At 37.7% G+C, this 115343-nt stretch carries 125 protein-coding genes and 1 tRNA gene (2 of these 126 only partly in view); 65 read left to right on the forward strand and 61 right to left on the reverse strand.

Going from position 1 to position 115343, the window contains the following annotated elements; translation table 11 throughout:
• The 6 genes from MNY28_RS03540 to MNY28_RS03565 form a co-directional block, all read right to left on the reverse strand.
• Nucleotides 1–1575: the 5' portion of a putative nucleotidyltransferase substrate binding domain-containing protein gene (locus MNY28_RS03540; protein WP_346388931.1), read on the reverse strand. 240 nt of this gene lie to the left of the window's left edge; 1575 of the gene's 1815 nt are visible here — the first part of the coding sequence; its start codon is at nucleotides 1573–1575; its stop codon lies off the left edge, out of view.
• 2 nt (nucleotides 1576–1577) lie between these two features.
• Nucleotides 1578–3245, reverse strand: coding sequence for a cation acetate symporter (locus MNY28_RS03545; protein WP_151900056.1), 1668 nt, complete (start codon nucleotides 3243–3245; stop codon nucleotides 1578–1580).
• A complete protein-coding gene (locus MNY28_RS03550; protein WP_151900055.1) occupies nucleotides 3238–3561 on the reverse strand; it encodes a DUF485 domain-containing protein in 324 nt (107 codons plus the stop codon). Before MNY28_RS03550 ends, MNY28_RS03545 begins: the two co-directional genes overlap by 8 nt.
• A 14-nt stretch (nucleotides 3562–3575) precedes the next feature.
• A complete protein-coding gene (locus MNY28_RS03555) occupies nucleotides 3576–5009 on the reverse strand; it encodes a porin (protein WP_346388932.1) in 1434 nt (477 codons plus the stop codon).
• A 191-nt stretch (nucleotides 5010–5200) separates the two neighbouring features.
• Entirely contained in the window at nucleotides 5201–5854 is a 654-nt protein-coding gene (locus tag MNY28_RS03560; protein ID WP_151900053.1) for a response regulator transcription factor, read from the reverse strand.
• Nucleotides 5854–7047, reverse strand: a complete 1194-nt coding sequence (locus tag MNY28_RS03565; RefSeq protein ID WP_151900052.1) for a HAMP domain-containing sensor histidine kinase — start codon at nucleotides 7045–7047, stop codon at nucleotides 5854–5856. The genes MNY28_RS03560 and MNY28_RS03565 overlap by 1 nt, the downstream gene beginning before the upstream one ends.
• Nucleotides 7048–7171: 124 nt before the next feature.
• Between MNY28_RS03565 and MNY28_RS03570 the strand changes: the two genes are divergently transcribed.
• The 13 genes from MNY28_RS03570 (at nucleotide 7172) to MNY28_RS03630 (ending at nucleotide 19943) form a co-directional block, all read left to right on the forward strand.
• Entirely contained in the window at nucleotides 7172–7678 is a 507-nt protein-coding gene (locus tag MNY28_RS03570; protein ID WP_151900051.1) for a peptidylprolyl isomerase, read from the forward strand.
• Nucleotides 7679–7805: 127 nt separating this feature from the next.
• Nucleotides 7806–8891 (forward strand): epoxyqueuosine reductase QueH, encoded by a 1086-nt coding sequence (locus tag MNY28_RS03575; protein ID WP_346389037.1) that lies wholly within the window; start codon nucleotides 7806–7808, stop codon nucleotides 8889–8891.
• A 50-nt stretch (nucleotides 8892–8941) separates the two neighbouring features.
• The gene (gene fabZ / locus MNY28_RS03580) at nucleotides 8942–9391 is read left to right on the forward strand and encodes a 3-hydroxyacyl-ACP dehydratase FabZ (RefSeq protein WP_151900049.1); all 450 of its coding nucleotides are present in this window, start codon (nucleotides 8942–8944) and stop codon (nucleotides 9389–9391) included.
• An 11-nt stretch (nucleotides 9392–9402) separates the two neighbouring features.
• Nucleotides 9403–10188 (forward strand): acyl-ACP--UDP-N-acetylglucosamine O-acyltransferase, encoded by a 786-nt coding sequence (gene lpxA / locus MNY28_RS03585; RefSeq protein WP_151900048.1) that lies wholly within the window; start codon nucleotides 9403–9405, stop codon nucleotides 10186–10188.
• Nucleotides 10185–11429 (forward strand): ATP-dependent Clp protease ATP-binding subunit ClpX, encoded by a 1245-nt coding sequence (clpX, locus tag MNY28_RS03590; protein ID WP_151900047.1) that lies wholly within the window; start codon nucleotides 10185–10187, stop codon nucleotides 11427–11429. Before lpxA ends, clpX begins: the two co-directional genes overlap by 4 nt.
• Before the next feature lie 10 nt (nucleotides 11430–11439).
• Nucleotides 11440–12477, forward strand: a complete 1038-nt coding sequence (locus MNY28_RS03595) for a rod shape-determining protein (protein WP_151900046.1) — start codon at nucleotides 11440–11442, stop codon at nucleotides 12475–12477.
• On the forward strand, nucleotides 12470–13231 hold the full coding sequence (gene mreC / locus MNY28_RS03600; RefSeq protein WP_346388933.1) for a rod shape-determining protein MreC: 762 nt from the start codon (nucleotides 12470–12472) through the stop codon (nucleotides 13229–13231). Before MNY28_RS03595 ends, mreC begins: the two co-directional genes overlap by 8 nt.
• Nucleotides 13228–13977, forward strand: a complete 750-nt coding sequence (locus MNY28_RS03605) for a MipA/OmpV family protein (protein ID WP_151900044.1) — start codon at nucleotides 13228–13230, stop codon at nucleotides 13975–13977. The genes mreC and MNY28_RS03605 overlap by 4 nt, the downstream gene beginning before the upstream one ends.
• A 69-nt stretch (nucleotides 13978–14046) precedes the next feature.
• On the forward strand, nucleotides 14047–17304 hold the full coding sequence (gene carB / locus MNY28_RS03610; protein ID WP_346388934.1) for a carbamoyl-phosphate synthase large subunit: 3258 nt from the start codon (nucleotides 14047–14049) through the stop codon (nucleotides 17302–17304).
• Nucleotides 17265–17738, forward strand: a complete 474-nt coding sequence (locus tag MNY28_RS03615; protein ID WP_151900042.1) for a Sua5/YciO/YrdC/YwlC family protein — start codon at nucleotides 17265–17267, stop codon at nucleotides 17736–17738. The genes carB and MNY28_RS03615 overlap by 40 nt, the downstream gene beginning before the upstream one ends.
• Complete coding sequence (locus MNY28_RS03620; RefSeq protein WP_151900041.1) at nucleotides 17735–18181, forward strand: hypothetical protein; 447 nt, start codon at nucleotides 17735–17737, stop codon at nucleotides 18179–18181. The genes MNY28_RS03615 and MNY28_RS03620 overlap by 4 nt, the downstream gene beginning before the upstream one ends.
• A 1-nt stretch (nucleotide 18182) precedes the next feature.
• Nucleotides 18183–18761, forward strand: coding sequence for a hypothetical protein (locus MNY28_RS03625; RefSeq protein WP_151900040.1), 579 nt, complete (start codon nucleotides 18183–18185; stop codon nucleotides 18759–18761).
• A 3-nt stretch (nucleotides 18762–18764) separates the two neighbouring features.
• Complete coding sequence (locus MNY28_RS03630) at nucleotides 18765–19943, forward strand: glutathionylspermidine synthase family protein (RefSeq protein ID WP_346388935.1); 1179 nt, start codon at nucleotides 18765–18767, stop codon at nucleotides 19941–19943.
• Nucleotides 19944–19976: 33 nt separating this feature from the next.
• Here the strand turns inward: MNY28_RS03630 and hemC are convergent, their stop codons facing one another.
• From hemC to argB, 9 genes are all read right to left on the reverse strand, one after another.
• Nucleotides 19977–20936, reverse strand: coding sequence for a hydroxymethylbilane synthase (hemC, locus tag MNY28_RS03635; RefSeq protein WP_346388936.1), 960 nt, complete (start codon nucleotides 20934–20936; stop codon nucleotides 19977–19979).
• On the reverse strand, nucleotides 20936–21769 hold the full coding sequence (locus MNY28_RS03640; protein ID WP_346388937.1) for a thioredoxin domain-containing protein: 834 nt from the start codon (nucleotides 21767–21769) through the stop codon (nucleotides 20936–20938). The genes hemC and MNY28_RS03640 overlap by 1 nt, the downstream gene beginning before the upstream one ends.
• Nucleotides 21723–22154 carry an FxsA family protein gene (locus MNY28_RS03645; RefSeq protein WP_346388938.1) on the reverse strand — a complete coding sequence of 144 codons (432 nt, stop codon included), beginning with the start codon at nucleotides 22152–22154 and terminating at the stop codon, nucleotides 21723–21725. The genes MNY28_RS03640 and MNY28_RS03645 overlap by 47 nt, the downstream gene beginning before the upstream one ends.
• On the reverse strand, nucleotides 22155–23858 hold the full coding sequence (locus MNY28_RS03650; protein ID WP_346388939.1) for a proline--tRNA ligase: 1704 nt from the start codon (nucleotides 23856–23858) through the stop codon (nucleotides 22155–22157). It lies immediately after the preceding gene.
• Nucleotides 23859–23861: 3 nt separating this feature from the next.
• Complete coding sequence (gene hemA / locus MNY28_RS03655) at nucleotides 23862–25142, reverse strand: glutamyl-tRNA reductase (RefSeq protein WP_346388940.1); 1281 nt, start codon at nucleotides 25140–25142, stop codon at nucleotides 23862–23864.
• Entirely contained in the window at nucleotides 25142–26029 is an 888-nt protein-coding gene (locus tag MNY28_RS03660; protein ID WP_346388941.1) for a polyprenyl synthetase family protein, read from the reverse strand. The genes hemA and MNY28_RS03660 overlap by 1 nt, the downstream gene beginning before the upstream one ends.
• 16 nt (nucleotides 26030–26045) lie before the next feature.
• On the reverse strand, nucleotides 26046–26369 hold the full coding sequence (locus tag MNY28_RS03665) for a hypothetical protein (RefSeq protein ID WP_230973308.1): 324 nt from the start codon (nucleotides 26367–26369) through the stop codon (nucleotides 26046–26048).
• A 96-nt stretch (nucleotides 26370–26465) separates the two neighbouring features.
• Complete coding sequence (locus tag MNY28_RS03670) at nucleotides 26466–26753, reverse strand: DUF2018 family protein (protein WP_151900031.1); 288 nt, start codon at nucleotides 26751–26753, stop codon at nucleotides 26466–26468.
• 12 nt (nucleotides 26754–26765) lie between these two features.
• Nucleotides 26766–27617, reverse strand: coding sequence for an acetylglutamate kinase (argB, locus tag MNY28_RS03675; RefSeq protein WP_346388942.1), 852 nt, complete (start codon nucleotides 27615–27617; stop codon nucleotides 26766–26768).
• A gap of 126 nt (nucleotides 27618–27743) precedes the next feature.
• Between argB and MNY28_RS03680 the strand changes: the two genes are divergently transcribed.
• Entirely contained in the window at nucleotides 27744–28289 is a 546-nt protein-coding gene (locus MNY28_RS03680) for a DUF308 domain-containing protein (protein ID WP_151900029.1), read from the forward strand.
• A gap of 1 nt (nucleotide 28290) precedes the next feature.
• Nucleotides 28291–29577, forward strand: a complete 1287-nt coding sequence (locus MNY28_RS03685; protein WP_346388943.1) for an APC family permease — start codon at nucleotides 28291–28293, stop codon at nucleotides 29575–29577.
• On the opposite strand, the gene MNY28_RS03690 is transcribed toward MNY28_RS03685, so the two are convergent.
• Genes MNY28_RS03690 through MNY28_RS03700 form a run of 3 tightly spaced genes read right to left on the reverse strand, consistent with a single transcriptional unit; the run spans nucleotide 29561 to nucleotide 32411 of the window.
• Entirely contained in the window at nucleotides 29561–30451 is an 891-nt protein-coding gene (locus tag MNY28_RS03690) for a tetraacyldisaccharide 4'-kinase (protein WP_346388944.1), read from the reverse strand. The genes MNY28_RS03685 and MNY28_RS03690 overlap by 17 nt on opposite strands.
• On the reverse strand, nucleotides 30452–31588 hold the full coding sequence (locus MNY28_RS03695; RefSeq protein ID WP_188110047.1) for a DegT/DnrJ/EryC1/StrS family aminotransferase: 1137 nt from the start codon (nucleotides 31586–31588) through the stop codon (nucleotides 30452–30454).
• 16 nt (nucleotides 31589–31604) lie between these two features.
• Complete coding sequence (locus MNY28_RS03700) at nucleotides 31605–32411, reverse strand: NAD+ synthase (RefSeq protein WP_346388945.1); 807 nt, start codon at nucleotides 32409–32411, stop codon at nucleotides 31605–31607.
• 232 nt (nucleotides 32412–32643) lie between these two features.
• On the opposite strand from MNY28_RS03700, the gene MNY28_RS03705 reads away from it, so the two are divergent.
• Nucleotides 32644–34506: an HD domain-containing phosphohydrolase gene (locus MNY28_RS03705; protein ID WP_346388946.1), complete on the forward strand. Its 1863-nt coding sequence runs from the start codon at nucleotides 32644–32646 to the stop codon at nucleotides 34504–34506.
• An 8-nt stretch (nucleotides 34507–34514) separates the two neighbouring features.
• Here the strand turns inward: MNY28_RS03705 and MNY28_RS03710 are convergent, their stop codons facing one another.
• Genes MNY28_RS03710 through MNY28_RS03720 form a run of 3 tightly spaced genes read right to left on the reverse strand, consistent with a single transcriptional unit; the run spans nucleotide 34515 to nucleotide 36707 of the window.
• Nucleotides 34515–35528, reverse strand: coding sequence for a transporter (locus MNY28_RS03710; RefSeq protein WP_346388947.1), 1014 nt, complete (start codon nucleotides 35526–35528; stop codon nucleotides 34515–34517).
• Between the two features lie 50 nt (nucleotides 35529–35578).
• Entirely contained in the window at nucleotides 35579–35857 is a 279-nt protein-coding gene (locus MNY28_RS03715; RefSeq protein WP_346388948.1) for a hypothetical protein, read from the reverse strand.
• Between the two features lie 34 nt (nucleotides 35858–35891).
• A complete protein-coding gene (locus tag MNY28_RS03720; protein ID WP_346388949.1) occupies nucleotides 35892–36707 on the reverse strand; it encodes a ferritin-like domain-containing protein in 816 nt (271 codons plus the stop codon).
• Nucleotides 36708–36747: 40 nt separating this feature from the next.
• Between MNY28_RS03720 and MNY28_RS03725 the strand changes: the two genes are divergently transcribed.
• Nucleotides 36748–37341: an MBL fold metallo-hydrolase gene (locus MNY28_RS03725; protein WP_151900021.1), complete on the forward strand. Its 594-nt coding sequence runs from the start codon at nucleotides 36748–36750 to the stop codon at nucleotides 37339–37341.
• A 9-nt stretch (nucleotides 37342–37350) separates the two neighbouring features.
• Nucleotides 37351–37950, forward strand: coding sequence for a class I SAM-dependent methyltransferase (locus MNY28_RS03730; RefSeq protein WP_346388950.1), 600 nt, complete (start codon nucleotides 37351–37353; stop codon nucleotides 37948–37950).
• An 18-nt stretch (nucleotides 37951–37968) separates the two neighbouring features.
• Here MNY28_RS03730 and MNY28_RS03735 read toward each other — a convergent pair whose 3' ends face one another.
• Both MNY28_RS03735 and cmoB read right to left on the reverse strand, forming a co-directional pair.
• Entirely contained in the window at nucleotides 37969–38460 is a 492-nt protein-coding gene (locus MNY28_RS03735) for a PaaI family thioesterase (RefSeq protein ID WP_346388951.1), read from the reverse strand.
• Nucleotides 38460–39353, reverse strand: a complete 894-nt coding sequence (cmoB, locus tag MNY28_RS03740; protein WP_151900018.1) for a tRNA 5-methoxyuridine(34)/uridine 5-oxyacetic acid(34) synthase CmoB — start codon at nucleotides 39351–39353, stop codon at nucleotides 38460–38462. The genes MNY28_RS03735 and cmoB overlap by 1 nt, the downstream gene beginning before the upstream one ends.
• A gap of 61 nt (nucleotides 39354–39414) precedes the next feature.
• Here cmoB and MNY28_RS03745 point away from each other — a divergent pair, with 61 nt between their 5' ends.
• Together MNY28_RS03745 and MNY28_RS03750 are read left to right on the forward strand one after the other, a co-directional pair.
• Nucleotides 39415–40308 carry a cation diffusion facilitator family transporter gene (locus MNY28_RS03745; protein WP_346388952.1) on the forward strand — a complete coding sequence of 298 codons (894 nt, stop codon included), beginning with the start codon at nucleotides 39415–39417 and terminating at the stop codon, nucleotides 40306–40308.
• 27 nt (nucleotides 40309–40335) lie between these two features.
• On the forward strand, nucleotides 40336–42018 hold the full coding sequence (locus MNY28_RS03750; RefSeq protein WP_151900017.1) for a GGDEF domain-containing phosphodiesterase: 1683 nt from the start codon (nucleotides 40336–40338) through the stop codon (nucleotides 42016–42018).
• Here the strand turns inward: MNY28_RS03750 and MNY28_RS03755 are convergent.
• From MNY28_RS03755 to MNY28_RS03765, 3 genes are read right to left on the reverse strand one after another with little or no spacing between them, the layout of a single operon-like run.
• On the reverse strand, nucleotides 42013–43017 hold the full coding sequence (locus MNY28_RS03755) for a tRNA pseudouridine(13) synthase TruD (RefSeq protein WP_151900016.1): 1005 nt from the start codon (nucleotides 43015–43017) through the stop codon (nucleotides 42013–42015). The two genes, MNY28_RS03750 and MNY28_RS03755, sit on opposite strands and share 6 nt — an antisense overlap.
• A gap of 4 nt (nucleotides 43018–43021) precedes the next feature.
• Nucleotides 43022–44290 (reverse strand): PHP domain-containing protein, encoded by a 1269-nt coding sequence (locus MNY28_RS03760; protein ID WP_346388953.1) that lies wholly within the window; start codon nucleotides 44288–44290, stop codon nucleotides 43022–43024.
• 46 nt (nucleotides 44291–44336) lie between these two features.
• Nucleotides 44337–44966, reverse strand: coding sequence for a CDP-alcohol phosphatidyltransferase family protein (locus MNY28_RS03765; RefSeq protein ID WP_346388954.1), 630 nt, complete (start codon nucleotides 44964–44966; stop codon nucleotides 44337–44339).
• Between the two features lie 95 nt (nucleotides 44967–45061).
• Here MNY28_RS03765 and MNY28_RS03770 point away from each other — a divergent pair, with 95 nt between their 5' ends.
• Nucleotides 45062–45502, forward strand: a complete 441-nt coding sequence (locus MNY28_RS03770) for an adenylyltransferase/cytidyltransferase family protein (RefSeq protein ID WP_151900013.1) — start codon at nucleotides 45062–45064, stop codon at nucleotides 45500–45502.
• Nucleotides 45503–45531: 29 nt separating this feature from the next.
• On the opposite strand, the gene MNY28_RS03775 is transcribed toward MNY28_RS03770, so the two are convergent.
• From MNY28_RS03775 to ligA, 3 genes are read right to left on the reverse strand one after another with little or no spacing between them, the layout of a single operon-like run.
• Nucleotides 45532–46353, reverse strand: coding sequence for a bifunctional riboflavin kinase/FAD synthetase (locus tag MNY28_RS03775; protein WP_346388955.1), 822 nt, complete (start codon nucleotides 46351–46353; stop codon nucleotides 45532–45534).
• Nucleotides 46354–46387: 34 nt separating this feature from the next.
• Complete coding sequence (locus tag MNY28_RS03780; RefSeq protein ID WP_346388956.1) at nucleotides 46388–47104, reverse strand: TlyA family RNA methyltransferase; 717 nt, start codon at nucleotides 47102–47104, stop codon at nucleotides 46388–46390.
• On the reverse strand, nucleotides 47101–49053 hold the full coding sequence (ligA, locus tag MNY28_RS03785; RefSeq protein WP_346388957.1) for an NAD-dependent DNA ligase LigA: 1953 nt from the start codon (nucleotides 49051–49053) through the stop codon (nucleotides 47101–47103). Before ligA ends, MNY28_RS03780 begins: the two co-directional genes overlap by 4 nt.
• Nucleotides 49054–49154: 101 nt before the next feature.
• Here ligA and MNY28_RS03790 point away from each other — a divergent pair, with 101 nt between their 5' ends.
• Together MNY28_RS03790 and MNY28_RS03795 are read left to right on the forward strand one after the other, a co-directional pair.
• On the forward strand, nucleotides 49155–49400 hold the full coding sequence (locus MNY28_RS03790) for a hypothetical protein (protein ID WP_346388958.1): 246 nt from the start codon (nucleotides 49155–49157) through the stop codon (nucleotides 49398–49400).
• 70 nt (nucleotides 49401–49470) lie between these two features.
• Nucleotides 49471–50505 carry a coproporphyrinogen III oxidase gene (locus MNY28_RS03795; protein WP_346388959.1) on the forward strand — a complete coding sequence of 345 codons (1035 nt, stop codon included), beginning with the start codon at nucleotides 49471–49473 and terminating at the stop codon, nucleotides 50503–50505.
• 405 nt (nucleotides 50506–50910) lie between these two features.
• Here the strand turns inward: MNY28_RS03795 and MNY28_RS03800 are convergent, their stop codons facing one another.
• Genes MNY28_RS03800 through MNY28_RS03815 form a run of 4 tightly spaced genes read right to left on the reverse strand, consistent with a single transcriptional unit; the run spans nucleotide 50911 to nucleotide 53943 of the window.
• The gene (locus MNY28_RS03800; RefSeq protein WP_346389038.1) at nucleotides 50911–52239 is read right to left on the reverse strand and encodes an MATE family efflux transporter; all 1329 of its coding nucleotides are present in this window, start codon (nucleotides 52237–52239) and stop codon (nucleotides 50911–50913) included.
• Nucleotides 52224–52496, reverse strand: a complete 273-nt coding sequence (locus tag MNY28_RS03805; protein WP_151900006.1) for a hypothetical protein — start codon at nucleotides 52494–52496, stop codon at nucleotides 52224–52226. Before MNY28_RS03805 ends, MNY28_RS03800 begins: the two co-directional genes overlap by 16 nt.
• Nucleotides 52493–52738 carry a hypothetical protein gene (locus MNY28_RS03810; RefSeq protein WP_346388960.1) on the reverse strand — a complete coding sequence of 82 codons (246 nt, stop codon included), beginning with the start codon at nucleotides 52736–52738 and terminating at the stop codon, nucleotides 52493–52495. The genes MNY28_RS03805 and MNY28_RS03810 overlap by 4 nt, the downstream gene beginning before the upstream one ends.
• A complete protein-coding gene (locus MNY28_RS03815; RefSeq protein WP_151900004.1) occupies nucleotides 52738–53943 on the reverse strand; it encodes an MFS transporter in 1206 nt (401 codons plus the stop codon). Before MNY28_RS03815 ends, MNY28_RS03810 begins: the two co-directional genes overlap by 1 nt.
• Before the next feature lie 121 nt (nucleotides 53944–54064).
• On the opposite strand from MNY28_RS03815, the gene MNY28_RS03820 reads away from it, so the two are divergent.
• From MNY28_RS03820 to MNY28_RS03905, 18 genes are all read left to right on the forward strand, one after another.
• The gene (locus MNY28_RS03820) at nucleotides 54065–54466 is read left to right on the forward strand and encodes a flagellar protein FlaG (protein WP_346388961.1); all 402 of its coding nucleotides are present in this window, start codon (nucleotides 54065–54067) and stop codon (nucleotides 54464–54466) included.
• A gap of 163 nt (nucleotides 54467–54629) precedes the next feature.
• Nucleotides 54630–55853, forward strand: a complete 1224-nt coding sequence (locus MNY28_RS03825) for an argininosuccinate synthase (RefSeq protein ID WP_346388962.1) — start codon at nucleotides 54630–54632, stop codon at nucleotides 55851–55853.
• 15 nt (nucleotides 55854–55868) lie between these two features.
• Nucleotides 55869–56606, forward strand: coding sequence for a ferredoxin-thioredoxin reductase catalytic domain-containing protein (locus tag MNY28_RS03830; RefSeq protein WP_151900001.1), 738 nt, complete (start codon nucleotides 55869–55871; stop codon nucleotides 56604–56606).
• A gap of 20 nt (nucleotides 56607–56626) precedes the next feature.
• Complete coding sequence (gene rplI, locus MNY28_RS03835) at nucleotides 56627–57073, forward strand: 50S ribosomal protein L9 (RefSeq protein ID WP_346388963.1); 447 nt, start codon at nucleotides 56627–56629, stop codon at nucleotides 57071–57073.
• 6 nt (nucleotides 57074–57079) lie between these two features.
• Nucleotides 57080–57625 carry an ATP-dependent protease subunit HslV gene (gene hslV / locus MNY28_RS03840; RefSeq protein ID WP_151899999.1) on the forward strand — a complete coding sequence of 182 codons (546 nt, stop codon included), beginning with the start codon at nucleotides 57080–57082 and terminating at the stop codon, nucleotides 57623–57625.
• Nucleotides 57622–58950: an HslU--HslV peptidase ATPase subunit gene (gene hslU, locus MNY28_RS03845; RefSeq protein ID WP_346388964.1), complete on the forward strand. Its 1329-nt coding sequence runs from the start codon at nucleotides 57622–57624 to the stop codon at nucleotides 58948–58950. The genes hslV and hslU overlap by 4 nt, the downstream gene beginning before the upstream one ends.
• 46 nt (nucleotides 58951–58996) lie before the next feature.
• The gene (gene era, locus MNY28_RS03850) at nucleotides 58997–59881 is read left to right on the forward strand and encodes a GTPase Era (protein ID WP_151899997.1); all 885 of its coding nucleotides are present in this window, start codon (nucleotides 58997–58999) and stop codon (nucleotides 59879–59881) included.
• Complete coding sequence (locus MNY28_RS03855) at nucleotides 59865–60863, forward strand: L,D-transpeptidase family protein (RefSeq protein ID WP_346388965.1); 999 nt, start codon at nucleotides 59865–59867, stop codon at nucleotides 60861–60863. Before era ends, MNY28_RS03855 begins: the two co-directional genes overlap by 17 nt.
• Nucleotides 60864–62156 carry a M99 family carboxypeptidase catalytic domain-containing protein gene (locus MNY28_RS03860; RefSeq protein ID WP_346388966.1) on the forward strand — a complete coding sequence of 431 codons (1293 nt, stop codon included), beginning with the start codon at nucleotides 60864–60866 and terminating at the stop codon, nucleotides 62154–62156.
• 11 nt (nucleotides 62157–62167) lie between these two features.
• On the forward strand, nucleotides 62168–63703 hold the full coding sequence (locus MNY28_RS03865) for a hypothetical protein (RefSeq protein WP_346388967.1): 1536 nt from the start codon (nucleotides 62168–62170) through the stop codon (nucleotides 63701–63703).
• Nucleotides 63700–64332, forward strand: coding sequence for a hypothetical protein (locus MNY28_RS03870; protein ID WP_151899993.1), 633 nt, complete (start codon nucleotides 63700–63702; stop codon nucleotides 64330–64332). The genes MNY28_RS03865 and MNY28_RS03870 overlap by 4 nt, the downstream gene beginning before the upstream one ends.
• On the forward strand, nucleotides 64332–64778 hold the full coding sequence (locus MNY28_RS03875) for a hypothetical protein (RefSeq protein ID WP_346388968.1): 447 nt from the start codon (nucleotides 64332–64334) through the stop codon (nucleotides 64776–64778). Before MNY28_RS03870 ends, MNY28_RS03875 begins: the two co-directional genes overlap by 1 nt.
• Before the next feature lie 9 nt (nucleotides 64779–64787).
• The gene (mshL, locus tag MNY28_RS03880; RefSeq protein ID WP_346388969.1) at nucleotides 64788–66428 is read left to right on the forward strand and encodes a pilus (MSHA type) biogenesis protein MshL; all 1641 of its coding nucleotides are present in this window, start codon (nucleotides 64788–64790) and stop codon (nucleotides 66426–66428) included.
• A gap of 3 nt (nucleotides 66429–66431) precedes the next feature.
• Nucleotides 66432–67238: an ATP-binding protein gene (locus MNY28_RS03885; RefSeq protein WP_346388970.1), complete on the forward strand. Its 807-nt coding sequence runs from the start codon at nucleotides 66432–66434 to the stop codon at nucleotides 67236–67238.
• Nucleotides 67231–68055: a CDC27 family protein gene (locus MNY28_RS03890; protein WP_346388971.1), complete on the forward strand. Its 825-nt coding sequence runs from the start codon at nucleotides 67231–67233 to the stop codon at nucleotides 68053–68055. The genes MNY28_RS03885 and MNY28_RS03890 overlap by 8 nt, the downstream gene beginning before the upstream one ends.
• Nucleotides 68052–68597, forward strand: coding sequence for a hypothetical protein (locus MNY28_RS03895; RefSeq protein WP_151899988.1), 546 nt, complete (start codon nucleotides 68052–68054; stop codon nucleotides 68595–68597). Before MNY28_RS03890 ends, MNY28_RS03895 begins: the two co-directional genes overlap by 4 nt.
• An 8-nt stretch (nucleotides 68598–68605) precedes the next feature.
• Nucleotides 68606–70342: a GspE/PulE family protein gene (locus tag MNY28_RS03900; RefSeq protein ID WP_346388972.1), complete on the forward strand. Its 1737-nt coding sequence runs from the start codon at nucleotides 68606–68608 to the stop codon at nucleotides 70340–70342.
• Nucleotides 70339–71586: a type II secretion system F family protein gene (locus MNY28_RS03905; protein WP_346388973.1), complete on the forward strand. Its 1248-nt coding sequence runs from the start codon at nucleotides 70339–70341 to the stop codon at nucleotides 71584–71586. The genes MNY28_RS03900 and MNY28_RS03905 overlap by 4 nt, the downstream gene beginning before the upstream one ends.
• Here MNY28_RS03905 and MNY28_RS03910 read toward each other — a convergent pair whose 3' ends face one another.
• Both MNY28_RS03910 and MNY28_RS03915 read right to left on the reverse strand, forming a co-directional pair.
• Complete coding sequence (locus tag MNY28_RS03910; protein ID WP_151899985.1) at nucleotides 71587–72165, reverse strand: YigZ family protein; 579 nt, start codon at nucleotides 72163–72165, stop codon at nucleotides 71587–71589.
• Between the two features lie 12 nt (nucleotides 72166–72177).
• Nucleotides 72178–72888, reverse strand: coding sequence for a YebC/PmpR family DNA-binding transcriptional regulator (locus tag MNY28_RS03915; protein WP_151899984.1), 711 nt, complete (start codon nucleotides 72886–72888; stop codon nucleotides 72178–72180).
• A gap of 73 nt (nucleotides 72889–72961) precedes the next feature.
• Between MNY28_RS03915 and MNY28_RS03920 the strand changes: the two genes are divergently transcribed.
• From MNY28_RS03920 to MNY28_RS03945, 6 genes are read left to right on the forward strand one after another with little or no spacing between them, the layout of a single operon-like run.
• Nucleotides 72962–73411 carry a hypothetical protein gene (locus tag MNY28_RS03920; protein ID WP_151899983.1) on the forward strand — a complete coding sequence of 150 codons (450 nt, stop codon included), beginning with the start codon at nucleotides 72962–72964 and terminating at the stop codon, nucleotides 73409–73411.
• Nucleotides 73412–73414: 3 nt separating this feature from the next.
• A complete protein-coding gene (locus MNY28_RS03925) occupies nucleotides 73415–74680 on the forward strand; it encodes an O-acetylhomoserine aminocarboxypropyltransferase/cysteine synthase family protein (RefSeq protein ID WP_346388974.1) in 1266 nt (421 codons plus the stop codon).
• Between the two features lie 51 nt (nucleotides 74681–74731).
• Nucleotides 74732–75838, forward strand: a complete 1107-nt coding sequence (locus tag MNY28_RS03930) for a homoserine O-acetyltransferase (protein WP_151899981.1) — start codon at nucleotides 74732–74734, stop codon at nucleotides 75836–75838.
• A complete protein-coding gene (gene xseB, locus MNY28_RS03935; RefSeq protein WP_151899980.1) occupies nucleotides 75831–76019 on the forward strand; it encodes an exodeoxyribonuclease VII small subunit in 189 nt (62 codons plus the stop codon). The genes MNY28_RS03930 and xseB overlap by 8 nt, the downstream gene beginning before the upstream one ends.
• Nucleotides 76016–76831 carry a carbon-nitrogen hydrolase family protein gene (locus MNY28_RS03940; RefSeq protein ID WP_346388975.1) on the forward strand — a complete coding sequence of 272 codons (816 nt, stop codon included), beginning with the start codon at nucleotides 76016–76018 and terminating at the stop codon, nucleotides 76829–76831. The genes xseB and MNY28_RS03940 overlap by 4 nt, the downstream gene beginning before the upstream one ends.
• Nucleotides 76831–77505: a ThiF family adenylyltransferase gene (locus MNY28_RS03945; protein ID WP_151899978.1), complete on the forward strand. Its 675-nt coding sequence runs from the start codon at nucleotides 76831–76833 to the stop codon at nucleotides 77503–77505. Before MNY28_RS03940 ends, MNY28_RS03945 begins: the two co-directional genes overlap by 1 nt.
• Nucleotides 77506–77755: 250 nt before the next feature.
• Here MNY28_RS03945 and MNY28_RS03950 read toward each other — a convergent pair.
• From MNY28_RS03950 to rsmH, 5 genes are all read right to left on the reverse strand, one after another.
• Nucleotides 77756–77832 (reverse strand) — tRNA-Ile (locus MNY28_RS03950).
• 64 nt (nucleotides 77833–77896) lie between these two features.
• Nucleotides 77897–78334, reverse strand: coding sequence for a globin (locus tag MNY28_RS03955; RefSeq protein WP_151899977.1), 438 nt, complete (start codon nucleotides 78332–78334; stop codon nucleotides 77897–77899).
• A gap of 2 nt (nucleotides 78335–78336) precedes the next feature.
• Nucleotides 78337–81438 (reverse strand): efflux RND transporter permease subunit, encoded by a 3102-nt coding sequence (locus MNY28_RS03960; protein ID WP_346388976.1) that lies wholly within the window; start codon nucleotides 81436–81438, stop codon nucleotides 78337–78339.
• Nucleotides 81439–81447: 9 nt separating this feature from the next.
• Nucleotides 81448–81726, reverse strand: coding sequence for a hypothetical protein (locus MNY28_RS03965; protein ID WP_151899975.1), 279 nt, complete (start codon nucleotides 81724–81726; stop codon nucleotides 81448–81450).
• On the reverse strand, nucleotides 81723–82649 hold the full coding sequence (gene rsmH / locus MNY28_RS03970; protein ID WP_151899974.1) for a 16S rRNA (cytosine(1402)-N(4))-methyltransferase RsmH: 927 nt from the start codon (nucleotides 82647–82649) through the stop codon (nucleotides 81723–81725). Before rsmH ends, MNY28_RS03965 begins: the two co-directional genes overlap by 4 nt.
• 108 nt (nucleotides 82650–82757) lie before the next feature.
• Here rsmH and MNY28_RS03975 point away from each other — a divergent pair, with 108 nt between their 5' ends.
• From MNY28_RS03975 to cobA, 10 genes are all read left to right on the forward strand, one after another.
• The gene (locus MNY28_RS03975; protein WP_346388977.1) at nucleotides 82758–83738 is read left to right on the forward strand and encodes a response regulator; all 981 of its coding nucleotides are present in this window, start codon (nucleotides 82758–82760) and stop codon (nucleotides 83736–83738) included.
• 231 nt (nucleotides 83739–83969) lie between these two features.
• On the forward strand, nucleotides 83970–84296 hold the full coding sequence (locus MNY28_RS03980; protein ID WP_151899972.1) for a hypothetical protein: 327 nt from the start codon (nucleotides 83970–83972) through the stop codon (nucleotides 84294–84296).
• A 42-nt stretch (nucleotides 84297–84338) separates the two neighbouring features.
• Complete coding sequence (locus MNY28_RS03985) at nucleotides 84339–84992, forward strand: cytochrome c (protein ID WP_151899971.1); 654 nt, start codon at nucleotides 84339–84341, stop codon at nucleotides 84990–84992.
• A complete protein-coding gene (locus MNY28_RS03990; RefSeq protein WP_346388978.1) occupies nucleotides 84982–86430 on the forward strand; it encodes a cbb3-type cytochrome c oxidase subunit I in 1449 nt (482 codons plus the stop codon). Before MNY28_RS03985 ends, MNY28_RS03990 begins: the two co-directional genes overlap by 11 nt.
• Nucleotides 86431–86439: 9 nt before the next feature.
• The gene (locus MNY28_RS03995; RefSeq protein ID WP_188110045.1) at nucleotides 86440–86592 is read left to right on the forward strand and encodes a hypothetical protein; all 153 of its coding nucleotides are present in this window, start codon (nucleotides 86440–86442) and stop codon (nucleotides 86590–86592) included.
• 57 nt (nucleotides 86593–86649) lie between these two features.
• Nucleotides 86650–88287: a cytochrome D1 domain-containing protein gene (locus MNY28_RS04000; protein WP_346388979.1), complete on the forward strand. Its 1638-nt coding sequence runs from the start codon at nucleotides 86650–86652 to the stop codon at nucleotides 88285–88287.
• 207 nt (nucleotides 88288–88494) lie between these two features.
• Nucleotides 88495–88803, forward strand: a complete 309-nt coding sequence (locus tag MNY28_RS04005) for a cytochrome c (protein WP_151899968.1) — start codon at nucleotides 88495–88497, stop codon at nucleotides 88801–88803.
• On the forward strand, nucleotides 88803–89924 hold the full coding sequence (locus MNY28_RS04010; RefSeq protein WP_151899967.1) for a radical SAM protein: 1122 nt from the start codon (nucleotides 88803–88805) through the stop codon (nucleotides 89922–89924). Before MNY28_RS04005 ends, MNY28_RS04010 begins: the two co-directional genes overlap by 1 nt.
• Nucleotides 89924–91030 (forward strand): cytochrome D1 domain-containing protein, encoded by a 1107-nt coding sequence (locus tag MNY28_RS04015; protein ID WP_346388980.1) that lies wholly within the window; start codon nucleotides 89924–89926, stop codon nucleotides 91028–91030. The genes MNY28_RS04010 and MNY28_RS04015 overlap by 1 nt, the downstream gene beginning before the upstream one ends.
• The gene (cobA, locus tag MNY28_RS04020) at nucleotides 91023–91757 is read left to right on the forward strand and encodes a uroporphyrinogen-III C-methyltransferase (RefSeq protein ID WP_151899965.1); all 735 of its coding nucleotides are present in this window, start codon (nucleotides 91023–91025) and stop codon (nucleotides 91755–91757) included. The genes MNY28_RS04015 and cobA overlap by 8 nt, the downstream gene beginning before the upstream one ends.
• Here cobA and MNY28_RS04025 read toward each other — a convergent pair.
• A complete protein-coding gene (locus tag MNY28_RS04025; protein WP_346388981.1) occupies nucleotides 91754–92233 on the reverse strand; it encodes a hypothetical protein in 480 nt (159 codons plus the stop codon). The genes cobA and MNY28_RS04025 overlap by 4 nt on opposite strands.
• Before the next feature lie 13 nt (nucleotides 92234–92246).
• Entirely contained in the window at nucleotides 92247–92441 is a 195-nt protein-coding gene (locus MNY28_RS04030; RefSeq protein WP_151899963.1) for a hypothetical protein, read from the reverse strand.
• Nucleotides 92442–92506: 65 nt separating this feature from the next.
• Here MNY28_RS04030 and MNY28_RS04035 point away from each other — a divergent pair, with 65 nt between their 5' ends.
• Nucleotides 92507–92854: a hypothetical protein gene (locus MNY28_RS04035; protein ID WP_346388982.1), complete on the forward strand. Its 348-nt coding sequence runs from the start codon at nucleotides 92507–92509 to the stop codon at nucleotides 92852–92854.
• Between the two features lie 55 nt (nucleotides 92855–92909).
• Nucleotides 92910–93803 carry a glycosyl transferase gene (locus MNY28_RS04040; protein WP_346388983.1) on the forward strand — a complete coding sequence of 298 codons (894 nt, stop codon included), beginning with the start codon at nucleotides 92910–92912 and terminating at the stop codon, nucleotides 93801–93803.
• Between the two features lie 20 nt (nucleotides 93804–93823).
• Here MNY28_RS04040 and MNY28_RS04045 read toward each other — a convergent pair whose 3' ends face one another.
• Genes MNY28_RS04045 through MNY28_RS04065 form a run of 5 tightly spaced genes read right to left on the reverse strand, consistent with a single transcriptional unit; the run spans nucleotide 93824 to nucleotide 98185 of the window.
• Entirely contained in the window at nucleotides 93824–94207 is a 384-nt protein-coding gene (locus tag MNY28_RS04045; RefSeq protein WP_151899960.1) for a thioredoxin family protein, read from the reverse strand.
• Nucleotides 94200–96005 carry a multiheme c-type cytochrome gene (locus tag MNY28_RS04050; RefSeq protein ID WP_346388984.1) on the reverse strand — a complete coding sequence of 602 codons (1806 nt, stop codon included), beginning with the start codon at nucleotides 96003–96005 and terminating at the stop codon, nucleotides 94200–94202. Before MNY28_RS04050 ends, MNY28_RS04045 begins: the two co-directional genes overlap by 8 nt.
• Complete coding sequence (locus MNY28_RS04055; protein WP_346388985.1) at nucleotides 96002–97210, reverse strand: cytochrome c peroxidase; 1209 nt, start codon at nucleotides 97208–97210, stop codon at nucleotides 96002–96004. Before MNY28_RS04055 ends, MNY28_RS04050 begins: the two co-directional genes overlap by 4 nt.
• Before the next feature lie 31 nt (nucleotides 97211–97241).
• Entirely contained in the window at nucleotides 97242–97619 is a 378-nt protein-coding gene (locus tag MNY28_RS04060) for a hypothetical protein (RefSeq protein ID WP_151899957.1), read from the reverse strand.
• Nucleotides 97619–98185 (reverse strand): bifunctional precorrin-2 dehydrogenase/sirohydrochlorin ferrochelatase, encoded by a 567-nt coding sequence (locus MNY28_RS04065; RefSeq protein ID WP_346388986.1) that lies wholly within the window; start codon nucleotides 98183–98185, stop codon nucleotides 97619–97621. Before MNY28_RS04065 ends, MNY28_RS04060 begins: the two co-directional genes overlap by 1 nt.
• Nucleotides 98186–98320: 135 nt before the next feature.
• Between MNY28_RS04065 and MNY28_RS04070 the strand changes: the two genes are divergently transcribed.
• The 4 genes from MNY28_RS04070 to MNY28_RS04085 are packed head-to-tail and all read left to right on the forward strand — an operon-like array spanning nucleotide 98321 to nucleotide 100183.
• Complete coding sequence (locus tag MNY28_RS04070) at nucleotides 98321–99325, forward strand: Lrp/AsnC family transcriptional regulator (RefSeq protein ID WP_151899955.1); 1005 nt, start codon at nucleotides 98321–98323, stop codon at nucleotides 99323–99325.
• 12 nt (nucleotides 99326–99337) lie between these two features.
• Nucleotides 99338–99742, forward strand: a complete 405-nt coding sequence (locus MNY28_RS04075) for a hypothetical protein (RefSeq protein WP_346388987.1) — start codon at nucleotides 99338–99340, stop codon at nucleotides 99740–99742.
• A complete protein-coding gene (locus MNY28_RS04080; protein WP_346388988.1) occupies nucleotides 99732–99893 on the forward strand; it encodes a hypothetical protein in 162 nt (53 codons plus the stop codon). Before MNY28_RS04075 ends, MNY28_RS04080 begins: the two co-directional genes overlap by 11 nt.
• On the forward strand, nucleotides 99890–100183 hold the full coding sequence (locus MNY28_RS04085; protein WP_151899954.1) for a hypothetical protein: 294 nt from the start codon (nucleotides 99890–99892) through the stop codon (nucleotides 100181–100183). Before MNY28_RS04080 ends, MNY28_RS04085 begins: the two co-directional genes overlap by 4 nt.
• 10 nt (nucleotides 100184–100193) lie before the next feature.
• Here MNY28_RS04085 and MNY28_RS04090 read toward each other — a convergent pair whose 3' ends face one another.
• The 5 genes from MNY28_RS04090 to MNY28_RS04110 form a co-directional block, all read right to left on the reverse strand.
• Nucleotides 100194–100496 carry a metal-sulfur cluster assembly factor gene (locus MNY28_RS04090; RefSeq protein WP_151899953.1) on the reverse strand — a complete coding sequence of 101 codons (303 nt, stop codon included), beginning with the start codon at nucleotides 100494–100496 and terminating at the stop codon, nucleotides 100194–100196.
• 22 nt (nucleotides 100497–100518) lie between these two features.
• Nucleotides 100519–101757: a hypothetical protein gene (locus tag MNY28_RS04095; RefSeq protein ID WP_151899952.1), complete on the reverse strand. Its 1239-nt coding sequence runs from the start codon at nucleotides 101755–101757 to the stop codon at nucleotides 100519–100521.
• A gap of 8 nt (nucleotides 101758–101765) precedes the next feature.
• Nucleotides 101766–102113: a hypothetical protein gene (locus tag MNY28_RS04100; RefSeq protein ID WP_151899951.1), complete on the reverse strand. Its 348-nt coding sequence runs from the start codon at nucleotides 102111–102113 to the stop codon at nucleotides 101766–101768.
• A gap of 86 nt (nucleotides 102114–102199) precedes the next feature.
• A complete protein-coding gene (locus tag MNY28_RS04105) occupies nucleotides 102200–102847 on the reverse strand; it encodes a Crp/Fnr family transcriptional regulator (RefSeq protein WP_151899950.1) in 648 nt (215 codons plus the stop codon).
• Nucleotides 102844–104076, reverse strand: coding sequence for a glutamate-5-semialdehyde dehydrogenase (locus tag MNY28_RS04110; protein WP_151899949.1), 1233 nt, complete (start codon nucleotides 104074–104076; stop codon nucleotides 102844–102846). Before MNY28_RS04110 ends, MNY28_RS04105 begins: the two co-directional genes overlap by 4 nt.
• A gap of 66 nt (nucleotides 104077–104142) precedes the next feature.
• Here MNY28_RS04110 and MNY28_RS04115 point away from each other — a divergent pair, with 66 nt between their 5' ends.
• Nucleotides 104143–104901: a pyrroline-5-carboxylate reductase gene (locus MNY28_RS04115; protein WP_151899948.1), complete on the forward strand. Its 759-nt coding sequence runs from the start codon at nucleotides 104143–104145 to the stop codon at nucleotides 104899–104901.
• Nucleotides 104902–104913: 12 nt separating this feature from the next.
• Here MNY28_RS04115 and MNY28_RS04120 read toward each other — a convergent pair whose 3' ends face one another.
• From MNY28_RS04120 to MNY28_RS04155, 8 genes are all read right to left on the reverse strand, one after another.
• On the reverse strand, nucleotides 104914–105324 hold the full coding sequence (locus tag MNY28_RS04120) for a hypothetical protein (RefSeq protein WP_151899947.1): 411 nt from the start codon (nucleotides 105322–105324) through the stop codon (nucleotides 104914–104916).
• 89 nt (nucleotides 105325–105413) lie between these two features.
• Nucleotides 105414–106886, reverse strand: coding sequence for a threonine synthase (gene thrC / locus MNY28_RS04125; RefSeq protein WP_151899946.1), 1473 nt, complete (start codon nucleotides 106884–106886; stop codon nucleotides 105414–105416).
• Between the two features lie 40 nt (nucleotides 106887–106926).
• On the reverse strand, nucleotides 106927–108153 hold the full coding sequence (locus tag MNY28_RS04130) for a peptidoglycan DD-metalloendopeptidase family protein (RefSeq protein ID WP_346388989.1): 1227 nt from the start codon (nucleotides 108151–108153) through the stop codon (nucleotides 106927–106929).
• Nucleotides 108153–108965, reverse strand: coding sequence for a cell division protein FtsX (locus tag MNY28_RS04135; protein ID WP_346388990.1), 813 nt, complete (start codon nucleotides 108963–108965; stop codon nucleotides 108153–108155). Before MNY28_RS04135 ends, MNY28_RS04130 begins: the two co-directional genes overlap by 1 nt.
• Nucleotides 108952–109623: an ABC transporter ATP-binding protein gene (locus MNY28_RS04140; RefSeq protein ID WP_151899943.1), complete on the reverse strand. Its 672-nt coding sequence runs from the start codon at nucleotides 109621–109623 to the stop codon at nucleotides 108952–108954. The genes MNY28_RS04135 and MNY28_RS04140 overlap by 14 nt, the downstream gene beginning before the upstream one ends.
• On the reverse strand, nucleotides 109616–110788 hold the full coding sequence (gene trmB, locus MNY28_RS04145) for a tRNA (guanosine(46)-N7)-methyltransferase TrmB (protein ID WP_346388991.1): 1173 nt from the start codon (nucleotides 110786–110788) through the stop codon (nucleotides 109616–109618). The genes MNY28_RS04140 and trmB overlap by 8 nt, the downstream gene beginning before the upstream one ends.
• Entirely contained in the window at nucleotides 110788–112173 is a 1386-nt protein-coding gene (locus tag MNY28_RS04150; protein ID WP_346388992.1) for a hypothetical protein, read from the reverse strand. Before MNY28_RS04150 ends, trmB begins: the two co-directional genes overlap by 1 nt.
• Nucleotides 112121–113095 carry an RluA family pseudouridine synthase gene (locus MNY28_RS04155; protein ID WP_346388993.1) on the reverse strand — a complete coding sequence of 325 codons (975 nt, stop codon included), beginning with the start codon at nucleotides 113093–113095 and terminating at the stop codon, nucleotides 112121–112123. The genes MNY28_RS04150 and MNY28_RS04155 overlap by 53 nt, the downstream gene beginning before the upstream one ends.
• Before the next feature lie 53 nt (nucleotides 113096–113148).
• Between MNY28_RS04155 and MNY28_RS04160 the strand changes: the two genes are divergently transcribed.
• Nucleotides 113149–114261, forward strand: coding sequence for an FtsW/RodA/SpoVE family cell cycle protein (locus tag MNY28_RS04160; RefSeq protein WP_151899939.1), 1113 nt, complete (start codon nucleotides 113149–113151; stop codon nucleotides 114259–114261).
• Between the two features lie 9 nt (nucleotides 114262–114270).
• Here the strand turns inward: MNY28_RS04160 and MNY28_RS04165 are convergent, their stop codons facing one another.
• A protein-coding gene (locus tag MNY28_RS04165; RefSeq protein WP_346388994.1) for an ABC transporter transmembrane domain-containing protein crosses the window boundary here: on the reverse strand, nucleotides 114271–115343 show its 3' portion. 640 nt of this gene lie beyond the right edge of the window; the window shows 1073 of its 1713 coding nt (coding positions 641–1713); its start codon lies off the right edge, out of view; its stop codon occupies nucleotides 114271–114273.

Genomic DNA, 115343 nt, shown 5'->3' on the forward strand with positions numbered 1-115343 from the left:
CTCTTTGATACGTTCGATTGTATTGTTTTTTTTGATTTTATTCTCCAGTGCCAGACATCTTATGCCGTGAACAATTGCAAAAATGCCGCCTTTTTTCAAATCCAGTTTGTTTTCATGCTCTTTGTCAAGCTTAAAACCGCTAAAAAGAGAAATAGGTGTTTCAAAAAAAAGCGTTGCTTTTGCAAGATGTGCCAAAACATCATCTCTCTTCTCAAAACGCGCAAACAAATGTTCTTTTGCCGCATTCACTAAAGTACAATCACCCGCAACACACTTTGCATCTAAAAATATACTCAAGTTTTGTAAACTGTTTCCTTCAAAACTTGCTATCCAGTTATCTATTTCATTTTTAAAGTCCCCTAAATTACGACGCCAGTACGCATTACTGACCATAACATTGCCCTCACACTTGACAAACCCTATTTCTAAAAGCGCCCTGTTGAGTTTATGCATAGGCTCTCCAAAAAGTTCTGTATCCATATCATCGGCAATGATCAGAGCATTGTCCTGATCGGTTTTGAGTATCTGCTCCTCTCTGCCCTCAGAACCCATTATCATAAGAGCACATTTTTCCTGTAAAGATTCATCAACGTACATCGCAAAAACTTTTGCATATATTTTTTGATTGAGTGTTGCAACAAGTTTGCTGATATAACGTACTTTTACACCATTGGAATCAAGTGTTGTTACAAGATTTTTCAATCCGTTTTGAATCTCTTTTAAATCATCAATGTTCTCTGCTTTGTCTATTTGCACAGAAATCAGGTAAGAATGGTTTGCAAAATAACTCAACAAATCCAACTGCTCTAGTATCCCGACAATTTCATCACCCTCTTTTACAACCAAGCGCTTAATCGCATTATGTGTCATAAGCACCAAAGCATTAAATAAAAAGTCACTCTTCTCAATAGCAATAATATTTTTAGATGCTATATGCACGATGGCATCACTCACATCATATTTACCCATCAAAACCTTCTCTCTCAAGTCCGTATCCGTAACTATACCGCAGCTGTTTTCATCCCTTACGAGAATACATGTAGCCTTAAGATTTTTCATTTCTTTTAAAGCATCTGCTATTGTTGTGTCTTGTGCAACAATACAAACAGCATGAAGATAAATATCTTTTACCTGAGATACCAAAAAAGGAGTTAATTGACTCTGCTGTGAGTATTCTTTTAAATGTTGATGGCGTGTAATAAAATCTTGTAAAAAATACTCTTGTATGCGTTTGTTTTGTATCAATTCCAAAAAGTCTTCTTTTTGAATCTCATAACAAATCAAATCTTCACTGACAACAAACCTGTTTTGTGTTGTCCCGTAAATCAAAGCATCCGCATCAAAGCTGTCACCTTCACCGTAAACAGTATGCAGTGTATCATCAATATACTCGGACACATATCCTTTTATGATGATATAAAAAGCGACAGATGGAAGATTTTTGCTGATGAGCAGCGTATCTTTAGGGTAATATGCAATGTCGATTTTTTGCATCAGCTTACTCAGTTCCTCTGAACTGAGTAAGCCAAAAGGGTGAATAGACTCAATAAGTTTTTTTTGGTCTAAGATGCTCATAGTTAATGCTCGGATGCACCCTCGGCACCAATACCTGTCTGACTTCTGATGTATTGTGCTTCAAAAGCCTCCATCTCTTGTGCTGCAGCCTCTGATTTGTCCGTTACTGAGAAAAACCAGATACCGACAAAGGCAACACTCACAGAAAAGAGTGCCGGGTATTTATACGGAAAAATCGCTTCGGCATTGCCAAAAATCTGTACCCAGACAATCGGACCAAGGATGACAAGCATGACAGCTGTAGCCAGTCCCAAGGTTCCTCCGATGACAGCGCCACGCGTTGTAAGTTTTTTCCAGTACATGGAGAGTAAAAGTACAGGAAAGTTGGCAGAGGCTGCTATTGCAAACGCAAGCCCGACAACAAAAGCAATATTTTGTTTTTCAAATGCTATTCCCATAATAATAGCTACGATTCCCAGCACAACAGTAGCAATTTTTGAAACTTTCATCTCTTTAAGCCCGTCAATTTCACCTTTTTTGTACACAGAAGCATACAGGTCATGTGAAATTGCAGAAGCACCTGCCAGTGTCAGACCCGAAACAACGGCCAGAATTGTTGCAAATGCCACAGCAGAGATAAATCCAAGGAAGAAGTCACCGCCAACAGCATGAGACAAATGTATGGCTGCCATATTGTTTCCGCCAAGAATCGGGAAACCGCCGCTTATGGCCTGTTTTGCCAGATCCAGATACTGAGGATTTTTATACACCATTACAATTGCGCCAAAACCGATGATGAACGTCAGTATATAAAAATAACCGATAAAACCTGTTGCATAAAATACCGACTTTCGTGCTTCTTTTGCATTGCCTACTGTAAAAAATCTCATCAGGATATGAGGGAGACCTGCTGTACCGAACATCAAGGCGACGGCTAAAGATATTGCAGAAACAGGGTCCGAAACGAGTCCGCCCGGAGACATTATTTCTATACCTTTTAATTCTGTTGCATGGGCGAACAATGCTCCAAAACTGAAATCATAATGCGCCATTACAGCAATAGCCATAAAAGTAGCTCCTGAAAGCAGTAAGAATGCTTTGATAATCTGCACCCAGGTTGTTGCGAGCATACCGCCAAATGTTACATAAAGAATCATTAAAACACCAACCAGAATAACCGCTACTTCATACTGCAGACCAAACAAAAGCTGTATTAACTTTCCAGAACCAACCATTTGAGCGATAAGGTAAAGAATAACAGTTGCAATAGAACCAAATGCAGCCAATATACGAATAGGTTTTTGGCGTAATCTGTAAGAAGCAACATCCGCAAAGGTATATTTGCCTAAATTTCGCAAAGGTTCTGCAATAATGAATAGAATAATCGGCCAGCCGACCAAAAATCCGATCGAATAGATAAGTCCGTCATACCCTTTGAGATAAACAAGTCCGGAAATTCCCAAAAAGGATGCCGCAGACATATAGTCTCCTGCAATGGCCATACCGTTTTGCAGCCCTGTAATGCCACCGCCTGCTGTGTAGAAATCTTTCGCAGACTTTGTTCTTTTGGCTGCCCAGTATGTTATGCCCAGAGTTGCACCGACAAAAATAACAAACATAACAATTGCCGGAACATTCAGCGGCTGTTTTTGAATTTCACCGTTGATAGTTCCGGAGGCAAATGCCGCGATACTGCCGAAAATTAAAAATAAAAATATTCTGTTAAACATCTAGGCGCTCCTTTAATTTGTTTTTTACTTTGTTTGCCAGATCATCAAACTCACTGTTTGCTCTTTTTGTATATATGCCTGTCAATATAAAAGCAAATACGATTACAGCCATACCGACAGGAATACCTATGGTTGTAACTGCCTCACTAGAGAGGGGCACTGCCAATGCCGAGGGATCAAAAGCTATTGTAAGTATAAATGCAAAATAGACTACAAGCATCGCTATTGTTAATTTTAGAGCAAAACCCTGTCTTGTCTTTACAAGTTTCTGGTAATCAGGATCTGCTTTTATCTGTTGTATCTGTTCTTTGGTCATAATTTTTCCTTGTATTAGAAATTATAGTTTGCAATGAGTCTGTACTCATTCCAACCGGTGTCACTTCCTGGAGTTGCTTCCGCAAATTTTCTGGGAAAATTTCCGCGAAAACGAAGCTGCAGTTTTTCAACTGCTTTTGGGTAGTATTTGATGTCAAACCCAGCTTCTGTTGCTGTTCTTGCTATACCGTATCCGGAGTTTGCATCTGTATCAAAAGTGACATAATAGGCAGCAGTTGAAAGGTTGACTCCATGTTGTTTGAAGTTATAGACAGCAGCAACTTTTGTTGCTTTTGTTCCCGCTAAAAACATATGACGGGTCACCATACCTTGAGTATATGCCGGCATGCCGCCAAACTGTGTAAGTATCGCATTTTTGTAAGAATCATCTCCTGCATTGTTTGAAGATGTTTGGGAGTAGGCAATATATGCAGCAAAACCTTCATATTTTGCCCCGACTTTACCCGCCCAGTAAAAAGAATCTACCTCACCGGACCCTCCCAGCGGAGAGTACTGCATATATTTTCCGCCAACACTGTTTTGTTTAATCATCTGCACTTTTACAAACGGTTTTACATTGCTGTTGAGCAGACAGTTCCAGGAGACTCCTGTGTCAGCGTAGAGTGTATTGTAAAGATTCCATGCATAATCATTTGAGACATCTACATGAAAGTTTTTCGCTGTATATTTCAGTTGAATATTTGTAACACCGGCAGTTTTTCTTCCGGTTGTTGCAAGTCCCAAGTTCAGATACTCTCCGGTTTGTACTCCTGTTGAAGCATTGATCCCTCTTGAAGTGTACCCTGAAGTAGCGGCAAGTATTCCGCCGGCAGAATAGATATTTGAGAATGTTCCATAAGCGATTCTGTCTACATGTGCCATCTGAAGAGTAATATTTTTCACATCCTTGCTTACAAACTTGTATGCTCTGAAAGTATTTGGAAGCGTTCTTGCATCATCTGATCCCATCATTAAAGAGTCATATCTCTGATAACCAAGCTTGGCATCACTTTTTAGCCCATATTCACTGAAACTGTATCCAAGATATCCCTCACCTAGAATTGAATATGACTTGTATCCGGTTCCAAGAAGTGCCGGTGACTGGGCAGTGTGTTGCTGTATACCCAAATCCTGCACTGTATAAAAAGCCGCAGCCAACCGAATTCCGTTTAATGCAGCTGTTTCAAACTTGAGATGACCGCCTAAAACAGCAGCATCTCTGTGCGTATCTGCCCCTGAACCACCCTGATACTGTCTGTCCACATAAAACATTCTAATCTGACCGCTTGTTTTTCCTTTTGCAAACATGTCTTTTATGTCATCAGAAAGAACATGCACCTCTTGTTTCTCTTCAACACCGTGCTTTAACTTTATATTTACACCGTCGTAATCAGCATATACACTTGTCACCAATGCTGTAACAAACATACTTAATGCAATTTTTTTCATATAATCCTCCACTTTTAGATAAGTGCCTGACAAGAATAAATAACATAATTTAAATATGTCATTTATTCTTGTCAGGCACTTAAGATAATCATAAATCCAAAACATAGCATTAACGTAGCAATTCATATTTTTAACAAAAAATTGCAATTTAATCTCTGGCGTGTATCAATATGTAACAAACAATACCCTGCTCATTTTTCTATCATATATCCCATTCCTCTGACATTAACAATGATATCTTCTTTTAAACTTTTTTTCAGTCTGTTAATCTCTGCTCTTATGGTTGCATTATCTACGATTTGTTCATCCCATACATACATGCGAAACTGTTCAAAATCAACTATTCTGCTTCTGTTCCTGGCTAAAATATCTATAATTTGCGATTGTTTTTTTGTAAGAATCTGGGGAGTGTTCTGAAACAAAAGCGTATTGTTTTCCTGATCATACATATAGTTTTTTGAAAGCCTGAGAAAAACCAGAGGAATATCTTTGTCTGTTAAAATTCTGTCAATTTTCAAAGCAAGTTCTTTTAGGTGAAAGGGTTTTTTCAAGTAATCATAGCATCCCAGATCATAGGCACGGGAGATATCTTCTATATCTACCAGAGCGCTGATATAAATGCTGGGTGTATGAATTTTGATGGCATGAAGCTTTTCCAAAAGTGTCAATCCGTCTATATTTGGTACAGAGATATCCAAAATCAATAAATCATAGTCGTCTTTTTGAAGATTTTCAAATGCTTCAAGACCGTCTGTAAAACTTACAACAAGATGTCCCTGCTCCTGCAGATACTCCTGTATGGACTCGTTTAGCATTATTTCGTCTTCCAGTAAAAGAATTTTCATTATTCACCCATCATTTTAAATTTATATTCAAATGTAGTCAGTTTGTCAGTTGATGCAATATCTATGCTCACATTGTCTTCTTCACAAATATTTTTCACCAACTGCAGTCCCAATCCAAATCCTTTGACATTGTCATTTTCCCTGTAGTATGCATCAAAAATTTTCTCCGGATCTTTTATAATTTTAGACTTGCTTGATACACTAAACATTACATCTGCTCCTGTTTGCTTTACATGTAAGAAGACTGTTTCCTCCGGCAAAGTGTATTTGATGGCATTTGTAATAGTATTGTCTACAATACGCTGGAGTTTTGTTTCATTAAAATAAATATAAACCTTGTCCAAATCACTGCTGTATTTAAAATCAATTTTAGACAGATGTGCAACATCTCTAAAAAACTCTATCCGCATGCTGAGATACGAAACCAGTTCAATTGAAACTTTGGGATACGGCACCTGGTCTTTTTTTACCAAATAACTCAAATCATCATATATATTAAATATATTTTTTGCAGCCGCTTCTATTTTGGACAATTGTCTGTCCTTTTTATTTTTCATTTCATACAGTTCTATACTCGTCAAAATAACACTCAGAGGCGTGTTTGTTTCATGCACAGTGTAGCGTAAAAACTCTTTTTGTGCGGCCAGTATCTCTTCTGAAAACTTTTTTTCTTGTAAAAGTTTTGCATTTGCCTGTTCTAAATACAATGTTTTCTTTTGTACCTTTTTTTCAAGAATAAGATTGATCTCTTTTAATGATAGCTTTTGCTGATTTATTGTCTTTACCATTTCATTTGCATACAGAACCATCTCTTTAAATTCTTTAAAAAAAATCTCATCAGGACTCAGCAATGCTTCCCTGTGTGCCGCATTTTTAAAAAAATTTAAAAATACATGCATATCATTTTGAATCAACGCATAAAATATCTTATACAACCCGAGCATGATTGCAAAAAGTATAAAAGAGAGTGTCACAATAGCCAAAGTGTTTTTTATCAGAAGCCTTTTGAGCTGTTTTTGTGTATCTCCGTAATCAGCCACACTGTGTTCCTGCCTGTAAAGCGCTTTTTCATAATCCTGATAATTTTCTTTTATCAGCAAATAGGCAAATATAATGACAAAAACCAATATGACAACAGTTGTGACGGTATTGGCCTGCTTGATAGTCAAAGATGTAAATCTGTTCTTTTGCATTTTTTATCCCTGTTTTTCTCAACAAAATTATACCGCTTTTAATTCCAAACTTAATTTTAAAAGCACAAGACATATTTATAAAAATTTAACTATAATAACAAAAAAATAAAATAAAGAGGTTTATATGTTTGGAAAAGCACAACTCAAAGAATACAATTTAAGCGAAGAAGAATTATCAAAACTGCAATATGCAAAAATCGTAACAAACAAAGGCGATATTTGGATTAAACTTTATCCGGAGGAAACACCAAATACCGTTGCAAACTTTGCACATTTGGCACAAACAGGATTTTATGACAATCTCAGCTTCCACCGTGTAATCCCCGGTTTTATGGCACAGGGCGGTTGTCCGCAGGGAACAGGAACAGGTGGTCCGGGCTGGTCTATAGCATGCGAAACCGATAAAAATACACATAAACATGTCAAAGGAACACTTTCTATGGCACATGCAGGACAAAACACAGGCGGCAGCCAGTTCTTTATCTGTTTTGTTCCCTGCCCGCATCTTGACGGTGTCCATACAGTTTTTGGCGGTATTGAAGAGAATGATGCTGAAAGCTTTGCGGTTTTAGATTCAATTGAAGGACAGGATGAGATCAAAACTATAGAGATTCACGAAAAAAGAGACTGATTTTTTCGCAAGCTCGGAACCGGCACTTCAGTGCCGGCTGTTGCAACAGCCTTGCCCCTCTCAGCCCGGACTGAAGTCCGCGTTTTGAAAAATACTCATAACCTAAAACATCTTTCAAGGAAAAACCATCTTAGTACATATTTGTTGCAGTGTTGACTCACACTTCTTTCTGGAAAAACTTCAAAAAGATTTTCCAGATGAAAAACTGACCGGCTTTTTTTACGACCCGAATATCCATCCCTATTCCGAATATCAGCTGCGCCTGCTTGATGTCAAGCGCTCCTGCAAAAAACTCGGCATAGAATTGATTGAAGGCGAATACGACTATGAAAGCTGGCTTGAAGCAGTTCGTGGACTGGAAAATGAACCTGAAAAAGGGGCTCGTTGTGAAGTCTGTTTTGACAAACGTTTCACAACAAGTGCAAAAAAAGCCCTCGAACTCGGTGAAAAAAAAATAACAACCACTCTGTTGGTAAGTCCGCTCAAGTCCCAGGAACAGCTCAAACGTGTCGGTGATGAATTTTATAAAAGTCACGGTGTTGAGTTTGTAGCCGTTGACTACAGAAGCGGCGGCGGGACACAGGATCAAAGCCGTGTCACAAAAGAAGAACAACTCTACCGTCAGGACTATTGCGGCTGTATTTTCGGGCTTACCATGCAGCGGGATCAGCAAAACAGACTGATGGATGAAATGTTTTCACCAATTTCAGGACAGACACTTCCTGCCTCGATTGAAGAACGTTTTTACATGTACACCAAAAGAAACGAACTGGAAGAGGAAGGCAAAGAGTACAGAATAATTAAACAAAAATTTCTCAACTATAGACAGTTTGGCTTTAAGCTCACAGCAGGAAAAAAAGAGAGCATAGAAGCTTATGCTATGAGTTATTCCACACTGCCGAGAAAAAAAGCACAGGGGCGCATAGAATTTTCACACAATGGTGTGTATTATTTTAATCGTGAAGAGATAAAATTTATCACTTTGCAAACCTACAATGACTTGGGCAAATCAACTTATAAATCTGTCAAAGAGCTTATTTACAACCCCTTGGACTTTGAAAAAGAACAGAGACTCAGAGCTGTTGTATCGGGCTCAAATTATGACATAACTCCCATAATAGTTGTCAAGGATATACCGGAGACAAAGCTTAGCATTGAATTGAATGCAAAAGTATATGAAGATACCAAAGAAAAACTTATTATCTTTTCTTAACAATAAATTAGATAAAATATCAAAAAAATATTGTTATAAGGTTTATAAATATGCTTATGGATGTTACAGAAATACAAAAAATTCTTCCTCACCGTTATCCTTTTTTGTTGGTTGACAGAGTTACTCAGCTAGAAAAAGGAAAATCGGTCACTGCTTACAAAAATGTCTCTATTTCAGAGCCTGTTTTTCAGGGACACTTTCCTGGCCATCCTATATATCCGGGTGTCATGATTTTAGAAGGCATGGCGCAAGCCGGCGGAATATTGTCATTTTTAAGTATGGGAGATTTGACGGAGGAAGAGATTGCAAACAAAGTAGTCTATTTCATGAGCATCGACAAAGCAAAATTCAGAACTCCTGTAAAACCGGGAGACAAACTCGAATACAGAATTTCTGTCATAAAACAAAAAGGTACTATCTGGATGCTTAAAGGTGAAGCATATGTTGATGACAAATTAGCAAGCGAAGCGGAACTCAAAGCTATGATAGTTGACAAGTAAAGGATTTATTTTTGTCTCAAATATCTCAACTTGCCGTTATTGAAGACGGCGCGACAATCGGGGAAAATGTTACAATCGGACCGTTTTGCTTTATCTCAAGTGAAGCAACGATTGGCAATGGAACAAGCATAGATGCAAACAGCTGTATTTACGGAAAAACAACTATCGGCAAAAACAACAAAATTTTTTCACATGCAGTCATCGGTTCAATTCCGCAGGATTTGAAATTCAACGGTGAAGATGTTGAACTTATCATCGGCGATAACAATACTATCCGTGAATTTACCCTTTTTAACCCTGGGACAAAAGGCGGCGGCGGAAAAACCATCATAGGCAACGACAACCTTTTTATGGGATACGTTCACCTCGGACATGATGTCATCATCGGCAATCACTGTATCTTGGCAAACGCGGCAACACTTGCAGGACATGTGGAACTTGGCAACTATGTTGTCATTGGCGGCATGACACCAATTCACCAGTTTGTCCATGTAGGCGATTATGCCATGGTGGGAGGCGCATCAGCTTTAGCACAGGATATTCCTCCTTTTTGTATGGCAGAGGGAAACCGTGCTTCGCTCAGAGGACTTAATTTAACGGGACTCAGAAGACATTTGTCAAGAGATGACATCAATGCCCTCAAATCAGCCTACAGAGAACTTTTTGAATCAGGCAGACCACTCAAAGATACAGCAAGCGAACTGCTGGAAAATTCAGACAATCATTATGTAACAGATTTATGTAACTTTGTCATTACAACAAAACGCGGAATTCCGTTTGAAAGGAAAAAAGTATGATACACAGACATTGCAGCTTTTGTGATGCAAGCGAAAGCGAACAAAACCCTCTTATAGCAGGCAACGGTGTTTACATTTGTAAAAACTGTGTTGTTTCAGCTTACAAAATAATGTTTGGTGATGAAAAAGAACTTGCAAAAGAGAACAACAGCGAACTTGTTGATGCAGTACACAAACTTATGACACCAAAAGAACTGGATGCTTTTTTGGGTGAGTATATTATAGGACAGGAAAGAGCAAGAAAGCTCCTGAGTGTTGCTGTTTATAATCACTACAAGCGTATATTTAAAATGCACAAATCAGATGAAGATGATACAGAAATTTCAAAGTCAAACATTCTGCTTATCGGTCCTACAGGAAGCGGTAAGACACTTATGGCACAAACTATTGCACGAGTATTGAATGTCCCTATCGCCATTGCGGATGCAACAAGTCTGACAGAAGCCGGATATGTAGGTGAAGATGTTGAAAACATTTTGACAAAGCTCATTCAGGCAGCTGACGGTGATGTAGAACGGGCGCAAAAAGGCATCATTTTTCTTGATGAAGTTGACAAAGTTTCACGTATGAGTGAAAACCGCTCCATTACCCGCGATGTTTCGGGAGAAGGTGTCCAGCAGGCACTTTTAAAAATCATCGAAGGCTCTTCTGTCAATATTCCGCCAAAAGGGGGAAGAAAACATCCAAATCAGGAGTTTACAGCTATTGATACTACAAATATTTTATTTATCTGTGGCGGTGCCTTTGACGGACTTGAAGATATTTTAAAGCGCAAACAGGGCGAAAATGTTCTTGGTTTCGGACAGGAAAAGAAGACAAAAGAAGAGAAAAAACCTACATTTGACATGGTTGAACCGGATGACCTGGTTCATTACGGACTTATTCCTGAGCTTGTCGGACGTCTGCCTATCATTGCATCACTCAATGAAATCACTGAAGATGACATGGTACGCATTTTAACAGAGCCGAAAAACTCACTTGTAAGACAGTACAAAAAACTTTTTGCCATAGATGATGTGGAACTGAACTTTGAAGAAGATGCACTCCGTGCCATAGCAAAAAAGGCCATCAAAAGAAAAACAGGAGCACGGGGACTTCGCGCAATTTTAGAAGAGAGTATGATAGATATCATGTATGAACTCCCTGAATACAGCGGTTATGAAGTAATGATCACAAAAGAAGTCATTGAAAATGGCGAACAGCCTCTTTATATTAAGAAAACAACACAAAAAACAGCATAAGGCACAATAAATGATATTTAATAAAATAGTCGGACTTTTTTCAAATGACCTTTCTATCGACTTGGGAACTGCCAATACAATTGTCATAGCAAAGGGGCGCGGGATTATCATTAATGAACCTTCTGTTGTTGCTGTCAAAACCGAAAAATATGGACAACAGCGTGTACTCGCTGTCGGACATGAAGCAAAAGAGATGGTGGGAAAAACTCCGGGAAATATCAAAGCCATCCGTCCTATGCGTGACGGTGTTATTGCCGATTTTGACATGACTGAAAAGATGATTCGCAAGTTCATTGAAAAAGCACACGGAAGAAGTTCTTTAATATCTCCCCGTATTATCATCTGTGTGCCTTACGGCTTGACACAGGTTGAAAGAAAGGCTGTTCGCGAGTCTGCTTTAAGTGCCGGAGCACGCGAAGTTTTTCTCATAGAAGAGCCTATGGCAGCAGCTATCGGAGCCGGCATAGATATTCGGGAACCACAAGGGAATCTTGTTGTAGACATTGGTGGCGGTACAACTGAAATAGGTGTTGTCTCTTTGGGCGGTTTGGTACTCTCAAAGTCCATCCGTACAGCCGGAGATAAAATCGATCAGGGAATCGTCAACTATGTGAGAAAAAAATACAATCTCCTCATAGGAGAGAGAGTTGCCGAAGAGATTAAAATAAACATTGGAACAGCTGTAGAGCTTGACCAGGAACTTACGATGGTTGTCAACGGACGCGATCAGGTTGAAGGACTGCTGAGTTCAGTGGAACTGACAAGCGAAGATGCCAGAGAAGCAATGAAAGAGCCGCTTAAAGAAGTCGCCGAAGCACTACGGGATGTTTTAGAAAGAATGCCGCCTGATTTAGCCGGTGATATTGTAAACCACGGTATAATTTTGACGGGCGGCGGTGCTTTAATCCGTCAGCTGGACAAATATCTCTCAGATATCGTCAGAATTCCTGTTTTTGTCGCAGATGAACCTCTTTTAGCCGTTGCACGGGGAACAGGAAGAGCTTTAGAAGAGATAGACCTCCTGCAAGAACTTTTTGAGAATGAATAAAAAATCGTTTGTCTATTTTTTTATCTTGACAGCACTCTTTGTGGGTGCTTTATACTACAACAATCCTATTCAGTCTCCCATTGTTTCAGCACTCAACACCATAAAATCAAATTATCTTGACAGTATAGAATTTTTTAACAACAAAACAGACAAATATTTATTTCAGGCGCAGGAAATAGAGAATCTGAAAAACAGACTGAAAAAATATGAAAATAATCATCTTCTCCTGCAGCAACTCACTTCTGAACTCAAGGATTTGTACAAAGAAAACAACTCTTCACTCACAACAGATCCCAAAGTAGAGCTTGTCCGTGCAATATCGTATGAAAAATTTGGAAATATCAACAGATTATGGATGGATTTTCCAGAGTATAATGCCTCAAAAATTTACGGCTTAACCTACAAAGAGTTTGTTGCAGGAATAGTGATAGCAAAAAACAACAAACCTCTGGCACTGCTTAATTCTGACATAAAGAGTGCCTACTCTGTTTATGTAGGGAAAGAAAAAGCACCCGGTATTGCACATGGCAACAATGCCAAAAATATAGTTATCAATTTCATACCGGCCTGGTTCAGTATCAAACCCGGGGATGAAGTGATCACATCAGGTCTGGACAATATCTTTTTTAAAGGTCTCAAAGTAGGAAAGGTTCTTTCTGTTACAAGATCACAAGGCTATCAAAATGCTGTTGTTGAACAATATTACAAGGCGAATGAGCCGGGTTATTTTCATATAATAAGGAATCTAAAATGAAATATTTCATAATCTCAGTGTTGCTATTTTTACATCTTACAGCCCAAGAGAGCAAACAAGAACTTACAATCGGTGCCGGACCGTACTTTCAGAGTCAACCTTACAAAGAGGCTTCTGCCCTTGTTTTGCCTTCACCGGTAATATTTTTTGACAACTCTGTTGTATATGCAAGATGGAGCAGATTCGGTCTTTACTTTTTAGGAGACAAAAAAGCGGAATATTCCTGGGGGTTTTCCTTTACTGTACAGCCGAGAACACTTGGCTACAAGGCATCAGACTCAGTCTCTTTACAAGGAATGAGCGACAAAGACTCAACAATGGAAGGTGGTATTGCTTTTAGTGCCGGCTATAAAAACTCCAGCTATATTGAAGTAATGCTTTTGGCAGACATCCTCAACAAATATAATTCATGGGTCGGCAGTGTAGAAATTGGTGATAAGTACACAGCAGGTCAATTTACTTTTTATCCAAGTGCTGTACTCTTGTACCAACCCAGAAAATTTCTTGACTATTATTACGGAGTCAAAAATTCCGAAGCAACACTGCAGCGTCCTGCTTACATGCCAAAGGGAGGATTCTCATTTGCCGTGCAAACATATATTAAATACCCTCTGAGCAAAAAACTCGCAGCCCTTTTTAACATAAGAGCAGACAGAATTCCAAACAGTGCATACAACAGTCCTTTGGTGAACAACAAATTTATTTACTCTGGACTTGCCTCGCTTATCTACACTTTTACCTACTGACTAAACTCCTATTAAGTGCCTTTTGGCTATAATCTCTAAATTTATATAACCATATTTAAGAGGGAACAAATGCCAAAACGCACCGACATAAAAACTATTTTACTTATAGGTTCTGGCCCGATTATCATCGGTCAGGCCTGTGAATTTGACTACTCTGGAACACAGGCTGTTAAAACATTAAAAGAATTGGGTTACCGCGTTGTTCTCATCAACTCAAATCCTGCAACCATCATGACTGATCCTGAATTTGCAGACAGAACCTATATCGAACCTATCAAAGAAGATGTTATTGCAAAAATCATCAAAGATGAAAATGTAGATGCTGTTTTGCCGACTATGGGCGGGCAGACTGCACTCAATGTTGCAATGAGTATGTATGAAAAAGGGATGCTTGAAGGTGTAGAGTTTTTAGGTGCAAATCCTGAAGCAATCAACAAAGGCGAAGACAGACAGCTTTTTAATGAAGCGATGACAAAAATCGGTATGGATTTGCCAAAAAGCAGAAATGCCTATAGTGTTGAAGAGGCCATAGAAGTTGTCAAAGAGATAGGTTTTCCGGTCATCAGTCGTGCATCCTTTACACTCGCAGGCGGCGGTTCCGGTGTGGCGTATAATATGGAAGAGTTTAAAAAACTTGCCCAGGAAGGCATTTCAGCTTCGCCTGTCAATGAAATCGAGATTATGGAATCTATGCTCGGCTGGAAAGAGTATGAAATGGAGGTTATCCGCGACAAAGCGGACAACTGCATCATCGTATGTTCCATTGAAAACTTTGACCCTATGGGTGTGCATACGGGAGACTCTATTACGGTTGCCCCTGCATTAACATTGACAGACAAAGAGTATCAAAGAATGAGAGATGCCTCTTTCGCAATTTTACGTGAAGTCGGCGTTGACACAGGCGGTTCCAATGTTCAGTTTTCAATTGATCCGAAAACAGGACGCATGATTGTAATTGAGATGAATCCGCGTGTATCGCGTTCATCCGCACTGGCAAGTAAGGCAACAGGCTATCCTATTGCCAAAGTAGCCACCCTTTTAGCAGTCGGATTTACCCTTGATGAAATTGAAAATGACATCACGGGAACACCTGCAGCTTTTGAACCGGTTATAGATTATGTTGTTACAAAAATACCGCGTTTTACATTTGAAAAATTTCCTGAAGCACAAAGTACACTCAGCACATCTATGAAATCAGTCGGTGAAGTCATGGCAATCGGCCGTACGTTTAAAGAGTCTGTTCAAAAAGCACTCTGCTCCCTTGAAACAGGACTTTGCGGTTTTGATGACATTGAGGCGGATGATGAGTTTGTCAAGCATGAAATCCGTCGTCCCAATGCTGACAGAATTCTTTATGTTGCCGAAGGTTTTCGTCGCGGCATGAGTATACAGGAAATGTTTGACACCTGCCAGATTGATCCATGGTTCTTATATCAAATACAAGAGATGATGGAAACAGAAGCAACTGTCAGCGATAAAATCCTTTTTGATGAGGAGTTAATGCGAAAAGTAAAAGTTGACGGTTTTTCTGACAAAAGAATTGCACAGCTTATAGCAAAAAATTCTCAAGAAACAGTGAGTGAAGACCTGGTCTATGAAGCAAGAAAAAAGCTTGGCATCAGTCTGGAGTATAATGAAGTTGACACCTGTGCCGCTGAGTTTGAAGCACTCACTCCTTATCTCTACTCAACAACAAACATTACAAAACTGCCAAATATTACCAATCGTCAAAGCGACAAACAAAAAGTGCTTATTTTAGGCGGCGGACCAAACAGAATCGGACAGGGGATTGAATTTGACTACTGTTGTGTACATGCGGCATTTGCACTTAAAGAGATGGGCATAGAGACTATTATGTATAACTGCAACCCCGAAACGGTTTCTACCGACTATGACACATCTGACGTTCTTTATTTTGAACCGATAGATTTTGAACATGTAAGAGAAGTGATAGAAAATGAAAATCCTGATGGTATCATTGTTCATTTCGGTGGACAGACTCCACTCAAACTTGCTGATTCTTTAACAAAAATCGGTGCAAAAATTTCAGGAACTCCATCATCCGTCATTGATTTGGCAGAAGACAGAGAGCAGTTTAGTGATTTTGTAAAAGCACACAATCTTAAACAGCCTGCAAACGGTTTGGCACGTACAAAAGAAGAATCATTTATTATAGCCGAAAGACTGGGCTATCCTGTTCTTGTTCGTCCTTCCTTTGTGCTCGGCGGACGCGGCATGCGTATCGTATATAGCGAAGATGAGCTGCGTCAATACATGGATCTTGCCATTTCTGTCTCCAACGAAGCCCCTGTCTTGGTAGACAAATTTTTGGATCAGGCAATTGAGCTTGATGTGGATTGTATCTGTGACGGCAAAGATGTCTACATCGGTTCTGTTATGCAGCACATCGAAGAGGCAGGAATACACTCGGGAGATTCGGCATGTTCACTGCCTCCCATGAATTTGACACAGGATATGATAGAAAAAGTTGAGCAGCAGACAAAAGTCATCGCACTCGGCCTTGGCGTTGTCGGACTGATGAATGTACAGTATGCAATTTATCAGGATGAAATTTATCTTATTGAAGTCAATCCTCGTGCTTCACGTACAGTTCCTTTTGTCTCAAAAGCAACCGGTATGCCTCTTGCAAAAGTAGCCACACGTGTTATGATGGGCAAAGACTTAAGAAGCTCATTAGCCTACTATGACAAATATGAAATAGTTGAAGAGCACAACGGTCTGCTTCGTCCTCGCCTCAAAGGGCATGTATCTGTCAAAGAAGCAGTATTCCCTTTCCATAAACTTTACGGTGCCGATTTGGTACTGAGTCCTGAGATGAAATCTACGGGTGAAGTAATGGGTATCAGTAAAAACTTCGGGGTAAGTTTTGCAAAAGCACAACTCAGTGCAGGAAATAATATTCCGACAGGCGGAACATGTTTCCTCTCTTTTGTTGATACAGATAAAAAACATGCTCCTGAAATAGCAAAAGGGCTGGTTGAACACGGCTTCAAACTTGTTGCAACAAAAGGGACACAAAAGGCCATAGAAGAAGCGGGTATAGCATGTGAAGTGGTTTTAAAAATTTCAGAAGGCCGTCCAAATATTGAGGACAGCATGAAAAATGATGAAATAGCAATGGCAATTAATACATCTGACAACAACACATCAAAAAAAGATGCTGTTGTCATTCGCCAAGAAGTGCTTAAAAGAAGTATTCCTTACTTTACAACACTCAGTGCAGCAAGAGCACTGATACTCGCACTCGATGAAATGGAAGATGAAAAATGGTCAAGCTCAACAGCCCTGCAAGATTTTTTAGTATAAAAACAAATATTATTCTCTCACAAACCGACACTACTGTCGGTTTTTTATCCCAGGATGCACCTAAGCTGTGTGCAGTAAAATCACGTCCAAATACCAAACCTTTCATTGTTGTTTATAAAAACTTCCAAGCACTGAAGAAAGACCATAAAAGAGTACCAAACACTCAGAAAAACAGAGTCAGACGCCTTAAAAAAACAACCTTTATAGTAAAAAACCATGCTTTTCGGGTTGCAGAAGATGTGGCAGACTCTTCTTGTTTGAGACAAAAGGAATGGACATACTCCACATCTGCCAATGAAAGCGGTAAAAACTTTTCAAGAACTTTTTGTGAGCAAAAAGCTGATATAATAATAGAAAACAAGAAAGGACTCTTTGAAGGTCAGGCTTCAAAACTCTATAAAATCAACCATAAAAAAATAAAGAGGTTACGATGAGCAAACTGTTCCAGGCACTGCTAAGCGGTATGTTTTTTACATTCATACTTGATTTTTTCATTATATTAGGCGTGAAACTGAATTATATCGATTTTTATGGTGTACATGTATACTACAATATTTTATTTGCAGATCATCAAAATTTCTTTTTGTTTTTATTTTTTTCTATACTTCTTGGCTATTTGGTAGTTTATGCCAGCACAAAAACAGCACTGATTGTTATAGGTTCTCTCTTTGTCCTCTCTTTTGCAACGCTTATTCCTCCTATAGGAAAAAGCATTGGAGAAATGATGCTTATGAAAAAAAACATTACACTCAAAACGGATAAATTTTTCTATCATGGTGATCTCTACTATGATGGAAGAAAAAATGTAACATTTTACGATTATGAACTAAAAAAAGTTATAATTCTAGATAAAAATAAAATTCGAGGTCAATATTAGCATGAAACATATTTCTTCAATTGCCAGCGGTGTTGTATTAGGAACTGCAGGTGTTTTAATGATGAGTACGCTTACAGGATGTGAGCAAAAACAACAAGAAGCACAAAATAAATTTTTGGTTATAGAACAACAGCCAAACGGAAAGTATAAAGTTGTCGAAGAGATGCCGACACAGGGCCCTTCACGTGCAATCATCAGAGAACGTGATGAATTTGGCAGAGTAACAGAGCGTTTTATGAACGAAGAAGAGATGAAAGCTTTGGCTGCACAAGAGTATCAAAAAGTACAAAATGGTACGAGCGAAACACTTCAAGATAATTCAGGCAGTGCAGGTATGGGACTTGCCGGTACTATTTTAGCCGTTGCGGCAGGAAGTTTGCTCGGAAATATGATAGGCAATGCGCTGATGAACAACAAAAGGTTTTCCAGAAATGCAAGCAGTGTCAACAGAAGTGCCTACAGCCGTTCGGCAGCAGGCAAGGCAGCAAGAAAATCAACAAGCAGCAGAAAAAGCTTCTTTGGCGGCACTTCAAGAAGCTCGAGCTACAGCAGAAGCAGTGGCGGATTTTTTGGAGGCTGACACATGATAACTACACAAAAACTGAGTCCAATAGATGATGAAACCTTAGAAGAGATAGGCTTTACCTGGCATACTGATTCTGACGGCAGCAAGTATGTCAGCGATGAGCTTGTAGAAGTGACCCAAGAAGAAGCAGAGGCCTATTATGAGGCAGCAAATACTCTTTATGACATGTATGTCGAAGCAGCCGAATATGTCATCAGCAATGATCTCTTTTTTGATTTGGGCATTCCTTTCAACCTTATAGAGAGTATTAAAAAAAGCTGGGAAAACGATGTCCATTGGCATATTTACAGTCGTTTTGATTTAGCCGGCGGTATTGACGGACAGGATATTAAGCTTATAGAATTTAATGCCGACACCCCTACGGCGCTTTTTGAGACTGCACTTTTACAATGGGCAATTTTAAAATCCAATGATATGGACGAAGAGCGTCAGTTTAACAATGTATATGAGGCCATCAGTAACAATTTTAAAAGACTCGTTACACTCTTTGATGACACAGACAAATTTGAAGAATTCTATGACGGCTGGAAAATACTTTTTTCTTCTGTTGAAGGCAATGACGAAGAAGAAGCCACCACAAAACTGCTCCAGCAGATGGCAACAGATGCCGGATTTGTTACAAAGTTTGAGTTTTTGCAGAATGTCCGCTTTGATGAAGATGGCATTTATGACAGTAATGACATAAATTATGAGTACTGGTTCAAACTCTATCCGTGGGAAGACATTGCAGTTGATGAGCCGGAACTCGCCACCACACTCACAAATATCATCCAAAACCAAAAAGCCATTATTTTAAACCCTGCCTATACTTTACTCTTTCAGTCAAAAGGAATGATGGCAATTTTATGTGAACTGTTTCCAGATTCGCCTTACCTTCTTAAAACCTCTTTTGAACCGCTTCAAGGACTCAAGCAAGTTGAAAAACCTGTTTTTGGACGCGAAGGTGCCAATACAAAGATTATCGAAGCAAACGGAAGTATCAGCATTCAGACTGAAGGTCCCTATGCGAATCATAAAAAAATCTACCAGGAGTATGTAGATTTTCCAAAAGATGTTCATGGAAAAAAATATCAGGCAGGTGTTTTCTTTGCCTATGAAGCCTGTGGACTGAGTTTTAGAAAAGGCGGAGATATTTTAGACAATATGAGTAAATTTGTAGGCCATGTTATAGTATAAACACTCAAAAAATAATTTCTGAGTGTTTGTACTTTACAATCTTTGTGGCATTTCATCTTTAAAAGCAGTTTTTTCTGCTTCTTTTAATAACTCCAGTGCACCTTTATCTATCATCTTTTGGGCAAGCTCTTTGCCTAAATTTTTACTTTCCTCTATACTTCTTACGATTTTTTCCTGCATAATATGTGTTCCGTTTGGAAAGCCAAGCATAACTCTAAAAACAACATTATCATCTTCTATAACAGCATTACAGGCAACAGGAGCCGAACATCCCGCTCCGATTTTTGATATAAAATCTCTCTCAATCTGTGTACATGTAAAGGTATCTTCATCATTGAGACTTTGTGCAATTACCCGTACCTGTTCATTGCCGGTTACAATTTCAATACCCAAGGCAGCCTGCCCCATCGGCGGTATCATCATATCAAGAGAAAGTTTTTGGGTATAGGGAATATCTTTGAGCAAATCAAGTCTGTTGAGTCCTATCCATGCCAAAATTATCGCATCATACTGCCCTTCTTGTAACTTTCTCAGACGTGTATTGACATTCCCTCTCAAATCTTTGACTTTTAAATCAGGTCTTTTTTGCAAAAGTTGCATTCTACGGCGCAGACTCGTTGTCCCAACCACTGCTCCCTCCGGCAAATCTTCAAGTGTTTTGTAAGTATGTGACAAAAAAACATCACTTTGGTCTTGACGTTGCGTCACAGCTGCAAGTTCCAAACCATCGGGAATATATGTCGGTACATCTTTTAAACTGTGTACAGCAAGCTCAGCATTGCCTGAGAGCATCTCATCTTCAAGCTCTTTTGTGAAATGCCCTTTTCCGCCGATGAGAGCCAAAGGTTTATCCAAAACCTTATCGCCGTTACTTACTATTTTATTAAGCACTACTTCTATTTCAGGAAAACTTGCTTCAACTCTTTCCTTAATATGATATGCCTGCCAAAGTGCCAAGTCTGAAACGCGTGTTGCTATTGTTAATTTTTGCATTACTTCACTTTTAGGTATTTTTTCTTTGTGTTATCTACAGAACCGTCAAGATAAACCGTCGGTGTTCCACCAACCATAAGATCAATGGCTACAAGTCTGTCGTGGTTAAACTGCTTGATTACACTGGGATTTTGAATATCTTCAGGTGTAATATTTGTCCCTTCTGCTTTATTAAATGCTTCAAGAATTTTTTTGACATTTTTTTCTCTTGGATTGATTGAAACATTATAAAGTTTTAATACAACATCTTTTACACCTTGATGTTCTGCGGCAATTGCTGCTTTGACCAGTGTTACTGAAGCGGGATGAATTCTTTCGAGTGGAAAATGATAGTAATATACAGCAAATTTTTGGGGTTCTTTTTTCATATCTTTAATCGCCCCTGGTACAAATCCTCTACAAAAAGGACACAGTGGGTCTGAAAAAATGACTATTTTGTGTTTCGCATTGGCATTGCCGTAAATCAAATTTTCTTTTGCATAATGCCTGGCTTTTACTGTTGGTTTAACCTTGTCGACAAGACTTTCTCCTGTACTTATATCTGTCAAATCTTTTGTAATCATCTTTCCGTTTGAAAACCAAATCATTTTTTGGCGAATTACCTGCTTTGGCTTGTTTTTCAAAACAGCTTTCACATTAACAATATAGGCATTCCATTTTGGAAGTTGTTTGAGTGGTGTAACATCCTCCACTTTTACATCTACTGATTTGAGTCTTGGATTTTCACTAAACTTGTCTTCTAAAAAATATTCTATATTTTCACTTGCGTTACTTGCATAGAGAAAACTACTTAAGAGCAGAGTCGTGCTCAATAATTTCAACATCAATGACATCTGAATCCTTTGTTATATTATTTTGTTCCTCAAAAGAAGAATTACATTTTCCTGATTTTACATTATAACGGTTAACAATCATACTCGTAAAAACACCAAACTGCATAAGTATACCTAATATGTCTGTTAAAAATCCAGGAATAATCAGCAGTATAGCACCAATCAGGGTAAAAAGATTTAATTTTTGAAACTGCTCGAGATCAATACAGTTATAAGAGACTGCCGTCATATTTTCAATCAAACTTTTTCTGAAATTCACTAAAATTGATATCCCTATAAATGCAGTAAAAAGAATCTCAAAAAAAGTGGCAAGCCCTCCTATAGCAGAAGAAATCTGCACAGAGACAAGCACTTCCAAAAAAAGGTAGAGTAAAAAATAAATCATTTAAATCAGTTCCATAATTTTATCAAATATCTCTTCTCTCTTGATATCTCTTTTTTCTTTTGTTGCTCTGTCAAAAATCTGCACATGTCCATTTTGCAACTCTTTACCGATAACAACCGTATACGGGAATCCGATAAGTTCCGCATCTTTCATTTTAAATCCAAAACGCTCTTTTCTGTCATCGAGCATTACCTCTACATTTGCATCCTGCAGCTGCTTATAAAGTTGTTCGCCTGCTTGCACCTGCGCCTCATCTTTGATGTTACTTATCATAATATTTACCATATACGGTGCTGTCTCTTTTGTCCAGATACAGCCATTTTCATCATGATGCTGCTCTACAACTGCTGCTACAAGGCGTGAAACACCCATTCCGTATGTTCCCATAATAAAAGGCTGTGCTTTTCCGTTCTCATCTAAAAACTCGGCTTTTAAAGCTTCAGAATAAGTCGTTCCAAGTTTAAAAATATGTCCTACTTCTATACCTTTTGTAAAAGAGAGTTCACCGTCACAGTACGGGCAGATATCCCCCTCATTTACTTCTGCTATATCTGCGAAATAAGCAGCATTACTGAGCACTGACAAATCTACCCCTATAAAGTGATAATCTACTTCATTTGCCCCACAGATTAAATTTGTGGCATCTTTTAAATCACTGTCAATGACATGTTTTGCCTTGTCTTGATCAAGCGGCCCTATAAAACCGGGAATCAGCCCTGTCTCTTTGAGTTCTTCTTCTGTCACATCCACAATATCAAGCGCTTCTGTTGCATTGAGTGCTTTTACTTCCTGAAGATTATCGCATCCGCGTACAAAGAAAAGAACAATTTCACTTGCATCTTCATATATAACTTTTTTTGCAACACATTTAACCGTATAATAAGGGTCAATTTTGAAAAACTCTGCAAGTTCATCTATTGTTTTTATCTCTGGTGTTTTAAACTTATTAAAAGAAGCTTCAGGAGCTTCAGGAATATTTGAGCGTTTGCTTCTTGAAGCTGCTTCTATATTGGCACCGTATTCACACTTTGAACAAACAGCAATTGTGTCTTCACCACTCTCTGCCAAAACCATAAGCTCTTTGGAACCGCTTCCACCAATGGCACCACTGTCGGCTTCCACCACTCTGAAATCCAGTCCCATACGAGAAAGTATCTTTTTGTAGGCTGCTTCCATTGCATCAAATTCTCTGTCTAAATCCTCTGCAGTAGCATGAAAAGAGTAGGCATCCTGCATAATAAACTCACGGCCACGCATAAGCCCGAAACGAGGACGGGCCTCATCACGGAATTTTGTCTTAATCTGATACAGATTTAATGGCAGATTTTTATAAGATGTCACACGGTTCCGGACAACATCAACCATCATCTCTTCATGTGTAGGTCCAAGTACGAAAAGGTTGTTTTTTCTATCGTGAAAACGAAGCAGTTCTTTACCGAACTTTTCTATTCTTCCACTCTCCTGCCACAACTCTGCGGGTGTTACAAAAGAGAGTTCCACTTCCTGGGCACCTACTTTTGTCATCTCTTCATTAATGATATTTTCTATTTTTTTAATCACTCTTTTTGCTAATGGCAGATAATTATACAACCCTGCAGCAACCTGTGTAATAAATCCTGCACGAGATAAAAATATATGACTCGGAAGTGTAGCATCTGATGGTGCCTCTTTGGTTGTCGGTATAAAAGCTTTACTTCTTCTCAAATTTTAATCCTTTTTTAAATGGTGTTTGTATTGGTCTGGAATATTGTCATGTTCATCATTAAGAATATACTGCATTGCTCCGGTGACAGAATCACTTTTGGCTTCATGCGAGGCTGCACGCATCTTTTTTGTCATATCATGCAAAAATCTTTTGATTGCCTGATGCGCCATTTTTTGTGCTTGCATTTCATATTCCTGAGGCAGAAAACCTTTTTTAATTGCACGTTTTGTCTCTTCCTGTGCGGCTTTTTCGGCTTTTTTATAAATCTCTTTTATGATAGGTTCCACATTGAGTGTATCAAGCCACTCATAAAATTCCACAACACTTCGTCCTACAATTCCGTGCGCCTGTCTTACATACTGTTCTCTTTGTGCTTTGTTTGCATCTACAATATCTTTTATATCATCCACAACAAAAAGAAAAATATTTTCTCTGTTTTTTATATCAATATCTCTTGGGACAGCCAGGTCAAACCAGAATCTTTCAAAATCTACATCTTCTATAAGTTCGTTGGTAATTATAGGATAAGAAGAACCTGTAGCAGTAAATATAATGTCAAATTCGTTAACCGCTTTGTCCAGGTCTCCAAATTCATATACTTCCGCATTGCACTCTTGTGCCAAAGTCTGGGCTTTTTGCTTTGTTCTGTTTGCAATAAAAGTTTCCACCCCGTCCGAGACAAGGTGTTTTGCGCAGATTTCACTCATTTCACCTACACCAATCACAAGTGCTTTTTTTTCACGTAAATTTTGAACCTTTTCTTTAATCTGTTTTATTGCTACAGAAGCCACAGAAACCGGTTTTGAGGATATATCAGTGAGATTTCTTACCTTTGCAGCACATTTAAACGCATGAGAGAGTGCTCGTGACATTTTCTTATCCGAATAACCGCGTTCATGAGAGAATTTAAAAGCATCTTTTAACTGTCCGGCAATCTGTGTCTCACCGACCACCATAGAGTCTATAGAACTTGCAACCGCAAAAAGATGATGAATAGCACTGCTGTCATCAACTATCTCAGCAGTTTTTCGTAAAACCTCTTCTGACAAACCACCTTTAAATGCCAGTAACTTCATCATATGTTCTGTTGCTTCTTCAATGTCACTGCAGCATACATACAACTCCATACGGTTACATGTAGCCAGCATGACAGCTTCACTGATATTAGGCGACTTGAGCAGTCTTTGCAGACATGCCTCTTTCTCTTCATCCGTATAGGTGAATTTTTCTCTCAGTTCCAAATCACTGTTTTTATGGGAGAGACTTACAATTAAATAATGCATCAATAACTTCTTTGTATCATTGTATCTAAAATGGCAACTAAATCTTTATCTTCGTGCAAAGCAATCTTCGCCTCGTTTGAGAGTTTCTGTGCCAGTTCAAAAGATTTTTCTATCGTTTTATGTTCTTGCATTTTCTTTTTCATCCATAAGAGTTCTTCTTCCGTAGGTTTTTTCGCATGCAGAGATAGAAGCTTTTCCTGATCTTTTGCTTCAAGTGCATTATAAAGATAAATATACGGCAAAGTACATTTCCCCTCTACATAATCATTCATCGCAGGTTTTCCAAGCGTTGCTTCGTCTGCTGTAATATCAAGAATATCATCTATAATTTGAAATGAAAGTCCTAAGTTACGTCCGTAAAGAGCATATTTCTCTGCATCTTTTCCCGCTAGCAGAGCACTCGCTTTTGCAGCTGCTTCAATGAGTGTAGCAGTTTTGAGATAGAGCATATCAAGGTAACGCTCTTCATCACTGTTAAAACTTTCTGCCATTCTGACATCCATCATTTCGCCCTTTGAGAGTGCTGTAACCGATGAAGCAATTGTCTGTGCTACCGCTTTGTCAAAGGCAACAAGTTCCGTAAATGCTTTTGAGTATAAAATATCTCCAAGCATGACAGCTGTTTTGCTTCCGTCTGTTGCATTTACCGATGCTGCTCCGCGTCTTGTCATCGCATCATCAATAACATCATCATGTAAAAGTGAGGCAGCATGAATCAGTTCCACTATGGCGGCTAAAAGAGGAGCGTCCTTATGTTCTGGAGCAATTTTAAGAATAAGCTTTGCCCGAAGTCTTTTTCCGCCCTGCAGCATGGCAAACAGACGGGTCACTTCATCATAATCACACTCTTGTATCAATCTTTTTATTTGTGCTTCTACTCTTTGCATTTATCTCGTCTTTTGTTTATTTTTTTGCTGTTTCTAATCGTATTTGCTCTTTATCATCAGAGAGATAAAGCTCAAATTTTGCAATATTTTTTTTTACATCAAACTCTTTAAATTTAACCAGTATATAGGGTATATTATAAAAATCTGCTCCAGGAGTTTTTAGTTTAACCCGAAAACTTTGATTTTTATGATTCAAGTACAGTATATTTTGCGCTACATGCTTATCATAAGAACGCAAAACCACCAAACCTTCATTAGTGTACAAAGTCCATCTAAATGTAAAAAGTCTTGTTTTGTTATCGTATTTTACAAGAATTTTCTTTGGCTCATCCTTTTTCAATGAAATTTCCTGCACATCCCGTAAGTCACTTGCAAAAACAGCAGTGCTACAAAGAAACAATGCTGTCAAGAAAAACTGTAAAATACTTTGCAACTCTTATTCGCTTTGAGAAAGAATATCACCCATAAGCTCTATGTAAATACTTTTCGTTTTGGTTGCAACCTCATCCAGATGACTTGCTTTATATCGGGCAACTGCCGTATCAATATCATCACCGACCTCTTCTTGGAGCATCAACTCCATTGCAGCAACTTTTTCAACAAACTTTTCAAGTTCCTGTCTTACTATATCATTGTTCGCATTAAAAACAACATCCATAAACTTTGATCTCGGAGAACCTCCGAAAATATCATCTTCATCTTCAAATAACGCGCTGTAACTCATACCTAATCCTTTTTATTTTACTATTTGGGTACCTACACCCTCTGATGTAAACAACTCTAAAAGCATAGAGTGTTCAAGTCGCCCGTCAATTATGTGTGCTTTATGCACACCACCGTCTATCGCTTCAAGACAGGCATCAACTTTTGGTACCATCCCGCCGTGAATCGTTTCGTTTTCTTTGAGCACTTTTACTTCATCTTTTGTCAAGGTTGCAAGAAGTTTTTTCTCTTTGTTCAAGACCCCCGGAGTATCTGTCAAAAATATTATTTTGTTTGCACCTATGGCTTTTGCAACATATGATGCACACAGATCAGCATTAATATTATACCCGGGATGTCCCATCTCTTCACCTGCGGCAATAGGGGCTATCACAGGAATAAAGCCTTCTTTTATCAGATTTAAAACAACATCTGCTTTGACATTTGTAATATTCCCAGTCAATCCCCACTTGGAAAAATCTTTCGCCCTTGCACGGATAAAGTGTGCATCCTTACCGCTGATACCTATTGCTTTTGCATCATGAGAGTTCAGCAAAGAGACTATCTCTTTGTTAATCTCACCACTGAGTATCATCTCTACAATCCGCATTGTCTCTTTTGTCGTGACACGCTGTCCGTCTATAAACTGCGTATCAATTTTAAGCGCTTCGAGCATATCGGTAATTTTTTTTCCACCGCCATGAACAATTACAGGTTTGATACCTACCAAATACATAAGCAAAATATCTTCTGCAAACTTCTCTTTTAATTCGGGAGATGTTTGTGCCGAACCGCCATATTTTATAACGACAATCTCTTTTCTAAACTCGCGAATAAACGGAAGTGCATCAAGGAGTGTTTTTACTGTTTCAACTTTTGCCTGCAATATTTCTATCCTTTATGCAAAATAATTTTGCTATTCTATCCAATCTTCTATTAATGCTACTTAAGTAACTCTTCTTGTGATAAAACTATGTTACAATCTTTCCAAAATATTCGAAAAGGAAGAAAAATGTGGAAGTATCCTATAGATGAGAATCTGTTTGACAAATTTAGTAAGTATTCAAAAATTACAGGTGTGATTTTTATTATTCTCGGAATAGTGGGTATTATATACCCTGTATTTATGACCCTGGCAACAGTCACCTTTGTGGCATGGCTGATGATGTTTGGTGGTTTTATGGCCGGGTATTTTACCTATATAAGTGACAAAAGTGATGTTCTGGGCTGGCTTAAAAGCTTTGTGCTTATCGGGATTGGTGCTTTAATGATTTTTTATCCAATGACAGGAATTGGCACAGTCGGTCTGCTTCTGGCTATATACTTTTTTATGGATTCTTTTGCCAGTTTCTCTCTTGCGATGAATATGCGTCCTGCAAACGGCTGGATCTGGTGGATGATTAATGCCCTTTTTTCCATGTTAATCGGTATTTTATTTATAGCAGGATGGCCTTTTACCTCCACCTACCTTATAGGTTTGCTTGTCGGTTTCAGTCTCTTTTTTGACGGATTTGCCCTGCTTGTCACAGGGTCGATTTTTAAAAAAATGAACCGATAAAATGCACAAGACAAAAGCATTTGGTCTCTGGAGTGCCGTCTTTTTAGGTATAGGCTCCATGGTCGGTGCCGGAATTTTCATAGTCATCGGTCAGGCAGGGGCCATGGCTGGAAATATTGTCTGGATCTCTTTTGTTTTCGGTGGGATTATAGCTCTTTTAAGCGGCTACTCTCTGGCAAAGCTGGCAGTACGCTACCAGTCACGCGGCGGGATAGTCGAGTATCTGGTCCAGGGTTTTGGAGAAAACATTTTCTCCGGTTCTATGGGTGTCATGTTCTATTTTTCCCAACTCATTGCCATTGCAGCCGTTGCCAAATCATTTGGAACCTACAGCGCAACTTTTATGCTCCACGGAGATACAGCCTGGGTCAATATATTTGCCATAGGTATTATCGCCTTTTTTACCCTTATCAATCTTATCGGTGCCGTTTTTGTTGCGAAGGCGGAAAACATCATTGTCATTATCAAACTCGGAGTCCTTGTTACCTTTGCTTTTGCGGCACTTTTTACGATACAGCCTCAGCTTTTAAGTGTAGAGGACATGCCTCCTGTAAGCGGTATGGTCTTTGCCATCGGAATTACGTTTTTTGCCTACCAGGGTTTTAGTGTGATTACAAACTCAGTCGAGGATATGGAGAATCCGAAAGTGACCATGATGCGTTCTATGTTTGTCGCCCTGCTCATTGTGGCAGCTTTATACATACTTACAAGTATCGCTGTTTTAGGAAACCTGCCGCTTGATAAAATTATTCAGACAAAAGACTATGCTCTGGCTGAAGCGGCAAAGCCCATCTTTGGTGAATGGGGATTTAAAATCATGGCCGCAACAGCACTCCTGGCAACAGCCTCGGCTATTAATGCAACACTTTATGCCGTAACTGACATAGGATACACAATGGCAAAAGAGGGAAATCTTCCTGAAATATACGAATATAATATCTACCGCTCTTTTGAAGGACTCATTATCAGCGCGTTGCTGATTATACCGATGATACTCTTTTTCAACCTGGCGCAAATCACAACTGTTGCCGCTATAGTCATGCTCATCGTTCAGGGAAGTACACATATTGCGCATTTGAATCTTCTGCAGGAGAGTGGCGCAAAAAAATATCTTGTTGTTTTGGCAATTTTTTCCATGTTTGGCGTTGCGGGGATTACTCTCTATTCTACCTATAAAACCATGCCTGAGATTGCATACTATCTTATAGTGACCTTTGCACTTGCTTTTACGACAGAGTATCTACTGCGATACTTCAAACAAAGAATCATTTCTAAACAAACGCACTAAAGACACCTTCTTTTACTTTTACTTCCAGATCCAGAAGTGAAAGGGGCAGTCCGAAATGCTCAATTTTTACATAATCTTTAAATGTTACCAAAAGAGAAGTCGCTGCATCTTTTTGTAAAATTGTTTCAAGTTCTTCTTTTGTAAAACTGTGATGGTCTTCAAAATAATGCTTTGCAATAACAGCAGGAAGATATTTATCAAGTCGTTGCGGCCTTGCTATAGCGGTCACAAGACTCATTTTTTGTGTCGGGTTCACAAGTTTTACCTTACGAAAAAAATCTTTCTCCTCTTCTACATGTAAAGCCTCTTTCCCCGGCCACAGACGCTCTCTAAAAGGACCTGCAGGCAGACAAAAACTGTTCTTTGATTTTACATCTATGAGTATATCTTGCTTTTTGATATCATGTTTGGAGTAGGCATCATCCAAAAAAACTATCTCACAACCCAGCTCTTTTGCTTTTTGTATGGCTCTTTTTCTCTCTTCACTGACTATGACTGTAGCATTTGGAAGTTTTTTGGCATATATCATCGCTTCATCCCCGCTGCTTTTGACATCACATAAAATTTCATTGCCGTTTTTGACAACAATCAAGCCTTTGGATGCTCGTCCATAGCCACGAAGTATAATCGCAGGTTTTTTGTGCTCTTTTGCCAGTGCTGTTACCAATGGAGTTTTGCCACTGCCGCCGACAGTCAGATTACCAACGCTGACAATTTCCATAGCAAAATCCTCCGGTCTCTGTACTTTGTATCGAACATACATAATAATACAATAGAGCCAACTCAGCGGAAGCAGTAGATAGGAGAGAAGTTTTTGCAAAGGAGTTGGGTTGTAGAAATACTCTTCAACCCAGAAAACGAGCGTTTTTTTCAATTACACTCTCGTTTTTGCTATTTTTTTGATTTTACTTATAACTGTTTGTACATCTTCATCAGTCATACTTGCATAAATCGGTAAAGAAAGTACCTGTTGGAATGAACGCAGTGCTCTTGGAAAATCATTAACACGCAGGGCATATTTGCTTTTATAATACGATAAAAGATGAAGCGGAATATAATGCAATCCTGCCCCGATTCCCTCTTCTTTGAGTGCTACAGCAAAAGAATCGCGGTTTTTATCTATTTTTACTATATAAAGAGAAAAAGGATTCTCTTCATTATCCATATCCGGAGTAATAATGTGATCTACCCCTTCAAGTCCTTCACTGTACATTTTGGCAATCTCTTTTTGTCTTGCGATGTTTTCATCCTGTTCTTTTACCTGCGCTCTGATATAGGCTGCATTTAAATGGCTCAGTGCATAATCATTTCCAATATCTACAACATCATAAATATACTCCAAAGCATTTTCATTGCGTACCATTGCATGATTTGCCAGCAACCTTGCTCTTTGCATAATATCTTCATCATTGGTCACAAGCATCCCGCCGTTACAGATATTTTTCTTTAAATGCGGAGAAAAGTTAAAACAGACTATATCTGCACCTGTTGCACCTATTTTCACTCCCTTGTATGTAGCACCAAGAGCATCACTTGCATCTTCAACAATTTTGACATTATATATGGAAGCCATCGAATAGACTCTGTCCAAATCTACAGTCATACCGCCAATATGCGTTATAATAACCGCTTTGAGCTTTTTGGATTTGTTTTCTTCCAAATAATTTTCCAACTTATTGAGATCAATATTATAAGAGTCTTCGGCTATATCAATAAAAACAGGCTCAGCATCAAAATGGCGGACAACCTCAGGTACACTCGGATGCGCATTTACACTGCAGATTACTTTGTCCCCGCGTTTTAGGTCAAGTGCAAGCATGGCAAGGTGCAGTGCCGATGTGCCGTGCGATGTAGCAAGCGCATACTCTGATCCGACATACTCACGAAACTCTTCTTCAAGTTTTGGTACCTGATACAAATCTTCTCCGTCGAGTACATCACTCACATTAGAGTGTGCCTCGCGGGAACTTTCATACTTACTAAAAGGGATACTCAGTTTTTCATTTTTCATTTTTTACTCCTAGGTTTTATAATGTAATATCGCGCGGATAATTAAAGTCATGATTCAATGTTCTTGAAGTCAACTTTGCAATCACAGGCATCTTTCTTTTGAAATGATTTCTAAAAATTCTTTTTATAATTATATCCAACATCCGTTCGTCAACACCCTTTTGTATGACTTCTTCACGCGAAAGTCTCTCATCCACATAGAGTTTCATCGCTGCGTCAAGTTGGGCATATGTATAGCCCAAATCAGCCTCATCACTTTGACCGCTCCACAAATCAGCCGAAGGCGGCTTTTCAATGATACTTTTACTTACATGTAAGTACTCGGCTAATTCAAAAACTTCGCTTTTGTACAAATCTCCTATGGGATTCACTGCCGACGCCAAGTCGCCGTAAAGTGTGCCATACCCGAGCATTAATTCACTTTTATTGCTTGTACCAAGTACCAAAGCATTCTCTTTTGCCGAAATATCAAACAATGTTGCCATTCGCATGCGTGATGAAAAGTTTCCTTTTCTGAGATTATCCATATCAGGGTGCATCTCTTCATACGCTTGCAACATTGGAGCAATACTACAGACAACACAACGCATATTGAAATCGCGACACAATTCATCCGCATCATCAAGTGAGTTTTGTGATGAATATTGTGATGGCATTTTAACACATAACAGGTCATCTCCAAATGCTTTTTTCGCCAAAACAGCAACCACAGCAGAATCCAGTCCGCCACTCAAACCAACCACTGCTTTTTTTATACCTGTCTTTTTCACTTCATTTTCTAAAAAAAGAACCAAATAGTCAGTTATCTGCGAATATTTACTCATAATATATACTAAACCTTTACAACTTATTAACAAAAAATATTATATCTAAAATTTGTAACAAATGTTTTTTTAAGAAAAGTGATTTTAACGTTTTTGTAACAAATTTATTGTAAAATTAAGATCTAATTTTATTTTTAAAGGTTTTATAATAAATTCAACAACAATAATATCCAAACTTAAATTATTGGTATCCCTGCCTTTAATCATTATATTTTTTGGATTTGTACTCTTAATGATACACAGCTATAACAATCTTCAAGGCCTTTCTCATCTTAAAAAAGACGCTTTGCATATACAAAATATTTCTCTTTTGATAAACTCTCTTCAAAAAGAGAGAGGCTACAGCAGCGGGTATCTTGGCTCCCATGGAACAAAATTTCAATCACTACTGCGTAAACAGCAAGAAAATACAGACAGTATATATGCTAAAATCATCTTTTTGCATGAAGATTATTCTCCCGACAAAAAGACACTTGTAAAACTCCGAAAAAAAGTCCGATCACTCTCTCTTAGCACTATAGATGCTTTTAACGAGTATACAAAAATCATATACCATCTGTTGCAAAATCATCTCATGATCACCAAAACAATCAAAGAAAAAGAGATTGAACAGATGTTTCATGCCTACACAAACCTGCTTTTTATGAAAGAAGCCGCCGGCAAGATGCGAGGTTCCCTCAGCGGATTGTTTGCCCAGAAAAAACAAAACTACCAACTTGTATTTACAGCTATGCATGCAAAAGGCGAGTATGATCTGGCACAGCAAAACTTTTTAACATATGCTTCTGATGAGATGATGAAAGAGTTTCATACAATTGCTCAGGGGAAAAATTATCAATGGCTGCAAAATGTATTTAAAAAGTATACAAAACATCAAAATATTTCTGTCACACAGGATCCAAACGAATGGTTTGATAAAGCTACAGCTATTATAGAAGCATTTAACAGACTGGAAAAACTGGAATTTGCCAATATTAACAGTTTGATAAACAAATATGCCTCAAGACTCAAAATAGAACTGATTATAAATATTTTTCTACTGGTCCTCATCACTTTGATTATGCTTTTGCTTGGAGTCAAAATTAAAAACAGTATTTTGAGAAACTTAAAACTGTTAAGTGAATACAAAAATGCTGTTGACAGAAGCAGCATTGTTTCCAAAACCGACAGAAGCGGAAGAATCACCTATGTAAATGATAAATTCTGCATAATTTCAGGCTATACAAAAGAAGAACTTTTAGGAAAACCGCACAATATTGTCCGTCACAAGGATATGCCAAAATCACTGTTCCGGGATATGTGGCACACTGTTTTAGAAAAAAGAGCCTGGTCCGGCGTTATAAAAAACAGAAAAAAAGACGGAAGTTCTTACATAGTCGAAGTGACCATCAGCCCTATCTTAAATGAAAGAGGAGAAATTGAAGAGTTTATTGCCATCAGAAATGACATCACACAGATTTTACAACTCCACAAAGAGATAGAAGAGACGCAAGAAGATATTATTCTCAAAATGGGTGAAATTGGTGAAACACGAAGTCAGGAAACAGGTTTCCACGTCAAACGGGTAGCCTTATATTCTCAGATCTTGGCAAAACATTACGGCTTGGGGGAAAAAGAGACAAAATACCTCACTATTGCTTCTCCGATGCATGATATAGGCAAAGTTGCCATTCCTGATCATATCTTGAACAAAAAAGGCAAGCTGACACAAGAAGAATGGAAAGTGATGAAAACCCATGCAGAAATAGGCTATCAGCTCTTTAAAAACTCACAAAGAGAGCTTTTGAAAACTGCCGCAGTCATTGCGTATGAGCATCATGAAAAATATGACGGCAGCGGCTATCCAAGAGGTTTGCGTGGAACAAATATTCATATTTACGGACGCATTACTGCGCTTGCGGATGTTTTTGATGCTCTTGGCAGTGAACGTTGCTATAAAAAAGCATGGGATGATGAAAGAATTTTCAAATTAATACAAGAAGAAAAAGGAAAACATTTTGACCCTGAACTTGTCGATATTTTCTTTGAACATCTTGATGAGTTTTTACATGTAAGAGATAGCTACAATGATATGCACTCTTACACAAAAGTTTAGAAGAAGCTTTAAAAGCTTTTTCCAAACCCTATACTTGATTTGTAGTTTATATCATTTTGTATTCCGTTAAAATTCTGATAAAACGGTTTTGAAAATGTTATAAAAAACGAGTAACCGCTGTGCATGGCGACCTGTGTTCCTACAGTCGCAAAAACAACATGATGTCCTGTGTTGTAAGCGGTCTCACCACCAAAATCATCTTTATACGCTTTTTCTCCGTTGATTTCAGCAAAAAGTGATACAGAATAGCCAAAATCTTCTTTTTCATCTGCTCTGCAAAACTTCTGATTATGCTGGTGCGCAAAAAGTTTGTATGAAAATGCTGCATTGTAGGTAAAAATATCCCCCAATTGACTCTCATCAACACCCTTTGTATTTTTTTTGTACAGTATGTTTGCATGCAAAGAGAAAGTGTCAAAATCTTTTGTCAGAGCAACTCCGGTAAAAAAGTCCCATGAGCCGCTTCCTGCCTGCAAATCCGCTTCAAGAACTTCTCCTGCATCTGCTATATCAGTTTTGCCTGTTGGTGCTTTTATTCCGGCTAAAAGAGCAACTTTGAACTCTTTGTCATACACTTTATACTGTAAAATTGTAGAAATATCGCCTATACCCTGAGCATTTCCATGCGGATGTACTGCATATAAACCATTATCTGCTTCACCTGCACGAACATTTATACGCGAAACATAGGGAAGTTGCATACTGAGTGTCAATCTGTCCGTGAGCCCGTAAGAGAGTGAGAGAGAATAGGAATCTATTGCATCAATATTGTGCAAATGACTTGAACCGTTTTGCATCGCTGATATTATGGTTTGATCAGAGAGTGTGTTGTTCTGGACACGCTCAGCATTTACGCCAATGTAGTAGTTTCCTTTTTGCATTGTATTTGCAGAAAGTGTATACGCGGCGCTCGAGCCACCCATTCCCAAGACATGCGAAGAGTTGCATGCCCATAAAGGCGTTATAGCAGCTGATGCTGCCAGCGATAGTATTTGTAATTTTCTGAAGAGTTTTTTTTGCATAAGTATCCTTATTAATAATTAAAAAAATTTGAAACAGTTGTTTTTGAAAATTAAGAATAACTTGGGGGAGCTCTGGGATTACGAGGAGTGTAAATTTCGTTTATGTATATAAAAAGAGTAGAAACAGGCACAAAACAGAGTGTCTGCCCAAGTGTAGGAAGATAGACCGGTTCTCTTTGAATATCACCATCAAAGATATTGGAGGAGATACTGCATATCTGACAATCTTCATGTACTTCCAGGTCACTGTGGTGATGAAAAACCGCCATAAGTGTCGCAAGTACAAAAAGAGCGGCAAAGTATTTTCTGAGAATCTTTCTTATTATCATTTTTGAATTATAACATATAATTCATATCAAAAAATCAGCACACCTCTTTTTTTGCCATAATATTAAGTTCATTACATGTAAAGCCTGCTGCTTTTCTTGCCTCAAGATTTAAATTTTTAGGACGCAAAAATCCTTGCGGATAATATTTGTCTATAATTTCAAAATAGACATCTTTGTTTACACCCTCTTTTTCACAGGCATACTCAAACCAGACATCGCCCTTTTTCACATGAGAAACCTCTTCATCAAGGATTACATGTAAAGCATGTGTAATTTTTTCAAGCATAGTATTTTTTGGCATTCTCTGGATTTTTTGCAGTATCATCGGTGTAGCATCCAAGCCGTTGGCTTCGAGATAACGGGGAACTACTGCCATACGCTCCAATAAAGTCTGTGTTCGCTGACTTGCTTCAAAAAGAGCATTATGCACCTCCACATCGCCATACTTGCTCCCAAGTTCATGCAACAGTTCTTCAAGCAGTAAAAAATGGCGTATCTCATCATCTGCAACTTCCAGCCAGTCATCATAATATTTTTTTGGCATATTTGTAAAACGGTATGCCCCGTCCAGTGCCAGATCTATAGCAGAATATTCTATATGTGCTATGGCATGCAGCAAATTCACCTGTCCCTCTTTTGTTGTGAGGTTTGTTCTTTTTGGAACATCTTGAGGCGGTACTGTCTTACATGTAACACTGTATGAGGGTTCTGAAAACTCTTTTGCTTTGTACTCTGTTTCAAAAACGGCGTTCCCTGCTTTGTAATGCGCATAAAAATCATTAAATCTTCTGATTTTTTCTTTGGGTGATTTTGTCTGTAAAATTAACTCTAATTCTTTATAAAAATTCATACCGATATGATGCTATAATAACACTAAAAAAGAGATTATAATGCAGATAAAAAAACAGCCTATGGGACCGTATCAGACAAATTGTTATATTGCTACAGTTGATGGCAAAGATTTTATAATTGACCCGGGTGTCGGTGCCACTGGATGGGTCTTGAACAATGTCACAAATCCTGTAGCCATATTAAATACACACGGCCATTTTGACCATGTGTGGAGCAATGCAGAGCTTCAGGAGAAACTGGGGGTCAAACTCTACACACCAAAAGGTGACATTCCTCTGCTTCAAGACAATACCTGGATGCCGGATCTGCCGCCATCTACTCCTGATGTAGCCATTGAGGGTGACGAAGAGCTTGATTTTGACGGTACAAAAGTAAAATTTACCCATTTTCCGGGACACTGTCCGGGGTGCTCCACTATTGAAATCGGGCATGCAATGTTCAGCGGTGATTTTATTTTTCAAAGAAGTATCGGCAGAACGGATTTTCCTTACTCCAGCCCTGAAGATATGAAAAAATCTTTAGAAAAATTCAAACAGATTCCTTATGACAAAACTGTCTACCCGGGACACGGGGACAATACTTCAATCAAACAGGAACAGCAGTATGCAGACTACTGGATCAACCAACTCTAAAGGAAAATAATGCAAGATCATTTTAAAGAAAAAGCACAAAACTGGGACAGCGGTGACATACGTGTGAAGGGCGCAAAAACAATTGCTGATGCTATAGAAAAAGAGATACCGCTGAGTGAGCATATGGAGATACTTGACTTTGGCGTGGGAACAGGACTGCTTGGATTTAGCATTGCTCCCAAAGTAAAACAGGTTTACGGTGTAGACACCTCGGCAAAAATGCTCGAAAAACTTCAGGAAAAAAACACACCGCAACTGGCAATAAAAGCCTATCATCAAGATATTGTCAAAGAACCGCTCAAACAGCAGTTTGACGGACTTATCAGCTCAATGACACTGCATCATGTAAAAGATTTGGATGCTTTTTTTGCAACAATTTATAAAAACATTAAAAAAGGCGGTTTTATTGCCATTGCCGATTTGGAAAGGGAAGACGGAACCTTTCACTCGGACAATACGGGTGTGCACCATTTTGGATTCGATGCCCAAACACTGCGCGACATCGTCCAAAAACACGGATTTACAGATGTAAAAATACAAAACATAAATACAATCAAAAAACCCCATAAAGATTTTGGAATATTTTTACTCACAGCAAACAAAGAGTAAGAGGTGGACTGAACCTTTTTACTCTGGTGTTCCGCTCTTTTGCTCTTCCTCATCCAGCAGTTTGAGTTTTAAAACATGCTTGTCTGTTATAACAGTTTTAAATTCTCCTTCAAAAACTTTTATATCCAGAACAAAAGCCTGTACATGTACATTTCTTTTACGCCCTTCTTTATGTCTTACTTTTGCAACAACATCAACAACATCATGCAGTTTTACAGGAGAGAGAAACTGGCAGTCACTTGCTACCAAAACAACATTTCGCTCGTTTACTGCAAGCATAGCTGCATAATCAGCTGCACCAAAAATAAAACCGCCATGAATCAATCCGACCTCATCAGCAAGCATATCAGGAATAGTCTCAAGGCTCAATTCCACATATCCCTCTTCCATCTTTATCACTTCACCACAAAGATTTTGGTTGACCTTTTCATGTGTTTGAATCATCACTTCATTTTCTGTATTTCTATACTCTTCAAGTTCTAATTCATCATCAAGTTGTTCATTTTTCATTATTTTTTATCCTTTATCAGTTTTACATAGACTCTTTGCGGCGCAGGATAGCCTTCTACTGTTTTTGTGTTATCATCCGGATCAAGGAAGTCTTCCAGTGACTGCCCCTCTATCCACTCTGTTTTACGCTGTTCATCAGCATCTGTAACAGAAGTACATAATACTTTAAATCCATCAAATCCGGCACGCAGACACCAGTTTTTCAATGCTTTTATCGTCGGTACAAAATAGATGTTGGGTATTTTGGAGTAAGAAAACTCAGGACAGAGTGCCATCTCCTCATCGCCATCTATATAAAATGTATCTAAAATCACTTCGCCTTTTTTGTCCAATCCCTTATAGAGTGATTTTAACATGGCAACAGGATCACTTCTGTGGTACAAAACACCCAAACAAAAAATCATATCAAATTTTTCGTCATATATCGGCAGATGTTCAACACCCAAAAGTTCATACACTATGTCACTTTTTACAAAATGATTGATGAAATCAAACTGTGTTTTATAGAGCGGTGAAGGATCAAAACCGACTAAAAGTTTTGGTTCGTCTTCTTGCATCCGAAACATATAGTACCCGTTGTTACAGCCTATATCGGCAACTCTTTTGTTTTTTAAATCAAAATAGGGTCTGAGCAGATTGTATTTTATATTACTTTTCCACTCACTGTCTATAAATGTTTCACCGATTTGAAAGGGTCCTTTGCGCCATGGCATCAGCATTTTTGCCGTTTCATACACTTTTTTTTCATCACAGACACCGCTGATTTTTACCACATCCCCAAACGTAGCATTGCATGTAACTGCCGCAAGGCTCTCAATCGCTTTTCTCAGGGGTGCTATGTTTTTCCACTGCATCCATTTTTGTCTCTCTTGTCTTAATTCTTCTAAGTTCATTTTATGCTTTTTATAGTTAAGTTTAAGTACAATTATATCTAAATAATAATTAAGGATTTTTATGCGATTAGAAAAGAAAGCGACCGTTGTTTCAAGCAGTGTGGCTACTGTATTGATACTGCTTAAACTCACTGTCGGAATATTAAGCGGATCTATCGCCGTTTTGGCATCTGCCATTGATTCTCTCCTCGATTTAACGGTTTCGCTCTTTAACTATTTTGCGCTTCACAATGCAGAAAAACACCCGGATGACAAATTTCACTTTGGACGGGCAAAACTTGAACCGCTTGCGGCTGTCATGGAAGGAACAATAATTTCGCTCTCGGCACTTTTTATTCTATATGAAGCAATTTCTAAAATAGTGCACCCAAAAGCAATGCAGCACATGAATGAGAGTATCACTGTAATGGTGGCATCTTTTGTCATCACAGGTTTTTTAGTCCTCTTTTTATCATATGTGGCAAAAAAAACAGGAAACATGGTTATAAAAGCCGATGCGCTGCACTACAAAACAGACATATTTTCAAACGGTGCTGTTCTTTTTGCACTTGTAGCCATCCAGTATACAGGAGAATATCTTATAGATCCTGTTTTAGGTATTGCCATTGCATTTTACATGATTTACTCTGCCATACCTATAGTAAAAGAAGGAGTTTTGATGCTTCTTGATGTTGCCCTGCCAAAAGAAGATATCGAAAAAATAGAAGAAATTCTCAAAAATGAAAAAGAGATTACAGCCTACCATTACCTGCAGACACGTGAAGCAGGTTCACATATCTTTATCTCTTACCATCTTGTCTTTAATGTGAGCATATCACTCTACGATGCCCATCTCATATCAGACAGGATTGAAGCAAAAATAAAAGGACTTTTTCCAGATAAAAAAGTCCATATCCTCACTCATATGGACCCATATGATGATTCTGACATCAATGAAGAAGAGGAAGAATGGTAATAAATAAAAATATGTTATAATTTGCACATGCCTATACAAGATATAAATAAAAACGAATTTAAAAAACTTTTTGAAATAGCGATGGATGTTGCACATGTCGGATACTGGGAATGGGACATAAAAACAAATGATGTCCTGTGGAGCCGGCAAAAAATCGAAATATACGGTGAAGATGCTGATGATTATAAACCCTCCTTTGAAAAATTTTTAAATGTAATTGATGATGAAACGAAGGCGATTGTCTTTAAAGAGATTGAAGATGTTTTAAGCGGGAAAAAAGACTTCTACAATCTCGAGCACAAAATTAAACTTAAAAATGGTAAAGTCGTATGGGTACATGAAAAAGCTTTTCTTGTAAAAGACAAAAATAACAAACCAATCAAAATGATTGGTATCGTTTATGATGTAACAGATAAAATTCTAGCCAAAGAAAAACTTGATTTAAGTAATAAATACGCTAAACACCTTGAAACACACGATCAACTCACAAACCTGCTCAATAAAAAATCTTTATTTGAAAATGTAGACACGCTCATAGCAAAAAAAGAAAAATTTTCACTTCTCTTTTTAGATATAGACAATTTTAAAATGTTCAATAATACATACGGACATATCCATGGTGATTTAATTTTACAAAAAAGTTCAGAAATTTTAAAAAGGTTATTCTCTGAAGATTTGTTATATCGCTACAGTGCAGATGAATTTGTTTTATTGCTTGACTCTTCTTATGACATTACTCAGGCACTTCAAAGTATAAAATTAACATTTATGAAGCCATTTACTGTTTCTGGGATACAGGTGAAAATAAATTTTTCCATAGGTATCTCAAAGTTTCCCAAAGATGCAAATAGTACTCAAAATATGATAACAGATGCAAATACTGCTTTACAAATAGCAAAAAATATGAAAAATGAAACTGCTTTATTTTATAACTCTGATATGGGAGACAATATAGCACAACAACATTTTGTTCTTGAAGAATTAGAAAAATCTGTTCAAAATGAAAGCTTCATTCCATACTATCAAGCAAAAGTAGATTCAAGAACAAAAGCCATACTCAGTTTTGAAGCACTTGTAAGAATGCAAAGTAATTCTAAAGTTATACCTCCAAGTTTGTTTTTAGGTATTGCAACTAAAAACAATATCATTAATGATATCGACTATATCATGTTAAAAAAATCTCTGCATCAATTAAGACAATGGCACGATATGGGGAAAAAAGTTTCAGTATCGGTAAATTTTACTACCGGAGATTTTAATAGTATGAGAGTTTTTAAACTTCTTGAAGAAAACAGTGACCTACTACAATACCTCACAATTGAGGTAACAGAAAATGAATTAATGAGCCTTAATATGCAAGAACTCCAATCCATTGATGAACTTAAAAACCTAAGTATTAAACTCTCTCTAGATGACTTTGGAACTGGATACTCATCACTGCAATATATTCATAAATTGCCACTTGATGAGATTAAAGTCGACAAAGCATTTGTTGATAAAATTCCTGGACATAAAAAGGATGAGGATCTTGTTCGAATTATAAAATCAATTGCCGATACCTTTAACTTAAAATGTGTTGTTGAAGGAGTTGAGACAAAAGAACAAATTGACTTCTTTAGCAACCTTGGTATTCATACTATCCAAGGATACTTCTATTCAAAACCTGTTGATGCCAAAACTGCTACAAAACTTCTTATAGATGGCTTATAATCTTTTTGCTTTAAAGTTTTTATTGGCGATATTTTCCAAAAAGACTGTGGCATAGGAACCTTTTGGCAGTGTAAAAGCAATGTTTAAAATATCAAAATGGTTTTTATACTTACATGTAATATCTTGAGGATAGACCAAAGCCGCCCGACGCATGCCTTTGTCATATAAAAACTCATCATCATATTTCGCTTCTATTGCTCTTGCCTCGCCTCTTGCACGGTACACATTCCGTCCGGGCAAAAGTCCTGTCGGTACTACTTTTTTTGCCTGAAAATCCTGTTGAGGAGTATTTTTCGGCGTAAAGAGTTTTTCTTCATCTGAAAGATAAACATCCCCCTCTAAAAGCATAAACTTTCCGCCGTTTTTTTCTCTGCTCAAAAGAATTCTCTCTTTCAACCAGTCATTGAAGTACAAACTCTGATAAATAGAAACAAGAAACTTTTTCAGCTTTGCATCGTTTACATGTAAATCTCCGGCTATCATCGCACGGGCCTGTTCTATTGAATCTTCATCCCGTCCAAATCTTTGATATCCAAAATAGTTGGGCAAGCCGTTTTTTTCACTTTTTCTAGCCAGCTTTTCAATACGTCCTGCTTCAATCTGTGAAACACCAAAAAGATTGATGCTAAAACGGTTTCCGGCCAGATCACCCATCCGTATGGAGTGGGTATGTCTTGTCGTATTGAGTATTTTTATCTGAGGATGCCTAAATTTTTTGAGCTGTTTTTCATACTTCGCTTCGACAGAAATATACTGTGTCGTTGTTGCATGTTTGTCTTTAAGTCCTGCATAGCCTATTTTTTCAGCAGGTATGTTGAGAAATTCAGCAAATGCGGCTATCATATCCCAGGTTGTGAGTTCTACTTTCTTTACATGTAATACAACAAAGTTACCATTGCCTTTAAATGCCAAAGGAATCTCATCTACTGTAAAGTCTTCCTTGTTTTGTTCAAATTTAAAATGTATGGTCTCTTTGTTTTCTAAATATTCTCTGTTCAAATGTCTACTTCTTTTTTATGCTAATTGTATCTAAAAAAAATGCATTTGCATGATTTTTTAATTTCAACTGTACCGCATCAATTTTTTTTTGAAAACTTGTCCCATTTATCAATTGGTCCATATAAAGTTTTGCCAATCTGCTTTTTAAACTGTTATGCTTTGGATAATACTCTTTGATTAAAAAATAAACATACTGTGCCAGTTCATCTTTTCCTATGAACTGATGTTCATTGTTTTCTCTTTTATAAACAGCACAGCTAAGCCCTTTTTTGATTGCATGAGTAATATTTTCAGCAGACCTTTCTTTTGCAAATACAATGCTAAAACGCTCTCCCACTTCATGATCGCTGTCATGCGCATCCGAATTGGCAAACGGTGCCAGATACTTGTGTTTGTTTCTTATTTGAAGCGCAGTCAGGTGTGTCATGTTGTTATACTCTTTGATTTTTTCCTCTCCAAAAACTTCAACACCGTCAAGATGCGAACTTTTAAGCATCTCTTTGTAAAAAGCCTGATGAAGATGGTACTTTCCGTCTCTGTATACCCAGTTTGGATGCGCCAGGATGGATACACCCTGTGCCTCTTTTATTTTTTCGATAACCCAAATGTTTTTTGCATAATGAAAAAGATCAATTTTTGTATCTATCTCTTCTTTTTGCAGTCTTTTGACAATATCCTGAAGCTCTTTTTCGTATATTTCGCTCTTTTCTCTCTGCTTTTGGATAGATTTGTCTGCATTGACAGATAATATATGTCCGTTTCCCTGGGCAATCGACATATCTTTTTTCCCGCCGACACTCACTTCCTCACCGGGCAGTACCAAAATGTCTATATTGTTCTGTTGTACTTTTTCTATCGCCTCAAGAGAGCCTTCGTAGCTGTCATGGTCAGTAATGCTCACAAAATCCATCCCTGCCTGCAAAGAGGCCAAAGCCATTGCAAAAGGTGTTGTTTTACCATCAGAATACACAGAATGCATATGCAAATCACCCTTGAAAGGTCTTAACTGTATCATCTCTTTGTCAACGCAGTAAAGACAAACGGACTTAGACTCTTTATAGGTAAAATTGACTTTTACAATAAACTCTCCAAGATAGTTCATGGTGTATGCAAATACAATATGATTGTTTTGTACAGTATAGTCTATCTTGTCTTTATGATAATAATCCCCTCGTGAGAGGACTTCTACAGATTCAATATTACTCGTATTTTTAAGAGTAATTTTGTAAGCGGTATTTTCATTTTCCACCACTACATTTGGTATTATCTTCATTGATTTTCCTGTTTGTTTTTATAATTTTGGCATATTCTGTACTTGCTTATCTCAGAAAAAATCCGTATACAGCTGATATTCCAAGCGTATACATACCTAGCAGATAGACATTCCTGGGATTTCCGGAAAGTTTTGGTGTTTTAATTTCTGACACATTCAGTATCGCAAGAGTTACCCCGCTTATATATAAAACGGCAGAAAAAACTTCATGCGTAAAAAAACCTTCAAACAAAAAAATGAAAACCAAAATAAGACTGTTGTTATCCAATGCAAGTCCTGTATATTTTGTTCCTCCGGCAAGTCCGTATGTACTGAAATAACTGAGTCGTACAGCAGCCGCACTTATCATTATAAATGCGCCTATAAGGTATACAGGCTCAAAATGTCCATAACTCAAAAGCAATACAGCAGGCGTCACACCGTAGCTTACAATGTCTATCAAAACATCCAACTGTCCTCCGAATTTCGCATCTGTAGAAGTTCTTCCTTTAAGCCTTCTGGCTACCAAACCATCCGCCCAGTCAAATGCAACAGCCCAAACCATACCAATCATAGCCGCATAATAAAGACCGGTGATACTAAAATAGATGGCTAAAAGTGTACAGGCTAATCCTGAAAGCGATAAAAGGTTGGGAATATCTCTCACATAAGAGAGAATCGTTGGTTGTTTGGTCATAAATTGAATCCTTATCAAATTTTTACTGAATATTAAATATATTTATGGTATTATATCTAAAATATCTTAATTATATTACAAAAGGAAACAAAATAATGATTATATATACTGTCGGAACTTTTGATTTATTACATGTGGGGCATCTGGCCTTATTAGAATACTGTAAAACACTGGGGAATACACTTGTAGTCGGTGTTGCATCTGATCAGGTTGTCAACTCTTACAAACCAAATGTTCCTGTGGTTCCTTTGGCCCAACGTATGGAGATGCTCAAAGCACTCAAATGTGTTGATGATGTAAGAGCATACCACGAACTTGAATATGTCACAGCCTGTGAAGCAGTAAATGCAGATATTTTTGTCATTGGAGAAGACTGGGGCGATCAACCGCATAATATAGCAGTAGAAGATTACCTCAAATCAAAAGACAGAAAAATAGTACAGGTCAGTTATAATCCACAGACTTCTTCTACAAAAATCAAGCAAAATGTTATTGCCCAACTACACAAGGGAAAATATATGGCACATATCCTGTAACAGTATAAAAGTTACAATAAAACTGATACTTACAATTCCAATCTTTTTAGCATCCGATTTGCAATCGTTATATCTTTTTTAATTGCCTCTTTTAAGTTATTTAAAGAGTCAAACTTCTCATTGTTTCGTATAAAATCAACAAAACTTATTTCAGCTTTTTCTTTACATGTAACCACACCGTCAAGTATGTGTGTCTCTACCGCAAAACTGCCGTCCGTTGTTATACGGTGTCCTATAAAACTTACCGAGGGATGAAAATGTTCTTCACCGTCAATGCGAGTAAGCGTTGCGTACACTCCCTCCTTCGGCAGTAAAAAACCCTTCACTCTCAGGTTGATTGTCGGAACAAGTTCCCGGGAGCCCAGACCCTGTCCGTCAACTCTTATACCGGTAATCATATAGTTGTGTCCGAGAAAATCATTGGCACCTTTTATGTCGCCTATTTGGAGTTTTGCCCTTATTTTATGCGAATGTACCGAATCGTTGTTATGTTTGACCTCGTCTACCACAACTACATCTCCTTTAAATAATTGTTTTAAATCTTCATAGGAATATTTTCTGTCTTTGCCAAAATGAAAATCATATCCCACAACTATTTTTTTTAATTTCGGAAACTTTTTTTGTAAAAAAGCAACAAAACCCTCTCCGTCCAAATGCCGTATATCATCAAGCTTCAGATAGACAATACGATGCTTTGTATAGCGTTGTCTAAATCCGTCAGGTGTCAGGTTGGCATATCCTGTCTCAATCACAACAATAGTACCGTTGTCATCAAGCTCACGAAAAAGTGCCTGATGCCCGATGTGCATTCCGTCAAATCCGCCTATGGCGATTGATGTGCTTTTTCTCATATTTGCACCTTCATTTTTTTCTTCTCTCTCAGCATTATAATATATCTTTTTTAAAGTGATAACAATACTCTAAATTTCCCTCTTTCCCCGCAAGTTTTGAGGGAGATTTTTTCACCAACTGCCAGTTTTTCAAACGGCAGGCATCTTCAAACCTTTGCATTGCCCGTTGTATTGCCTTTGCATCCTGTACAACACCGTTTTTGTCACGTTTTGCCTCTCTCCCTACTTCAAACTGCGGCTTAAAGAGCAAAATGATATCACCCGAAGCAAGCCTGTCAACAGCATCCAAAATATACAGCAAAGAGATGAAGGCAACATCACTGACAACCAGTTCAAACGGTTCATCCGCCTCAAACCGGCGGATATCACAGCCTTCATAAGTATTGACACGATTATCTTCACGCAAAGAGTGATGCAACTGTTCCCGTCCCACATCAACACAACTGACTTCCCGCACACCTCTCTCAAGCAAAACCTGGGTAAATCCGCCCGTGGAAGAACCGATATCCAAAGCTCTTTTATTGCTTACATGTAAATCCAGTTCATCCAAAAAATATTCAAGCTTCAAAGCAGCACGGGAAACATATCTTTTATGCTGCACCACTTCCACCCTGTCATCTTCTTCTACTCCAAAGGCCGGTTTTTTGACAGTTTTGCTGTTTACAAGAACCAGTCCGTTTTTAATCATAGCCTGCGCTTTGTTACGGCTTTCACTCAGGCCGTTTGCTACCAAACAGTTATCCAGTCTCATGCAAGCATCTCTCTCATTTCCTCTTCCGTAAGTGTTTTGACACCCAGACTTACAGCCTTGTCATACTTGCTGCCTGCATCTTCGCCATATATAAGATAGTCTGTTTTTTTGCTTACACTGCCTGAAACTTTTGCGCCGAGTGCTTCAAGCTTCTCTTTTATAACAGGTCTTGGCTCGCTCATAGTTCCCGTGAGTACCACCGTTTTTCCTTTAAAAGGATTTTCGTCTGCTTCTTCTCTTTTTTTCGGCGGCACCGGCTGTAAAATCTCTTGAAGCTTAAGCACAGTATCTTCATTCACACGCATAAATTCCAAATAGCTCTGCGCCATCTCTTCCCCTATGCCGTCAATGCCTACAAGCTGTTCCTGCGTTACATGTAAATATGCCAGCCCAAAGGCTTCGGCTATCATTTTTGAAGCCACTTCGCCGATATGCTCGATTCCGAGCGCATTAATGAAACGCCAAAGCTCACACCCTTTTGCATTCTCTATGGCATTGAGCAGGTTTCTTGCTTTTTTCTCTTTAAAGCCTTCAAGCTTTAAGAGTTTTTCTTCATTCAAAGCAAATAAATCAAGTACGCTTTTGACAAGTCCCGCATTAAAAAGCTGCTCAACTATTTTACTGCCGAGTCCGTCAATATTGAGGCACTGCTTGGAAGCAAAATAGATAATGGAGTTGACAACCCGTGCCTCACATTTGAGATTTTGACACTTTATAAGCACATCTTCTTGCAAGAGTTCGCTTCCGCAAACAGGGCAGTGTGTCGGACGGAGAACTTTCTTTTCATCTCCCTTGCGTTCCTGTGTCAATACTTTGACGATTTTTGGAATCACATCCCCGCTTCGCAAAATAATCACCTTGTCCCCTATGCGGATGTCCATACGCTCTATCTCATCAAAATTATGCAGTGTCGCACGCTCAACCACGGCGCCCTCTATCTCTGTCGGCTCAACTATGGCTACGGGAGTCACAACACCCGTACGCCCGACCTGCAAAATGATGTCTTTTACGCGTGTTATCTTCTCGACTGCCGGAAATTTATAGGCCACCGCCCAACGCGGTACTTTTACCGTATATCCCATATCTATCTGCGCTGCGATTTCGTTCACCTTGACAACCATTCCATCAAGCATCATGGGGTAACTCTCACGCTCCTCTTTCATACGCTCATACATTGCCTCTATCTCATCATAGCCTTTTGTTACGGCACGAAGCGGCGGTTCGCGAAAACCGAGTTCATAAATGTAAGACATTTTATCACTCAGAAGCTTGTGCGGCAGAGTGTTTACACCGACACCGTAGGGCAAAAAGACAAGATTTCTTTTTGCGGTAATATTCGGATCAAGCTGGCGAAGGCTCCCTGCTGCAGCATTACGCGGGTTGGCAAAAGGCGGTTCTCCCTGTTTGAGACGCTCTTTGTTGATTTTTTCAAACTCGTCCTTAAAAATGACTACTTCTCCGCGAATTTCAATCAGCTCTTTATGCTCTATGCTCAAAGGAACCGTGCGAATCGTTTTGACATTTTGCGTAATCAGTTCACCCACTGTTCCGTCACCTCTGGTGATGCCCTTTTGCAGTTCACCGTTTTCATAGATAAGGTTGAGCGAAGCACCGTCATACTTTGGCTCACAGTAAAAGGTCACATTTTTGTCAAGCCGGTAGGTTTTTTCCAGCCATTTTTTCAACTCTTCGGCATTGAAAATATCTTCCAAAGACCACATACGCGAGAGATGACGCGCTTTTACAAAGCCCTCGCTGACAACATCTCCGACTCTTTGCGTAGGCGAATCTTTTAAAACATCTTCAGGGTGTGCCGCTTCATACTCTTCCACCTCCTTGTAAAGTCTGTCATACACCTCATCCGTCATAATCGGATCATCCAAAACATAATAATGATATGCCCACAAATTTAATTTTTCTACTGCCTGTTTATACTCTTGTTTATTCATACTGAAATATTATCTTAAACTTGCTAAAAAAACATCTAACCGCTAACAATCCGCTAATACAAAACTGCTATACTCCTCTTATAAAACATAAGGAGCGTAAGATGAAAAAGATACTCATTCTGTCACTATTATTAGCAGGCATAAGCTATGCAGATGAAAGTTTTGCCCAACATGAGGCACAAATGCAACAGATGCAAGAGCGAACGCAACAATATAACGGCAGCGGTTCAGGAGAGAAAAAGCAAAATAAATATCAATACAAAAAAGGTTCGCAAAATCAGGGAAGCGGTTCAGGTTCTCAAAATATGTACCAGGGTTCTCACGGAAAAGGCGGAGGAAGAAGGTAAATATTTTGCTCTGTAGACTTTTATTTAGTCTTAACCTGCTAAAATTAGGAAAAAATTATGGATAATAAATATGACACTGATTTTAGCAGACTCAAAAGAAGCACAGCAAGCATACGCACTCGTCACTGCTTTACAAAAAAGATTTGTTGACAAACTCGATACTCTTTCAAAAAAGTTTGGAGCCGATAAAAAGTTCAAAGAAGTCACCTGGCTCAGAGATGCCGGACTTCACGGGGGCGGAAACAGATTTGAAGCAAGAGACAAAAAACTGTTCAATACCGCAAGCGTGAATGTCTCACAGGTACATTATGATGACAAACCTGAAAAAAACCTCAAAAGTGCCACCGCCATTTCAACCATTATCCATCCTGCCAATCCGCATGTCCCCTCTGTGCATATTCACATCAGTCTGACAGAATTGCGTAATGCACCCTCCTATTGGCGAATTATGGCTGATTTGAATCCTGCTGTTGCCTATGAAGAGGATAAAAAAGCTTTTGACAGTGCTTTGCAAAGATTAGGGCAAAAAAATTATGCTTTGGCAAAAGAACAGGGCGACAAATATTTTACAATTCCTGCCCTGCAGCGTACACGCGGCATCTCTCATTTTTACCTTGAAAACTACAAAACAGACAACAAACAAGCCGACGCCGATTTTGCAAAAAACTTTGGAGAGGGCATTATAGACACCTACATCCACATTATAACAAATGCTTTGCAGACAAGAACAGAAATCTCAAAAGAGGCACTCCAACAGCAGCTTGACTACCACACACTCTATCTTTTCCAGGTTTTGACACTTGACAGAGGCACCACTTCAGGACTGCTCATTCATAACCAAAACGATATCGGCATTATGGGTTCTCTGCCTTTACATGTAAACAAAGCACTTTTACTTTCTTGGAAAAGCAAAATGCAAAACCCCCAGGATGAACTGGTACAAAACATTGCAGACGCCATAGCCGACAACGGAGTCATCGACACACGCACCAAAGAAAAACTCGCCAAAACAGTACGTACACATTATAAAAAACACCCTCAGGCACTCAGCATGCAAGCCAGCGGAAACACAATTCCAAATACTGTTGGGAACCATCAAGACTAATGTATTGCCATTAAGTTAAGAAAAAAAATTGATATTTTTTTGGAATCTGGGTTTTAACCTAGACGTTAGGTTTTAAAAACGCAAAGCCCGCACTGAAGTACGGGTTCCGGAATATAGCAACTCCCCGGAATCAGTACTTCTAACACTAAAGCATAACTTGTGAGAAAAACTAAATTTTTTCTGTAGTACCGACTGTTGCTACTTTCCTGCCACTCTCAGCCCATCATAAAGGATAGGTTCCGCAATACAACAAGCTCTTGGAATCGGTACTTTAGTGCCGACTGTTGCCACTTTCCTGCCACTCTCGGCCCGCACTGCAGTACGGGTTCCGAAAAAGCCGCTAAACTCTATGGCATTGAAGCTCCCTCTGGTGAAATAGTTATAAACAACATATCCCAAATAAATTTATACTTTGGTATAGAGCCACTCTCTTTTCGAGTACAGATACCAATAGATGATGCCTTTTATCAAAGTTTCTATATTCATAATTGCAAAAATCACAACAACTCCATAGCCCATATGATAGGCTGTATACGAAGGAATCACACGGAAAAGCCACAAAGAAGAGACATTGACTTTCAGGGTGGTTTTTGTGGCACCGGCTCCTCGAAGTGCTGCAGAATAGACAAACATAATTGCAAGTGGAATCTGCGCCAAACCTACCAGTATAAGGTACTTTGAGGCAACTGCAATCGTCAGAGCGTCTTTTGTAAAAAAACTCACAAGAAACTCCGGAAAGAGTATCATAATCAGCCCGACACTTCCCATAAACACATAGGCAATCCGTCCGGAAATTATCCCCATATTATAGGCTTTGTCAAAATCTTTTTTTCCTATATTTTGTCCTACCAGCGCCATTGCGGCGATGGCAAAACCAAAACCTGGCATAAAGGCAATGCCCTCAACACGGAGTCCGACCTGATAGCCTGCAAGTTCTGCCGTTCCGTAAGCAGTGATGATGGAGACAAAAACCAAAAAACTCATACTCGATATACCACGGTCAAGTGCTGCACTCCAACCGACTTTCAGGACTCTTTTTATATCCTGCGTGCGAATAATCGGCACAAAATCAAGACTCGAATTCATCTTTTTTATAAGTATATAGTAGGCAACAACATTAAATATATAGGAGATGACCGTTGCAATGGCGGCACCTTCAATACCTCTTGCTTCAAAGCCGAAATGACCGAATATCAGCACGTAGTTCATAAAAGCATTCATAGCGGCAGAGGAGAGTTTGATGTAAAAAGAGCTTTTTGTATCTCCTGCGGCACTCAGGGCATTGTAAAGCAGATTATCCAAAAATATCACGACAATACCGAGTGATAAGACTTTAAAATAGATACTGCCCTGCTCTACCACTGCAGGTGTCGCACCCATCCAGCTGTAAAAATGCGTACTGCCGAAATAGCCGCCAATCGTTACAAAAAAAGCCAAAATCACGGCAAGAATAACAAGTGAAAAGAGAAGTGCCGAAGCTCTGTTTTTTCTGCCCTGCCCGATAAATCGCGAGATAAGCGCATTGCCGCCTATGACATACAGCGTCATCAACACATTGATAATCATCATAAACTGCATACTCATACCGACAGCCGCAAGTGCGGCAACACTTACCGTTCCCACCATCAGCATATCTATAAGCACCTGCAAAATATCTACAAGATGCTTGAGCGCTGCAGGAAAGGCAAGAGAGAGAACTTTTTTGGTATCTTTTGAAATTATTTTTGAAAAAATTGTGCTACCTCTTGCATCGTTTCTATCAGTGCCTCTTTTGTAGAAAATTCCAAAACTTTTGTATCTCTGACATTTTCACCCGGCGGCGTATAATCAAACACAAGCACATAATGTATCAACTTGACTTTCTCACCGTACAGATCAAACCATTCCAGACTCATTTCGGCAATTTCACCCTGCATATCAATGACAACCGCACCATACAGACGCGTCAAATTCTCCAAACTGATGTCACCCTCTTTTGATTTGTAAATCATTCCTCTCCCTTGTCTAAACTTTTTTTCATTGCACCGTTTTTCATTTTCAAATATGCCAAAAATCCGAATATTGTGCCTGTTACGATAAAACCCGCACCAATCACATTCTCTTTTTGCACTGCCATTATTATCCAGCAGATATCTGCAAAAAGATAGACAATCACTGCCTGATAAATCTTTCCTTTATAGGTAAGATAGGCACCAATGTTTAACAGCAGTCCGCCAAGTATTGCAAAACTCATCATGAAATCTCTTCTATTTTTTGACTTTTGAGTACATATTTATAGTAAAGCGCGCCTACAAAAAAACCGCTGCCAATTATAGCCGTAATTGCCTCTAAAGAAAATGAATGTGCTGCCAAAAAGCCAATCATATACGAAGTAAAAGCTGCCGAAGACAAAAACAGCATGTCATTATAGGCAACAATCCGTCCATAGTATTTTTTTTCTATGTTTTTTTGCAAAAGTGTATAACTGTAAGACCATAAAGTCGTTGTAAAGAAACCGACAAGCACACTCGCTGCCAAAGAAAGATAAAAATTATGCATTGCAAATGCCCATATCCAGACAGCTGTCCCCTGGGCTATAAATACATAGACAAGCCTTGTGTTGTTAATCCATTTTCCGATATATACCGGACCGATGACAAGACCTACGGCACGGGCAGAATGCAGTAGCCCAAGAGCCAGTGAAGCCGCAATAAAAGAGGCATAATACTCATCAACCATCAAGGCCACCAGGGCATCAAAAGCGGTAAGACCGACAAAAGAGTGGATAAGCATCAGATGGAGAGCCTTTGGTGTTCTTTTGAGATAAACAAAAGTCTCCTGCATCATTTTAAAAATATTTTCTTCGACTTTCAGTATTTCTATTTTAATTTCTGTATAAAAGAGCAGCCAAAAAGCTATAAAAAACATCAATCCGTCAAGCATAAAGGCCGTTTTTATACCAAACCAATAAACCACAAAGCCGCTTACCGCCATTCCCAGCGTATAGGAAAACGACCAGATAATAGAATGCAGTTCATTAGCGCGCTGCAGCTTGCTCCCATGCAGGATTTTTGGCAAAAGCGACATCTCTGTCGTAAAATAAAATGAAGCTGCCGCCATTTTAAAAAATATCAATACATACAAAAGTAACAAGTCCGAGACCTGTGTCACAAATATCAAAGAAACAGTAGCGACTATTTCCACCGTGATAAGCAGCAACATCAGTTTTTTTGGATTCATCCTGTCTATAACAGGACCCGAAAACGGAGCCTGCAAAACACCGGCAAAAAAGTTCAGCATTGCTACAAAACCGACAACAGAGGCGGATACATGTAACTCAATGAGCAGAGTATATATAGCTACATTGGAAAACCAGGCCCCAAAATAAGAAATCAGCTGAATTGTCGAAAGCTGTCTTAATACTTTTTCTTCTTTGAGTAATTTTATATATTCTTTCATAAACGCAAGATTATCATAAATATTTTAGAATAAACACAAAAAAATAAAATATTTTCTAAAGTTATTCACGGCATTGTCGATTTTGTCATTACTAATTACACTTTTCGCAAAGGAGTATGTCATGGATGGCATTGCAAATGTTGCAAGACAGCAGCAGTCACAGGTAGGTTCGGCAGAAATTCAGGGACGATCACAAAATCAGTCACAGCAGGTACAGCAGACAGCACAGACAAGAACAAAACAGGCTGATGTTATTAAAGAAACACAAAATTCTGCAGCTGATAATACAAAAAACACAAATACCCAAAAAGATGTTGAAAATCTGGTAAAGGAGCTCAATGATGCACTTTCTCCGCTCAATACAAGTATAAAATTTGGAGTAGACAAAAATGACATCTTTTATGTAGCGGCGATAGATACAAAAACAAATACCGTTATTCGAAGATTTCCGGCAGAACAGGCACACGATTTTCTTCCAAAAATGCAAGAGGTCAGCGGAATTTTATTTGACTCTAAGGGGTAAAGTGTACTTCACAAAGTACTGCATTTACTCTTGAACCCTCTTTACATGTAAACACACCTTTGGCAAGTTTTACTAAAAAAAACAAATACAAAATTCATAAGCAACTTCTCACCTGTTTTTCGTTATAATCGCGGTAATTATTTTATTATCAAAGGTTTTTTACATGAAAAAAAGTGTTAAAAAAGTTGTTTTGGCATACTCTGGCGGACTTGATACCAGTGTTATACTCAAATGGCTGCAAGACGAATACAAATGCGAAGTTGTTACTTTTACAGCAGATTTAGGACAAGGTGAAGAACTTGAACCTGCACGTGTTAAAGCACTTGAACTTGGCATTAAACCTGAGAATATTTTTATTGATGATTTACGCGAAGAGTTTGTAAGAGATTTTGTTTTCCCGATGTTTCGTGCCAATGCTATTTATGAAGGGGAATATCTTTTAGGGACATCCATTGCACGCCCTTTAATAGCAAAACGTCAGGCAGAAATTGCAAAAATCACCGGTGCTGACGGTGTAGCGCATGGGGCAACAGGAAAAGGCAATGACCAGGTTCGCTTTGAAATGGGATACCTTGGACAGGACTCTACACTTACCATTATCGCTCCTTGGCGTGAATGGGATTTAAATTCTCGTGAAAAACTTTTGGCCTATGCGGCACAGCATGGCATTCAGATTGAGAAAAAAGGAAAAAAATCCCCTTATTCTATGGATGCCAACCTTTTGCATATCTCTTATGAAGGCGGTATTTTGGAAGACCCTGCAGCAGAGCCGGAAGAGTCGATGTGGCTGTGGACAACTTCACCGCAAAAAGCACCGGATACTCCCGAATACATAGAGATCGAATACAAAAACGGTGATCCGATTGCACTCAACGGAGAAAAACTTTCACCTGCCACAATGCTGCAGACACTAAACGAATATGGCAACAAGCACGGAATCGGTCGTGTGGACATCGTTGAAAACCGTTTTGTCGGCATGAAAGCCCGCGGATGTTATGAAACTCCGGGCGGAACGATTATGCTCAAAGCACACCGGGCAATAGAATCCATCACACTTGACCGTGAAGCAGCGCATCTTAAAGATGAGATGATGCCTCGTTATGCAAAACTTATATATAACGGTTTTTGGTTTGCTCCTGAGCGTGAAATGCTGCAGGCAGCAATTGATCAAACACAAAAATGGGTGGAAGGAACAGTACGATTAAAGCTTTACAAAGGAAATGTAACCGTTGTGGGAAGAAGTTCTGATGTTTCGCTTTTTAATCCTGAATATTCTACTTTTGAAGAAGATGAAGTTTACAACCAAAAAGATGCAGAAGGTTTTATAAAACTCAATGCATTGCGTTTTATCATTGAAGGTAAAGCAAGAAACAAATTTAAAAAATAACTAGAGGAACGAGATATGAGTATAATAAAAATTGATATGAATTCACCGGAATTTCAGGCGGAACTTGAAAAAACAATCAAATTTACAGACAAGGTCAATGCACAGTTCGGTTGGGTATACAACCCGCAAGAAGAAGTAAACGAAGGCGTACAGATGGGCCTTGCACGAAACAAGATGATGTACAAAAAAAGATTTTGTCCCTGTTTTATGGTTGAAGAAGTTGACGGAAAGCCAAAATCGGTTGATGACAGAATCTGTCCTTGTAAACCTGCCATTGAAAAAGAAATTCCGGAGGGTGGCGTCTGTCACTGTGGAATTTTCTGTACTCCAGAGTTTGCCGAGAAAAAGCGTATTGAACTCGGTATGGAAGAGGCCGCACACAGCCATTCCAGAGGACTGACAAAAGAGGAGTGCGAAATACTTGTGAACAAAGACGAACTTGACGGTGATGAGCTTGTATCCCTTTTAGAAGCACGTGAACTGAAAATGGTTGATTTTAAGCTTGTAGATGTACGCGAATATATGGAATGGCAGATGGGGCACATTAAAGGTGCAGACAAACTGGTACCGACAAGTTCATTTTTTCAAACATGGGAAGAAACAAACTACGGTAAAAATGAAAATATCATACTCTACTGTCATGTAGGAAGCCGTTCTGCTCATGTTGCAAGAATTCTTACAGACAACGGTTATACAAAAATCGGAAACTTGACAAATGGTATTGTTGCCTATCCAGGTGAAATAGAAAGATAAAATAAAACTAGGAATAATCTATGAAAGTATTATTAATTAAAGATGTAAAAAGTTTGGGTAAAGCCGGTGAAGTCAAAGAGGTCAAACCAGGTTATGGTCAAAACTTTTTAATTAAAAAAGGTTTTGCCAAACCTGCAACACCTGAGATTATTGCTGAACATGAGGCAGAAATCAAAAGAAAAGAAGAAGAAGAAAAAGCTGAAATAGCAAGACTCAAAAAGATTGCAGAAAAACTTGATAAACTCGAAGTTGTCATTACAAAAAAAGTTGGCAACAACGGACACCTGTTTGGGGCTATAACCAAAGAAGAAGTCGCAAATGCACTCAAAGAACAACATGACATAGAGATAGATAAAAAAGCCATTACAGACAAAACAGCGATTAAAACAATCGGAGAACATGATTTGGATTTGAAACTCGGTCACGGAATTCATGCAAAACTCCATGTAGATGTTCAGGGAGAGTAAGAATTAATGTTTGATGCTACTACCATACTGGCCTACAAAGGTCAAAAAAAAGCCGTTATCGGCGGTGACGGTCAAGTTACCTTTGGAGACAGCGTTTTAAAGGGCAATGCAACAAAAATCCGCAGGCTGCATCACGGTAAAATTCTGGCAGGGTTTGCCGGAAGTACTGCTGATGCTTTTAATCTGTTTGATATGTTTGAAGAATTTTTAGAAAATAAAAAAGGAGATTTGCTCAAATCTGTTGTTGAGTTTTCTAAGGCTTGGAGAAAAGACAAAGTGCTGCGTCGTCTTGAGGCTATGATGATTGTTTTGAACAATGAGCATATATTTATTTTGACGGGAAACGGCGATGTGGTTGAGCCGGAAGACGGACAAATCGCTTCTATAGGAAGCGGGGGCAATTTTGCCATTTCAGCTGCACGCGCATTAAAAAAGCACGCTTCATTGGACGAAGAGGAACTTGTTAAAGAGTCTTTACATGTAGCGGCAGATCTTTGTATATATACAAATCATAATATTAAAACACTCATACTCGATGGAGAAGCGCAGTGAATTTAACACCAAAAGAAATTGTAGAATATCTGGACAATTATGTCATTGCTCAAAAAGATGCGAAAAAAACCATTGCACTTGCTTTGCGAACACGCTACAGACGTATGCAGCTTGATGATGAACTCAAGAATGAAATTACTCCGAAAAATATTTTAATGATCGGCTCAACCGGTGTCGGAAAGACGGAAATATCACGCCGTCTGGCTAAAATGATGAAAGTACCGTTTATAAAAGTTGAAGCAAGCAAATATACAGAAGTGGGGTTTGTCGGTCGTGACGTAGAGTCTATGATTCGTGATCTGGTTGTAAATTCCATCAGCATTGTCAAAGCGGAACAGGAAGAAGCAAACAAAGACAAAATAGAAAACTACATTATCAATAAAATCACAGAAAAACTGCTCCCTCCCCTTCCTGCCGGTGCAAGTGAAAGCAAAAAAGATGATTATCAACGCCTCTTAGAAGCTATGGAAAAGCGTATAGAATCCGGTGAAATGGATGATAAAGTCATAGAACTTGAAATAGAAAAACTCAATATCGAATTTAATGACACAAATTTACCGCCGGAAATGGCCAAAGTGCAAGAGAGTTTCTCCAAAGTCTTTGCCACAATTAACAAAGAAGACAACAAAAAAGAGGTAACGGTTAAAGATGCCAAGATGCTTCTTCGTCAGGAAGCAACCAATAAACTTCTTGATATGACAAGAGTAAATGCAGAAGCATTGAGACGGGCGGAAAACGGAGGGATTATTTTTCTTGATGAAATAGACAAAATTGCACTCAGTGAAAAAAGTCAGGGACGGAATGACCCCTCAAAAGAAGGAGTCCAGAGAGACCTCTTGCCTATCGTAGAGGGAAGCAGTGTTTCAACAAAATACGGAACAATCAATACCGATCATATTCTCTTTATTGCAGCCGGTGCTTTTCATGTCAGCAAACCAAGTGATTTGATTCCGGAACTGCAAGGAAGATTTCCGCTTCGTGTAGAACTAGAAGCTTTAACAGAAGAGACACTCTATCAAATACTAACGCGTACACAAAACTCTCTGCTGAAACAGTACCAGGCTCTCTTGGGCGTTGAAGGTATGGAGTTGATATTTGAAGATGAAGCGGTAAGAGCCATTGCAAAACTTGCACACCGTGCCAATGAAACGGCTGAAGATATCGGTGCAAGACGTCTGCATACTGTGTTAGAGAGAATACTTGAAGATATCAGTTTCAATGCAGATGAGTATAAAGGAAAAGAGTTTGTCGTCACAGCAAAGCTTGTGCATGAAAAACTCGATAACGCCGTAGAAGATGAAGACTTATCAAGATATATATTATAATAAGTTCAGACACTTGTGTCTGTAAAAATAAGTAAGGTTTGTAAAAATGACTAAAGCTGGTTTCGTTTCCTTGATTGGACGTCCGAATGCAGGTAAAAGCACCCTAATGAATTCCCTTTTGGGCGAAAAAATTGCAATGGTAAGTCAAAAAGCCAATGCAACAAGAAAGCGTTCAAATGCAATTGTTATGCATGAAAATGCACAGATTATTTTTGTCGACACGCCCGGTTTGCATGAAAAAGAAAAAATGCTCAATCAGTTTATGCTTGATGAAGCCCTTAAAGCAATGGGTGATTGTGATTTAATCGTCTACCTTGCACCGGTGACTGATTCTACCGAACATTATGAAAGATTTTTAAAAATTAACAACGGACGGGTGAAGCATATTATTGTTTTAAGCAAAATAGATCAGGTTTCGCAAGAAAAACTTTTTAAATCGATTAGTGCCTACAATAAATATGCTGATCACTTTGAAGCGCTTATTCCTGTAGCAATTCCCCGTAAGGTAGGTCATAAAGACTTATTGGACACTATTGCAAAAAACTTACCGGAATCTCCTTATCTGTATGATCCTGAGGATTTGACAAGTGAACTTGTTCGTGACATTTATGCAGGATTTATCCGTGAAGCTATTTTTGAAAACATCAGTGATGAAGTCCCTTATGAATCGGATGTCATTATTGACTCTATCGAAGAAGAAACAGGAATTGACAGAATTTATGCCACAATAATTATAGAAAAAGAGTCGCAAAAAGGAATCATTATCGGAAAAGGCGGTGAATCCGTCAAACGAATAGGCAAATCTGCCCGAGAAAAAATCGAAAGACTCAGTGGGAAAAAAGCCTATTTGAACCTTCAGGTAACAGTCAAAAAAGGCTGGACAAAAGACAAAAATTTCCTCAAAGAGATAGGATATGACCATGGGCAATAGGTTTTACTTTTTTGTTATAAGTATTATCTGTACACTTTGTTTTTCAACTGCTGTGTTTGCTTCAAACAATGACATTTTAACAAACTATCGACTGCATGGCATTAAAAATATTCAAAAAGAGTTGGATAAAAGCCTTAGTGATAAAAATTATTGGCAGGAGTTTCTCAAAAACAAAGACACCCAATTTGGCTATATTGAATCCTATACAAATATTTTACTGTGTGACAAATCAAAATCAGAACTGTTAATTTACTCCAGAGACAGCAACAACACATACAGGCTGCGAAAAGAGTACAGTGCTTTTACGGGAAAATTCAAAGGAGACAAAACCAGAGAAGGCGACCTTAAAACACCTGTTGGAGTTTATGATATTGTAAAAAAGCTATCAAAAGTTGACTCTTTTTACGGTCCAATGGCATTTGTGACTTCCTATCCGAACCTCTATGACAGATACAAAGGAAAAACTGGACAGGGTATCTGGATTCACGGACTGCCAAGCAATCAGGAAAGAGACGAATTTACAAAAGGGTGTATTGCCATCAATAACAAAAGCATAGAATGTCTTAATAAAAATATTGATATCAAAAAAACAGTATTGATTATAAAAGAAGATACAGGCAGCAACCATACTGTATCAAAAGAGACCCTGGCACTGCTTTTATCCAATCTGTACGCATGGCGCTATTCCTGGCTTTATAATAATCTGGAAGATTATCTTCACTTCTATGCACAGGAATTTAAAAGATTTGACGGTATGAATCTTGAAAAATTCAAGCAATACAAGCAAAGAGTTTTTAGCAAAAATGAAAATAAAATCATACTGTTTCGCAATATAAACATCATTGCATATCCCAATATTGAAAACTTATATAAGATAACCTTTAACGAAGAGTACAAATCCGACAGTTTCTCTTTTCATGGAAAAAAGATATTAATTGTACGCTTACAAAACAATCAATTCAGCATTATAACAGAGAAATAAATGTCTCTGATTTTCAATATATGCCTGGCACTTCTTTTTTCATCTGTTCTCAATGCAAATATTCAGCTTATCAAAAAAGAAAACAGTGATTCAAACACCACTCTTTTAGTTATAGGCGGAATTCACGGTAATGAACCCGGCGGATATTTTGCAGCTTCAATATTGGCCACACACTACACTGTAACATCTAAGAATTTATGGATTATTCCAAACTTGAACAAAGAAAGTATTATGGCTAACAAACGTGGCATTCATGGTGATATGAATCGTAAGTTTTCACATATCAAAAAAGATGACAAAGACAGAAAAATCATCCAAGAAGTCAAAAAAATAATACTTTCAAAAAAAGTTTCTTTAGTCTTAAATTTACACGACGGACATGGTTTTTACCGTAAGCAGAACCAAGGCAGTATATTTAATCCGAATGCCTGGGGACAGACCTGTGTTATTGACCAATGCCGGCTCCAACAAAAACAGCTTTTTGGTGATTTAAACACTATTGCAGAAACAGTCAAAAACAATATCAATAAAAAACTCCTGAAAAAGCATCACAGTTTCAATGTAAAAAACACCAATACAAAGTATGAAGATGAGGCAATGCAGCTTTCTCTAACCTACTTTGCTGTTACAAATGACAAGCCGGCATTTGCCATTGAGACAAGTAAAAATCTCTCCAGCTTGTCCCAAAAAGTCTTTTATCAACTCCTGGCAATAGAAGAATATATGAAAATAATGGGAATCACCTACAAACGCGACTTTGAATTAAATGCAGCACAAATCACGAATATAATAAAAAACTATGGAACATTAGTAATAAATCACAATATTTTGTTAAATTTGAATGATATAAAAAACTCTTTAAGCTATATTCCGATAAAATCAAAAAGTAATGAGTTTTATTTCTCCCATCCGTTGGGAGAAGTAAAAAGAAAACAAGGCAGATATTTGATATATATCGGGAATAAGTTAGTAACTACACTCAAACCCCAATATTTTAAAATGTCGGATTATTGTCCCGAAAAATACACAATTGTTATAGACAATAACGAAGTTTCTTTGCCAAAAGCTTCAGAATTTTATGTAAGTGACGATTTTAAAATCGTCAAGAGTAAAAAACACCGTGTGAATGTTATAGGTTATTATAAAAAAAACAGAGTAGATGAGAGTCAGATAAATATATCTTTAAAAGAGTTAAACAAACACTATTCAGTTGATAACAATAACAAAACATACAGGATTGAGTTTTACAAAAATGATGAATTTTGTTCCATGTTATTGGTTCATTTTAAATAGGATTATAGTTAATGAATACATCAACACAGCACTCTTTTTCAAGTGTATTATCAATTAATCCATACAAAGAGACATACTTTAGTGGAATATCAAGTTTCATCACAGAAACAACAAGTCCAAAATTTTCAAAAGATCAGTTTGTAATTTCATATATCAGTACAAAAGAATTTATAACTGCCCAGATTGCAATCAGTAAAAATATTCCTGAGGAAGATTTGTTTGATGCTATCAGTAACAAAGCATATGATGAACTGGCCCTTGATCAGGCAGTTGAGTATAAAATTCGGTACATAGAATCATTTGACACATTAGATGAAGAAAACAGATATTTTCATGTCTTTATCGTAGACCCTTTGGACATAACCAATACTTTTATAAAAATTATTGAAAAAGTAAAATATATTGATGTCATCATTCCTTCGCCTCTTTTAATCAAATCACTTTATACAAAAGAACTCATCGACAGTAACGGTGTACACTGTTTTATATATATTCAGGAAAATGATGCATTTTTGACTATTTACGGCAACAAGGAATTTGTTTATACCAAATCTTTAAAATATTCTCTTGTAGAAATGCATGAGCGTTTTTGTGAACTGTATGGTGAGAGAATTGAATATAACGAATTTATATACTTTTTTTCAAAAGAAAATCTTAAAGAAACTACAAGCGATTACAAAGAATTTTTTATTCGTCTTTATAAAGAATTGTTTGCAAATATCAATGATATTCTCACCTATGCAAAAAGAGCATTTGATATTGAAAAATTTGAGCATGTATATATAGGAGCACAGCTTCCCACTGTAACAAAACTTTATGAAATGCTGGAAGTTGAGTTAAACATAAAGTCAAGTGAATTTGAATTTGATTACGGTTTTGAGACCGAAGATGAATATGTTGATCAGCTTCATGCACTTATGCATATTTATACAACACTGCCCAAAGATGAAATATATGAATGTAATTTTACTGATTACAGACGACCGCCGAAATTCATCAAACGAGAAAGCGGCAAACTTATAATTTTAATATTTGCTTCCTTTGCTCTTGCGTTTGCGTACCCTATAACATACTGGATACTTACGTATGCACAGACTCTGCAAGAAGATCTGCTCAAACAAAAATATAAAGAGATTCATAATATCAAAATAACCAGAGAAGCCACTATTAAAAACAGGAAAGCAGACAAAGAAAAATCATTGAAATTGCTTGCCAAAGAAAAAACAGAATACTCTGAGAAAAAAAACACTCTTATGAAAATTCATGAAGTAAAAGTTGATTATCCCATGAAAGCAAAACTTTTGACAATGTTCACTAAAAACTTAAACAAGTATGGTGTAAAGATTGAAGAAGCAAAGTATGCAGAAGATAATAAAACAAAAACACTGACTTTTTATTTAGTTGCCAATAATGACAGAAAGATTACACAACTTGTTGAATATCTCACTAAGATTTATGAAGGAAAATACAAGTTTATCCTTGAAGAGATTGTCTTTGATGAAAAAACAAATAAATACTTCAGTGAATTAAAGGTGCGTATATTATGAAAATAAATCTTGAAGACTATCTCCATAGAATAGATGCAGCTTTTAAAAACAAAACCCAAAAAGACATCTATATGACTTACCTGATGGTTGTCGGTATCATTTTTACCTTTGCATACCTTCTGTTCTGGGACAGTTCCTTTGACAAATTCACACAGACAAGAGCCAGTGTACAAAATCTCCAGACAAAGATAAATGCCGATAAAACATTTCTGCAGCATAATCCAGAATCAAAAATTCTACAGCTTGAAAAAGAAATCAGGAACATAAACAATGAGATAATTGTCATAAAAGATACCAACTCTTATATAAAAAGTAAAATTGAAACTATTTCATCTTTAATATATGATGAACGGGCATGGGGTGAATATCTTGATTCCATAGCGACTAATGCACAAAGATATAATGTCAAACTGCTTACTCTGACAAACAAATATGCAAAAAATGAGAGTTCTTTTGGGCACATACTCGATATTACAATTGAATCAACTGCGAATTATAAAAACACCTTGAAGTTTATCAATTCATTAGAACAGAGTGAACTGGTCGTTGATATCCACAACTTTGATATAAAAGCTGATCAGGCGTTGATTTCTGATTTAAATATATCTGTATGGGGGATTACATACTAATGAAAAAATTCTACTTGATTTTAATGCTCCTTCTGACTTCGCAACTTTTTTCCAACAATCTGGCATGGGTTGATGAGCAGATTGAAGCCATTAAACCACCAAGAATCGGAGTTTCTGAAAAAGAGATTGCAAGGATAAAAGATCCTTTTATTTTTTTACACAAGAAAAATGATTCCAAAAAAAACAAAATAACCAAAAAAACAGTATTTGGTGCGCATGCAAACTACAAAAAAGTCACGCAACACAGCACTGTGCATTTCAGGCTTGATGCCATCTTGAACAAATCAGCAATGATTAATGGAAAATGGTATAAACAGGGTAAATATATTTATGGTTATAAATTGATTAACGTTGGTAGAAATTCTGTTCTATTAGTTCGAAAAAATAAAAAACTTCTGCTTTCAACAAAAAGTAAAAGTAAAAAAATAAAAATCTATAATAAGTAGGGATCTCAAATGAAATTTATACAAACATCGGTTTATGCAACAATAATGACCGCGATGCTTTCAACAACCAGCTTTGCAGATTGTTCTTATGAGCTTTTTAGTATCAGTTCTGCAAAAAATACCAAAATCATTGACTTTGTAGAACAATTGAGTGATGAATGTGGTTTCAGTATCATAGTAACTGATCCTCATGCCGAACAATTCCTGAAAACCAAACTGAATAAAACAAACTTAAAGAATTTAACGATTGATGAAGTGTTAGATATTATATTGACACAGCATAACCTTTCCTATACTCTTGAAAACAACCTTTTAAAAATATCCTATTTAACAACAAAAGTTTTCAACATAGACTATATTCTTTCACAAAGAAAAAGCACAGGCAGTACAGATGTCACGCTCAGTTCTTCCTCAAATGCACAACAACAGGGAGGAGGAGCTGGCGGTGGCGGCGGCAGATCTTCCAATTCTCAAAGAGGTGCCGGTGGAAACTCAGGAACCGGCGGAGGCAATTCTACATCAGATACAGGTGTAAAAATCGAAAGTTCTGATGAAGTTAAATTTTGGGAGCAACTTGATACAGAGTTTCAGAGTATTCTCAACCGTCCAAATGACATCTACAAAGCAACGCCTCCAATTATAAACAAAAATGCAGGTCTGATAACTGTAACAGCTACAGATAAACAGCTCAAACGTTTTGAAAATTATCTAAAAAAACTACAAGACAAGGTAAAACTCCAGGTACTGATTGATGTACAACTGCTCTCCGTTACCATGAGCAAGGGAAAAACAACAGGTATAGACTGGAAACAGCTGTATGCTCTGCAAAATGTCAAACTCTCTGCAAGTACAGCAAACTATAACAATATCGGTACAACAATACCTGCCAATGGAATTATCACAGATACCGCTGCTACAGGCGCGGGTGCATCACAACTTTTTACTATGAGTGCCGGCGGACAACTGACAGAGGTTATCAAATTTTTAAAAACACAGGGAGATGTTACTTCCATATCGAATCCGAAAGTTCTTACTTTAAACAACCAACCGGCACTTATTACAGCAGGGACAGAGTATTTTTATAAAATCCTCTCATCAACCAACCAACAGGGAACAGGCGGCGGAGTCGCTGCTACAACCCAAACCGATTTGGTCAATTCTGTCTTTGCCGGCGTTCTTTTAACAATTACTCCGGAAATTTCTGATGACAAAACAATCACTCTGAGAATAAACCCCTCTCTCTCAGAAACAACAACAGATATCTCCCAAACACCAAATACAGGAAGAGATATGCCGCCGGATTTAAACCGCCGTCAACTCTCTTCTGTTGTAACTGTCAAAGACGGCAACAGAATTATTTTGGGCGGACTTATAAATTCCAAAAACACAAATAATTCAAATCAGGTTCCAATCTTAGGCAGTATTCCGTTCCTTGGTAATTTATTTAAACATGAAGAAATGGTAAAAACAGTTGAAGAACTTGTCATAATTATTGAACCGCATATTATCCATAAAGAAAAAGATTCAATCTCTTTAAGTGATTTAGGTTATGAGGGACTGAGCGACGAATTACTTACACTGGAAATGGCCTCAAAAAAGAAAAAAGAGATAAAACTGAATCAGACTGATGACAAGGAAGAAGGTAAATAACATATGGAGAGTATCTTTGCAAATTCAAAAAATGTTTTCTTAGATACAGTCAATGCCAAGGACTATATACAACTAGACAGAGTTTCCACAATCTATAAATCCTTAAAAAACTCTATATCCAAACCATTAAAGATGGTACTTCTTTTTGGAAAACCGGGAACCGGAAAAAGTATGTTCCTGAGCAAACTCTATGATGATTTAGTGCAAGAGTGCGATATCTATCTTTATGAAACACCTATTTTAGATGAAACAGAATTTTATAAAGTCCTCGCTCAGGATATTTTCAACATCCAATATAATGACACCTTAAACTTAACGCAGTTTATGAAAATTGTAAAAGAGAGAGCTGTTGAGAAGGTACCAATTGTTTTACTTGATGAAGCACAGCTCTATTCTGAAGTTTTAATGGAAAAAATAAGACTTTTATCAGACACAAGATGTATTAAATTTGTTATAACCCTGCACAAAACAGAAAAAGAAGATCTCATCGCAAAAGAGCATTTTCAAACAAGAATCTGGGAAACTTTTGAACTTGAAAATGCATCAAAAGCAGAACTCAAGATTTATATACAAAAAAAACTTATGAAAGCAAACTGTTTTGATACAGCAAATATGTTTCACACTAAAACAGTAAATAATATCTACAAACTTACACAGGGGAATTACAGAGATACCAATAAACTGCTTTATACTCTTTTTGACATTTATCATACTTATGAACAAAACAGTCATTATTCATTAAGTACTACACATATTCCCAACAAATTTATTGAAATGGCTGCCATACACACAGGACTTATCAATGCTTAATATTCGTGATTTGGAGAAACGTTGGAAAATCTATAAAATAAAATCATTTTTACCTTACTTCATTGTCAGTATTGTTGTGTTCGCGATTGTTCCGGCTGTTTACTACTTTTATACAGCCAACAGTAAAGCTGTATCACAAAAAAAGCCTGTAACAGCAAAAAAAACAGTTCAAAAATCAATTCTTCCGCCAAAAAACCAACCGGCAGCAGTAAAAGTCAAGCCGGTAAAAAAACAACCTGCGCCAATGGCTGTACAGCCAAAACCAGTAACAGCACAACCTAAAACAGTTGTCGCAGACAAAACAAAAGAAACCTCTTTCCAAACACTCAAGCCATCAATGAATTTTATGAAAAACATTCAACATGAAGTAAGACAACCACAATACAGATATAAACAAACAAAGCACAAGCATTTCAAAGAAAGAAAAGTTACAGAGGCTGTTCAAGATATCTCAGTCAAATCGCCTTCAATAAAAAAAGAGAAAAAAATCAGTATCACTATCCAAAGAAAAGAGACCCAAAATGATATTTTTGAAATTATCAAGCGTTTTAAAAAGAACAAGAACCCTGCTTTGAGTCTTTTTGTCGCAAAAAAATATTATGAACTTGGCAACTACAAACAGGCATATAATTATGCACTGATTACAAATCAGATTAATTCCAATATTGAGGCAAGCTGGATTGTTTTTGCAAAATCTCTTATGCAGCTTCACCAAAAAAACAAAGCAATCCATACACTGCAGGAATATATAAAAGTTTCACACTCAAGTAATGCCGAAATTCTCTTAAATGAAATCAAATCAGGAAAATTCAGATGAAATTACTACTGCTAATCATGGTTACATGTAACCTTTATGCCTATAATATAAAACAAAATTTATTTACTCTATATCAAAATAAAAAATATGAAGAGGTCTGCACCATAGGTTTTAACAATTTTCAAAGATATAAAAAAGATGAAGAGTTTGTCAGTTTATATGCATTTGGCTGTTTACATTCAGACTATATAGACAGATTGTCAATACCAATAACAATGCTGAAGTTTTCAAAAGAAGCTCGTGCAAATTCAGCCTATTTTGCAGTTATTTTGATGCAAAAGAAACTTTTGTACCATGCCCTTATCGACGGATATGAATTATCTCAATATGTTTTGCCATCAACAGATTATATATTGTCAAAAGTCTTTGATTTATATGTAAAACTTGGAAAACACAAACCCAGAACCTTTTACCTGTTCAATGATCCGACAGATAAAAAACTAAGCTATAAACTCTATATTTCAAAAGATGACAGAATAAGCAAGATGATTATTGAAGAATATTATGATACAATAATTTTAAAACGTCACATATACTGGTAGGAGTTATTGTGGATAGAATAACAACTGATTTACTTGCCAACGGCTCAATTATGAAAAGCCAGGTTGACAGGCTTCTGGCAAAAGGAATTAGTGAAAATTTAATTCTCAGAGATATCACACTTTCCGGATTCATGACTATGGATCGTCTTGTAAGATTTATTGTGCAACAAATAAGAGAAGGTGTTTATGATCTCTCCATTATAGACAATTATGATTATATAGAAGAAAAAGCAGTCCTGCAAAGGCTTGCAAAAGAGCTGAATCTTCTTTTTGTTGATCTTGATTCGATTGATATGGATTACAATCTCATTGAAAAAGCGCCTCTGAACCAACTTGAAAAACATAATGCTATTCCTGTTTCACAGGATGATCTGAGTGTTACTGTCGCTTTTAGTGATCCTTTAAACATGGATGCACAAGAAGCTGTCCAAAGACTCTTTCCAAGAAAAGTTCTTAAAATTGCTTTGGCAACAAAAAAACAAATTGTGTCCTATCTCTATAAAATCAGTCTCAAAGACAGTATTAAAGATCTGGTCAAAAAAATACGTGATGAACTAAATTCCATCAGTTCTATTGAGGAGCAACAAGAGGCCTCCTCTATTTTACAACTCATAGATGTTGTTTTAAAAACATGTATTAATGCACGGGCAAGTGATGTCCACATCGAACCTACTGAAAAAAACTGTGTGGTTCGTGGACGTGTTGACGGAAAACTCACAGAAATGTTTATTTTCGAAAAAGACATCTATCCGCCTCTGGCATCAAGACTCAAACTGCTTGCAAATTTGGATATAGCTGAAAAAAGAAAGCCGCAAGACGGCAGATTTTCAACTTCTGTAGGGGCAAAAGAGTATGATTTTCGTATATCAACACTGCCCATTCTTTATGGCGAATCAATTGTTATGCGTGTTTTAGACAAACAAAAAGCGCTTGTAAAACTGGAAGATGCCGGGATGGACGCCAACAGCTATCAAAAACTGCTCAAGGGTCTCAAAACTCCTTATGGAATTATTCTGGTTACAGGACCTACAGGAAGTGGTAAAACAACTACTTTATATGGTGCATTAAATGAGCTGAGAAATGTTGAAGACAAAGTTATTACTGTTGAAGACCCCGTAGAGTACAGAATGAATCTTATTCAACAGGTACAGGTAAATGCAAAAGTAGGTTTGAGTTTTGCTGATGCGCTCAGGTCAATTTTAAGACAAGATCCGGATAAGATTATGATTGGTGAAATTCGAGACCAGGAGACTCTCGAAATTGCCATAAAAGCAGCACTTACCGGTCATATGGTTATATCTACGCTTCATACAAATGATGCAATCAGTGCAATACCCAGAATGGCCGACATGGGAATAGAACACTACCTCATCAGTGGTGCACTTGTAGCCATTCAGGCACAAAGACTTGTACGAAAGATATGCAGACACTGCAAAGTAGAAGACACACTTTCAGCATCCGTTTTGGAAGAGATAGACGGGGTTGTGCCTGAAGGGACAATCTTTTACAAAGGCAGAGGGTGTAAAGAGTGTTCAGATACAGGCTATATGGGAAGAGAAATGATTTGTGAAGTACTTAATATTTCAGAAGAACTCTCTTCTTTGATTGCCAAAGGTGCATCAAAAGAACAGATGCTTGAACAGGCAAAAAAAGAGGGATTTGTCGGACTCTTTCAAAATGGCATCCAAAAAGCAATTGACGGAATAACCAGCATAGAAGAGATATTAAAGGTAGCCAAGGGATGAAGTATTTTATAGCCACTGTTTTAACAAAAGGAAAAAAAGAGGAGATTGGACTCTATGCTGAAAACAAAAAAGAAGCAAACAGTTATGCCAAACTGAAATTTTCCGGTATCATCATCAAGGTTTCAGAAGCGCAGGAGCCTCTTGAAGTACAACTTAAAAGATTTAAAACAAATTTTTTATCAAATATAAAAAAAAGAAAAATCAAACCTGATGCTCTTATTGCTGCTATCCGGCAACTGGCTGTTATGACAAATGCCGGTATTTCCATCCATGATTCTCTGACAGAGATAGCAAATGCAACAACAGACGAAGCCCTCAAGAGTGTTTTTTCAAAAATTGCAGAAGATATCAATGCAGGACACTCCATTTCATCTGCCATGCAGAACTTCCGGTTTGAACTTGGAAATCTTACAATTGCGATGGTCGAACTCGGAGAAAAAACAGGTAATCTGGATGAAGCCTTATACTCTTTGGCAAATATGCTTGAAGAGATACGGGCCAATGTTGTAAAGTTTAAAAAAGCGATGGCATACCCGCGAAATGTCATGATTGCCATGGCTATAGCGTTTACAGTTTTAATATCCTACGTTGTCCCTCAGTTTAAAGCTATATTTGAAGAACTTCATGCCGAACTGCCTCTGCCGACAGTTATTCTTTTAAAACTTGAATATATTTTCAATAACTTCGGTCCCTATGTTTTAGCCGGATTGGCTGTAGCATTTTTAATATTCAAATATCTTATCAACAATTATGAACATATAAGATACGGTTGGCATAAATTTTTACTGAGAGTTTATCTCATAAAAAATATTATTAAATTTGCAACTTTAAGTAGATTTACCCTTGTATTTTCTGAACTTATCCGTGCCGGAATTCCAATAGCTGAAGCTCTTGACACCGCCACAGCAATGGTAGACAATCTTCCTCTCAAAAGAAAACTCCAATCAGTCATCAGCACTGTAGAAAAAGGAGGAACACTGAATAAAGGACTTGAGGAAACAGGACTTTTTGAAAATATGATTATTCAGATGATTCGTGCCGGAGAAGACAGTGGTACCCTTGATACGATGATTAAAAAAGTTGCAGAATACTATAAGATGCGATTTGATGCCATTATAGACGGTTTAAGTGAAGCCATTGAACCAATTATGCTGCTTATTATAGCTTCTATGGTTATATTACTGGCACTTGGTATTTTCTTGCCAATGTGGGATATGGGCAATGCGGTGCAGGGAAGAAGATAGCTACACCGCACTAACAGTTGCTACTCTGGCAGTTTTGGAAAGAAAATTTTTCATATTTTCTTCACTGGCTGTAACCGTATAAGAGACTTTTTCATCAAACTCTTTTTGAGAAACAGTGACAGCAAACTCTTTGCACTCATACTCTATAAAGCGCACATCACTGTAATCAAAAACAATTTTTTGCGTCAATTCTTTTTTATACTCATACAGCTCTGCTTTTTCAATTACTAAATTCACAGCATCACTGTATGCTCTGACCAATCCGCCCGTTCCTAACTTTGTACCGCCAAAATAGCGTACGACAATCACGGCAGTATTGATAAGTTTCTGTCCTTGCAAAACCATCAGAGAGGGTTTTCCCGATGTTCCGGAAGGTTCACCGTCATCACTTGAGTGTTCAACTGTTTGATCATACTTATTCAGGTATCTGTATGCCGTTACAAAATGCCGTGCTTTAGGATGTTCTTCTTTTAGTTTATGAAGCAGCATTTCATATTTGTCGTATGGCACCAGGTAAGCAATAAACTTTGACTGCTTCACTTCAAGAGTATTTGCATACTCTTCTTTTATAGAGTACATGTAAAGTATATTTTACGCTAAATTGGTATAAACTTTTTGAACATCCTCATCATCTTCGAGTCTTTCTAAAATTTTATCTACATCAGCCTGCTCTTCTTCGCTGATTTGTATCGGAGTATTTGCAATTCGCTCAAGTGTTGCTTTTGTAATTTCTACACCCATTTTTTCCAGTGCTTCATTCATCGTACCAAAACTTGTATAGTCAGCTGTCACTAAAACAACTCCGTCTTCTGTTTCTATCTCTTCAAGCCCTGCATCTATAAGTTCAAGTTCCAGTTCTTCTATATCCATATCTTCTGAAAGTGGAAATTCAAAAAGAGCTTTTCTCGAAAACATAAATTCCAAAGAACCGTTTGTAAGCATTTCTCCACCGTTCTTATTTAAAATACTTTTGACATTTGCTACTGTTCTTGTGTTGTTATCAGTTGCACACTCAATAAAAAGCAGTACACCGTGAGGCGCTTTTCCCTCAAAATTTACCTCTTTCATATCAGCACTGTCTTTGGCAGTCGCCCTTTTTATAGCCGCATCAATATTGTCTTTTGGCATATTTTCAGCTTTTGCATTTAAAATTGCAGTTCTAAGCTTAGCATTCATATCAGGATCACATCCACCCTCTTTTGCCGCCATTGTGATAACTTTACCAAGTTTTGGGAACAATTTGGACATTGCTCCCCATCTTTTTAATTTTGATGCTTTTCTATATTCAAATGCTCTACCCATAAAAAAATTCCTTATTCCGATTATTTTTGAAATTATACCATTTTAGGTGTATAATACGACACAAGGAACATTAATGAGGCTCAGTTTTAGATTAAAACATCATTTTTTCAGTGCTTTTCGCGAACTCTTTGTACACCATCACGGTTCATTGGAATTTCGTGCAAAAATTTTTGCCCTGATAATTGCAGCCAATAAAGAAGCAACAGTGGAAAGCTATATCCTTATAAAAAATATTGGACTGGATCTCTACAAAGAAGATACTGACAGAGCAAATCTTCTGATGCTTTCAACAAAAGAACTTGTCAAAAAAGTACAAGACAACAATGGTTTAAATATTGACGCACTTGTTTTAAACATACAAAAAGAGTTGAAAATAATTCCCAGATACGCACATAAAATAGATATCGATTCACTTCGCAGACTACTCCAGTATACTTATGATACGGACACTTTGGCCTACCAGGAAAATATTTTAGAATTTTTACAAAAAATTAAAGATGAAACACTCAATGACAAAGGATAACCTGTGGATATACAAACATTAGCACTCCATGCCGGATATGAAAAAGATACGCAAGGGACTATGGCGGTTCCGATTTATCAGACAACTGCCTATGAGTTTCGTGATGTAGAACATGCTGCGAATCTTTTTTCATTAAAAGAACTCGGCAACATATACACACGTCTTAACAATCCTACAACGGATGTTTTTGAAAAACGTTTTGCAGCACTTGAAGAGGGTGAAGCAGCCATTGCTACAGCAAGCGGTATGAGTGCAATCTTTTTTGCAATTGCCAATGCAGCTCAGGCGGGAGACAATATTATTTGTGCCAAACAGCTTTATGGAGGAAGCTTGACGCTCAGCACGCATACACTCAAACGTTTTGGCATAGAAGCCAGATTTTTTGATGTGCATCAACCCAAAGAGATAGAAGCACTTATTGATGAAAATACAAAAATAGTCTTTTTTGAATCATTGACTAATCCGAGTATTGATGTTGCGGATATAGAGGCAATTACCTCCATTGCAGACAAATATAATATTTTAACTGTTGTTGACAATACAGTTGCAACCCCTGCTTTGTGCCGTCCTTTTGAGTTTGGAGCAGATATTACTGTACACAGTGCCAGTAAATATACTACAGGTCAGGGGCTTGCCATAGGCGGAATCATGGTTGAGAGAAAGAATCTTGCAGAAAAACTCAAAGACAATCCGAGATATGCTCATTTTAATGAACCTGATGCCTCGTACCACGGACTTGTCTACACAGATGTCGGGCTTCCTCCCTACACACTTCGCGCCCGTCTTTCCCTTTTGCGTGATTTGGGTGCTGTTGTCTCTCCGTTTAATTCATGGCTCTTTATTCAAGGAATGGAAACACTCCCCTTACGCATGAGAGAACATTCAAAAAATGCACTTTTACTGGCAGAATTTTTAGAATCACATCCTAAAGTAAAAAAAGTAAACTACCCTGGCTTAAAAAGTAATCCTAACTATAAGAATGCCCAAAAATACTTTCAAGACGGTTTGTGCAGTGGACTGCTCAGTTTTGAGGTTGAAAATTTTGATGAAGCAACAAAAATTGTCAATGCCACAAAACTCTATTCACTTGTTGTCAATATCGGTGATTCAAAATCGATTATTACGCACCCTGCTTCGACAACACACCAGCAACTCTCACATGAAGAACTGCTTGCCTGTGGTGTTCCTGAAGGTCTGATTAGAATTTCCTGTGGTTTGGAGAGTCCAAAAGATTTAATTGAAGATATGAAAGAGGCACTTGAAGCATAATTAAGACTCTTTTGCTAAAATACTGTTACTAATTTTCGGAGAGCAATCACCTTGTCTTTAAACCTGCAAACGCATACAGAACATTTTACAAACCCGCTTTATCTTGAAAGCGGGCGTATTTTAGAACCGTATGATATTATTTATGAAACCTATGGCACACTTAATGAAGAGAAGAGCAATGTAGTGGTTGTCTGTCACGCACTTACCGGTTCACATCATGCTGCAGGACTGTATGAAGATGATGCAAAACCCGGCTGGTGGGATGGCTTTATCGGTCCGGGAAAAGCCATTGATACTGACAGATATTTTGTAATATGCTCAAATGTCATAGGCAGCTGTTTTGGTTCCACAGGTCCTATGAGCATGCAGTACCCCCATCACGAACCCTACCGTTACAAATTTCCGGTTGTCAGCATAAAAGACATGGTAAAAGCACAGCGTATTTTGTTTGACAGGCTCGATATTCACAGAGTACATGCAATAATCGGCGGTTCCATGGGCGGTATGCAGGCACTGCAGTTTGCCATACACTATCCAAACTTTGCCAACAAAATTATTGCAATGGCAACAACACATGCAACACAGCCATGGGCAATAGCTTTTAACAAAGTTGCGCAGGAATCCATTCTCAATGATCCTGATTTCAAACAGGGATATTATGATCCGAATCTTCTCAAAGAACAGGGACTCTCCGGGATGGCAGTCGGTCGTATGGCGGGGCATATCAGCTTTTTGTCTCCAGAATCAATGCGTGAAAAATTTGGCAGAGAGTATAAACTCACAGATGGGCTGTATGAGCTTTTTGGAAAGTTTCAGGTAGAGTCTTATCTGGAATACAACGGGTACAATTTTACAAAATGGTTTGATCCCTTGTCTTATCTTTATATCACAAAAGCCATTAACATATATGACCTGTCTCGAGGATTTGACTCGCTGGATGAAGCACTTAAAAGAATAACCTCTGCTCTGTATCTGATAAGTTTTAAAAATGATCTGCTGTTTAAAAACACTGAAATGCAAGAAATGGCACAGATACTCAAAAAAATAGGAAACAGAAATCATGATTATATAGATATTGACAGCAACTATGGTCATGACGCATTTTTGGTAGAGCTTGATAAATTTGAAAACAATGTAAAGGATGCACTCAATGGCTAAAGAAAAATTTGAAAAAAAACTCCAAAATGCCAAAGAAATTTTAGAAACACTTATGAGCCCCGAGATTACACTTGAAGAGAGTGTAAAAGCCTATGAAAAAGGCATGAAAGAGTTAGCCGAAGCACAAAAAATGCTTGAAGAAGCTCAAATCAAAATTCAAAATTTAAAAACTACGCAATGAGAGCGGCAGTTTTACAGCTCAATGCACAGGGAATGAGTTCTACAAAACTTTATAACTATATTCGGGTAGCCAGTAAAAAAGGCGTCAAAGTCCTACTTCTTGGTGAATACGTTCTCAATCCATTTTTCAAAGAACTCGAACAGATGTCTGTCTCTATGATAAAAGAGCAGGCACTCCATCAGATTAAAATCCTCAAAGAACTCTCTTTAACATACAGTATAACAATAATCGCTCCCTTGGTTATTGTCAAAAAAGATAAAATTTACAAATGCATTGCAAAGTTTTCTCCAACATCTGCCTCTTACTACAATCAGCAAATCCTTATTAACTATGCCCACTGGAATGAAGAAAAATTCTTTGCAAATGCACTTGCACCACTGCTCTCCCCTATGGTTTTTAAAATTGACGGCTTCAAATTTGCGGTAATGAACGGATTTGAACTTCATTTTGATGAATTTTTTGCTAAACTTAGAAATAAAAACATAGACTGTTTGCTTGTACCGAGCGTTTCAACTTTTGACTCTTATGAGAGATGGAAAGCATTAATACTCACAAGAGCATTTACACACAATATGTATATACTCAGAGCCAACAGAATCGGTGAGTATCAGGACAAAGAGTTTGTATGGAAATTTTACGGTGATTCTATATTGGCATCCCCGAATGCGGAAGTTTTAAACCATTTGGGAAATACTGAAGAGTTAATGATAGTTGATATGAGTCATACAGAGGTAGTGCGCTCTCGTCGCACATGGGGATTTAAAGAAGCTATCAGCAAGAGAGCATTAAAACTTACAAAAAAGGATTTATAATGATGGAGTATTTTCACAGACAGGTGCAACTTTGGGGAGAAGAGACACAAAAAAATCTTCAAACAAAAAAAATAGCAATTGTTGGAGCAGGAGGGCTTGGTTCTTCGCTTGCCTTTGCTTTGGGATCAACAGGAATCGGAGAAATCCACATTATAGATTTTGATGAAGTCAGTCTGCATAACATTCATAGACAAATCGCTTTTAAACTAGGAGATGAAGGGAAGAACAAGGCAAAAATAAATGCTGAAATTATACAACAGCGATGTCCCTTCACAAAAGCTGTTTCCCATGAGTGTAATTTTGAAGAGTGGAGCAAAAAAAACATTACAGTGGATCTCATTTTAGATGCCACAGATAATCTTCCTACACGCGGGGATATTAACACGTATGCAAAAAAAGTCAATACACCCTGGATTTATGGAAGTGTAGAAGCATTTCACGGACAGGTCTGTTTTTTTGACAAATCATCTTTTAATGACGCCTTTAAAATTGTACAAAAAACACCCGCAGGTATTGCAGCACCGATTGTGATGCACATAGCATCTCTGCAGGCAAACCTTGCTTTGAGATTCTTGGCGGGTTTACATGTAAAGAAAGATTTACTTTATTATCTTTTTTTTAATGAAGAAGGAGAATTGATTACTCAGAAATTCGGATTGCCAACAGCGGATTAGTTATAAACAAAAGAGGGAACAAAAAATGTTATGTTTGCCCCTTATTTTAACCCGCCAATTCTAATATCAAGTGCAATTTTTTAAAAGTAAGTTGAAAGGTAGGGTTAACTGATAACCTGCTAATCTATTTCAACCAAAAAATAAAAATTGACAGAGCATAAAAAAATAGTTCCAAGAGTGTTGAAAAATTTTGTTGAAAAAACAATACACCAATTCAAATTTAAAGTTCGTTGTTTAGGGGGTTTGTAAGTGGTGGGTTCTGAGTGACTCGAACACTCGACCGCTCGGTTATGAGCCGAGAGCTCTAACCAACTGAGCTAAGAACCCACTTATTGTTGGTAGGTCGGAATTATACAAGGAGCTTCCTTATATAATCCTTATTATTCGGTTACTACTGCGTATTTATCATCCAGATGGAAAATATATCCAAATATCTCCAAAATGAGTACAGTGATGTTTCTGTCACCCCTTTTTCTTTTAGCTCTTCAATGAGCGGCTTATAGAGTTCCAGCCATGTTTGACGTGCTTTTGCATCAATGCGAAACGGTGCGTGACGACCTACCATTTGCGGTGCCCCTCTGTTTTGATTAAAATACTTCGGTCCTCCGCATATTTGAATGAAAAAATCTGCCGAATTCACTTTTGCTTTTTCAAATTCTGCATCATCCTGAGGAAAAAGATGAGAAATATCACTCTGTTTTATTGCATCATAGTGTTTGGAAATCAGTTCCCTGATGCCTTCCTCCCCTACTTCCAGCAAAAACTCCGGTATTGGTTTTGTCACCGGTGGTCTTACACCAAACTGCGCCTGACTTATTTCTAAATTCATTTTTATCCTTTGTTTGCTTGAGGTGGTTTGATTTTATATACAACAGCATAAAGCAAGGGGACATACAACAGATTTAACACTGTCGCCCATGCGATACCATACCCCAAAGATATTGCCATCGGTTGGAGTATTTTTGCCTGACCTGATGCAAAAAATATAAGTGTTAAAAGCCCTAGTACGGTTGTCAGCGATGTCAAAAGAATCGGTCTGAGTCGTGTTTGCGCTCTTTTCATCAGATCTTCTGTATTTTTGGCATTTTTTATAAAATCTACCATGATAAGCCCGTCATTGACAACAACACCTGCAAGCCCTACTATACCTATGAGTCCCGGCATAGTCAGATTTAGCCCCATTATCCAGTGTCCCACATAAACACCCAGAAGTACAAGAGGAATTGTACTGATAACAATTAAAGATTTTCTTATAGAATCAAAGAGCCACACCAAAGTAATAAAAATTAAAAATATTGCTATAAGCGCCGACTGCATCATCTCTCTTTTGTTTTTGTTATTCTCTTTTTCTTCTCCTTTGATATCCACAGTAATGCCCTCTTTTTTAAACTTTTGCAGTGTCGGTTGAAGTTTTTTCATGAGTTCGGATGATGTTATAATTTTTTTGTCTGTAGAAGCATAAACACTGCGTACTCTTTTGCCGTTTTCTTTTTTAAGCGTTACAAAGCTTTGTATGTACTCAAAATCACATATCTCTTTTAAGGCAACATATTTGTCTGATCCCGGAACCTGCAACTCAATTGTATGTATGGAACGTATCTCTTTATTTACATTGCTGTCAAGTCGTATACGCACCAAGCCCTGGTCATTAAAAAGTTTTCCGTATTCCCCTTTAAGATAATATGCCCGCAGTTCATTTGAAACATCCTGTTCGGTAAAGCCCAGTTCCTGACCATATCTGTTTACATGTAACTTTAATTCTTTCTCACCGAGCGTTGCATCATCTGCTATATTGTAAACACCCTTGATACCTGCGAGTTCTTTTTCAAGAATTTTCAGATAAGGTACAACACTTTTGGCATTTTTTGTACTCAAACCAATTTCGACATCATGTGCTATCACTCCTGCACCAGGAACTTTCACAACAAGTTCTTCAAAAGCTGATTTTTGATTTTTCAATACTTTTTTAATCTCTTTTGCTATCTCTTTTGCATCTTTTTTACGTGTTTGTACTCCAGGGTTGTATTCTATAGAGAGATAAGGACTGATGTATGTATCAAAAAAATTCTCAGGCGCGCGCTCATGTAAATCTATAAATATATGAAACATATTTTCACCGAGTTCGGCTCTGTTTTTGGCATCCATTTTAAAACCGATAACAGAAGTTACAGAGGAGACATCTTCATTATTTATGTTTTTAAGGATGATATTCTCCAGTTTTGTTACAATTTTTTCCGTATCTTTGAGTTCATTGTTAATATTGACCTTTCCGTAGACATATATTTGAGTATTGTCAAAATCCGGAAAAAGCTGAAATTTTGCATTTTTAATCATTACAAATTCAAGTAAAACAATGCTCACAACAATAACACTCAAAGAGAGAAACTTTCTTCTAAAAAGAAAATGCAGGGCTGTACTGTACCAGTCATGCATTTTCTGCCAAAATCGTTTTGTAAAACTCCCTTCTTTGGAGACTTTCAAAAAGTCATGTGCATGCAAAGGAAGAAAATAAAAAGCTTCAAAGAGTGAAGAGAGTAAAAGGACCGTTATCATTATAGGAATTATCTTAATAAACATTCCCATTTCACCTGTCATCAAGAGCATAGGTAAAAATGCGAAAACTGTTGTAAGCGTTGCCGTAAGTACGGCAGGAAACATCTCTGCCGCACCTGTTATGACCGCTTCTTTTCTATCCATCCCCTCTTCAAGGTGTCTGTAGATGTTCTCAGCAACAACTATTGCCTCATCAACGAGCATTCCAAGCGCAATCAGTGCTCCCAGAAGAGAGAGCATATTAAGACTGTCTCCCAATATCTCTGTCACGATAAGCCCTATCATAAAACTTACAGGAATACCGAGTGCAACAACAAAGGCTATGCCTCTGTTGATAAAAATCAGCATTGCCAAAAAAACAAGCATCAAACCAAACATTATATTTGAAAAGACGGTATTGAGGCGGTTTTTAATCCATACAGAAGTATCTGTGTAGATGTTGTAATCCAAATCAGGATGTTTTGCTTCTTGTTTTTTTAAAAGTTCTCGTATCTCTTTTACCAAAGCAATGGCATTGCCGTTTTTGCTCTTTGTGACATTTATTGAAATATTTCGTACCCCATTATAGTGGGAGAGTTCCACCTCATCACTCAACTTGAAAGAAACCTCTGCAATATCGCCGATTTTAACTCTTTTTCCACCAACATCAATCAGTGTATTTTCAACCGCCTTTTGTGTCTTTTCACCGTTGTATGTAGAAATATAAAGATGATTTGCTTTTTGTTTGATAGTGCCTATGGGAAAAATCGAACTTATTTTGGAGAGTTGTGCGACAACCAGTGTTGAGGAGAGTCCGTAGGCTCTTATTTTTTGCGGATTAAGCTGTATATCCAACTCTTCATCGGCATCACCACGAATTGTAATGTCGCTCAAATCTTTAAACTTGCTTAATTCTGTTTTAAGTTCATCTGCATGTTTTAGCAGTGTTTCTTTAGGAACATCACCGGAGAGAGCTATAAGAACAAGGGGAAATGCATGTGTTTTGATTTTGGCAACAGGCTCATTCATATCCGCCGGCAAATCTTTTTTTACACTGCTCACCACATCTTTGACATCATTGAGTACTGTAATATTGTCCGAACCGTTCTTAATGTCTGCACTGATACTGAATGAACCGTTTTTGATACTGCTTTTTATATCTTCAAGTGCATCAATATTCTGCAAATCATTTTCAATACTCTGCACAACCATTTTGTCCAAAATATCAGCCGATGTTCCGGCATAACCGCCTTTTATGGTTATTTTATCCATATTCATCGGAGGGAAAATCTCTTTGGGTATATTGATATACGCAAAAATGGAGAGCATAAAAATAAAGAGTAATAGTATATGATTTAAAAGTGGTTTTTCTATAGCAAATTCTATAAACTTACGAATCACTGCTGTTCCTTAAAAGAGAGTATCTAGTATTTGATTTTTAAATTTTATCGACTCAACAGAAGCACGGATGAGTTTGTTTTCTTCTTTGAGCGTATCATACTCTACTTTGAGTTTTGCAATATCTCTGCTTTTAAAGTAAATTTGCTCTGTAATGTAAATTTTAGGAAATGCAAACATGGCTATAAATGTCAACACCAGCAACATATATAAAAAATAGTTCAGACCTAACTTTTGTTTTGATATGACCAGATTATCAAGTTCATCTAAAAGTTCGTTCTTTTCGCTCATTTTTCACCCATTTGGAACAGACGCATTTTTGCGCTGCGGCTCCTGACATTTTCTTTGAGTTCTTCATCTGTAGCCGTAATCGGTTTTTTCGTTAAAATCTTTCCTAACTGATTATTGTTTCCGCATGTACAGCGAAATGCCTCAGGAGGACATATGCATGATTTGGACCATTTGGAAAACTCTCTTTTAACAATCCTGTCTTCAAGAGAGTGAAAAGATATTATTGCTACTTTTGCATCCGGCAGTTTTGCTTCTTCTATGCTCTTGAGCAGTGATCTGAGTTCACCGAGTTCATCATTTACTTCTATGCGGATTGCCTGCATCAAAAGTGTTGCAGGATGAATTTTCTTGCCTCTTGGCATATGTGGTTTGACGGCTTCACTTAACTCTTTTGCAGAAACAAAAGGACGGTTTTGTACAATAGCATCTGCAATTTTTTTATAGTTTCTGAGTTCTCCGTATTCTAAAAGTATTTTTTCAAGTTCGCTTTTAGCATATTCATTCACTACATGTAAAGCACTCAGTGGTGCTTCTTTGTCCATACGCATGTCAAGTGTCTCACTCTCGTACGAAAAGCCCCTCTCTTTTTGGTCAAGCTGCAAAGAAGACACCCCTATGTCTGCAAGGATGCCTTTAATTTCGCCGGGATCAACCTCTTGCAAAATTTCTTGCATCACATTTGAAAAACGGCCTTTTCTTATACTTACTCTCTTACCGTATTGTTCAAGACGTTTTGTTGAAAAGTCTATAGCGGTCTGATCCTGATCAATTGCTATGAGTTTTATATTTGGATTGGCTTCAAGTATCATACAGGAGTGTCCGCCGTACCCCATGGTACAGTCTATCACTATACCCTCTTGTAAATCTTTAAAAGCTTCGACAACCTCTTTATATAAAACCGGAACATGTGGAATATTTTGCAAAAGACACCCTGTCAATAGAAATTTATTAGTGATTATACAGCAAATTTGATTTAGGTTTAATTTTTTATACTGTATGATTTACTCCAAGAACAAAAAAAGGGTCTTCTTATGGTTTTACAGTATCAAAATGAGTTACTTGCTCTGGCAGCTATATTTCTGCTCATACTCATTTATCTTGGAATAAAACAAAAAAACAAAGCAGAAACTGATACAAAAGCGGCTAAAAAAGAAGAAGCACTCAAAGCAGAGCAAAGTGGGCAAAGTACGGCAACACCACAAAAAAAGATTCAAGAAAAAAAAATACAACATTCTGTGCCAAGGCATGCAAAGATAACAAAAGAAGATTTTAAAATATTTGCCGGGGAAAGAATTCTTTTGGCCGAAGACAATCTCATCAACCAAAAAGTAATCCTTGGAGTCCTTGGAGACAGCGGTATAGAAGTTGTAGTGGCAAATGACGGACAGGAAGCGCTTGACATCCTCAAAACGGACAAAAATTTTCTTATTATACTCATGGACGCGCATATGCCGAGAGTTGACGGATTTGAAGCCACCAGAGCTATCAGACATGATCCGCAAAACAATCATATCCCCGTCATTGCACTGAGTGGAGATACGGCAAGTGATGACATTAGAAAAATGAAAGAAGCCGGTATGGATGAACATCTTGAAAAGCCTTTGCAGGTCGGTGCTTTGTATGATATTTTGTATCATTACTCAAGCAGAATCTCTTCTGCTGAAGAGAATCCTTCGGATTTACCAACTTTAGATACACACAGAGGATTGCAGGTATGCGGAAATGACAGTGATTTTTACCATGATATTTTAAAAGAGTTTCTTGTCGCCTACAGCAACTCAGCAGAGGAGTTGGAAATTTTATTCAAAAACAATAAAACAGATCAGGCTGACAGTCTGTTACTTGACATCATCGGTGTCTCTGCAAATATTGGGGCGGATGCTTTAACTGCCTGTGCAAACGATATTAAAAACAAAATAGCCAAAAATGAAAGTAGCGATCTTACTTTATATAAGAAAAGAGTTCAAGAACTTATCCAAAGCATTGAGAATTATTTTCTTACATGTAAGTAACGGGATAAGCCTAAGCAACTTACATATAAGAAAAACTATTACCAATCTACACATATAAATAATTCCTTAAATAAATAACAAAATTCATTCACCTAATGTAACACTAATTATAAAAATAAGATAAAATCATTATGTTAGTCAATAAAATTGATTTATATCAATATTATTGGTATCAGAAAAGACTAGAATACATATGATTCTAAAATATTAACAGAGTTTAAGGAGTGTAAAATGATCGATCCATCTATAATCAGACCGGAAATTGCGTTGGATGATTTTCTAACTATATTTGTATCGTCAGCACTTGTGTTAGTTTTTGGAGGATTTTATGTTGGTATATATACTGCAGTAAAAGTTAAACTACTAAAACCGTGGAGTATGCTTTTTGCATACATGTTTTGGGTATTGACTGCCTATTGTTTGTATTTAATGGGAAGTTTAATGCATGTCGGGGAATTTACTGCAAAAGCTTTAGTTGTCGCAGCAATTGGATTGTTTTTACTTCCATTTGCTGTTTATTATATGCAAAATCAGGTTCATGAAGAAAATGAACACTGATTGTTAATATATATTTTGACAATAAATTTATAGGAGGATACAGTGGCTAATAAATCTGTATGGAGTGACAATCGTTTCTGGCGAAGAACAGCAACGTGGGTTACAGGTTTTGCATCAGTTCTTTTAATTTGGCTAACGTTTGATACGTCAGCTCAGATTGCAATGGGAAATGATCAGGATCTACAAAACAAGGTGACGAAGAGGGTTCCAGGACCTACCGTTATAAATTACAAAATCACGTATGAAATGAGCGCAAAACGTGGTCATGAAATTCCTGTGATTGGGGAAAAAGAAAAGTTCTTTGGTAGAGATGACTATTCTGAAGAAGAAGCCGGGGCTTTACTTCACTTAGGCAAGTTGGGCTCACAGGCCAAAAACTGTATGGATTGCCATACTCTTTTAGGAAACGGAGCTTATTACGCACCAGATTTAACAAAAGCATGGTTGGACCCTGCATGGGGACCAGATGGTGCGATGCAGGCTTTAACGGGGAAAAACACAAAAGAAGAGGCGATGGCTGAATTCCTTATGCATCCGGACCAGTATCCTACACATGCCCGTATGATGCCGGACTTAGGTATCACAGCAAAAGAGGCTAAAGGTTTAGTTGCTTTCTTGAAACATATGTCATCTATTGACACAAATGGCTTCCCAAGAAACTTTGGAAAAATAAAAGGAGCAGTTCATGGCAAGTAAATATTTAACAGGTGTCGGAAGTGAATCAAAACAGTTGGCAACATGGTACTTTACATTTGCAGCTATTCTCTTTGGCGCCCAATTACTTTTCGGGTTAGTGGCAGCGATTCAGTATGTAATGCCTGGTTTTTTATATGGCGTTCTGGACTTTTCAATTGCCAGAATTATACATATTAATGCACTCGTTGTTTGGATGGTCTTTGCAATGTTTGGTTCTGTTTACTGGTTACTGCCGGATGAGACAGGAATTGAAACAGTCGGTATCAAAATCGGAAAGCTTTTGTTTTGGATTTTTGCAGCAGCAATCGTTGTCGTTGTACTTGTATACCTGTTCATTCAGGTAGGTCCTGCAGATGCAACAACAATCTGGTTTATTACAGAGGGTCGTGAATATATTGAAGCACCTCGTTGGGCTGACTGGGGCATTGTCGTTGTAGCTCTTGGATTTGTCGGAAATCTTTTCTTAACAGGAATGAAAGGGGAACAGACAGGAATTGTCACCGTTCTTATGGCAGATATGATTGCCTTTGCAGGTCTTTATTTGGCCGGTATGTTCTTTACGGACAATATTTCAGTTGATCAGTACTGGTGGTGGTGGGTAATCCACTTATGGGTTGAGGCTACCTGGGAAGTTTTCGTTGGCGCGATTGCGGCTTACGGTCTTATTACTATGATTGGCGCGCACCGTAAAGTTGTTGAAATGTGGTTATGGATAGAAGTTGCAATGCTTTTCGGTTCAGGTATTCTTGGACTTGGGCACCACTACTTCTGGATTGGTACACCTGAATACTGGTGGGAAATTGGTGCACTATTCTCTGCACTTGAACCGTTACCGCTTGTAGCTATGTTTATTCATGTACTTTATGATTGGGGTAAAACGCAAGGTGCAGAAATGGCAAATGAACATACAGATGAAGATCATGTAAAATCTGTTATTACCAATCGTCCGGCATTCACATGGTTTGTCCTTAATGCCTTTGGTAACTTCCTTGGTGCCGGTATTTGGGGATTCTTCCATACACTGCCACAGGTAAACCTATATACTCACGGTACGCAGTTTACTTCGGCACACGGTCACCTGGCCTTCTTTGGAGCCTATGCGACTATCCTTGTCGGTATGATGTATATTGCGGTACAGGGTACAAACGGTATAAAAGTTATGAAACATACCAAAGCATCTCTATGGGCTGTTAGCCTGATAGTTAGTGGGGTAGTCGGCATGACCGTAGCACTTACGATTGCAGGATATGTACAGGTTCTTGTTTCTCGTGCACAAATGGGTGCTACCTGGGCAGGATATTTTGACGGTCAAAGCGGAATGTGGTTTTCTCAAGCAATGGATTGGAGACTCATTATGGGTGTTGTTACATTCACAGGTTTCATATTCTTGGCAAAAGATTTACTTACAACTGGTAAAAATCCAGTACACGAAAGATAAGGAGATACAATGTTTGAACCATTTACAGATGTCAACCCGAGTTTTTTCGGTTGGCTTAACCAAGGTCCTTTGACCTTAACAATTTTTCTGCACACTATAATAATACTTCCAATGATTTGGATCTATTTTCAGGAGAAGAAACGTTTGGAAAATGAAAACTAGTCGGTATTGACTCTTTATTGAGTCAATATCTAATCATATTTTAGAAGGAGAAATAAAATGAGATTAGGTAAATTAGTTATATCAGCTGCAGCGTTTGCAGTTGTCAGTTCAGGTCTGTTTGCGGGTACTTCGCATATGGATGTTGAGAAAATGTTCGAAAAAGAGTGTCAGGGTTGTCACGGTCCAAATCATGAAGGGGGCGTCGGAGCAGATTTACGTCCTGCAAAATTAGAAAAGAAAAATGCATACAATCTGGCTGAAGTTATTTTAAATGGTCGCCCCGGAACTGCAATGCCTGCATTTGCAAATAAAATGAATCAAGCAGATGCACAAAAAATGGTGGATTATCTTCAGCATTTCAAAGGTAAAAAAATAGAAGTCCTTACGCTCGATGCGGTAAAACAAGGCTGGAAAAAACTTAATGATAGAGCAAAGCTATTAAAAAAATATCCGCATGCAGTGGATGTAAAACATGTTACGGATATTTGTTTTGTTACAGAACGTGATGCAGAAAGAGTTACTTTTATCGATGGCACAAGTGGTAAAATACTTTCACGTCACCCTGCAGGTTTCGCTGTTCACGTAACAGTAACAAACAAACGTCAGCCTCGTTATGCATACTCAATCTCTCGTTCGGGTTTAGTCACTATGTTTGACCTTGCATCAAAAGGTCAGCAAAAAATTGCACAGGTACAAGTCGGTTCCGATTCTCGTGGTTTAGCAGTTTCACCTGATGGAAAATACCTCATGGCAGGAAACTATGTTCCGGGCGGTGCAATTTTAATGGATGCAATGACACTTGAGCCGTTAAAAGTTTACCCAACTTCATCTGTAATTAATATGGACGGAGATATCGGTTCATCTCGTGTAGCAGGTATCTATGATACTCCATACGGTCCATATATTGCATTTGCACTCAAAGATGCAGGGCATGTCTATATTATAGATTATTCTAAACCAAACTTCCCAATTGTCGGAGATATTCCAAATATCGGTAAAATCCTGCATGACGGTTTTGAAAATGAAGGAAAAGAAATAGGCCGTTACCTAATGCAAGCTTCTCAAGGAAGTGATGTAATGGGTGTAGTTGACTTTAAAACAAAATCTTTGGTTGCCAAAGTATACACAGGTCCGGGAAGCAAGCCGCATCCAGGTCAAGGTTCATCATGGTATAATGACAGATACGGTCAACTCTATGCGACAAACAGTATGAATGTCGGTGATGTAGTTATTTGGGACAGCAACTGGGATGTTGTTGCACATGTAAGAACTGCAGGCGGCGGTCTATTTGTCGGTACAAGTGAGCATACACCGTTTATCTGGTCTGATTGTGTACTCGGCGGTCCAGATAACTGGAATAAAATCTACCTTATCAACAAACAAACATTAGAGACTGATAGAATTTTGACAGTCGGTACAAAAAAAGGAACTATTACAGATCCTGTAACGCATAAAACACTTTACAGTTGGAAAGTCCCTACTGTTAAAGATAAAAAAGGCAAAGTAATTATTCCTCGTATTTTACATGCTGAACCTGCTAATCATGGTCATTGGACAATGGTTTCAGAGTGGAATGCCGGTCGTATCGGTATTTATGAAGCGAAAACCGGTAAATTTGTTAAATATATAGAAGGTTTGACAACACCGACGTTTACATATTCTATCGAACACAGACAGTCTATTCCTGGCGCGTAGACTCTACTTTTATATTTCTCCCTTTTTTGGGAGAAATCCTCTCATTACTTGATATAAATCATCTTTTTTTTCATAATATTTTTTTATAATTATATATCTAAGCTTTTTATTTAATTTTTCCCTGTTTTTTGGGATTTATAAGCAAAATTTCAAGTAAATTTTCGCTACAATATAAGCAATATACAGTTCTTAAAAAAGGGAGATGGAGTGAAAAAACTGATTATTCTTTTTTTACTTTTTTGCTCTGTGGCTTTTGCACAAAAGCCAGATGGTAAAAAAGTCTTTCAAACTTACTGTTGGGGATGCCATCATCAAACAGCAATGGCCTTTGGTCCTCCGTTTTCCCAAATTGCCGCAAAAAGAACAAAATCTGAAATAGAAGCCTATATCGCTTCTCCAAAATCAATGTACAAAGCTTTTGGCTACAAAAGAACTGTTATGACACAGCTTCATCTCAATGCACAAGAGCTCGATGCCATCAGTGACTATATTCTCTCTTATAAAGGTAAAAAATAATGTTTCGATTGTCAAATCTTATCGCCTCCGTTGTCGAAGAAAAAAAAGAGAGGATTTTAGACGGCAGTATCGCCATTTGGAACTTTACCAACCGCTGTAATCTCTCCTGTCTGCACTGTTACTCAAAATCAACCTTGGATGAAGTAGATACCCTCACAACTGGGCAGATTAAAAAAACCATCCTGGAGATGAAAGCCAATGGTGTAAAATTTATCATCTTTTCAGGCGGTGAGCCCTTAACAAGAAAGGACCTCTTTGAAATCGCCGATTTTTGCAAAGAAAACGGTATCATTACCTACCTCTCAAGCAACGGGCTCTATTTTACAAAGGGCAATATAAAAAGAATTACCGATACCTTTAACTATGTCGGTGTGAGTATAGACGGCGATGAAGCCACACATGATTACTTCAGAGGGCTCAAAGGGGCTTTTAAAGAAACATTAAAATCTGTTTTGCTTGCCAATGAAACAGGCGCAAAAGTCGGTATTCGATTTACTATGACAAAAGACACCATCAATTCTTTGGAATATATTTTTGATTTGGTCGAAAAACACAATATTCCAAAAATATATATTTCCCATTTAGTTTACTCCGGTCGGGGACTCGATAACTTGAAAATGGATTTGACAAAAGAGCAGAGAAAAAAAGCGGTTGATTTTATACTTAACAAAGCATTTGAGTATTATGAAACCGGACGTGACATAGAAATAGTGACCGGAAATATGGAGATGGATGCGGTTGCATTTCTCAATAAGTTTGCACAAAAGTATCCGGAACTTAAAGATAAAATGAGACAAAGACTTGTAAAATGGGGCGGCAACTCCGCAGGTCGAAAACTCCTCAACATAAACAGCGAAGGCGATGTGCGTCCTGACCCGTTCTTCCCGCTTATAGTAGGCAACATTATTCATCAGGACTTTGGTGATATCTGGCAAAACGGAGCATTATTGGATGAGCTGAGAATTCATCCAAGAAAACAAATCAGCGGTATTTGCAGTACATGTAAGCAGATAGATATATGTAACGGCGGCAGTCGCGCACGTGCGTATGCAATAACAGGTGACCTGTGGAGTGAAGATCCATCCTGTTATTTAACCCAAGAAGAAAGAGAGACAGTATAATGAAAATAAGAAAAATTTTAGCAGTTGTATTAACAGCCTTGTCTTTACATGTAAATGCAAGTGCACATGAAAAAGTCTTTGTTGTTGAGAGAGAGAGTAATTCGGTAGCAGTCATAGAAGACGGGCTCCCAAGAAACCATATGGAGCATATGCACAATATGAATCATGGTGTTATGAAGTTTTATGGCAAGGACGGCTATCTTATCTCCCGCGACGGCTATATTATAAGATTTAATCCTGTCAGCGAAAAAAAACTTTCCGAATATAAAACAAGCAAAAGTGCCATAGGGTTTGTCATTAACAAAAACTATGTCGCCGTTGCCAACTATGATGACAAAAGTGTAGATATTTTATCCCGTAATCTGCAGCCCATACAAAAGCTCAAAACCGGTTCACGCAATGTTGGTATAAAAATCTATAAAAACTATCTTGTTTTTTCAGAGATGGACAAAGACACGATTGCCGTCTACAAAGACACAAACAAAGGCAAAGGCAAACCGCATTTTGTTCTCTACAAAGAGTTTAAAGATGTGGGAATTATGCCTTTTGACGCTTTACTTGATGGCAATAAATATGTCAACGGCTTTTTCAACAGTCCCTGGATAGGCGAACTCAACTTGGATACTATGAAATTTAAAAAAATTCCATTACAGTTGGGAGAAAGAGAACCGGTTTTAAAAGTACCGCATTTCGGTTTCTGGTCAGTGAGCCATTCTAAAATCTTCATTCCTGCGGTGGGAGACAACAAAGTTTTTGTCTTTACTCCAAAATTTAAATTTATTACAGCTATTAAAACTGAAGGAATGCCTGTTTTTACTGCCCTTTCACCGGATAAAAAATATTTGGCTGTGACATTCAGCGGTAAAAAGTTTCCGATCATTCAAATCATAGATACAAAAACACTCAAAGTCATTAAAAGATTTCAGTTTGACGGCAAGGTGTTACATGTAAGATGGTCCCGGGAAAAACCTTATCTGTATGTTTCTGTCAATGATGCTAACAAAATCGCTGTAATAAATACAAAAGGATGGTGGTTAAAACGCGAAATTTTTACCATCAAGAAGCCTTCAGGTATTTTTATTTATGAGGAAAAAAACAATGAGTAGAGTTTATTTAACCGGTGCCGGACCCGGAGATATTGAGCTGTTAACAATGAAAGCACACAGAGTTATCGGTGAGGCCGATGTCATCATATATGACCGTTTGGCAAATCCGGAAATATTAGAAATGACAAAAGACGGATGTGAATTTGTCTATGTCGGCAAAGAAGACGGCAGGCATACACTTCCTCAAGAAGAGATAAATGAAGTTATTTACCAAAACTCGCTCAAGCACAATGTAGTTGTCCGCTTAAAAGGCGGAGATCCTTTTGTCTTTGGACGCGGCGGAGAAGAGGGAGCATATTTGCATGAAAGAGGTGTAAAATTCGAAATTATTCCCGGCATCACCTCTGCAGTCAGCGTTCCTGCCTATGCCGGCATTCCGGTCACTCACCGTGGCATTGCCGTGAGTTTTCGAGTAGTTACAGGGCATGAATCCCCAAACAAAAAAGAGTCCCAGATTGCCTGGGAAAATTTCAAAACAGATGACACCATCGTATTTTTAATGGGACTGCATAATCTTTCTAAAATTTCATCAAAACTGATAGAAGTAGGCAAGCCTGAAGATTATCCCTGCGCTGTCATTTCACGCGGTACGACAAAAGACCAGAGTGTTGTTGTCGGAACACTCGGTGATATTGTGCAAAAAGCAGAAGGTGTACCAACTCCCGCACTCATTATAGTCGGAAAAGTTGTTACACTCAGAAAACAGCTTGACTGGTTTCATCACTAATAGTTTTGTAACTTATACTCTTTATACAAGAGTGCAGCTTCGGGATTTCCTGCGTCTATAGCCTTTTGGGCCCATTTCTTTGCCTCTTTGAATTTGTTTTGTGTAACATAGATTTCACTTAACAGATAACAGGCTTTGGTATCACCCTCTTTTACATTTTTTTTCAGCCACTCTGCGGCTTTGTCAAAATTCATTGTCTGCATATAAATACGGCCTACATTTTGCAGCGCTTTTTTATGCCCCGCTTTTGCCGCACGTTCTAACAGTTCGGCTGCTTTAGAGATATTTTGTTCTACTCCATACCCGTTGTAATACATCAGCGACAAATTATAGGTTGCATTGATACTCCCCTGCTTCGCTTCTGTGTCTAACAATGAAAATGCTTTTTTATAATTTCCGGCATGAAAGGCTTCAAAAGCAGCATCTGACCCGTATAACAATGCACTCAGCAACAGTATAGAAAGTAATTTTTTCATACAATTCCTTTTGTCATATATAATACAATAAAGAGGAGAGAAACAGGGCACCCAAAAATGTTACCGCTAACATTACAGAGCGTTTTTGAGACTCTTGTATCCCGTGATGTGCCTCCAGATAATCACTGAGTCGGATTGCCGGATAGATTGTAAAAATAAACATTGGGAAAGTCAGCACCAAAATAATCATAACATCGTGAAGTGTCATCAAAATTCCTCGAAATTAAATTTTTCTTTATAATTATTATTATATCATATAACAAAGGGGTTACTATGAAAAAAATCATAATTTCGACGATTTCGATACTTTTAAGCACTCTGCTTTTCAATGCCTGCTCAACAGCAAAAATATCATCCGAAGATGTAAAAACAGCTGGTTTCATACACTTCAAACATGAGATTCCACTCAAAAAAGTCCATACTCTCATTCGCGAAGCCGGTGAAAAAAATGGTTGGAGAATCACTGAGTTTAAAGAAAATATGCTTATCGGAGAAAAAGAAGAAAATGGTAAAATGAAAGCAGTTACCATTACTTTTGCAAAAAATTATTTTAATATTTCGCCAAAAGACGCTGATTTGCAAGAAGCTATAAAAAAAGAGGTTGAAGCGACAGAAGAGTAGTTATATTTATATACTTTTGATACACTTGATGCAAGAAAAAAACAAAAGGTATTGAATGGATTTTTTTAAATATATACATGCGGTAGGCACCGGTCCAAAAGGCAACAGAGATTTAAGCTTTGAAGAAAGCAAAGATATGATGGAGCAGATTTTGAACCAGAGTGTTCCAAGCGAACAAATTGCCGCATTCCTGCTTGGATGGAGACTCAAGCCTGAAACGACAGAGGAGTTCCGAGGAGCTTTAAGCGCATGTGACGAATATACCCGCAAAGAGAATATTCCGGATTCAATAGAATTGGGATACCCTTTTGACGGTAAAGCAAAAAATCCGTATATATTTCCTCTGGTTGCGCAAATGTTAGAAAAGACAGCATTGAAACTTGTCATTATGGGGGATGAAAAACAGCCGGCAAAAGATGGTATCACCACTAAAAATATATGCCAGGAGATAGATCTTCATCCAAATATTAAATATTTTGACAGAAAAGAGTATTGCAACAAACTCCATAAGCTGACAGATATCAGAAACAAACTGGGACTCAGAAGCGGGTTCAATACAATAGAGAAACTTCCAAAAGCTGCAAACAGCAAATATGCCATTACAGGCGTCTTTCACAAACCTTATGTCAAGAAATATGTTGAAATTTTTGCAGACAGATATGAACGTTTTGCCTTAATTCAGGGGAATGAAGGAACACCGGAACTTTTCAGCAAAGGACGCCTTTGGATGATTGAAACAGATGAAGTCAAAGAGATCATTATAGACCCGCAATACTACGGCATACATTATAAAAAATCCTGGGACCAGATCACTCTTGCAGACTCACTCGAACAACTTAACAACCCTTCAGATGAATATTTAAAACTGGCAAAACTCAATGCCGCAGTCTATCTTTTTATAGCCCAACAATACAAAACAATTGATGATGCTTTTGAAGCTTTGCAATAAAAACATCAAGGAGTAAACATCTACTTTTGCTTTAAACACCTGGCTATATCACTGGGTTTCATATGTCCTCGCAATGCCTTGCAGCGAAAGAGCTCATTTTCGTCAAGAAAAAAGAGCGTTGGATATTGCACAGTATAGAGCATTTCTATAGGAAAACTCTCTTTTTGTTTTTGATAGACTATAACAAAAACTGCATATTTTTCAATAAGCGATGAAACTTTTTTGCTGTTGATAATTTTAAAAAGCTCTTTATTGCAAGCAGCAGAGTGTTTTTTTGTCAGATAGACCATCAGTATTTTATTTTCCTGAACAGCTTTTTGATGGGCATTGCTGTAAGAGTTTTCAAGTATAAATGATTCTCCCTCCATGAAAAAGAAACAAAGCAATACAAGAAGTCTAATCAAAATCTTTTTCCAGATCTGCTATTGTAATTACCGGCGGATCCGGAAGTTGCGGGTATGCCGCTTTGACAATATTTGTCACCCATTGCGGATAAATTCTAAAGTTAAGCTTTATGTTTACATGTAAAGGATACTGCAGCTCTTTTTGCAATGAAAATTTTTCTACAACCCGTTTGCCTGCAGGGATTCTTGTATCTTTGAGCAGTTTTTCATATCGCCAAAAAAACAATCCTACCGGTTTGCCCTCTTTGTCTCCAAATACTTTGTTGAAAATGACAGAACCTTTTTGAATCTCTCCCTCTTTATTCAGTTTTCCGCTGCTAAAAACAATTTTTCCGCTTTTGTCTTTTACTGTTATATCAAGCCAGAGTTCCCGAAAATCTGCCGCGCCTGTCGGGAGTTTGTGTCCAGCCCCCACATTTTTTACACCTACAGACAAAACCCCTTTGTCAAGTTTCACATCCAGTTTTGCCGATGTTTTTAAAAGCTGTATGGACTGTGACTCATTCTCTTTGTTTTTCAAGCCGGCAAGAAAATGGTTTCCGCCTGCAAAATAGTGTACTTTGATATCCTTTTTATGTTTTCCCCCGAGAGTTGACCTGCCTTCAAGCGGAGAGAATTTTCCGTTTTTCAAATAGGTCATATGACAGTCGATACACTCTTTGTGCTCCTTTGGCTTCTTCGGATTGTTGTAGGGTGATTTTTTCCACTGTTCGTACGTTGAGACAACTTTTTTCCCGCTATGCGGCAGAAACTCATTATGACAAGAAGCACAATACTCGCTTTTTTTGTATAAAGGTTTCATATACTCCTGTTTATGAACCTTTGGCTTTGCATTGATAAGCTTCTGACTGATCCAGACTTTCATATCTGCATGCGCATCTTCATACAGATATTTTTTTCTTTTTGTAAGATTGAGACTGTAGGAACTGTTTCCCGTCGGCTTTGCATCTGTTATACGGTGGCATGCAATACAGGAGACACCCTGTTCAAGTCTGTTTGGATGTTTTTCAAATTCATTTATCAGATTTTTTGATCCCTTGGTAAAAAGCGGTTCCGGCATAATATTGTCTTGCATAAAATGTGTAGTTCTTTCCTGATGCATACTCACGGCACTCGGATTGTGGCAACCCATACACCATTGTCTGAACTCTTTGCCTCTGTCCATTTCGGCTAAATTTTCAAGCACCATATAGTATGGATTGGAATCGGCAAGATGCCTGTGGTTTGAATCCGCCCATTGTTGAAAGACAGCCGGATGGCAGGCCTTACATGTAACGGAGTTTGTCCAGTCTATGCTGTGGTGATGTTTTGCACCGTCTGTAAAGATGATATTTGTCAGTTTCTCTGAACTTGAATAGGCATAGTTTGGGAAGAATATCAGCAAGAGAGGAAGAACAGCTGTCATTTTTTTTACTGCAAAAAACTTTCTCAGATGCAGTGCAAAAAAGAACAGCAAGACAAAAGAGCCATAAAGATGTATATAGTATGAGATAATACCATAGATATCACCGCCTCTGTTGCCTATCAAGAACAGGTACGTTCCGCTGATGAGCAAAAACACAAACACAAAAGCAAATGCCAATCCGCTTTTGCTTTTGTGTTTCATAATTATCATACTCTCATAAATATGCTTATATAAAAAAGGAAGAACAAAAAACAGTGTAAGGACTACAGAACCAAAAATGTGAAGAAATTCTATCACTCGAAAATAGGACCATTGCAGCGAAAAATAGTTCATCAGCAAAATTCCACTGACAAACATAAAGAGAATATCAAGGTTTATATATAAAATTTTCATTGCAGTTCCTTATACTCGACAACATCACCTTCAAGTGACTTTAAAAATGCTACGATTTCATCTATCTGTATCTCTGTCAACTCCATACTTAACTGGTATTTCCCCATAATACGGACAGCTTCCCGTAAATCAAATACGGCTCCGTTATGAAAATAGGGAGATGTTTTCGTTACATTTCTTAAAACAGGTACCCGAAAAAGCTGTTCATTATTTTTTCCCAAAAAGCCGCCTTTATTTTCAAATGGATATCTGCTGTAGGGTTTGATATTGAAATCAAAAGCAGCTACATCACGACCGATAAACTCTGTGCTGAAAATTCCCGTTACATCTATGATATGATTATAATTGCGTGTCGGAAACTTTTGAATTGTCTGTCCTCCGACCGTTATACCGGTATGGCATCCCTTACATCCAAGCTGAATGAAATTTCTGAAACCTCTTTTTGCCTCCTCACTCATAGCAGAGTCATCACCCTCTAAAAATCTGTCATAGGCACTTCGGGTAAGCAGCGTTTTCTGATATACATCCAAAGCCTTACACACATTTTCAAAAGTCACTCCGTCTTCAAAAACTTTGTCAAACTTTTGTTTATATGCATTGTTTTTTTTGACTCTTTCTTCGACCTCTTGCGTTGATAAATTCATTGTATATTTGCCATGTATCATCGGAGCAATAGCAGATTTTGAAGTTGTTGCAGACCCGTCCCACATTCTGTATTTTGCCAAAGCAGAATTTAGGATTGTAGGGGTATTTAAATGATTGGGAGAGGTTTTTCCTTCTGTACCAATAGCAGTTGCAAGTCTGTCACTGCCGCTTTGATCTTTTATATGGCATACCATACAGTCAGTTTTGGCCTGCGGATGAGTCAGGTCATCTAAAAACTGCTTTTTATTGTGCGGATTTTCACCCAACATATGACAAGAAGCACAACTGACTGATGTGTCCTGAGAAAGTATTTTGTCAAAATACAAACTTTTGCCCAAGGCAACTTTCTCTTTTGTTATCGGGTTCTCTTTGGAATCAAGCAGTTTTAAAAAGCCGCTATACTCTTTTGGTTTTGGTATAGGAGACATGCCTCTGCTTAAGGCAATTTCCCGAAGTTTCTCATCACTGTAAATTTCTTTTGGTTTGTTTGGGATTATATAAGGGAGCAGTTCTATCCATACAACAATAATAAAAATTGCCAGGAAAGTCAAACGTAGCATAATGCACTCCCTTTATAAAACGAATATAAGATTAGATACCAAAAAACTTTTTCAGCCAGTCTCTTTCTTCTTTTGTCTCTATATAGATTTTTCTCACTGTTTGATTTGCATCACCAAGGACGACAACATCATTTCCGATAACTTTCAAATGTTTTTTTCCCCACTTCTGGTCCAGTTCATCCATACGGTACAATGAATCTGCCGCATCCGGTTTCTCTTTGGTCCCTGTTCTTGTATCTACAATGGCAAGACCCCCGATTGTTTTTTCAAACTTATACGGACTGTAGACTTTAATCTCTTTGTAAATTCTGTGCGGCTTTGTATCCGGGGTAGCTTTTTGTATCGCTATAAACCCAAGTGCAAAAAATGCAAACAACATCCCTAAAAACAATCCTTTTTTAGCATTCATTACTGACTCCAATTTTCTATATATTTTTTTGCTTTTTCATCAAGCATTTTCATTCTCTCTTTTCCTTTGGGCAAACTTTTACGCAGTTTTTTCATCTCCTGCAAAAACTCCGAAATTCCACCTGGAATCATCTTTTGCAGATACTTTCTTAAATGTTTTGCCATTGCAGGAGAAGTACCTGAAGTTGATATTGCAATAATCAGATCCTCTTTTTTTACATACGAAGGAAAAATAAAATCACAATAGGCCACGGAGTCCACAGCATTACACAAACAATTGTACTGCTTGGACTCCTCAAATATCTCCGCCTGCAGTGCAATACTGTCCACAGCAACCACTACAACAGCAAACTCCCGTATATCACCTTTTCTGTACTTACGCTTTTCATACACAAGATTTTCTTCCTGTATACGTTGCAGCATCTCTTGTGAAAATTCATTTGCAATGATATGTATGTCTTTTGTAAAATCAAGAAGATGTTCCAACTTTTCATACGCAACATTTCCGCCACCTACTATAAGAATTTTTTTACCGTCTAATTTTAAAAATGCCGGAAAATAAGCCATTCCAAATACCCTTACTTAAGTTTTTGTAATCTAATCATAACATATACAGACATAAAGTTCTTGACAAATATCAATTTAAATTTAGATAAAGATAGATACAATCATTATGCTAAAAATTAATATAAAGTAATACAGATGAAACAAGAGATACTTTCAAGAATACAGAAAAAGTTTCCGTTGGTACAAAAACCTTTTGAGGTGATTGCTGATGAGTTGGGTATGCGGGAAGATGAAGTTTTAGAGATATTGCAAGCAGAAAAAAAAGCAAATATCATACGTCAGACTTCCGCCATATTTGACACAAAACGCCTGGGGTACAAATCATCTCTGGTTGCGTTTAAAATTCCCGAAGAAAAAATCAACAGTGCCGTAAAGATTATCAATGCCCATCCCGGTGTTTCGCATAACTACGAAAGAAACCATGATTTTAACATCTGGTTTACCATGGCAGTTGCACCTGATTCTGTTTTGGGTTTAGAAAAAACAATACAAACGCTTGCCAGCCTTGCAGAGGCAGATGATTATATTGTTCTGCCTACCCTGAAGCTTTTTAAGATCAATGTCAAACTCAATACGACAGGAAAAGACGAAAAAAAAGAAGAGGTAAAAAAAGTTGTCCATAAAGATATAGAACTGACACCTTTACACCATAAAATTATTCAGAGAGTACAGTATGACATTGACTTTGTCAGCGAACCGTTTGCTGATATCATCAATGATCTTGATATAGACTACGAAACCTTTTTCAATACCCTGCAGGAGTTGCAGAAAGCCGGTGTCATGAGACGGTTTGCTTCCATTTTAAACCACAGAAAAGCAGGTTTTAATGCAAATGCCATGGTTGTCTGGGATATTGATGAAACACTCGGCGATGCCATAGGTGCAAAGGCAGCGGCTTTTTCTGCCGTAAGTCACTGCTACCTGCGTCCAAAATACAAAAACTGGCCCTATAATCTCTTTACAATGGTCCACGGAAAAACGACCCAAGAGACAAATGCCATGATTGCGGAGATGGCACAGGAGATAGAATCAAAAGACTACATGCCTCTGTACTCATCAAAAGAGTTTAAAAAGGTAAGAATTGAGTATTTCACACCCAAATTTGCCGAATGGGAAAAAAAACATGCTACAGTTGCATAAAGGAGAAATATAATGGAAAGATTTTTTGAACTGGAAATTGCATATATTGTAATAGGAATATTTTTTTTGGCCATTACCGCCTTTGTCACAACAAGGGATTTTATGCCAAAAGGTGCCTTTAAAAAAGGAATGTTTGGTATATTTGCCATATTTGCCATTATGATAGGTATTCATTATTTTGTAACTACCAAAAGAATGCAGGGTGTCAAAGAAATCTTTAATGAAGGCAAGACTGTTATCTGTGAAAACAAAATGAGAAGAACCATTTCACAATCTGTTTTGATTTCAAAAAAGCTTGGATGGAGACTTGATGGTGATTACTTCAAAAATCCTGATTTTATCAGAGATTTTCATACGGCAAGATGCGTAGACTATTCACCTATTGCCCCAAAAGATGAGACTGAAAATGATAAGTAGATTCAAAAGATATGGTATGGCTGTCATTTTTTTGTTTTTAGTTGTCATTTTAATGCTGCTGGGAACCCTGGGTGTCAAAGATTTTGGAGATCAGATGTTTAAAGATGCAAATATTACAATTACCCCAGAAGGAGAAAGGATACATTTATGAGTTTGACATTTTTGTTGAGTATTGGAATTGTTCTGACAATTATCTTTCATTTTTTAGGCGTGTATGCCGGTGCTAAAAAAATAGTATGGATTGCCATTATTCTTATATGGGCTGCTGTTATTTCTGTTGCAACAAGTGAAGTCAAGCCGAAAGCCTATGATGATATAAAAAGAATGCAGGGTAAATATAAAGATACAGACCGACTTATAGACGAAGCGATGCCAAAAGTTTCGGTATATGAAATGATACTGATAAAAAACAGTTATTTAAAACATGAGCCTCAAGAGTAGGCTCATACAATCAGGCAGCACCCAGTGCTTTTTTGACATTTTCATCAGCCATGGAAATATTCCACTGCGGTTCCCAGACAACTTCTACATCAGCACTTTTTACATTTGGCAGTTTTTCTACTGCTTCTTTTACCCATTGCAAAATCATCTGATGCATAGGACAGGCCTTTGTTGAAAGCGTCATGACTACTTTAGCATTCCCCTCTTCATCACAACTGGCATCATAGATAAGACCCATTTCCACAAGATTAAAACCTACTTCCGGATCTATAACCGTTGAAATTGCCTGAAATAATTCATCTTTTGTATACATGTAATTCTCCTCTTCTAAAATTTTATGCTTTAAAATTTATCATATAAAATACATTTCTGATAAATGCCAATGTTCCTATAAAAAGAAAAGAAGCACCGGCATGCAGCAATGCATCACCTTTTGTAAGTATTGCGATGGTAATCAAAACAACACCGACTGCACAAAATACAAACTGAGCCTGCGAACTTTTGTACGGTACCATATCTGCCAGCATCGGAACCTTCTGTTTCCCTACCAATGGTGAAAACTTTTCAAACCAGACCAAAAACGGAATTATTTTGTAAATATGCCCTGTAATCAGAAAAGCAAAAAATCCAAAAAAGAACAGCCACATAGAGGCCAGTAAAAATTCCTCTTTTTGTGTCAGAAAATAAAACACGACAATCACAATGGAAACCAACATGGAAATATAAGAGAACATCAAAGAGACCGCATAGATATCGTTCTCTTTTCTTGGTCTTGTACTGTAAATTATATAGATAAGATAGAAATAGACGATCATCGAAACAGCTGCCAAAGCATAGCCGGTATAGGCCAGTATATCTATCTTAAAAAATGAAGATATGACAACACTCACAACAGCCATACTCATCATAATCAAAGAAATCTTTAACGGTTTCAAAGAAAAGCTGTGTGAGAGCGTAAACATAGGAACAAGTACAATAGAGAGTCCCATAACGGTTATCGCAATGTAACCGCCTAAAACCGCATAGACATGGGCCTTCAGCAAGGATGCAATATCCAAAGAAACTGTTCCGGCATAAGAGAGTGCCATTAAAAGCCCAAAAATTATTCCGAAAAACAAAAAAGTGTTTGAAATAAGCAGACTGCTCATCACCAAAGTTAATTTTTTGACTTTAAATATTGTTAAAAAAATTTCGCCTACAAATATCAGCATAGATATCAATACAGTCACACCGCCGTAAGGCAACAGCGCGGGAAAATACAAAAATCCGAACACCATGAGCAGTGTACCCGTGAGCAGCAACGGCCAAATTGCATAAAAAAGTTCTACACCAAAGTGTCCGACTTCAAGAACAACCGGAACCAGTTGTGCCATTGCACCAAAAATCACCATCATGACAAAACCCAATAAAAACAGATGCACAAATGCCATCATATCCGGGTTGACAAAAGAGAGATTTGCAGCATCAAATGAAAAAAGATAGACTGATGCAAAAAAATAAAACAGGCTCCCTATCAGGAAAAAAGGAGCTATCAGTTTAAACGGCGGTGCAAAGTCCTGCGATATTTTTACCATTACTCAACTCAACCGCCGCAACTTGTCTGTGTCAAATCAGATTCACTTGCAGCATCTTTGTTATATGAAAAAACAACTTTTACCAAACCGTCATCCAGCTCTTGTATATCATACTTCACATCATCTTCAAGTTTTGCAAAAAGTCCTCCCGGTGCTTTATGGTTTATCATCACCAAAGTGTCATTAGTTCCTTTTATAAGAGCCAAGCCTGCCATTGCATTTACCATTGGGTGTGGCGGCCCCTCTTTTGATGTATCAAAATAATAGGTACTTTCTCCATCTTTTTGCAATTTATAAAAATCAACGGTAGCACCGTCAACAACTATTTTTTCAGCTTCATTGGGTATATGTGACATTATCAATCCTTTTACTTATAAGATTTCATGATTGTAATCAAGAAAGCGTAATAACAGGTTGACCAATATCAATAAAAAGAGAAAAATCACTCAAAAAGGATGGTTAATGCCTCTTTGTTTGTAATTTTGTATGAACTTGCCTCTTTTTTTACAAACCCTAACTTTGTAAATTTCTTCAGTATTCTCGAGAGTGTCTCGGGAGTCATGTGCAGATATTGTGCAAGCTGATTGTTTTTCATCTTCAGTGCCTCGTCATTTTCACAAATATATTTTGCAACTCTTGCCGTTGAGTCCAGAACAACATTCAAGGCTATCACATTGTCAAGATGCTTGATTTTTTGGGTCAGTGATTTAAAAAGAGCCAAAGAGATATCTTGATTTCCAAGAAAATACTCTTTAAATTTTTCAAAGTCTATCTCTAAAACACTCCCGTCACTTTCAAAAGCAGCAGAAGCAGGATAAGGAATACCTTCAAAAACCGCCATTTCGGCCACCATGCTTTTTGGTCTAAACCGATGCAGAATAATTTCATTGTTTTTTGGATCTATTTTATAAATTTTCACAACACCTTCAAGCACCATCGTAAGATGCTGTGCTTTGTCTTTTTCATAAAAAAGAATTTCACCTTGAGAAAAACTTCTCTTTCTTGTGATTGAAAGTAACAGTTTCAACTCTTTTTCATTGAGATTTTCAAAAAAAACAATACTTTTTAATTCGTCAATTGTCAACATCATCTTATCTGCCCGCTTCCGTAAATTTTATATTTATACGTTGTCAACCCTTCTATTCCCATAGGCCCTCTTGCATGGAGTTTGTTTGTACTGATTCCCACTTCTGCACCAAAGCCAAAAGCGCCTCCGTCTGTAAAACGGGTAGAGGCATTGACATAAACTGCCGCTGCATCAATGTTGTTTAAAAATTTCTCTGCTGTAGTGATATTTTCAGTAACAATAGCTTCCGAGTGTCCTGAGCCGAAACGTACTATATGCTCAATTGCCCCGTTGACACCCTCAACAACCTTCAAATTTAAAATATTTGCCAAATACTCAGTATCATAATCGGCATCTGTCGCCTCTGCAACACTGATTATTTCCTGAGTTTGCACACAGCCCTTTAATTGTGTATTTGCATTGTCAAACGCCTCTTTTAAAAGAGGAAGTACCTCTTTTGCTATTGTTTTGTCCACCAACAGTGTCTCCATAGCATTACAGACACCCGGTCGTTGTACTTTTGCATTCAATGCAATTTTTACAGCGCTCTCAATATTTGCGTCTTTGTCTATATAGGTATGACACTGCCCTTTGTCATGTTTGACAACACTTACCGTTGCATTTTCACTGACAAATTTTATAAGCCCTGCTCCTCCGCGAGGAATAATCAGGTCTACATATTTATCCATTTTGATAAGTTTGGCCACACCTTCACGGGAACTGTCCGGAATCAAAGATATAAGAGATGTCGGCAAATCATGATTTTCCAAGACTGCTTTTAAAACTTTTGCGATTGCTTTGTTTGAGCGTTCTGCTTCTTTGCCGCCTTTAAGGACACAAACATTTGAGCTCTTAAAACAAAGAGCAGCTGTATCACTCGTAACATTAGGGCGTGATTCGTAAATTATACCGATAACCCCAATAGGAATACTCACTTTTTCTATTTTCAGCCCATCTTCAGTCAACCACCCGTCAAGTACGCGTCCTACCGGTTCTTTGAGTGCAGCTATCTCTTCTACAGCCTTTGCCATGGACTCTATTCTCTCCTCGTCCAAAAAAAGTCTGTCCATCAATGCAGAACTTAATTTGTTCTTCTCACCTTCAAGCATATCAATAGCATTTGCTTCTATAAGATCCATAGTATTGGCACGTAAAGCATTTGCCATTTCATGTAGTATTTTGTTTTTATCACGTCCGCTCAAACTGTTAAATACTCTACTCGCAGTCTTTGCTTCTTTTAAAAATTGTTCCATATCCTCACCCATTTTTTAGACTTTATTTTAATAATGTTATACTACCATAAAACATTTAGGACTTGTATGAAAACAATTACATTTATCGGAAATGGCAATATGGCACTCAGCATTGCCAAAGGTTTAAAAAACAGTTACAAAATAGAAGTAGTTGGAAGAGACCGTAAAAAGTTAGACAGTTTTGAAGAAAAACTCGGTTTACATGTAAAGAAATCTCTTCTTGATAATTTTAATATTGAAGATAAAAATATTCTCCTGTGTGTAAAGCCGGCAAATGTAGAAGAAGTGTCAAAAAAACTGCAAGGCAGAGCAGAGATACTCTATTCGGTTTTGGCAGGAACAGGCATTCAAAAACTCAAAGATCATTTTAACACATCTGCAGTTGTAAGAGCTATGCCAAACCTTGCGGCGAGTGTTGGAAAATCCATGACAACACTTACAGGAGATACCGCCTATAAAGAAGAAGCACAAACGCTTTTTAATTCTATCGGATCAACAAGATGGCTGGCAAACGAGAAAGAAATAGACATAGCAACAGCTCTTGCCGGCAGCGGTCCTGCTTATCTTGCACTTATTGCAGAATCTTTAAGCGACGGAGCAGTCAAACAGGGACTCAAACGCGAAGATGCCATGGCTATTATGCGTGGTTTGTTTGACGGTTTTGGAGAGCTTATCCAGGAAATACACCCTGCACTGCTTAAAGATGGTGTCATGAGCCCGGGAGGAACAACAGCAGCAGGATATGCTGCACTCGAAAAAGGAAATGTTCGCAATGCCTGCATCCAAGCAATAGAAGAAGCCTATAAAAAAGCAGTGAAGCTGTAAGGCTGGGCTGCTTTAATACCCGTCTTCTGCTTCATAGGTTAAATACAGAATCATAATCCAGATCAACAGACAGACAGAGACTATTTCATACCCTATCAGCCAAACTACAGGAAATGCATTGAGATTCAGTAACTGAAAGCTTTCCCAATTTGCATTTGCTATAAATAAAAATAAAAACAAAGCTCCAACGGTATAGGGGATACCGACAAAATAGAGTATGTATGCAACGAATTCCCATTGTTCGGGAATAAACAGATAATCTTTAAAATCGACTTTTTGAGAACCAAAACTTGTACGCTTTTTAGCTGTTTTTGCTTTTCTTCCATGAAAAGACTTTGCACGTCTTTCATTCAGTATCAGCTGATTGTAATAAAGCATATTCCGCTTCTGCTTTAACTTATCCTCAGTTGTTGTTTTATTCATAATTTTTCCTATTAAAGTTATTTTACATCTTTAATAGTTAATGACAACTTAAACTGTTAATAATAATGATTTATCACTTTTTGAAAATGTTATAAAAATTTAAGTATCTCTTCTTCTATTTCCTCTTTTTCTATCACTGTTTTTTGCACTATCGGTTTTGTAAACAACTCTTGTATCATCTTTGGAATTTCAAAATTTGCCACTCTCGATATTGATTCTAACGCATCAATATCTTTCATATCAATCTCTCCTGTCAGTGCATTTGCAATTACCGGAGAAAATTTCGTCCACTCAGCTGTCGAATAGGCAATAGTCTTAATCTCAGGTTTTGAACATGTTTCATAGGATTTCATACATGTAGCCGTATGCGGATCCATCAAATAGTTATATTTTTCAAAAGTCTCTTTGATGTATTTTTTACCCTCTTCTCCTGTACAAAAATCAGCATCAAAACACTCACGAAGCTTTGTAAGTTCATCCGCTGTCAATTCATAGAAATTATTTTCTTCAAGATTTTGCATTAACTCTTTTGTTCTGTCTTCTCCAAACAGATCGAACAAAACTCTTTCAACATTTGATGACTTTAAAATATCCATAGCAGGTGATGTCGTACCGATAACTTCACAATTTCTCAAATCATATTTCCCGTCACGAATCAGACGCGTAAGCACATTGTTTTCATTTGATGAAATAATGATTTTTTCAACAGGCAGACCCATTTTCCAGGCATAATATCCCCCAAGAGCATTTCCAAAGTTCCCGCTTGGGACGTTCAGATACACTTTTTCACCCATTGTGACTGCATTTTGACGAACCAGCTCCAGATAAGAGTGAATATGATAAATAATCTGAAATATTATACGTCCAAAATTGACTGAATTTGCTGCTGAGAGTTTCATATCTTTTTTTTGCAATGCATTCTTGAAACTTTGTGAAGCCAGTAAACGTTTTAAAGCGCTTTGTGCATCATCAAAAACACCGTTTATCCCGATGACTTTTAGGTTTGGTGCATCTTCTGTCACCATCTGCAGACGTTGCACATCACTTGTTCCGCCATCCGGGTAGAGACATGCAACTTTTACATTTGCTTTGTTTTTAAAAGTTTCAAGTGCCGCAGGACCGGTATCTCCGCTTGTTGCAGCCAAAATCAAATAATTTTCATTTAATCTCTGTGCGATAGAAGAAAGAACTACACCAAAGGGTTGCAGTGCCATATCTTTAAATGCGCGAGTAGGCCCGTGATACAGTTCACTGATATAGAGGTTTTCTTTGACTTTTACAACAGGGACAGGATTGGATGCATCATCAAATTTGTCATACAGACTCAGTGCCTCATCAATCACTTCTTTTGCTATATCTATTTCAAAACGATCCAACATATCTGCTGCAAGTTCTTTATAAGAAGAGTTCAAATGCTTTTGTAAAAATTCTTCTCCGAGAGCAGGAAGATTTTGCGGGACATATAAACCGCCAAAAGATGCTATAGGACTCAATATTGCTTCCGAAAAGGTAACCGTTTGCGGCTTTTTCTTATCTACGCCGCGTGTTTGAATAAAGTTCATATTTTTTCTCTGTTTTTTATTTTTGCAATTATATCAAAATCTATTGAAATAAACGTATCGGATTAATATGATTTGTTTTTTGTGTGACTTCAAAAACAAGTTCATCTTTAACCCTGCCGATTGTTGCACCTTTGGCAATCTTTTTCCCTTTTTTGACATTTGGTGCTATCTGTGAAAGATTTGCATAAATTGTATGGAGTCCGTTTTTGTGTTCGACAATCACAATATTGTCTAAAACCGCTGTCTTTGCCGCATAAATCACTTTACCGTTGAAAACAGTTTTTACTTTTGCATTAGGATATTTTGGTTTCAAAGAGATAGACTCATTAAATATCTTTATACCGTAAATAGGATCTGTATAGGTACCGTATTTTTTTGTAATTGTATACGCATTAAGCGGAGCAATCGTTTTTCGTCCTCTGTACCTGATTGTCTTTATTGCCTGATAACTGCTGCCATGTTTTTTTACTTTTGGCAGATTTTTTCCAAGTTTGTTCTGACGTTTTGCAAAAGCCAGTTTTCTCATCTTTTCTTCTTTTGCTCTTTTAATTTCATCTATTTTTATAAGATTAAGCTTAGAAAGAGTTCTTTTTAAAGCATTTTGCCTTCTGATAAGACTTTTTAACTCTTTTTTGTAAGACTCTTTTGCCAAAGTCAGTTTTTTTAACGCTTTTTTGTTCTCTTTTTTTCTTCGGATTACTTCTTTTCTTTTTTGATCTATACTTGCGATTGCCACTTCGAGTGAACTTACATGTAAACTGATTAAATCTATATTTTTTTCATTTTCAAAAAATTTTCTGCTTAAAAGTTTTGCTTTGTCTTTTGAAGCTTTCAGCATAGCTTTTAAAACTTCAAACTCCATGATGGCTTCTTCGTTTTCAGGATACTCTTTTTCCAGAACAACTGATAAAGAGACAGTTTTGGCTATAACAAAAATCAGATCCTCTTCGAGTTTTTGTCGTTTTTTTTGAAGTGCTTCTTGGGATTTTTTTAAAATTTTCAACTGTTGTATATTCTCACTGTGACTGCTCTCTTTGAGAGAGAGTTCTTTTTCCAACTGTTTGAGATAACGCGTTTTTTTTGCCAACTCTGTTTTTTGTTTGATGATAGCTTTGGCCGTCTGTGCCATTTTCGCATTAAGTACAGAATAGTTCTTCGTATAAGACTGCAGCGCAGAACTTGTTTTGTTTATTTTTTTATCTATTGCTGTTGATCCGAATACAGCACTGCTGCATATAAAGAGTAAAAAAAATAATACAGCTCTCATCAGACCTCTTCTTTATGCCCTAAAACTATAAAACCTGCCAGTAAAATAGAGACTGTTATAGAAACACCAAGCATAATCAGTGAATCATACACTTTGTCAAAAATCACAACAGATATGCCTATGTTTGTAAACTGTTCTTTTACCCACGGACTTGAGGCAAAATAGGAAAAAGCTATAAATGAAATACCAAAGGCTATAAATGCATCAACAATGGAAAGCCGAAACAAAACTGCTGAACGCAACCATGTAGGCGCACCGAACAATCCCATTATATTCATTCTTTCATTGTGTTTGAACTGCCATATGCGAAGTTCTTTAAATATTAAAAGTATCGTAACAAGCAAAATAGATACAGCCAAAACAGATATGACATTTTTAAAAAGCAGCAGCAGTTTATAGGTTGTGTCATGTGTATTTGAAAAAGTTTCCACTTTTGTAATATACGGGTATGCTAAAAGCTCTTTTTTTATTTTTTGCAACTCAACAGGTGTCGGATATCTTTTTAATTTAAATTTATAAAATTTCGGCAATGTTATTTTCAACAGTTCTATATTTTTTTTGCTTATCCCGGTATTGAGTTTTTTTATAATCTCATCAGGAGAAAGCTGTTCGACAGAAGAGAGTGCTGATATTTTATCCATCAACTCTTTTGGCTGCAATGTTTTTTGACTGACGACCACAAGTGAATAGTTGTTTGCCAGATTCTCTTTATAGGCATTGATAGATCTGTCTACTATAGTAAAAATCTGCAATGAAAACAGTATACTTACAAGAGCAATGACAAGAGAGATATGGTTTTTAAATGACTTCATGTACCTCTCCGAATTCTATATGATAGTGCTTGTAATCAACCTTCATTGTTTCAGGAATATGGTGTGTTACCACAATAACAGTAGTTTTAAGCTGCTCATTTGCACCTTCTAAAAGATTCCAGATCAGCTGTGAAGAGTAATCATCAAGATTACCTGTCGGCTCATCGGCAAGTATCAAAATCGGATTATGTGCCAAGGCTCTTGCCATGGCTACACGCTGTTGCTCTCCGCCGCTGAGTTCCAAAGGATACTTCCCCACTTGATGCTGCAGTCTTACATGCTTAAGCAGAGAGTCAACCTGACTCTGTGTGATACTTTTTTCATAGCCGTTTATAATCAGCGGCAGCATGATATTCTTTTCTATCGTCCACTCTTTTACAAGTTTATAGTCCTGAAAAACAATGCCGAGATGCTTTCGCAAAAAATTCAGCTTTGCATTTGAAACACCCTTGAGTTCAACACCTCCGACAACAAGACTTCCCTCTATGGGTTTGAGCGCACCATAGAGTGACTTTAACAGTGTTGATTTTCCGCTACCGCTTGCTCCGGTTATAAAAACAAAACTTCCCGAGTCTATAGAAAAATTTGCTTTGTTTATAATGGTTTCATCTTTGGAATAAGCAAGAGAAAGGTTTTGAGCAATAATAACTTTATCCATGTAACACCTTGTTCAGTTCTTTGTGTGCTTTGAGATTACTGCGTGATTTTAATGGGTACTCTGGATAGTAAAAAACTTCTTCATTATTGATAATAAGATACAAATGTTCCGGTCTGTCAAAACTCCCCATTGATAAACGCAGCATAACCCCTTCTTTGAGTCTGTATACACGTTCAAAATGTATAAAACCGCCTTCAAAACGAAAAGTCTTATTATGCAGTGCAATGATTTCTTCCACACTCAAGCCGGGTTTTGTAAAAGTAAAGTCACCTTCAATAGCCAATTCCTGAGAAAACTCATCATTTATCATTGTCACATCATAAATGTTTTTTTCTTGTTTTTTCCATCTGTCTTCATATTTTGAACTGATGGCTATATCTTTGTTTTTGTTAATTTGCAGTGTTGTTTTGTCAAATGCTATAAAGGTTTCATAAGAGTACACATAATAGTTTTCACTGTCTGTTCTAAGCTCCAAAGTCCCGCCAACTTTCAATACACGACGGGCCTCTTGGATAAAAGAAGTTGAGATAACTCTGCGATGCGGTTTTTTATCCCACGGAACAGGAAAATGCACATAAATAGCCCCGACGATATTTGAAGGAACAAGCTCCATAAAAAGCCTCGCATCATAATCAAGCACAAGTAAATTATCCAGCTTCTGTATAACGCTCTGTTTGAGTACCTGTTCTATGGAAGGACGATGAATCTCCAAACCTATAAAGAGCACATCAGGATTCTTTGCTGCCTGATGCAGCAAATGCCGTCCAGAGCCAAAGCCTACTTCAATGCGGACCTCTTTGTCCTGTGGAAATTCATTGGCAAAATATTCTATTTTTTTGAGTGCCGTTACTTCCTGCAGATGTATATTCTTCGGTGCCTGGGGTACATTTGAAGCGATTACATGTAACCCTGCAGCTTTTGCATATGCCAAAAGTGCTTTATGTACATTGTGTATGGAAGCGGGACGCGTAAGCTTGTCAGTTTTGAGCAGGCTTCTGTTCTCTTCTTCTTTAACCAAAAGAAAAAAATCTTCACCTTCTACAGTTGTTGCAATGAGTTTTTCATCGGCATGCAAAACATTTGATGCAATAAAATTAAAACTCACCTCATCACAAAGCTTTGGAAAATCAATTTGTTTAAATTTTTCTATATGTAAATGTGGCATTAAATCTCGTTTAAATCTAAATCTTTTACAGGAGTCACTTTCTCTTGTGTGCTGTCTGTATCCTTTGTGTAAGTTTTGACAGGAACCTCTTTCACCGGCGAACTCTTTTCTCCATCTACCACCTTGGTAAATGCACCAACTTTTATTTTGACTTCAGTACTCGGTTTTGAAACTATACCGTTTTCATCTATACCGTAAACAGTATATGCATACATACTGTCTGCAGCAATGTTTGTATCAATAAACCTGTTTGTATGAATATTCTTATACTCTTTTTTTGTCTCTTTAAACCAGCCTATCTGGCGCTTTCTGACAATTTCATAAGATTTGATTCTTGCGTCTGCAGTTTTCCAGGAAAGTTCTACTCCTGAATCAGTAAGCTGTATTGAGGTAATAACAGGAGCATCAGGCTTTGGCAGTGTCATCCCCATAACGGTATTTTTATCATGTTCGCTTTCAAGCCCGTCTTTATCCACAACACTGACTCTGTAAAAATAAACCTGCCCGTCTTTGTTAATATGATCTGTAAAGCTGTTGTTATACAGTTTGGCTATCAGTTCAAAAGAGCTGTCTATGTCTTCGCCTCTGTATAAATAGTATTGATGAAAATCTTTTTGTTTTGAAGCAGACCAGCTGATTTTTATCATTTTTGGCAAATTTTTGCTTGCACTTATATGTTCTACACCTTTTGGCAGTGCCTTTGTTACAGATTTTACAATCTGTGAAGGTTTTGAAACAATTCCATCATAGGTCTTTACCCGAATTCTGTACAGATATACGGCATTGTCTTTTAAACCTTCATCAATATACTCGGCATTCAAGCGCCCTTTCAGTATTGCAATTTTTTTAAATGATTCATCTTCAACACTCTGGCGCTCAATTATATAGGATGCAACCCGTTGATTTTCATGCGGTCTCCATATAATTTTCGCACTTCGAGGAAGTCCGGCAATGGAGTGTATCCAAGCTACAGATTCCAGGACAGGGAGAGTGCTGACATTATATACTTTACTGAGTTTGCCCTGGGCATCTTTGGAAACCACCCTGAAAGCATAACTGTATTTTGTACCCGGTTCATTCTTTGCATCAAGATAATGTGTTTTAAATCTATTGTCTATACGGTCATAATAATCCAGTTCTTTTGTGGCTTTTTTCCCTAGAATTCTTTTATAGACATAAATACCGTTTACACGCGGATCTTTTATACTTTTCCATTCAAAGGCTACCGTTTTCATATCACGCATGATTCCGTTTTTTGTAAGCGTTACAACAGGCAGCGTAGAGTCTATAGCAACTTTTTTCTTTGGCAGCGGGCTTATTCCCTGACAGCCACTAAGAATCAGCAGTGAAACTGCGCATAATGTACTCAGGCTCAATAACTTCATTTAAAATCTCCGTATCAAATTTTTTATAAATTGTTGCTCGCATTATAGCATCAAACTCTGCTTGAAAAGTTAACTTTTCTTTTGTTGAAGGATGAATAAAGTAAATCATATAGGCATGCAGCAAAATACGTTCCGAGTTCTCCTGTTTTGGGCTCAATCCATAGATATGATCCCCCAAAATATGACGGTTCATACTCTCAAGGTGTACCCTTATCTGATGGGTTCTTCCGGTAAAAAGCTTACAGGCTATAAGCTGTGTCTGTTCATCTTCACTCAAAGCCAGATGTTTAAACATCGTTTTTGCATACTTTGCATGTTCCAGTCCGGATGCCATTTTCAAACGGTTATGGGCACTTCTGCCTATGTTTGATTCTATTGTTGTAATTTCTTCTTTTAGAGGAGGCACTATGACAGCTATATAGTAACGCCCCATACTTTTGTCCTGCAACTGTTTTGACAAAAATTCATGGGCAGCATTGTTTTTGGCAACAACCATTGTGCCACTCGTTCCTTTATCCAGACGATGCACGATACCGTGACGCTCTTCCCCGCTTATAGTAGAAAGTCTGATACCTTTGTGCTTGAGCCAGTCAACCAGTGTTGCTTCTTTGACACTCGGTGCAGGATGAACTGTCACGCCGCTTGGCTTGTTTATGACCAGAACGTCATCATCTTCATATAAAATTTCAACATCAAAATCTACGTCAAGTGCTTTTTCCTCTTTCGCCTCAGGAAATTCTACCCTGACTGTCTGTCCTGATTTAAGTTTTACACCCGGACGGGGAACTTTTTTTCCATCGACAAAGACACATTCATGTTTGATCAGTCCTGCTATCTGCGAACGGGTCTGTCCTATCTGTGCAGTCAAAAAAGTATCCAGTCGTTCAGGATTTACGCATTTGTATTCTTGTGTGTTTATCATTCTTTACAGCCTTTATGATACAATCATAATAATTTTATTTTGGAGTTACAAATTTGTGGAGATTTGATAAGAGTATTTTATCACAATTTGACTTTTTTTCCATCATTCTTATCATTCCTTTGATAATTATGTCTCATTGGCTCATCGGTGAAGCTGTCCCTGCTCTTGCTGAAAAACAGCTTGCCTATGTCGGTGTTGCACTTTTGGCTTTTTTGGTTGTATTTTTATTGCCTATCAGACGGATGAGCTGGCTTATCCCTTTTATATACTGGGGCAATATTGCCCTTCTTTTTGCAGTAGAACTTTTCGGACACTCACGTCTTGGAGCCCAAAGGTGGATAGAAATACCCTTCATCAATGCCACCATACAGCCCTCAGAATTTGTAAAACCTGCGCTTATTTTAATGCTTGCCTATCTTATACATAAAAATCCTCCTCCTCAACAAGGCTACAGACTCAAAGATTTTTTACGCATAAGCTTTTACATACTGCTCCCTTTTGTTCTTATTGCAAAAGAACCGGATTTGGGTACAGCCCTTGTTTTACTGCTTATAGGCTATAGCGTTTTGTTTTATGTAGGTGTTTATTGGAAAATAATAGCCACTATTGTTGCAGGAATTTTGATTCTGTCCCCGCTTGCCTATAAATTTATGCTGCATGATTATCAAAAAGAGAGAATTACAGATTTTTTAAGTGAAAAACCATCGTATCACGTACAGCAGTCTATCATCGCTATAGGCTCTGGCGGATGGACAGGAAAAGACAAAGAGAATGCGACACAGACACAGATGAAATTTTTGCCTATCGCCACAAGTGATTTTATTTTTGCTTTTGTTGTTGAGCGAACCGGCTTTTTAGGAGCGTTAGCACTCATTTTACTCTATGCTATGCTCATCCTGCATCTTTTGAGTCTGAGTATATTTAACAATGACTACTATATTAAAGTTGTAACTGTCGCTATCTCTTTTATGATTTTCATATATATGGGTGTCAACATTGCCATGACTATAGGCTATGCCCCTGTAGTCGGCGTACCTCTGCCTATGTTTTCCTACGGAGGCAGCAGTTTTTTAAATTTTATGATACTGTTTGCCATCATGCAAAATCTCATCACATTCCGCTACAAAGATATGTATGACAAAGGTGGGACAAAAAGCTTTGTATAGTCTCACAGACTATTTTTTCAGTTCTCCCGCCAGTCTTTGATACACAGCAGAACACTCTAAAAGCTCTTTATGTGTACCGCTCGCCACTATAAGCCCTTTTTGCAGTACCAAAATTTTGTCAGCATGCTCAATTGTAGAGAGACGGTGTGCGATTGTCAGTGTGATTTTATCTTTCGTGTAGGTATCGAGTGCTTTTTGTATACGTTTTTCACTCTCATTGTCCAGTGCCGATGTTGCTTCATCAAAAAGCAGCAGTGAAGCATGTTTGTATATTGCTCTGGCAATGGCAATGCGTTGTCTCTGCCCACCTGAAAGATTTGCCCCTGCTTCACTCATCATAGTATAAATACCCTCTTCAAGCTGCATCACAAAATCATAGGCATCCGCCAGTTTCAGAGCTTCTATGACTTTTGCTTCATCTATACTTTCTTCGCCGTAGGCAACATTGGCAGCCAGGGTGTCTTGAAAAATGTAGATACGCTGTGAAACAAGTGCAATATGATGTTTGAGTGACTTTTGCTTGAATTCTTTGATATTGATGCCGTTAATGAGAATCTCTCCGCTGTCGGGATCATAAAAACGCAAAAGCATATTCATAAAAGTAGATTTGCCCCCGCCACTGTCCCCTACAAGAGCAATATGCTCTCCTTGGTTGATTGTCAAAGTAATACCGTCTAATATATTGGTATTTTCATACTGCAAAACAACATTTCTGTATTCAATTTTCCTAATATCCTCTTTGAGCTCTTTTGTACCCTCGACGACACTGTTTTCTTTGTCTATGATTTCAAAAACACGCTCACTTGCCGCAAGCGCATCCTGAATTTTCGAATAGGTTCCGCCAAGTTTGCGAATCGGTTCAAATACAAGTCCTACTGCCGTGATAAATGCTGTAAACTCACCAACAGTCATTTTACCGTCAAAAACCTCTTTACCCCCGACATACACGACCATGGCAAGTCCTGAAACTGCTATGATCTCCATAATAGGAGAAACAAGGGCACCGACATAAATGGCTTTCATATTTATCTTGAAAAAGTTCCAGTTTTCTACACTGAAACGGGAGACTTCAAATTTTTCTG

Source organism: Sulfurimonas sp. NWX367, from assembly GCF_039667065.1.
Classification (GTDB): Bacteria; Campylobacterota; Campylobacteria; order Campylobacterales; family Sulfurimonadaceae; genus Sulfurimonas; species Sulfurimonas hydrogeniphila.

Excerpts from the sequence above, each read along its gene's own strand:
- MNY28_RS03605 (WP_151900044.1), top strand. The coding sequence starts at position 13,228 with ATGAAATATTTCATAATCTCAGTGTTGCTATTTTTACATCTTACAGCC.
- MNY28_RS03555 (WP_346388932.1), bottom strand. The coding sequence starts at position 5,009 with ATGAAAAAAATTGCATTAAGTATGTTTGTTACAGCATTGGTGACAAGT.
- MNY28_RS03975 (WP_346388977.1), top strand. The coding sequence starts at position 82,758 with ATGGTTTTACAGTATCAAAATGAGTTACTTGCTCTGGCAGCTATATTT.
- MNY28_RS03825 (WP_346388962.1), top strand. The coding sequence starts at position 54,630 with ATGAAAAAAAGTGTTAAAAAAGTTGTTTTGGCATACTCTGGCGGACTT.
- MNY28_RS04000 (WP_346388979.1), top strand. The coding sequence starts at position 86,650 with ATGAGATTAGGTAAATTAGTTATATCAGCTGCAGCGTTTGCAGTTGTC.
- MNY28_RS03790 (WP_346388958.1), top strand. The coding sequence starts at position 49,155 with ATGAAAAAGATACTCATTCTGTCACTATTATTAGCAGGCATAAGCTAT.
- MNY28_RS04030 (WP_151899963.1), bottom strand. The coding sequence starts at position 92,441 with ATGACACTTCACGATGTTATGATTATTTTGGTGCTGACTTTCCCAATG.
- MNY28_RS04015 (WP_346388980.1), top strand. The coding sequence starts at position 89,924 with ATGAAAATAAGAAAAATTTTAGCAGTTGTATTAACAGCCTTGTCTTTA.
- hemC (WP_346388936.1), bottom strand. The coding sequence starts at position 20,936 with ATGCAAAAATTAACAATAGCAACACGCGTTTCAGACTTGGCACTTTGG.
- MNY28_RS03815 (WP_151900004.1), bottom strand. The coding sequence starts at position 53,943 with ATGAAAGAATATATAAAATTACTCAAAGAAGAAAAAGTATTAAGACAG.
- MNY28_RS04065 (WP_346388986.1), bottom strand. The coding sequence starts at position 98,185 with ATGGCTTATTTTCCGGCATTTTTAAAATTAGACGGTAAAAAAATTCTT.
- MNY28_RS03630 (WP_346388935.1), top strand. The coding sequence starts at position 18,765 with ATGATAACTACACAAAAACTGAGTCCAATAGATGATGAAACCTTAGAA.
- MNY28_RS03830 (WP_151900001.1), top strand. The coding sequence starts at position 55,869 with ATGAGTATAATAAAAATTGATATGAATTCACCGGAATTTCAGGCGGAA.
- MNY28_RS03855 (WP_346388965.1), top strand. The coding sequence starts at position 59,865 with ATGACCATGGGCAATAGGTTTTACTTTTTTGTTATAAGTATTATCTGT.
- MNY28_RS03595 (WP_151900046.1), top strand. The coding sequence starts at position 11,440 with ATGATATTTAATAAAATAGTCGGACTTTTTTCAAATGACCTTTCTATC.
- MNY28_RS04055 (WP_346388985.1), bottom strand. The coding sequence starts at position 97,210 with ATGCTACGTTTGACTTTCCTGGCAATTTTTATTATTGTTGTATGGATA.
- ligA (WP_346388957.1), bottom strand. The coding sequence starts at position 49,053 with ATGAATAAACAAGAGTATAAACAGGCAGTAGAAAAATTAAATTTGTGG.
- mreC (WP_346388933.1), top strand. The coding sequence starts at position 12,470 with ATGAATAAAAAATCGTTTGTCTATTTTTTTATCTTGACAGCACTCTTT.
- MNY28_RS03795 (WP_346388959.1), top strand. The coding sequence starts at position 49,471 with ATGACACTGATTTTAGCAGACTCAAAAGAAGCACAGCAAGCATACGCA.
- MNY28_RS03725 (WP_151900021.1), top strand. The coding sequence starts at position 36,748 with ATGCAGATAAAAAAACAGCCTATGGGACCGTATCAGACAAATTGTTAT.
- cobA (WP_151899965.1), top strand. The coding sequence starts at position 91,023 with ATGAGTAGAGTTTATTTAACCGGTGCCGGACCCGGAGATATTGAGCTG.
- MNY28_RS03920 (WP_151899983.1), top strand. The coding sequence starts at position 72,962 with ATGAGGCTCAGTTTTAGATTAAAACATCATTTTTTCAGTGCTTTTCGC.
- MNY28_RS04070 (WP_151899955.1), top strand. The coding sequence starts at position 98,321 with ATGAAACAAGAGATACTTTCAAGAATACAGAAAAAGTTTCCGTTGGTA.
- MNY28_RS04150 (WP_346388992.1), bottom strand. The coding sequence starts at position 112,173 with ATGAAGTTATTGAGCCTGAGTACATTATGCGCAGTTTCACTGCTGATT.
- MNY28_RS03750 (WP_151900017.1), top strand. The coding sequence starts at position 40,336 with ATGCCTATACAAGATATAAATAAAAACGAATTTAAAAAACTTTTTGAA.
- cmoB (WP_151900018.1), bottom strand. The coding sequence starts at position 39,353 with ATGAACTTAGAAGAATTAAGACAAGAGAGACAAAAATGGATGCAGTGG.
- MNY28_RS03865 (WP_346388967.1), top strand. The coding sequence starts at position 62,168 with ATGAATACATCAACACAGCACTCTTTTTCAAGTGTATTATCAATTAAT.
- MNY28_RS03915 (WP_151899984.1), bottom strand. The coding sequence starts at position 72,888 with ATGGGTAGAGCATTTGAATATAGAAAAGCATCAAAATTAAAAAGATGG.
- MNY28_RS03895 (WP_151899988.1), top strand. The coding sequence starts at position 68,052 with ATGAAATTACTACTGCTAATCATGGTTACATGTAACCTTTATGCCTAT.
- MNY28_RS03885 (WP_346388970.1), top strand. The coding sequence starts at position 66,432 with ATGGAGAGTATCTTTGCAAATTCAAAAAATGTTTTCTTAGATACAGTC.
- thrC (WP_151899946.1), bottom strand. The coding sequence starts at position 106,886 with ATGAACTTTATTCAAACACGCGGCGTAGATAAGAAAAAGCCGCAAACG.
- MNY28_RS04130 (WP_346388989.1), bottom strand. The coding sequence starts at position 108,153 with ATGAGAGCTGTATTATTTTTTTTACTCTTTATATGCAGCAGTGCTGTA.
- trmB (WP_346388991.1), bottom strand. The coding sequence starts at position 110,788 with ATGCCACATTTACATATAGAAAAATTTAAACAAATTGATTTTCCAAAG.
- MNY28_RS03870 (WP_151899993.1), top strand. The coding sequence starts at position 63,700 with ATGAAAATAAATCTTGAAGACTATCTCCATAGAATAGATGCAGCTTTT.
- MNY28_RS03660 (WP_346388941.1), bottom strand. The coding sequence starts at position 26,029 with ATGCAAAGAGTAGAAGCACAAATAAAAAGATTGATACAAGAGTGTGAT.
- MNY28_RS04040 (WP_346388983.1), top strand. The coding sequence starts at position 92,910 with ATGGATTTTTTTAAATATATACATGCGGTAGGCACCGGTCCAAAAGGC.
- MNY28_RS04035 (WP_346388982.1), top strand. The coding sequence starts at position 92,507 with ATGAAAAAAATCATAATTTCGACGATTTCGATACTTTTAAGCACTCTG.
- MNY28_RS03965 (WP_151899975.1), bottom strand. The coding sequence starts at position 81,726 with ATGAGCGAAAAGAACGAACTTTTAGATGAACTTGATAATCTGGTCATA.
- MNY28_RS03875 (WP_346388968.1), top strand. The coding sequence starts at position 64,332 with ATGAAAAAATTCTACTTGATTTTAATGCTCCTTCTGACTTCGCAACTT.
- MNY28_RS03980 (WP_151899972.1), top strand. The coding sequence starts at position 83,970 with ATGATCGATCCATCTATAATCAGACCGGAAATTGCGTTGGATGATTTT.
- MNY28_RS04075 (WP_346388987.1), top strand. The coding sequence starts at position 99,338 with ATGGAAAGATTTTTTGAACTGGAAATTGCATATATTGTAATAGGAATA.
- MNY28_RS04010 (WP_151899967.1), top strand. The coding sequence starts at position 88,803 with ATGTTTCGATTGTCAAATCTTATCGCCTCCGTTGTCGAAGAAAAAAAA.
- MNY28_RS03645 (WP_346388938.1), bottom strand. The coding sequence starts at position 22,154 with ATGATTTATTTTTTACTCTACCTTTTTTTGGAAGTGCTTGTCTCTGTG.
- hemA (WP_346388940.1), bottom strand. The coding sequence starts at position 25,142 with ATGCATTATTTAATTGTAAGTCTCTCCCATAAAAACAGTGATTTGGAA.
- MNY28_RS03730 (WP_346388950.1), top strand. The coding sequence starts at position 37,351 with ATGCAAGATCATTTTAAAGAAAAAGCACAAAACTGGGACAGCGGTGAC.
- MNY28_RS03685 (WP_346388943.1), top strand. The coding sequence starts at position 28,291 with ATGCACAAGACAAAAGCATTTGGTCTCTGGAGTGCCGTCTTTTTAGGT.
- MNY28_RS03765 (WP_346388954.1), bottom strand. The coding sequence starts at position 44,966 with ATGACCAAACAACCAACGATTCTCTCTTATGTGAGAGATATTCCCAAC.
- MNY28_RS04085 (WP_151899954.1), top strand. The coding sequence starts at position 99,890 with ATGAGTTTGACATTTTTGTTGAGTATTGGAATTGTTCTGACAATTATC.
- MNY28_RS03990 (WP_346388978.1), top strand. The coding sequence starts at position 84,982 with ATGGCAAGTAAATATTTAACAGGTGTCGGAAGTGAATCAAAACAGTTG.
- fabZ (WP_151900049.1), top strand. The coding sequence starts at position 8,942 with ATGCTTATGGATGTTACAGAAATACAAAAAATTCTTCCTCACCGTTAT.
- MNY28_RS03700 (WP_346388945.1), bottom strand. The coding sequence starts at position 32,411 with ATGAGTAAATATTCGCAGATAACTGACTATTTGGTTCTTTTTTTAGAA.
- MNY28_RS03735 (WP_346388951.1), bottom strand. The coding sequence starts at position 38,460 with ATGAAAAATGAACAACTTGATGATGAATTAGAACTTGAAGAGTATAGA.
- MNY28_RS03945 (WP_151899978.1), top strand. The coding sequence starts at position 76,831 with ATGATGGAGTATTTTCACAGACAGGTGCAACTTTGGGGAGAAGAGACA.
- MNY28_RS04155 (WP_346388993.1), bottom strand. The coding sequence starts at position 113,095 with ATGATAAACACACAAGAATACAAATGCGTAAATCCTGAACGACTGGAT.
- MNY28_RS03615 (WP_151900042.1), top strand. The coding sequence starts at position 17,265 with ATGGTCAAGCTCAACAGCCCTGCAAGATTTTTTAGTATAAAAACAAAT.
- hslV (WP_151899999.1), top strand. The coding sequence starts at position 57,080 with ATGTTTGATGCTACTACCATACTGGCCTACAAAGGTCAAAAAAAAGCC.
- MNY28_RS03560 (WP_151900053.1), bottom strand. The coding sequence starts at position 5,854 with ATGAAAATTCTTTTACTGGAAGACGAAATAATGCTAAACGAGTCCATA.
- MNY28_RS04060 (WP_151899957.1), bottom strand. The coding sequence starts at position 97,619 with ATGAATGCTAAAAAAGGATTGTTTTTAGGGATGTTGTTTGCATTTTTT.
- MNY28_RS04140 (WP_151899943.1), bottom strand. The coding sequence starts at position 109,623 with ATGGATAAAGTTATTATTGCTCAAAACCTTTCTCTTGCTTATTCCAAA.
- MNY28_RS04090 (WP_151899953.1), bottom strand. The coding sequence starts at position 100,496 with ATGTATACAAAAGATGAATTATTTCAGGCAATTTCAACGGTTATAGAT.
- MNY28_RS03715 (WP_346388948.1), bottom strand. The coding sequence starts at position 35,857 with ATGATAATAAGAAAGATTCTCAGAAAATACTTTGCCGCTCTTTTTGTA.
- carB (WP_346388934.1), top strand. The coding sequence starts at position 14,047 with ATGCCAAAACGCACCGACATAAAAACTATTTTACTTATAGGTTCTGGC.
- MNY28_RS03670 (WP_151900031.1), bottom strand. The coding sequence starts at position 26,753 with ATGAGTTACAGCGCGTTATTTGAAGATGAAGATGATATTTTCGGAGGT.
- MNY28_RS04110 (WP_151899949.1), bottom strand. The coding sequence starts at position 104,076 with ATGGAACAATTTTTAAAAGAAGCAAAGACTGCGAGTAGAGTATTTAAC.
- MNY28_RS04135 (WP_346388990.1), bottom strand. The coding sequence starts at position 108,965 with ATGAAGTCATTTAAAAACCATATCTCTCTTGTCATTGCTCTTGTAAGT.
- MNY28_RS03910 (WP_151899985.1), bottom strand. The coding sequence starts at position 72,165 with ATGTACTCTATAAAAGAAGAGTATGCAAATACTCTTGAAGTGAAGCAG.
- MNY28_RS03770 (WP_151900013.1), top strand. The coding sequence starts at position 45,062 with ATGATTATATATACTGTCGGAACTTTTGATTTATTACATGTGGGGCAT.
- MNY28_RS03780 (WP_346388956.1), bottom strand. The coding sequence starts at position 47,104 with ATGAGACTGGATAACTGTTTGGTAGCAAACGGCCTGAGTGAAAGCCGT.
- MNY28_RS03625 (WP_151900040.1), top strand. The coding sequence starts at position 18,183 with ATGAAACATATTTCTTCAATTGCCAGCGGTGTTGTATTAGGAACTGCA.
- MNY28_RS04025 (WP_346388981.1), bottom strand. The coding sequence starts at position 92,233 with ATGAAAAAATTACTTTCTATACTGTTGCTGAGTGCATTGTTATACGGG.
- MNY28_RS04100 (WP_151899951.1), bottom strand. The coding sequence starts at position 102,113 with ATGTCACATATACCCAATGAAGCTGAAAAAATAGTTGTTGACGGTGCT.
- clpX (WP_151900047.1), top strand. The coding sequence starts at position 10,185 with ATGATACACAGACATTGCAGCTTTTGTGATGCAAGCGAAAGCGAACAA.
- era (WP_151899997.1), top strand. The coding sequence starts at position 58,997 with ATGACTAAAGCTGGTTTCGTTTCCTTGATTGGACGTCCGAATGCAGGT.
- MNY28_RS03745 (WP_346388952.1), top strand. The coding sequence starts at position 39,415 with ATGCGATTAGAAAAGAAAGCGACCGTTGTTTCAAGCAGTGTGGCTACT.
- mshL (WP_346388969.1), top strand. The coding sequence starts at position 64,788 with ATGAAATTTATACAAACATCGGTTTATGCAACAATAATGACCGCGATG.
- MNY28_RS03565 (WP_151900052.1), bottom strand. The coding sequence starts at position 7,047 with ATGCAAAAGAACAGATTTACATCTTTGACTATCAAGCAGGCCAATACC.
- rplI (WP_346388963.1), top strand. The coding sequence starts at position 56,627 with ATGAAAGTATTATTAATTAAAGATGTAAAAAGTTTGGGTAAAGCCGGT.
- MNY28_RS03775 (WP_346388955.1), bottom strand. The coding sequence starts at position 46,353 with ATGAGAAAAAGCACATCAATCGCCATAGGCGGATTTGACGGAATGCAC.
- MNY28_RS04120 (WP_151899947.1), bottom strand. The coding sequence starts at position 105,324 with ATGAATAAAACAACAACTGAGGATAAGTTAAAGCAGAAGCGGAATATG.
- MNY28_RS03820 (WP_346388961.1), top strand. The coding sequence starts at position 54,065 with ATGGATGGCATTGCAAATGTTGCAAGACAGCAGCAGTCACAGGTAGGT.
- MNY28_RS03545 (WP_151900056.1), bottom strand. The coding sequence starts at position 3,245 with ATGTTTAACAGAATATTTTTATTTTTAATTTTCGGCAGTATCGCGGCA.
- MNY28_RS04095 (WP_151899952.1), bottom strand. The coding sequence starts at position 101,757 with ATGGTAAAAATATCGCAGGACTTTGCACCGCCGTTTAAACTGATAGCT.
- MNY28_RS04080 (WP_346388988.1), top strand. The coding sequence starts at position 99,732 with ATGATAAGTAGATTCAAAAGATATGGTATGGCTGTCATTTTTTTGTTT.
- MNY28_RS03705 (WP_346388946.1), top strand. The coding sequence starts at position 32,644 with ATGATACACAGCTATAACAATCTTCAAGGCCTTTCTCATCTTAAAAAA.
- MNY28_RS03695 (WP_188110047.1), bottom strand. The coding sequence starts at position 31,588 with ATGAAAAATGAAAAACTGAGTATCCCTTTTAGTAAGTATGAAAGTTCC.
- MNY28_RS03570 (WP_151900051.1), top strand. The coding sequence starts at position 7,172 with ATGTTTGGAAAAGCACAACTCAAAGAATACAATTTAAGCGAAGAAGAA.
- MNY28_RS03940 (WP_346388975.1), top strand. The coding sequence starts at position 76,016 with ATGAGAGCGGCAGTTTTACAGCTCAATGCACAGGGAATGAGTTCTACA.
- MNY28_RS03810 (WP_346388960.1), bottom strand. The coding sequence starts at position 52,738 with ATGAGTTTTGCAATACTTGGCGGACTGCTGTTAAACATTGGTGCCTAT.
- xseB (WP_151899980.1), top strand. The coding sequence starts at position 75,831 with ATGGCTAAAGAAAAATTTGAAAAAAAACTCCAAAATGCCAAAGAAATT.
- MNY28_RS03955 (WP_151899977.1), bottom strand. The coding sequence starts at position 78,334 with ATGAATTTAGAAATAAGTCAGGCGCAGTTTGGTGTAAGACCACCGGTG.
- MNY28_RS03680 (WP_151900029.1), top strand. The coding sequence starts at position 27,744 with ATGTGGAAGTATCCTATAGATGAGAATCTGTTTGACAAATTTAGTAAG.
- MNY28_RS03720 (WP_346388949.1), bottom strand. The coding sequence starts at position 36,707 with ATGAATTTTTATAAAGAATTAGAGTTAATTTTACAGACAAAATCACCC.
- MNY28_RS03620 (WP_151900041.1), top strand. The coding sequence starts at position 17,735 with ATGAGCAAACTGTTCCAGGCACTGCTAAGCGGTATGTTTTTTACATTC.
- MNY28_RS03905 (WP_346388973.1), top strand. The coding sequence starts at position 70,339 with ATGAAGTATTTTATAGCCACTGTTTTAACAAAAGGAAAAAAAGAGGAG.
- MNY28_RS03760 (WP_346388953.1), bottom strand. The coding sequence starts at position 44,290 with ATGAAGATAATACCAAATGTAGTGGTGGAAAATGAAAATACCGCTTAC.
- MNY28_RS03805 (WP_151900006.1), bottom strand. The coding sequence starts at position 52,496 with ATGATTTACAAATCAAAAGAGGGTGACATCAGTTTGGAGAATTTGACG.
- MNY28_RS04050 (WP_346388984.1), bottom strand. The coding sequence starts at position 96,005 with ATGAAAATTTTATATATAAACCTTGATATTCTCTTTATGTTTGTCAGT.
- MNY28_RS03550 (WP_151900055.1), bottom strand. The coding sequence starts at position 3,561 with ATGACCAAAGAACAGATACAACAGATAAAAGCAGATCCTGATTACCAG.
- MNY28_RS03710 (WP_346388947.1), bottom strand. The coding sequence starts at position 35,528 with ATGCAAAAAAAACTCTTCAGAAAATTACAAATACTATCGCTGGCAGCA.
- MNY28_RS04105 (WP_151899950.1), bottom strand. The coding sequence starts at position 102,847 with ATGATGTTGACAATTGACGAATTAAAAAGTATTGTTTTTTTTGAAAAT.
- MNY28_RS03640 (WP_346388937.1), bottom strand. The coding sequence starts at position 21,769 with ATGTCATTGATGTTGAAATTATTGAGCACGACTCTGCTCTTAAGTAGT.
- MNY28_RS03890 (WP_346388971.1), top strand. The coding sequence starts at position 67,231 with ATGCTTAATATTCGTGATTTGGAGAAACGTTGGAAAATCTATAAAATA.
- MNY28_RS03995 (WP_188110045.1), top strand. The coding sequence starts at position 86,440 with ATGTTTGAACCATTTACAGATGTCAACCCGAGTTTTTTCGGTTGGCTT.
- MNY28_RS04115 (WP_151899948.1), top strand. The coding sequence starts at position 104,143 with ATGAAAACAATTACATTTATCGGAAATGGCAATATGGCACTCAGCATT.
- MNY28_RS03860 (WP_346388966.1), top strand. The coding sequence starts at position 60,864 with ATGTCTCTGATTTTCAATATATGCCTGGCACTTCTTTTTTCATCTGTT.